The sequence below is a fragment of the Pseudomonas sp. S49 genome, assembly GCF_009866785.1.
Taxonomy (GTDB): domain Bacteria; phylum Pseudomonadota; class Gammaproteobacteria; order Pseudomonadales; family Pseudomonadaceae; genus Aquipseudomonas.
Map to the genome: position 1 here is coordinate 3226722 of NZ_CP019432.1, position 115343 is coordinate 3342064.

The 115343-nt window shown below is 59.2% G+C and carries 93 protein-coding genes, 2 tRNA genes and 2 pseudogenes (2 of these 97 cut by a window edge); 57 read left to right on the forward strand and 40 right to left on the reverse strand.

Annotated elements, in window-relative coordinates:
- Both PspS49_RS14245 and PspS49_RS14250 read left to right on the forward strand, forming a co-directional pair.
- Nucleotides 1–661: the final stretch of an MFS transporter gene (locus PspS49_RS14245; protein WP_127927349.1), read on the forward strand. 710 nt of this gene lie to the left of the window's left edge; the window shows 661 of its 1371 coding nt (coding positions 711–1371); its start codon lies beyond the left edge, outside the window; it ends in the stop codon at nucleotides 659–661.
- Complete coding sequence (locus PspS49_RS14250) at nucleotides 658–2184, forward strand: altronate dehydratase family protein (protein ID WP_160039840.1); 1527 nt, start codon at nucleotides 658–660, stop codon at nucleotides 2182–2184. The genes PspS49_RS14245 and PspS49_RS14250 overlap by 4 nt, the downstream gene beginning before the upstream one ends.
- A gap of 60 nt (nucleotides 2185–2244) precedes the next feature.
- Here the strand turns inward: PspS49_RS14250 and PspS49_RS14255 are convergent, their stop codons facing one another.
- The 4 genes from PspS49_RS14255 to PspS49_RS14270 all read right to left on the reverse strand — a co-directional run bounded on the left by PspS49_RS14255 (nucleotide 2245) and on the right by PspS49_RS14270 (nucleotide 6161).
- On the reverse strand, nucleotides 2245–2937 hold the full coding sequence (locus tag PspS49_RS14255; RefSeq protein WP_224789881.1) for a GntR family transcriptional regulator: 693 nt from the start codon (nucleotides 2935–2937) through the stop codon (nucleotides 2245–2247).
- 198 nt (nucleotides 2938–3135) lie between these two features.
- Nucleotides 3136–3924 (reverse strand): SDR family oxidoreductase, encoded by a 789-nt coding sequence (locus PspS49_RS14260; protein ID WP_160039842.1) that lies wholly within the window; start codon nucleotides 3922–3924, stop codon nucleotides 3136–3138.
- A gap of 245 nt (nucleotides 3925–4169) precedes the next feature.
- A complete protein-coding gene (locus tag PspS49_RS14265; protein WP_038364718.1) occupies nucleotides 4170–5249 on the reverse strand; it encodes an alkene reductase in 1080 nt (359 codons plus the stop codon).
- Between the two features lie 72 nt (nucleotides 5250–5321).
- Nucleotides 5322–6161, reverse strand: a complete 840-nt coding sequence (locus PspS49_RS14270; RefSeq protein ID WP_160039844.1) for a pirin family protein — start codon at nucleotides 6159–6161, stop codon at nucleotides 5322–5324.
- A 238-nt stretch (nucleotides 6162–6399) separates the two neighbouring features.
- On the opposite strand from PspS49_RS14270, the gene PspS49_RS14275 reads away from it, so the two are divergent.
- Entirely contained in the window at nucleotides 6400–7317 is a 918-nt protein-coding gene (locus PspS49_RS14275) for a LysR family transcriptional regulator (protein ID WP_160039846.1), read from the forward strand.
- Between the two features lie 31 nt (nucleotides 7318–7348).
- Here the strand turns inward: PspS49_RS14275 and PspS49_RS14280 are convergent, their stop codons facing one another.
- The 3 genes and pseudogenes from PspS49_RS14280 to PspS49_RS14290 all read right to left on the reverse strand — a co-directional run bounded on the left by PspS49_RS14280 (nucleotide 7349) and on the right by PspS49_RS14290 (nucleotide 9546).
- Nucleotides 7349–7567, reverse strand: a complete 219-nt coding sequence (locus PspS49_RS14280) for a hypothetical protein (RefSeq protein ID WP_160039848.1) — start codon at nucleotides 7565–7567, stop codon at nucleotides 7349–7351.
- Between the two features lie 166 nt (nucleotides 7568–7733).
- Nucleotides 7734–8149, reverse strand: a pseudogene (locus tag PspS49_RS14285) (transposase); the annotation flags it as partial.
- A gap of 482 nt (nucleotides 8150–8631) precedes the next feature.
- Entirely contained in the window at nucleotides 8632–9546 is a 915-nt protein-coding gene (locus PspS49_RS14290) for a LysR family transcriptional regulator (protein ID WP_016983049.1), read from the reverse strand.
- Nucleotides 9547–9815: 269 nt separating this feature from the next.
- On the opposite strand from PspS49_RS14290, the gene PspS49_RS14295 reads away from it, so the two are divergent.
- The 4 genes from PspS49_RS14295 (at nucleotide 9816) to pgm (ending at nucleotide 16057) form a co-directional block, all read left to right on the forward strand.
- Entirely contained in the window at nucleotides 9816–10838 is a 1023-nt protein-coding gene (locus tag PspS49_RS14295; protein WP_127927357.1) for a zinc-dependent alcohol dehydrogenase family protein, read from the forward strand.
- A 550-nt stretch (nucleotides 10839–11388) separates the two neighbouring features.
- Nucleotides 11389–12855, forward strand: coding sequence for a hypothetical protein (locus PspS49_RS14300; protein WP_160039850.1), 1467 nt, complete (start codon nucleotides 11389–11391; stop codon nucleotides 12853–12855).
- 49 nt (nucleotides 12856–12904) lie between these two features.
- On the forward strand, nucleotides 12905–14305 hold the full coding sequence (locus PspS49_RS14305) for a PLP-dependent aminotransferase family protein (protein WP_160039852.1): 1401 nt from the start codon (nucleotides 12905–12907) through the stop codon (nucleotides 14303–14305).
- A 105-nt stretch (nucleotides 14306–14410) separates the two neighbouring features.
- Nucleotides 14411–16057 (forward strand): phosphoglucomutase (alpha-D-glucose-1,6-bisphosphate-dependent), encoded by a 1647-nt coding sequence (gene pgm, locus PspS49_RS14310; RefSeq protein WP_127927363.1) that lies wholly within the window; start codon nucleotides 14411–14413, stop codon nucleotides 16055–16057.
- A 69-nt stretch (nucleotides 16058–16126) separates the two neighbouring features.
- Here the strand turns inward: pgm and PspS49_RS14315 are convergent, their stop codons facing one another.
- Nucleotides 16127–16822: a pirin family protein gene (locus PspS49_RS14315; protein WP_127927365.1), complete on the reverse strand. Its 696-nt coding sequence runs from the start codon at nucleotides 16820–16822 to the stop codon at nucleotides 16127–16129.
- 278 nt (nucleotides 16823–17100) lie between these two features.
- On the opposite strand from PspS49_RS14315, the gene PspS49_RS14320 reads away from it, so the two are divergent.
- On the forward strand, nucleotides 17101–19575 hold the full coding sequence (locus PspS49_RS14320; RefSeq protein ID WP_160039854.1) for a UvrD-helicase domain-containing protein: 2475 nt from the start codon (nucleotides 17101–17103) through the stop codon (nucleotides 19573–19575).
- Nucleotides 19576–19625: 50 nt separating this feature from the next.
- On the opposite strand, the gene PspS49_RS14325 is transcribed toward PspS49_RS14320, so the two are convergent.
- Nucleotides 19626–19898, reverse strand: coding sequence for a DUF1652 domain-containing protein (locus PspS49_RS14325; RefSeq protein ID WP_038367758.1), 273 nt, complete (start codon nucleotides 19896–19898; stop codon nucleotides 19626–19628).
- 263 nt (nucleotides 19899–20161) lie between these two features.
- On the opposite strand from PspS49_RS14325, the gene PspS49_RS14330 reads away from it, so the two are divergent.
- The 14 genes from PspS49_RS14330 to PspS49_RS14395 all read left to right on the forward strand — a co-directional run bounded on the left by PspS49_RS14330 (nucleotide 20162) and on the right by PspS49_RS14395 (nucleotide 42018).
- Nucleotides 20162–20977 (forward strand): nuclear transport factor 2 family protein, encoded by an 816-nt coding sequence (locus tag PspS49_RS14330; protein ID WP_127927369.1) that lies wholly within the window; start codon nucleotides 20162–20164, stop codon nucleotides 20975–20977.
- Between the two features lie 52 nt (nucleotides 20978–21029).
- On the forward strand, nucleotides 21030–22436 hold the full coding sequence (locus PspS49_RS14335; protein ID WP_160039856.1) for an FAD-dependent oxidoreductase: 1407 nt from the start codon (nucleotides 21030–21032) through the stop codon (nucleotides 22434–22436).
- Between the two features lie 42 nt (nucleotides 22437–22478).
- Nucleotides 22479–22823, forward strand: a complete 345-nt coding sequence (locus PspS49_RS14340; protein WP_093431317.1) for a cupin domain-containing protein — start codon at nucleotides 22479–22481, stop codon at nucleotides 22821–22823.
- A 58-nt stretch (nucleotides 22824–22881) separates the two neighbouring features.
- Nucleotides 22882–23967: a polyamine ABC transporter substrate-binding protein gene (locus PspS49_RS14345; protein WP_127927373.1), complete on the forward strand. Its 1086-nt coding sequence runs from the start codon at nucleotides 22882–22884 to the stop codon at nucleotides 23965–23967.
- Between the two features lie 466 nt (nucleotides 23968–24433).
- A complete protein-coding gene (locus PspS49_RS14350) occupies nucleotides 24434–25879 on the forward strand; it encodes a serralysin family metalloprotease (protein ID WP_150751493.1) in 1446 nt (481 codons plus the stop codon).
- 93 nt (nucleotides 25880–25972) lie between these two features.
- Nucleotides 25973–26401 (forward strand): AprI/Inh family metalloprotease inhibitor, encoded by a 429-nt coding sequence (locus tag PspS49_RS14355; protein WP_160039859.1) that lies wholly within the window; start codon nucleotides 25973–25975, stop codon nucleotides 26399–26401.
- A 203-nt stretch (nucleotides 26402–26604) separates the two neighbouring features.
- Nucleotides 26605–28380: a type I secretion system permease/ATPase gene (locus PspS49_RS14360; protein ID WP_160039861.1), complete on the forward strand. Its 1776-nt coding sequence runs from the start codon at nucleotides 26605–26607 to the stop codon at nucleotides 28378–28380.
- On the forward strand, nucleotides 28377–29726 hold the full coding sequence (locus PspS49_RS14365) for an HlyD family type I secretion periplasmic adaptor subunit (RefSeq protein ID WP_034154169.1): 1350 nt from the start codon (nucleotides 28377–28379) through the stop codon (nucleotides 29724–29726). The genes PspS49_RS14360 and PspS49_RS14365 overlap by 4 nt, the downstream gene beginning before the upstream one ends.
- A 2-nt stretch (nucleotides 29727–29728) precedes the next feature.
- Entirely contained in the window at nucleotides 29729–31099 is a 1371-nt protein-coding gene (locus tag PspS49_RS14370; protein ID WP_150751492.1) for a TolC family outer membrane protein, read from the forward strand.
- Between the two features lie 297 nt (nucleotides 31100–31396).
- Nucleotides 31397–34348, forward strand: coding sequence for an autotransporter serine protease (locus tag PspS49_RS14375; protein WP_160039863.1), 2952 nt, complete (start codon nucleotides 31397–31399; stop codon nucleotides 34346–34348).
- Nucleotides 34349–34525: 177 nt separating this feature from the next.
- Nucleotides 34526–37603 (forward strand): autotransporter serine protease, encoded by a 3078-nt coding sequence (locus PspS49_RS14380; RefSeq protein ID WP_160039865.1) that lies wholly within the window; start codon nucleotides 34526–34528, stop codon nucleotides 37601–37603.
- Nucleotides 37604–37661: 58 nt separating this feature from the next.
- A complete protein-coding gene (locus PspS49_RS14385; RefSeq protein ID WP_160039867.1) occupies nucleotides 37662–39350 on the forward strand; it encodes a polyurethanase in 1689 nt (562 codons plus the stop codon).
- A gap of 199 nt (nucleotides 39351–39549) precedes the next feature.
- Complete coding sequence (locus tag PspS49_RS14390; RefSeq protein WP_160039869.1) at nucleotides 39550–41403, forward strand: polyurethanase; 1854 nt, start codon at nucleotides 39550–39552, stop codon at nucleotides 41401–41403.
- A gap of 240 nt (nucleotides 41404–41643) precedes the next feature.
- On the forward strand, nucleotides 41644–42018 hold the full coding sequence (locus tag PspS49_RS14395) for a hypothetical protein (RefSeq protein ID WP_127927391.1): 375 nt from the start codon (nucleotides 41644–41646) through the stop codon (nucleotides 42016–42018).
- Nucleotides 42019–42141: 123 nt separating this feature from the next.
- Here the strand turns inward: PspS49_RS14395 and PspS49_RS14400 are convergent, their stop codons facing one another.
- Nucleotides 42142–42366, reverse strand: coding sequence for a YgdI/YgdR family lipoprotein (locus PspS49_RS14400; RefSeq protein ID WP_122600478.1), 225 nt, complete (start codon nucleotides 42364–42366; stop codon nucleotides 42142–42144).
- Between the two features lie 195 nt (nucleotides 42367–42561).
- Between PspS49_RS14400 and PspS49_RS14405 the strand changes: the two genes are divergently transcribed.
- From PspS49_RS14405 to PspS49_RS14425, 5 genes and pseudogenes are all read left to right on the forward strand, one after another.
- Complete coding sequence (locus PspS49_RS14405) at nucleotides 42562–44214, forward strand: VRR-NUC domain-containing protein (RefSeq protein ID WP_160039871.1); 1653 nt, start codon at nucleotides 42562–42564, stop codon at nucleotides 44212–44214.
- Nucleotides 44211–46529: an ATP-dependent DNA helicase gene (locus PspS49_RS14410; RefSeq protein WP_160039873.1), complete on the forward strand. Its 2319-nt coding sequence runs from the start codon at nucleotides 44211–44213 to the stop codon at nucleotides 46527–46529. Before PspS49_RS14405 ends, PspS49_RS14410 begins: the two co-directional genes overlap by 4 nt.
- Before the next feature lie 5 nt (nucleotides 46530–46534).
- Complete coding sequence (locus tag PspS49_RS14415) at nucleotides 46535–48475, forward strand: PAS domain-containing sensor histidine kinase (RefSeq protein WP_160039875.1); 1941 nt, start codon at nucleotides 46535–46537, stop codon at nucleotides 48473–48475.
- A 56-nt stretch (nucleotides 48476–48531) separates the two neighbouring features.
- Complete coding sequence (locus tag PspS49_RS14420) at nucleotides 48532–49068, forward strand: hypothetical protein (protein ID WP_160039877.1); 537 nt, start codon at nucleotides 48532–48534, stop codon at nucleotides 49066–49068.
- Between the two features lie 192 nt (nucleotides 49069–49260).
- Nucleotides 49261–50376: pseudogene (locus PspS49_RS14425) on the forward strand (IS481 family transposase); the annotation flags it as partial.
- 264 nt (nucleotides 50377–50640) lie between these two features.
- On the opposite strand, the gene PspS49_RS14430 reads toward PspS49_RS14425, so the two are convergent.
- The 4 genes from PspS49_RS14430 to PspS49_RS14445 all read right to left on the reverse strand — a co-directional run bounded on the left by PspS49_RS14430 (nucleotide 50641) and on the right by PspS49_RS14445 (nucleotide 54783).
- Nucleotides 50641–50937, reverse strand: a complete 297-nt coding sequence (locus PspS49_RS14430; protein ID WP_064389907.1) for a hypothetical protein — start codon at nucleotides 50935–50937, stop codon at nucleotides 50641–50643.
- A gap of 187 nt (nucleotides 50938–51124) precedes the next feature.
- Complete coding sequence (locus PspS49_RS14435; protein ID WP_160039880.1) at nucleotides 51125–52468, reverse strand: cation:proton antiporter; 1344 nt, start codon at nucleotides 52466–52468, stop codon at nucleotides 51125–51127.
- Between the two features lie 90 nt (nucleotides 52469–52558).
- On the reverse strand, nucleotides 52559–53416 hold the full coding sequence (locus tag PspS49_RS14440; protein ID WP_150774349.1) for a glucose 1-dehydrogenase: 858 nt from the start codon (nucleotides 53414–53416) through the stop codon (nucleotides 52559–52561).
- Nucleotides 53417–53628: 212 nt separating this feature from the next.
- Nucleotides 53629–54783 (reverse strand): PatB family C-S lyase, encoded by a 1155-nt coding sequence (locus PspS49_RS14445; RefSeq protein WP_160039881.1) that lies wholly within the window; start codon nucleotides 54781–54783, stop codon nucleotides 53629–53631.
- A 323-nt stretch (nucleotides 54784–55106) separates the two neighbouring features.
- On the opposite strand from PspS49_RS14445, the gene fdnG reads away from it, so the two are divergent.
- The 7 genes from fdnG (at nucleotide 55107) to PspS49_RS14480 (ending at nucleotide 64194) form a co-directional block, all read left to right on the forward strand.
- Nucleotides 55107–58172: a formate dehydrogenase-N subunit alpha gene (fdnG, locus tag PspS49_RS14450; RefSeq protein ID WP_160039883.1), complete on the forward strand. Its 3066-nt coding sequence runs from the start codon at nucleotides 55107–55109 to the stop codon at nucleotides 58170–58172.
- Between the two features lie 14 nt (nucleotides 58173–58186).
- Entirely contained in the window at nucleotides 58187–59122 is a 936-nt protein-coding gene (gene fdxH, locus PspS49_RS14455) for a formate dehydrogenase subunit beta (protein WP_110719271.1), read from the forward strand.
- Nucleotides 59119–59784 carry a formate dehydrogenase subunit gamma gene (locus PspS49_RS14460; protein ID WP_127927410.1) on the forward strand — a complete coding sequence of 222 codons (666 nt, stop codon included), beginning with the start codon at nucleotides 59119–59121 and terminating at the stop codon, nucleotides 59782–59784. The genes fdxH and PspS49_RS14460 overlap by 4 nt, the downstream gene beginning before the upstream one ends.
- 3 nt (nucleotides 59785–59787) lie before the next feature.
- Complete coding sequence (gene fdhE, locus PspS49_RS14465) at nucleotides 59788–60714, forward strand: formate dehydrogenase accessory protein FdhE (protein ID WP_160039885.1); 927 nt, start codon at nucleotides 59788–59790, stop codon at nucleotides 60712–60714.
- 61 nt (nucleotides 60715–60775) lie between these two features.
- The gene (gene selA / locus PspS49_RS14470) at nucleotides 60776–62179 is read left to right on the forward strand and encodes an L-seryl-tRNA(Sec) selenium transferase (RefSeq protein ID WP_174245120.1); all 1404 of its coding nucleotides are present in this window, start codon (nucleotides 60776–60778) and stop codon (nucleotides 62177–62179) included.
- A complete protein-coding gene (gene selB, locus PspS49_RS14475) occupies nucleotides 62176–64092 on the forward strand; it encodes a selenocysteine-specific translation elongation factor (protein WP_160042534.1) in 1917 nt (638 codons plus the stop codon). Before selA ends, selB begins: the two co-directional genes overlap by 4 nt.
- 6 nt (nucleotides 64093–64098) lie before the next feature.
- Nucleotides 64099–64194: transfer RNA gene (locus tag PspS49_RS14480), tRNA-Sec, on the forward strand.
- A gap of 157 nt (nucleotides 64195–64351) precedes the next feature.
- Here PspS49_RS14480 and PspS49_RS14485 read toward each other — a convergent pair.
- From PspS49_RS14485 to PspS49_RS14510, 6 genes are all read right to left on the reverse strand, one after another.
- Nucleotides 64352–64711 carry a hypothetical protein gene (locus PspS49_RS14485; protein WP_008083868.1) on the reverse strand — a complete coding sequence of 120 codons (360 nt, stop codon included), beginning with the start codon at nucleotides 64709–64711 and terminating at the stop codon, nucleotides 64352–64354.
- Between the two features lie 379 nt (nucleotides 64712–65090).
- Nucleotides 65091–68702 carry a hypothetical protein gene (locus tag PspS49_RS14490; RefSeq protein WP_160039889.1) on the reverse strand — a complete coding sequence of 1204 codons (3612 nt, stop codon included), beginning with the start codon at nucleotides 68700–68702 and terminating at the stop codon, nucleotides 65091–65093.
- 140 nt (nucleotides 68703–68842) lie between these two features.
- On the reverse strand, nucleotides 68843–69133 hold the full coding sequence (locus PspS49_RS14495; protein ID WP_160039891.1) for a type II toxin-antitoxin system RelE/ParE family toxin: 291 nt from the start codon (nucleotides 69131–69133) through the stop codon (nucleotides 68843–68845).
- Complete coding sequence (locus tag PspS49_RS14500) at nucleotides 69126–69371, reverse strand: type II toxin-antitoxin system ParD family antitoxin (protein ID WP_122844203.1); 246 nt, start codon at nucleotides 69369–69371, stop codon at nucleotides 69126–69128. Before PspS49_RS14500 ends, PspS49_RS14495 begins: the two co-directional genes overlap by 8 nt.
- A gap of 184 nt (nucleotides 69372–69555) precedes the next feature.
- Nucleotides 69556–69822, reverse strand: coding sequence for a short-chain dehydrogenase (locus PspS49_RS14505; RefSeq protein ID WP_150751474.1), 267 nt, complete (start codon nucleotides 69820–69822; stop codon nucleotides 69556–69558).
- A complete protein-coding gene (locus PspS49_RS14510; protein ID WP_160039893.1) occupies nucleotides 69819–70076 on the reverse strand; it encodes a hypothetical protein in 258 nt (85 codons plus the stop codon). Before PspS49_RS14510 ends, PspS49_RS14505 begins: the two co-directional genes overlap by 4 nt.
- A gap of 524 nt (nucleotides 70077–70600) precedes the next feature.
- On the opposite strand from PspS49_RS14510, the gene PspS49_RS14520 reads away from it, so the two are divergent.
- A tRNA-Sec gene (locus tag PspS49_RS14520) sits at nucleotides 70601–70696 on the forward strand.
- A gap of 157 nt (nucleotides 70697–70853) precedes the next feature.
- Here the strand turns inward: PspS49_RS14520 and PspS49_RS14525 are convergent.
- The 8 genes from PspS49_RS14525 to PspS49_RS14560 all read right to left on the reverse strand — a co-directional run bounded on the left by PspS49_RS14525 (nucleotide 70854) and on the right by PspS49_RS14560 (nucleotide 83412).
- On the reverse strand, nucleotides 70854–71213 hold the full coding sequence (locus tag PspS49_RS14525; RefSeq protein ID WP_008083868.1) for a hypothetical protein: 360 nt from the start codon (nucleotides 71211–71213) through the stop codon (nucleotides 70854–70856).
- A 509-nt stretch (nucleotides 71214–71722) separates the two neighbouring features.
- A complete protein-coding gene (locus tag PspS49_RS14530) occupies nucleotides 71723–76225 on the reverse strand; it encodes a YncE family protein (protein WP_160039895.1) in 4503 nt (1500 codons plus the stop codon).
- 271 nt (nucleotides 76226–76496) lie between these two features.
- On the reverse strand, nucleotides 76497–77018 hold the full coding sequence (locus tag PspS49_RS14535; protein WP_150751471.1) for a hypothetical protein: 522 nt from the start codon (nucleotides 77016–77018) through the stop codon (nucleotides 76497–76499).
- A complete protein-coding gene (locus PspS49_RS14540; protein ID WP_150774358.1) occupies nucleotides 77015–77536 on the reverse strand; it encodes a hypothetical protein in 522 nt (173 codons plus the stop codon). The genes PspS49_RS14535 and PspS49_RS14540 overlap by 4 nt, the downstream gene beginning before the upstream one ends.
- Nucleotides 77533–78186, reverse strand: a complete 654-nt coding sequence (locus PspS49_RS14545) for a hypothetical protein (RefSeq protein ID WP_127927424.1) — start codon at nucleotides 78184–78186, stop codon at nucleotides 77533–77535. The genes PspS49_RS14540 and PspS49_RS14545 overlap by 4 nt, the downstream gene beginning before the upstream one ends.
- A 238-nt stretch (nucleotides 78187–78424) precedes the next feature.
- Nucleotides 78425–79720: an OprD family porin gene (locus PspS49_RS14550; protein WP_160039897.1), complete on the reverse strand. Its 1296-nt coding sequence runs from the start codon at nucleotides 79718–79720 to the stop codon at nucleotides 78425–78427.
- A 336-nt stretch (nucleotides 79721–80056) separates the two neighbouring features.
- Nucleotides 80057–81760, reverse strand: coding sequence for an amidase (locus PspS49_RS14555; protein ID WP_160039899.1), 1704 nt, complete (start codon nucleotides 81758–81760; stop codon nucleotides 80057–80059).
- 269 nt (nucleotides 81761–82029) lie between these two features.
- Entirely contained in the window at nucleotides 82030–83412 is a 1383-nt protein-coding gene (locus PspS49_RS14560; RefSeq protein WP_160039901.1) for an aspartate aminotransferase family protein, read from the reverse strand.
- A gap of 157 nt (nucleotides 83413–83569) precedes the next feature.
- On the opposite strand from PspS49_RS14560, the gene PspS49_RS14565 reads away from it, so the two are divergent.
- The 5 genes from PspS49_RS14565 to PspS49_RS14585 all read left to right on the forward strand — a co-directional run bounded on the left by PspS49_RS14565 (nucleotide 83570) and on the right by PspS49_RS14585 (nucleotide 87571).
- A complete protein-coding gene (locus PspS49_RS14565) occupies nucleotides 83570–84178 on the forward strand; it encodes a TetR/AcrR family transcriptional regulator (protein ID WP_160042536.1) in 609 nt (202 codons plus the stop codon).
- A gap of 194 nt (nucleotides 84179–84372) precedes the next feature.
- Nucleotides 84373–84711, forward strand: coding sequence for an FKBP-type peptidyl-prolyl cis-trans isomerase (locus tag PspS49_RS14570; protein ID WP_160039903.1), 339 nt, complete (start codon nucleotides 84373–84375; stop codon nucleotides 84709–84711).
- 266 nt (nucleotides 84712–84977) lie between these two features.
- Nucleotides 84978–86093, forward strand: coding sequence for an AI-2E family transporter (locus tag PspS49_RS14575; RefSeq protein ID WP_160039905.1), 1116 nt, complete (start codon nucleotides 84978–84980; stop codon nucleotides 86091–86093).
- Nucleotides 86094–86202: 109 nt separating this feature from the next.
- Nucleotides 86203–86991, forward strand: coding sequence for a DUF2092 domain-containing protein (locus PspS49_RS14580; RefSeq protein ID WP_160039907.1), 789 nt, complete (start codon nucleotides 86203–86205; stop codon nucleotides 86989–86991).
- 1 nt (nucleotide 86992) lies between these two features.
- Nucleotides 86993–87571, forward strand: a complete 579-nt coding sequence (locus PspS49_RS14585; RefSeq protein ID WP_160039909.1) for a hypothetical protein — start codon at nucleotides 86993–86995, stop codon at nucleotides 87569–87571.
- 91 nt (nucleotides 87572–87662) lie between these two features.
- Here the strand turns inward: PspS49_RS14585 and proP are convergent, their stop codons facing one another.
- The 3 genes from proP to PspS49_RS14600 form a co-directional block, all read right to left on the reverse strand.
- On the reverse strand, nucleotides 87663–89165 hold the full coding sequence (gene proP, locus PspS49_RS14590; RefSeq protein WP_077572961.1) for a glycine betaine/L-proline transporter ProP: 1503 nt from the start codon (nucleotides 89163–89165) through the stop codon (nucleotides 87663–87665).
- 238 nt (nucleotides 89166–89403) lie between these two features.
- The gene (locus tag PspS49_RS14595; RefSeq protein WP_160039911.1) at nucleotides 89404–90063 is read right to left on the reverse strand and encodes a DUF3313 domain-containing protein; all 660 of its coding nucleotides are present in this window, start codon (nucleotides 90061–90063) and stop codon (nucleotides 89404–89406) included.
- Nucleotides 90063–90374: a hypothetical protein gene (locus PspS49_RS14600; protein ID WP_127927446.1), complete on the reverse strand. Its 312-nt coding sequence runs from the start codon at nucleotides 90372–90374 to the stop codon at nucleotides 90063–90065. The genes PspS49_RS14595 and PspS49_RS14600 overlap by 1 nt, the downstream gene beginning before the upstream one ends.
- A 147-nt stretch (nucleotides 90375–90521) precedes the next feature.
- Here PspS49_RS14600 and PspS49_RS14605 point away from each other — a divergent pair, with 147 nt between their 5' ends.
- Nucleotides 90522–91244, forward strand: a complete 723-nt coding sequence (locus PspS49_RS14605; RefSeq protein ID WP_127927448.1) for a response regulator transcription factor — start codon at nucleotides 90522–90524, stop codon at nucleotides 91242–91244.
- The gene (locus PspS49_RS14610) at nucleotides 91241–92569 is read left to right on the forward strand and encodes an ATP-binding protein (protein WP_160039913.1); all 1329 of its coding nucleotides are present in this window, start codon (nucleotides 91241–91243) and stop codon (nucleotides 92567–92569) included. The genes PspS49_RS14605 and PspS49_RS14610 overlap by 4 nt, the downstream gene beginning before the upstream one ends.
- 113 nt (nucleotides 92570–92682) lie before the next feature.
- Here the strand turns inward: PspS49_RS14610 and PspS49_RS14615 are convergent, their stop codons facing one another.
- Nucleotides 92683–93786: a helix-turn-helix domain-containing protein gene (locus PspS49_RS14615; protein ID WP_238786350.1), complete on the reverse strand. Its 1104-nt coding sequence runs from the start codon at nucleotides 93784–93786 to the stop codon at nucleotides 92683–92685.
- Between the two features lie 47 nt (nucleotides 93787–93833).
- On the opposite strand from PspS49_RS14615, the gene PspS49_RS14620 reads away from it, so the two are divergent.
- From PspS49_RS14620 to PspS49_RS14640, 5 genes are all read left to right on the forward strand, one after another.
- Nucleotides 93834–94817, forward strand: a complete 984-nt coding sequence (locus PspS49_RS14620; RefSeq protein WP_160039917.1) for an ABC transporter substrate-binding protein — start codon at nucleotides 93834–93836, stop codon at nucleotides 94815–94817.
- A gap of 60 nt (nucleotides 94818–94877) precedes the next feature.
- The gene (locus PspS49_RS14625; RefSeq protein WP_160039919.1) at nucleotides 94878–95996 is read left to right on the forward strand and encodes an aryl-sulfate sulfotransferase; all 1119 of its coding nucleotides are present in this window, start codon (nucleotides 94878–94880) and stop codon (nucleotides 95994–95996) included.
- Nucleotides 95997–96074: 78 nt separating this feature from the next.
- Nucleotides 96075–97364, forward strand: coding sequence for an FAD-binding oxidoreductase (locus PspS49_RS14630; RefSeq protein WP_160039921.1), 1290 nt, complete (start codon nucleotides 96075–96077; stop codon nucleotides 97362–97364).
- Nucleotides 97365–97377: 13 nt separating this feature from the next.
- The gene (locus PspS49_RS14635; protein WP_127927460.1) at nucleotides 97378–97935 is read left to right on the forward strand and encodes an XRE family transcriptional regulator; all 558 of its coding nucleotides are present in this window, start codon (nucleotides 97378–97380) and stop codon (nucleotides 97933–97935) included.
- Between the two features lie 20 nt (nucleotides 97936–97955).
- A complete protein-coding gene (locus PspS49_RS14640; RefSeq protein WP_160039923.1) occupies nucleotides 97956–99302 on the forward strand; it encodes a glutamine synthetase family protein in 1347 nt (448 codons plus the stop codon).
- Between the two features lie 11 nt (nucleotides 99303–99313).
- On the opposite strand, the gene PspS49_RS14645 is transcribed toward PspS49_RS14640, so the two are convergent.
- From PspS49_RS14645 to PspS49_RS14655, 3 genes are all read right to left on the reverse strand, one after another.
- Nucleotides 99314–100231 (reverse strand): AraC family transcriptional regulator, encoded by a 918-nt coding sequence (locus PspS49_RS14645; protein ID WP_127930395.1) that lies wholly within the window; start codon nucleotides 100229–100231, stop codon nucleotides 99314–99316.
- Nucleotides 100232–100312: 81 nt separating this feature from the next.
- A complete protein-coding gene (locus PspS49_RS14650) occupies nucleotides 100313–100570 on the reverse strand; it encodes an Atu4866 domain-containing protein (protein WP_160039925.1) in 258 nt (85 codons plus the stop codon).
- A gap of 175 nt (nucleotides 100571–100745) precedes the next feature.
- Nucleotides 100746–101510 carry an SDR family oxidoreductase gene (locus tag PspS49_RS14655; RefSeq protein ID WP_127927465.1) on the reverse strand — a complete coding sequence of 255 codons (765 nt, stop codon included), beginning with the start codon at nucleotides 101508–101510 and terminating at the stop codon, nucleotides 100746–100748.
- A gap of 218 nt (nucleotides 101511–101728) precedes the next feature.
- Here PspS49_RS14655 and PspS49_RS14660 point away from each other — a divergent pair, with 218 nt between their 5' ends.
- The 7 genes from PspS49_RS14660 to PspS49_RS14690 all read left to right on the forward strand — a co-directional run bounded on the left by PspS49_RS14660 (nucleotide 101729) and on the right by PspS49_RS14690 (nucleotide 110146).
- Nucleotides 101729–102667, forward strand: coding sequence for an AraC family transcriptional regulator (locus PspS49_RS14660; RefSeq protein WP_160039927.1), 939 nt, complete (start codon nucleotides 101729–101731; stop codon nucleotides 102665–102667).
- A 181-nt stretch (nucleotides 102668–102848) separates the two neighbouring features.
- Nucleotides 102849–103583, forward strand: a complete 735-nt coding sequence (locus tag PspS49_RS14665) for an SDR family oxidoreductase (RefSeq protein WP_160039929.1) — start codon at nucleotides 102849–102851, stop codon at nucleotides 103581–103583.
- Between the two features lie 356 nt (nucleotides 103584–103939).
- A complete protein-coding gene (locus PspS49_RS14670; protein WP_160039931.1) occupies nucleotides 103940–105514 on the forward strand; it encodes a phospholipase D family protein in 1575 nt (524 codons plus the stop codon).
- Between the two features lie 100 nt (nucleotides 105515–105614).
- The gene (locus tag PspS49_RS14675) at nucleotides 105615–105992 is read left to right on the forward strand and encodes a DUF5329 domain-containing protein (RefSeq protein ID WP_127927473.1); all 378 of its coding nucleotides are present in this window, start codon (nucleotides 105615–105617) and stop codon (nucleotides 105990–105992) included.
- A gap of 165 nt (nucleotides 105993–106157) precedes the next feature.
- Nucleotides 106158–108863 carry an AAA domain-containing protein gene (locus PspS49_RS14680; RefSeq protein WP_127927475.1) on the forward strand — a complete coding sequence of 902 codons (2706 nt, stop codon included), beginning with the start codon at nucleotides 106158–106160 and terminating at the stop codon, nucleotides 108861–108863.
- 103 nt (nucleotides 108864–108966) lie between these two features.
- Nucleotides 108967–109449: a DUF2867 domain-containing protein gene (locus PspS49_RS14685; RefSeq protein ID WP_127927477.1), complete on the forward strand. Its 483-nt coding sequence runs from the start codon at nucleotides 108967–108969 to the stop codon at nucleotides 109447–109449.
- A gap of 130 nt (nucleotides 109450–109579) precedes the next feature.
- On the forward strand, nucleotides 109580–110146 hold the full coding sequence (locus PspS49_RS14690; protein WP_160039933.1) for a hypothetical protein: 567 nt from the start codon (nucleotides 109580–109582) through the stop codon (nucleotides 110144–110146).
- A gap of 62 nt (nucleotides 110147–110208) precedes the next feature.
- On the opposite strand, the gene PspS49_RS14695 is transcribed toward PspS49_RS14690, so the two are convergent.
- Nucleotides 110209–110490, reverse strand: coding sequence for a hypothetical protein (locus tag PspS49_RS14695; protein WP_127927481.1), 282 nt, complete (start codon nucleotides 110488–110490; stop codon nucleotides 110209–110211).
- A gap of 81 nt (nucleotides 110491–110571) precedes the next feature.
- Between PspS49_RS14695 and PspS49_RS14700 the strand changes: the two genes are divergently transcribed.
- The gene (locus PspS49_RS14700; protein WP_127927483.1) at nucleotides 110572–110940 is read left to right on the forward strand and encodes a hypothetical protein; all 369 of its coding nucleotides are present in this window, start codon (nucleotides 110572–110574) and stop codon (nucleotides 110938–110940) included.
- Nucleotides 110941–111016: 76 nt separating this feature from the next.
- On the opposite strand, the gene alaE is transcribed toward PspS49_RS14700, so the two are convergent.
- Together alaE and PspS49_RS14710 are read right to left on the reverse strand one after the other, a co-directional pair.
- On the reverse strand, nucleotides 111017–111478 hold the full coding sequence (gene alaE / locus PspS49_RS14705; RefSeq protein ID WP_160039935.1) for an L-alanine exporter AlaE: 462 nt from the start codon (nucleotides 111476–111478) through the stop codon (nucleotides 111017–111019).
- A gap of 31 nt (nucleotides 111479–111509) precedes the next feature.
- Nucleotides 111510–112433, reverse strand: coding sequence for a LysR family transcriptional regulator (locus PspS49_RS14710; RefSeq protein WP_160039937.1), 924 nt, complete (start codon nucleotides 112431–112433; stop codon nucleotides 111510–111512).
- Between the two features lie 178 nt (nucleotides 112434–112611).
- Between PspS49_RS14710 and PspS49_RS14715 the strand changes: the two genes are divergently transcribed.
- Both PspS49_RS14715 and PspS49_RS14720 read left to right on the forward strand, forming a co-directional pair.
- Complete coding sequence (locus tag PspS49_RS14715; RefSeq protein ID WP_038361513.1) at nucleotides 112612–113259, forward strand: hydrolase; 648 nt, start codon at nucleotides 112612–112614, stop codon at nucleotides 113257–113259.
- Between the two features lie 166 nt (nucleotides 113260–113425).
- Nucleotides 113426–113689 (forward strand): hypothetical protein, encoded by a 264-nt coding sequence (locus PspS49_RS14720; protein WP_174245061.1) that lies wholly within the window; start codon nucleotides 113426–113428, stop codon nucleotides 113687–113689.
- Nucleotides 113690–113751: 62 nt separating this feature from the next.
- Here the strand turns inward: PspS49_RS14720 and PspS49_RS14725 are convergent, their stop codons facing one another.
- Together PspS49_RS14725 and PspS49_RS14730 are read right to left on the reverse strand one after the other, a co-directional pair.
- On the reverse strand, nucleotides 113752–115050 hold the full coding sequence (locus tag PspS49_RS14725) for a carbohydrate porin (protein ID WP_137217133.1): 1299 nt from the start codon (nucleotides 115048–115050) through the stop codon (nucleotides 113752–113754).
- Nucleotides 115051–115136: 86 nt separating this feature from the next.
- On the reverse strand, nucleotides 115137–115343 hold the final stretch of the coding sequence (locus PspS49_RS14730) for a glucose/quinate/shikimate family membrane-bound PQQ-dependent dehydrogenase (protein ID WP_160039941.1). The gene runs 2199 nt beyond the window's last position; only the last 207 of its 2406 coding nucleotides appear in the window; the start codon falls outside the window, past its right edge; the stop codon is at nucleotides 115137–115139.

Below are 115343 nucleotides of genomic sequence, written 5' to 3' on the forward strand. Positions count from 1 at the left end.
TGTAGGTCATTCTTTTAAGGGGGTTCTTAAAATCCCTCAGATTTGGCTTGCGATCGCGGTGTATTTCCTCCACCAAGTTAGTGTCTATTCGGTAATTTTCTTCTTGCCGGGCATCATTGGCACGTACGGAGGCTTATCATCGTTACAAATAGGATTGTTAAACTCAATCCCATGGATCGCAGCAGCACTCGGGGCAGCGTTTCTTCCAAGGTATGCAACTACTCCGAAAATTTCACGCAAAATAATGTTCGGTGGGCTGCTCCTGATGTCGGCTGGATTGACCCTTGCGGCCTTTACCACTCCACTGATAGCTCTAATAGGATTCACTCTTACGGCATCGATGTTTTTCGTTGTTCAGCCTGTGATATTCCTCTTTGCCAGTTCAAGACTGGCGGGAGCAGGTATGGCGGCGGGTCTGGCGTTAGTGAATACTTTTGGTATTACTGGTGGTTTCTTCGGCCCTTCACTTCTGGGCTTCGTTGAACAAACTACTGGGAGCACGAAGAATGGGCTAATTATTGTAGCGGCTCTTTTAACGCTCGCGGCATTCCTGAGTCTGAAGCTACGTCAGGCACAAGAAACGATTACTACAAAAACGCGGGACAACATTGTATTGCCCCAGGCTGCGCCGTGTATTACTGATAATGCGAGGACAAAATGAAGAGTACATCCCTGGCACTTAAACTACATCCCGACGATAATGTTGCAATCGCACGCGCGTCGATACCTCAAGGAACCGTGGTTACGGAGTTCGGTAATATTGTGGTGCTCGCCGATGTGCCCGCAGCGCACAAAATCGCCCTTGCACACGTAAACCCAGGTGATCCTGTTCTGCGTTATGGCCAGATCATTGGCTTTGCTACTAAACCCATTGAGCCAGGCGATTACGTGCATACGCACAATCTGGAGATGGCGACGTTCGAGCGAGACTACGCGTTCGGCGAGGATGCCAAAGTCGCGTCGCCTGCAGCCTCTCCTGTGACATTCCAAGGTTTCGTCCGCGCTGACGGGCGAGTAGCAACTCGAAACTACATTGGTGTAGTGAGCACTGTGAACTGCTCCTCCACTGTTACCAAAATGGTGGTTGAACACTTCTCGCGAAACGGTGTGCTGGATGCTTACCCAAACGTGGACGGTGTGGTGCCGATCACCCACAGCTTCGGGTGCTGCATAGAGCACAATGGCGAGGGGGTGAACCAACTGCGGCGCACGCTAGGCGGTTTCATCAAGCACGCCAACTTCGCTGGCGTGGTCGTCATCGGCCTTGGCTGTGAAGCCAATCAGATGGGCGCGCTGTTCATGGCCCAGAGCATCGAGACCGGCAAGCTTATCGCTCCCGTGGTCATCCAAGACGTTGGTGGAACCCGCAACGCAGCGGATGCCGCCATTGCCGCCGTGGAATCGATGCTGCCGGTTGCCAACGAGTGCCGGCGTGAGCCGGTCTCGGCGCGGCACCTGACCGTGGCGCTCCAGTGCGGCGGTTCAGACGGATACTCGGGCATCACGGCCAACCCCGCCCTCGGTGTGGCTGTCGATATGCTCGTAGCGCAAGGTGGAACTGCCATCCTTAGCGAAACGCCGGAGATCTACGGCGCCGAACACCTGCTGACTCGTCGCGCGGCAACCCGTGAGGTCGGCCAGGGTATCGTCGACCTTATCAAATGGTGGGAAAGCTACGCAGACCGCGAAAAAGGCAGCATCGATAACAACCCCACGCCTGGTAACAAGGCCGGCGGCCTGACGACCATTCTTGAAAAGTCTCTAGGCGCAGTTGCCAAAAGTGGCTCCTCAGCACTCATGGGCGTTTATCGTTACGCCGAGCCCATTACAGTCCGAGGCTTGGTGTTCATGGATGCGCCTGGCTATGACCCGATGGGAGCCACTGGCCAAATCGCCAGCGGCGCAAACCTCGTTGCGTTCACCACCGGACGCGGCTCGTGCTTTGGCGCCAAACCTGCTCCTTCGATCAAGCTTGCGACGAATACCAAAATGTACACTCGCATGAAGGATGATATGGACATCAACTGCGGGGATGTCATGGATGGCGATGCCACCCTTGAATCGAAGGGTAAAGAGATTTTCGACATGCTCATACGAGTGGCTTCTGGAGAAAAATCTAAAAGCGAGGCGTTGGGCGTCGGCAATGAAGAAACAGTGCCTTGGATGATCGGCGCTCAGATGTAATGAGCGAACAAAAAAGGCGTCCTGATATCAGGGCGCCTTTTTTAAACCTTGTTGATGAGGTTAATCAACTTCGACAGGCTTGTGCGCATCGGCAACGATCAGCGCCCCTGTATTGAGGATAAACTCGGCAGCACTTTTGATGTCATCTTGCAGTGATTCACAGGCGGCAACGGAGTCACCCTTCTTTAAAGCATCAACCATCGCTGCGTGATGACTGGCTTGCACTCGCTGAACCACACGCTCAGTGCCAGATCGTAGGTCATAGTTGATGATAGGCCCTATTCTCAGCCACAGGGACTCAACTATCTGGAGCAGGATGGGCATGTCCGCCTGATTATAAATTGCGAAATGCAGTTCTTTGTTCAGCGTAATCAGCCGTGACTCATCGGGAGCGCCTTTTGCAAACTCTGCGCAAAATGCCTCGTGTATCTTTTCAATCTCAGCCAGCGCCTGCGAATCAACAAGTTCCGCAGCACGAGCTGCAGCTTGCCCCTCCAGATTCAACCGGATACTGGTGATTTCCCGGAATTGGCTGACCGTCAGTACAGGAACGCGAATATATCGATTAGCCGCCATTTCAAGCGCTTGCTCAGCGACCAACCTGTGAACGGCCTCTCGCACTGGCATGACGCTAACACCAAGAGCGTCCGCTATAGATCTGAGCGAGAGCTTTTCCCCAGGCATAACGCGTCCGCTTATCAGCAGATCACGCAGCTGGGCATAAACGTCCGCACTGAGGGTCTGGCGGATCATGGGCGTTACGAGTGTGGATAGGTTCATGGCGAGAATTATAGGCAGGTTCGATCAGCCAGCATAGGAAAATGAGACAACTGTGATCACGGAAGTGCCGGTATAGAAAGTGACGGAATTCGGGAGAAACGAGCTCTCTAGCACACGCGCACTAATCGTCTCGCTACCAAGGTCGGTGGCGAGACGTGTAGGTCTGACTAATCAAAGATACTCGACATTGCCGTCGATGCTAATCGCTTGTCCTGTCACATTGTTAGCAGCAGGAGAGCATAGAAATAAGGCCATTGCTGCCACGTCTTCGGGTGGAGTCATCCGACGCAATGAGATTTTCTTCAATGTTTGTTGGCGCATCTCCGGCTCTGAAATGCCTAACTGTTTGGCGCGATCACTGATGACGCGATCCTGGCGCGGGCCCTCGACGATGCCTGGCAGCAGTGCGTTGACTCGAATGTCTTTTTCACCCAACTCGGCTGCCAATGACTTCATAAGACCAACGATGGCCCACTTGGTCGCGGCGTATGGAGTCCGCCAGGCATAGCCTAAGCGCCCCGCGACCGATGAAATATGAATGATGTGTGCGTGTTCTGACTTCGTTAGGAGGGGGACAGCATGATGAGCGAAGCGATACTGCGCATTGAGATTGATGTCTACTGTCTGTTCCCATTCGGCATCACTAATTTTGTCGATTCCGCCGGTCGGCCCTGCTATGCCTGCATTGTTGATAAGTACATCAAGCCCACCCACCCACTCCTGTTGTATCTCGAAGACTCGCTTAATTTGAGCAGAGTCGGAGACGTCGGCCAATGTGGCCAAAGCTTCAGGATAGCGCTCACGAAATTGTGCGATCGCCTGCTCACTTACATCGCATACATGGACTCTTGCCCCAATTTCGAGATATGCAGCCGCGATCGATTCTCCAATGCCTGATGCTCCACCGGAAATTAAAACTCTCAATCCGGTATAGGGTGTCAGCCGCTTCATCACGTTCATAGCTAATGCGTCCTGTCTTATTTATGTTCATGAGTTCTTTCGTGGCTACGGCGTGCGTAGACAAGAAAACCTCATTAAGTGATATGTGATCACAGTTTATTTGTCAAGACAGGCTTGCCGCAGGTTTGCAGGTGAATTACCGGGGAGGGCGCAGACTCCTACCCCGGTTCAGCATTGCAATCTACGGCCCGATTACTCTGCGAGTGGCAGCCGGCGGCGACTGCGCTTACCTCAGCACTACATCGTTATCGGATCTGGGCCATGGTCGGGTAATCCGTATAACCTCGCTCCTCACCCTGATAGAAGGTGGACGGGTCTGCGTCATTCAATGCGACACCCTGTTCGAATCGCTCTACCAGATCCGGGTTGGCCAGGAACGCAGTGCCAAAGGACACCAGATCAGCATTTCCTTCTCTGAGGGACGTTTCTGCGCGTTCCGCGTCATAGCCCCCATTGGCGATGTAGGTGCCTGCGAAACGACGCTTCAGTTCTCTGAAGTCGAATGAACCCGCACCGACTTCTACTACGTGAATGTAGGCTAGCCCGTAGCGACTGAGCATTTTCGCTGCATAGTTGAAAGTCGCTTGGGGATCGCTGTCGCTCATGGAGAAGTAATTAAAAATCGGCGACAGGCGAACGCCCACGCGGCTAGCCCCGAATACTTCGATGACCGACTCCACAACCTCCTTAAGAAACCGAGCGCGATTTTCTGCAGAGCCGCCGTATGAATCGGTTCGGGTGTTGGTGCCATCGCGCAGGAACTGATCGATCAAGTAACCGTTCGCGCCATGTATTTCCACACCGTCAAAACCTGCACGCTTCGCGTTTTCAGCACCTTGGCGAAAATCCGCGATCACGCCAGGAATTTCATGCAGACTCAGAGCCCGTGGCGACTCGTAAGGCTTCAATCCTTCAGGCGTGTAGATCTCGCCATCAGCCTTGATCGCTGAGGGGGCTACCGGCAGCTGATTATCGATCTGTACCAGGGAGTGTGACAGGCGCCCAACGTGCCAGAGCTGGAGAAATATCCGTCCGCCTTCTGCATGCACGGCGTCGGTCACGTGTTTCCAGCCGGCGATTTGCTCGTTGGTGAAAATGCCCGGTGTTCTCATGTAGCCTTTGCCTTGAGCCGAGACCTGGGAACCCTCAGTAATGATCAGGCCGGCGCTTGCACGTTGACGGTAATACTCGACTACTGTGGAAGTTGGAACATCGCCTTGGCCAGCCCGGCTTCGCGTCAGCGGCGCCATCACCATGTGATTTTTCAGGGGGAGGTTGGCGATTCGGGTGGGGGACAAAAGAAGGTTGAGATTGCTCACTGTCATGACGTGCCTCAGTATGATTTGGGGTGTTGGATAGTTATCGTCGAGATGATTTTCACGCCGGGTTGAGCGGCGCTAGTTGAGCCGTCCTTGCTGCCGCAGCCGTGTGCCAATCCGCTGTATTTCCGTTTCGCCCTGCGCCAGAGCTGCCTTGCTCGTGTGAACCGAGTAGTTACCTGTTACCAGGTCGTACGGATGCTTTACCGCCGAGCCCATCACGAAAGAGCAATCGCCTTTCGCGATGAAGTTGATGTGGTGCTCTGACTCTTCGAACACAGCTAATTCGCCGACATTGACCAACCCTCCTGCATCCAGACTTCCTGAACTAACCGCGAGCCAGGCAATGTTGTGACCGGACGGTGGGGTGTAACGCCAGTGCTCACCGTCTTTTAAGCTCACGGCGAGATAGTTCATTTCACTCGGTACTTCGATCAGGCTTTTGGCTGCCCCGTAACGTCCCAGTAGTACCCGTGCTGGGCCCACTTGTGGAACTTGCGACGGATCAAGGTAGGTACTCATCGCGGGAGCGTTTTCAAGCGGCGGCGGCAATGCCACCCAGAGCTGGAATCCCTGTATTGCGGACTCGCTTGCTAGCGTAGAGTCGTGCCACACCCCATTGCCGGCCTGCATCCATTCAACACCACCCGCGAGCAGTAGACCGGTCGCCCCAGTGGTGTCCTCATAAGAGACATCCCCTTTTGTCATGAAGGTAACCGTTGCGATTCCTGAGTGCGGATGCATGCCAAAACTCGACTTACTACCACTGGCGTTCAGACTGAAAATGTCCAGGAAAATAAACGGTTTCAACAGCTCTCCTAGATCACCTGGACTCATAAGCCTCGTTATGGGGCCATGTGTGGTTCCTTCAGTACGATGGACAATGGCGCGTGGTCGAACTACTACGGTGGCGGTCATATGTTTTCTCTTTGTTCTCCCTTGCCGACAGACGATGTCGTCGAGCGGAGTTCCGGCTGCCTGGACTGGATGTGGATGAACTCAGTGATGCCGAAAAGCCTTGACGGTCAGCCCGCAGGAGATTCCGGCAAGTGAAGGTCAGCTGCAGCAATGACTGAAGGATATGCGTCTATTGATTGCTTTATTAGATGGCATAATTGGATTGAACTGATCCATTTTTGGAGTGGGTGGCAGCAAGATGATCGATCTGAATGACGTCGCATTGTTTGTAAAAGTGGTGCGCAGCGGTAGTTTCGCTGAGGCAGCACGGCAGCTTGGAATGCCCTCAAACACCTTAAGCCGGCGGGTTCAACAGCTTGAGGCTCAACTCGGTACAAGGCTGCTGCAGCGCTCCACGCGCAAGCTCACACTCACCCAGTCTGGCGAGGCTTTTCACGAGCGATGCTGTGGAGCCGTGGATGGACTGATTGACGCTGGTGAGCAGCTGATGACAGGAAACCAAGAGCCGAGTGGCACCGTGCGCATTGCGGCAATGGCTGATTTTTTCGACTTCTTTCCTATGGAGTGGGTAGCCGATTTTCTCGAGGCGCATCCACGGGTACACGTCGACTTTGTGCTGAGTGATGCACGCGCCGATTTGATCGCTGATCGTATCGACATTGCGTTTCGAGGCGGAGCGTTACAAGACTCAGGATATGTGGGTCGCCAACTCCTTGGAGCTGGTAACGAAGGTCTGGTGGCCAGCCCGAATTACCTCAGAAAAAGAGGCGTACCTGATTCGCTTGGAGATTTGGTCAATCATGATTGTGTAACTTTTGGTCATCCTAGTGGCGTCACTACCTGGACTCTCCATGGGCCAAATGGTGCAGCGGAAGAAGTGCGGGTCACTAGCCGTTTCAATGGAAACACCGCCCAAGCTTTGCGCAAGGCGACGTTGGCCGGGCTAGGAATTGCCTTGCTGCCGCCCGCCATGACAAAGTCTGATCTTCAGACAGGGCGCCTTGTGTCTGTGCTTCCGCAGTACCATAGAACCGGATACGGCTTGCATGTGCTTTACCCAAGTCGGCAACATTTGCCGTTAGCTGTGTCTGCATTCATTGGGTTGGTGATGGAGAAACTGGAGGGACAAGAATTTCCTGCAACGGCTCTCTCCTGATCCATGCATCCGTCAAGAGTATGGGATATGCCTAAGAATGACGCAGGCGCATGATGGCATCTGTGATGCCTTGAGCATTCTTGTCCAGCGTCTCCATCGCCCCGATTGCGTTAGCGGCTACATTCTCCGTTCCGTTATCAAGCAGCCACTTTGTCACCTCTTCATTGGCTGCGCGTATTGCGTGCTGGTTGTGTAGCAGCAGCGTGAGGGCGTCTGCTGTGGCTACATTCACTTGAGAGCTATCCGGCATCGGTATCTTCCTTGATGATCTGGTGCGTAGGTAGTAGCTGATCTCTCGCCTGCCCGATCTCTTCCTGAATCTACCCGCAAGGGGATGGCCCATCGGTTCTGGCACGACCTAGGGTATCAACCGCATCTCGCGTAGTTTGTCGAACACGTCGAAAAATGCCTGATCGCTCGACCAAGCCAGCGTCTATGCAACGACGCAGCACTTCATTGAACAGCCAGCGAAAGAGATCGCTGTCCCGAAAACGGCCATGTCTATTTTTGGAGAAGGTCGAGTGGCTGGGGACTTCATCTTCAAGGCTTAACCGGCAGAACCAGCGATACGCCAGGTTCAAATGGGCCTCTGCGCACAACCGCCGCTCTGAGCGAATGCCGTAGCAATAGCCCACGATCAGCATGCGGATCATCAGTTCAGGATCAATCGACGGACGCCGATCGGGCTAAAGAAATCGGCGAGGTAATGGCGCAGGTCGCTCAGATCGAGACGCCGATCAATGCTGCGCAGAAGGTGATTGGCGGGAATGTGATCTTGGAGGTTGAACGAGTAACACAGCCGATCCTGCCCACTCGATAACTGCCCCATCATGCTGCGTGCTTCCCTGCGGGCCAATGCAGATATTTTGCCGCAGGCAAGATAGAGGAGCTACTTTTTCAACACATCGTTGCCGTTGAAGTTCGATTCCCGGTTTGCATGGGAAGTGTCAGCCCCTCCGATTTTGAGTTGTTCGGACAGAGCTAACGCGACAATGCTAATTAACTAATTGATTTTTAACGATTAATTCCTTGGGTGGAATACGGGTCTGTACGGAGGTGGTGTTGTTCGTTCATCGATTCCAGTGTTCACCGTTCCGCTGAAAGCTTCAGGCCGGTCTATCGAATCGCAGAGTGTCCGGTCGGAGCTATCCTCATCAATAGCCCACTTGGCCTTAGGCTGGGGGCATCCTTTTCAAACCATCCAAAGCATGCCCTCAGATGTGCCCCCAATGTAGCAATCCACTGGAAGTGAATGGAGCTCCATGGTTTGTGGAAAGGCAGAAATGATTAGCCGAACTGCCTGCCCGACGAAACCTAAAGACTCTCAGGGTCGCCAAAAAACATCTGAATCCGCGACCGCAACCACCGCTCACCCGGGTCATTATCCTGCGACCCCCGCCAAGCCATGTGCAGCTCAAACGTGCGCGTCGGCAACGGTGGATCTTCCGCGCGAACGCCGCCAGCCGCCGTCAACGCCTCCGCCGTGTAATCCGGCACGGTCGCCACGATGTCAGTGCCCGCGAGCAACGTACTCAAACCGTTGAACTGCGGCACGGCCAGCACCACATGACGTTTGCGCCCCAGTTTCTCCAGCTCTTCATCAATAAAGCCACTGAGGTCACCGGCAAACGACACCAGCGCATGCGGACGTGCGCAGTAATCGTCCAGGCTCAGCGGCCCCGGCACGGTATCGGCGCGCAGCAATTTTGGTGCGCTGCGACGCAGGACCTTGCGTTTGGCGTTGGCCGGCAGGTCGGTAGTGTAGCTGACGCCAATGGAGATCTCGCCGGAGGCCAGCAGGCCTGGCATCAATATGTAATTGACGCGACGAATCACCAGCACGATTCCTGGCGATTCGGCGCGCAGGCGTTTGAGCAGCATCGGCAGCAGGGCGAATTCGACGTCGTCGGACAAACCGATCCGAAATACCGAAGTGCTGGTGGCCGGGTCGAATTCGGCTGCACGGCTGACGGCGGTCGAAATCGAATCGAGGGCCGGCGAGAGCAGGGCGAAGATTTCCACCGCGCGGGCGGACGGTTCCATGCTGCGCCCGGTGCGCACGAATAGCGGGTCATCGAACAGGCTGCGCAGGCGCGAGAGCGCCGCACTGATCGCCGGCTGACCGAGGAACAGCTTTTCTGCCGCCCGGGTCACACTGCGTTCGTGCATCAATGTTTCGAATACGATCAACAGGTTCAGGTCGACACGACGCAGGTCATTACGATTCATCTGGAGTCCTGGCAGAGTCATCAAGCTTGACGAGAGCGGCCATATGAGAACAATGGCCGGCATGAATCTTACGGGGAAAGGCTGGTACTCTGCACCGGAAAATTCAGCTTTACTGAGACGGTGGCAGCAGTTTTTCATGGATTTTGCCAATGCCGCCCCTGCTGCGGAATCAATGACAGGCATGTCGACTATTAATAGCCACTGATAGTCTTGGGTCAAAAGCCCAGATAGAGTTCATGGCATTAGAGGTTACTTTGACGAGGTTTGCGATGTCCCGCACGATCCGTTTTCACAAGTTTGGTCCGGCCGAGGTGCTCAAATGCGAAGAGCATGCGGCCGCTCAGCCAGGTCCTGGCGAAGTGCAGGTGCGCGTCGAGGCGATCGGCATCAGCTGGTATGACACCCTCTGGCGTCAGAATCTGGCCTCGTCTCAGGCGCGACTGCCTGCGGGTCTTGGTCACGAGATGGCCGGTGTGATCACCGCTGTCGGCGACGGTGTCGATGATCTGGCAGTGGGTGACAAGGTCGCCAGCTTTCCGGCCGAGAGTGCGAACGACTACCCGGTCTACGGCGAGTCGATCGTACTGCCGCGTACCGCGCTGACCCGTTATCCGGATGTGCTCACCCCGATCGAAGCCAGCGTGCATTACACGCCATTGCTGATCGCCTACTTTGCCTACGCCGATCTGGCGCGGGTCAAACCGGGGCAGTTTGCTCTGGTCACGGACGCCAGCCATTGCGCCGGTCCTTCGTTTGTCCAGTTGGGCAAGGCGATGGGCGTACGCGTGATCGCTGCGACCAAAGAAGCAGAGGAACGCGAGTACCTGCTGTCCCTTGGCGCTGAAAAGGTCATCGTCACCGAAGAAGAAGATCTGTTGATGCGAATCAACAAGATCACTGACAACCGCGGTGTCGACGTGGTGTTCGACGGCCTCGGCGGTCCACAGATGTCGCTGCTTGGCGATGTACTGGCGCCGCGTGGCAGCCTGGTGCTGTACGGCTTGCAGGGGGGCAACCAGACGCCGTTCCCGGCCTGCGCAGCGTTCCAGAAGAACATCCAGTTCTTCGTGCACTGCATCGGCAACTTTACCGGCAAGCCGGAACTGGGCATCACTCAGGACCACGTCGCGTTGCAACGCGCCTTGCGTGACATCAACCAGTTGACCGCTGACCGTGTGTTGCTGCCGCTCAAGACGCGTGTATTCCCGTTCAACGAGTTCGTCGAAGCGCATCGCTACATGGACGAATGCCCGTGCCGCGAGCGGGTAGCGTTGCAAGTCGAACCGGCGTAAGCCCTGTTATCAGAGTCCGTGGCCCCACGGACTCTTCTGCGTTTAGCTTCCCTCCTGAAAAAACAGCACACTGCGATCATGCCCCCATGACCGTTCAGCAACTGAACTGGTTTTTGCTCGCGATCTGTATCTTCTAATCACAATGTAAGCCCTGATAATTGAATGATTACTTTCATCTCAAGGAATGAGCCATGTCTGTGCATTCAATTTGTCCTGTGCGATATAAGACGGCTAAATCTGTTGGTCGCGCCTATTTCTGTTTAATTGTTGTAGGCCTATTCGGAAACCGCTTCTCTTTTTCTTGTACTCACTTGTCGTGGGACCTTGTGGGAAGTTTCCTAGGACTGCGTCCAGAAAAAATTATCCCAGCAATTACAGGGGGTTGAGGCTGCCATTCAGCGGCTGAAGGGGTTTTGTCAGCTCAAGTGTTTCAAATAACTTCAAACTTGTAAGTGTTAGCATTCGAACGTCTATTACTTATTGATGAATTGTCGCCTGACTGATGTTTCAGTGCGTGCGGCAGGAAACTTTCGATACTGGGTAAATACCGATGAGCACGATCCATGATCAGGCAATGAACTATGTCTACCAGCAAGTGTTGCAACGTTTGCTGAGTTTCTTTTCCCGCGCGGAGCGCACGGCGCTGCAGTTGCTGATCCAGCGACTGGCAGTGGCGGCGGGCGGCATGGAGAACATCGGTCATTTCAAGGTGCTGGTGAACCAGTCCGGGTCGCGCGACAGTTGTTACACCCTGGCATTGCTGCGGGCCGCGCAGTTGAGCATTGCTGGCCGTTCGCCTGCGACCTTTCAGCTACGGGTGGCGACCTTGCGCTGGAACGGCAACAGTGAGACGTCCCTGCAAAACATGCACCGCAGCTACAGTGCACTGTTTCTGTATGACGACCCTCGGGTAGAGCTGGTGATGGTGGATCACCGCGAGGTTATGCCGTTTGATCATCAGGCTCCCATTGGCGAAGCAGGTCGCGAGACCAATCGTATCAACCTGCTGTTGATCGGGCATCGTCGAGCCTGGAATGAACCGCTTGAATTGTGGGATGACGCTTATCTGGCCACCGCCGAGTTCTACGGTCAGGTTGCGCGCTGGAACAATGGCGTTGACGCGATGATCGGCAGTGAGTCCGCACGTCGTCAGCGGCACTTCCTCGACGGCCTGGAGCGCGCCACGCACAAAGCCGCGATTGCCGCGCCGCAGATGAGCACCGCCGGTTTTGAAATGCTGTTCCCGCTGCTCGACGGGCTGGGCGGCGATTATTACCGCGAGTTTTACTCTGACGAGGAGCGGGTAACCTGGCGCCCGGAAGGCCATTTCGAGGCCTGTCGGCGCACCAGTTTTATCAATATCAACGACATGATTGTCGGCAAACTCGAAGAACGCTGGCCTTTGTTGAGTGATTTTCTGGGCTTTCAGGCTGACGACGTGACGCTCTATCAAGGAGATGATGAACACGTGGAGCCAGTGGTGGCCGCGCATTTGCGAGGTTTGCAGGCGCAATTCATCGAGGGGCGGACCTATGAGGCCGGCGTCAGTGATTACCTGACCAGTCTGCTGATAACAATGCGGCAAAAGCAGGTTCCTGAGCCTGTTTGCGAACAATTGCTGGCGAGCTTCGGCGATCTGCAGGCGCCTGAGCATCTGCGTTTGCAGGCGGCAAACGCTTTGCAGGCCAATTTCGAGCTGAATGAAATCCAACTGACATGCCTTTTGTTTGCGCCTTTTATCAACGCGGGTGCCGGGCTTGAGCGGTTCCTGCGTAATTGTCATCCCGGGATGCTGGTGGCGTTGCCGGATCTGCATCGGGCAATGCAAGGGCTGCATGCTCCGGAGCAGGTACTGAAGTGGTTGACGGATGTCAGCGGGCTGCCCGTCAGGATGGTTGTGCGTCTGTATGCAATGGGGCCTGTGCGCATGCCTGAATCCAGCGAAGGTGCAGCGCAGAACGAAAATGAGGACGACACGCTGGCTGAGCCTCCCGCCGATCGATCGGCGGAAGGTTGATTGTGCGCTGCCTGTCCGGAGGTGAGCCTGTGCCCATGGGCGCGGGCTCGTGAAAACATCGAGAGAAAATGACTTCGTTTACCAGGCGGTTTATCGCTATCTGAAGTTACTGATAGACGAGGCGGGGAGTAGCCCACCGGTGCGCTTGCCGTCGCTGCGACAATTGGCTGATCGGCTCAATGTGTCGATCTCGACCGTCCAGTACGCTTATTCGCTGCTGGAGAAGGAAGGACGGGTCTATTCGATTGCCAAGTCCGGTTACTACGCGCAGGCGCTGCACGTGATGGATTCGCCCGACAGCGGCAGTGATTTGCTGGAAACCGTTTACGTCAACGCGAGGCGACCCGGCATGTGCGTGTTGAGCGGTGATGAACCGGCCTCGCTGCAACCACTGGACAGTCCATTGCTGATGCTGGAGCGTGAACTGCTGCGCCAGTATCCTCGTCAACCGCAAGCGTTGGTGCAACCTTGCGGAGAGCTGGAACTGCGCACGGTGCTGGCCGCGCGCTACACCTCGTCTACCGCCAATTACTGGCGCGCGGATGACGTCTACATCGGCGCCGACCTGCGCGGTGTCCTGGAAATACTGATTTCGGTGCTTGAGTTGCGTCGGGCCACGGTGATCGTTGAATCGCCTTGTGACTGGGTGATCTTGCGCCTGCTGGAGGCCGCTGAAGTGCGGGTTATCGAGCTGCCGCTGCTCGCCGGTGGCGTGATCGATTCGCAGCGACTGGAGTCGTTGCTCCAAAGTGAGCCGGTGCGTTTGATTCTTTTGTCGGCGGCGTTGAGCATGCCTCGAGGCACTTTGCGCCCACTGAGCAACCAGCAGGCAATCGCGCATCTGCTCGGGCATCACGGCACGTGGGTGCTGGAAAACGATTGTTACAGCGAACTTCATGAGGGCAGTGTCGCCCAGCGATTGCGCGACTGCCTGGACCCTGATCGTTTGCTGGTGTTCTCCACGTTCGAGAGATTCATCGGTGCCGAAGCGCCTTTCGGCTTTTTGCTGTCGCGTCATTGGCGCAATGAATTGCAAAGGCATTTCCTGTTGCGCGCGTTTCGCTTGTCGCCCATCCGCCAGAAGGCCATCGCCAGGCTGCTTGGCGGTGGTCGGCTGGATCAACATCTGGCCATATTGCGGCGAATGCTCAAGGAGCGGCGCACGCAGTTGATCGACCTGTTGCGCGAGCGCCTCGGTGATGCGTTGCAGATTGTCGAACCGCAGGGCGGCGCAACCGTCTGGGTGCGCTCGCTGCGACCGGTGAACATGGGCTATGTGTTTCAGCGCCTGCTCAGGCAGCAGATCGTTATTGCGCCGGGCGAGCTGTTTAGCCTGCAAGGTCTGCATGCACACCATTTGCGTTTGAGCCCGCTAACTCATGCCGACCATGACCTGGCCAGTGTGGTCGGGCTGATCGGTGACGCCTTGCGGCTGGCTCCCGCTGACTAACGTTAAAAAACATCGGGAGAGTTCCGGATAGATCCCATCGCACTGCGGTCAAACTGCCAGTAAACTGCGCTCCATTCCTGAACCACTCTATTTCAGAGGTTTTGCATGACACTCAGTCCTTTTGCGGGCAAACCGGCACCGGCAGAATTGTTGGTCGATATCCCGCGACTGGTAACGGCTTATTACACCGGACAGCCCGACGCCTCGATTTCCACTCAGCGTGTGGCGTTCGGTACATCCGGACACCGGGGCAGCTCGTTCGACTTGAGTTTCAACGAGTGGCACGTTCTGGCCATCAGCCAGGCGATCTGCCTGTACCGCGAAGCCCAGGGGATTACCGGGCCGCTGTTTGTCGGCATCGACACGCACGCACTGTCTACTCCGGCCGGTGCCAGCGCCCTGGAAGTGCTGGCCGCCAACGGTGTCACCGTGATGATCGCCGAAGGTGATGAATACACGCCGACACCGGCCATTTCCCACGCCATTCTCTGCTACAACCGTGGCCGTACCTCGGGCCTGGCGGACGGCATCGTCATCACGCCGTCGCACAACCCGCCACAAAGCGGTGGTTACAAGTACAACCCAACCAACGGCGGGCCGGCCGACACCCACATCACCAAGTGGATCGAAGCCAAGGCCAATGAACTGTTGGCCAACAAACTGGCCGGTGTGAAACGCATCAGCTACGAGCAGGCACTCAAGGCCAGCACCACGCATCGTCACGACTATGTGAACACCTACGTTGCCGACCTGATCAACGTGATCGACTTCGATGCCATTCGTGACGCCAAACTGCGTCTGGGCGTTGATCCGCTGGGTGGAGCAGGGGTGCGCTACTGGTCGGCGATTGCCGAGCATTACCGCCTCGATCTGCAAGTGGTCAACAAGGAAGTCGACGCGACGTTCCGTTTCATGACTGTCGACTGGGATGGCCAGATTCGTATGGATCCGTCGTCCAGCCACGCGATGCAGGGCCTGATCGGCCTGAAAGAGCGCTTCGACGTCGCGTTTGCCTGCGACCCGGATCACGACCGCCACGGTATCGTGACGCCGTCCGGAGGTTTGCTCGCGCCGAACAACTATCTGGCGGTGTCGATCGATTACCTGTTCCAGAATCGCCCACAGTGGCGCGCGGATGCCGGCGTGGGTAAAACCGTGGTCAGCAGCGGTCTGATCGATCGCGTGGCCAAACGTCTGGGTCGTCGTCTCTACGAAGTTCCGGTCGGTTTCAAATGGTTCGCTGACGGTCTGTTCGATGGCTCGCTGGGTTTCGGTGGTGAAGAGAGCGCCGGCGCATCGTTCCTGCGCAAGGACGGTGGCGTGTGGAGCACCGACAAGGATGGTCTGATCCCGGCATTGCTCGCCGCGGAAATGACCGCTCGCACCGGTCGCGATCCGAGCCAGGCTTACAAAGCGTTGACCGATGAGCTGGGCGAGCCGTTCTCGGTGCGCGTCGATGCCAAGGCCAATCCGGAGCAGAAAGCACTGCTAAGCAAGCTGTCACCTGACCAGGTCACCTCGACCGAACTGGCCGGCGAGCAAATCCAGAGCATTCTCAGCCATGCCCCGGGTAACGATCAGGCAATTGGTGGTCTGAAAGTGATGACTGAAAACGGTTGGTTCGCCGCGCGTCCGTCGGGCACTGAGGACATCTACAAGATCTACGCCGAAAGCTTCATCAGTGACGACCACCTCAAGCAATTGGTGGTTGAAGCGCAGACCTTGGTGGATGGCGCCATCTCCAGTAAGTGATGTTCGCAAGCGCATGAAAAAAGGGGCAACCATGATGGTTGCCCCTTTTTTTGCCCGCCATTCAAGCAATCAAGCCAGATCCACCAGCACAATCTCGCTGTCCTCAATGGCCGTGACGGTCAGTACGCGTTCCTGTGCCACCGCCACACCGTCTCGAGCTTGTGCACGCAAACCATTGACTTCAATCACGCCGGTGGCCGGTACCAGATACGCGCGACGGCCTTCATCCAGACGATATTCCGCCGTTTCACCCGCCTTGAGATTGGCCGCGACCAATCGCGCATCAGCGCGAATCCGCAGGCTCTGGTCATCACCATCCTTGCCGCTGGCCAAGGTGACAAAGCCTTCGCGCTGGCCTTTCGGGAATGGTTTGGCACCCCACGATGGCGGTGCGCCGGTTTCCGTCGGCAGAATCCAGATCTGGAAGATCTTGGTGTCTTTTGCTTCCAGGTTGTATTCGCTGTGTGCGATGCCGGTGCCGGCGCTCATCACCTGGACGTCGCCAGCCTCGGTGCGGCCCTTGTTGCCCAGGTTGTCCTGGTGAGTAATCGCACCTTCACGGACATAGGTGATGATCTCCATATCGCGATGCGGGTGCTGCGGGAAGCCAGTGCCTGCTGCAATCACGTCATCGTTCCACACCCGCAGGTTGCCCCAGTTCATGCGCTGCGGATCGTAGTACTCGGCGAACGAAAAGTGGTGATGGGCATCCAGCCAGCCGTGGTGGGCGCCGCCCAGCGAGCTGAAAGGTCTGAGTTCAAGCATGATCGTCTCCTCAAAGGCTCGTCGTAGGGTGTGAATGGATGACACCCGACGCGACACCGGTGGTTTATGACGGCCATCATCTATCAGCTAACAATCGATAAAAAGCGTAAAAAGTGCGGCGTTATGATCGAAATGACCGATAAGAAAACACCTCGAAAGTGTTTCATCTCACCTTCAGTTCATCGCCTAAACCAATGACCTGTAAGCATTTCGCTAGAACTGAACGGCAAATACAGACACCATAGCCGCAACAGCCTCACACACTGGAGCCCGTCAGCGTGGCGCAACACACCCCCGATCTTCCTCCCGAACTTCGCCCCTTGGCCGAAATGCCTTGGTTCAAACGCTTGGCTGCACGCTTCTTCGGTCATGGTTTGACCCGTTTGCGGGCGCAGCACCGTGCATCGTGGCTGCACGGTCAGGCCGATGGTTTCCGCAGCGGCCACACCGCTGGCGTCGAATATGGCTTTAACGAGGGCAAACTTGAGGGGCTGGAAGAGGGCCGTCAGGTGCTGCTGATCCGTGACAGTCGCAACACCGAGCATCGCCCGCCCAGTGTCGATAACCACTTGTTCGACGATTGGCGCCTGCCGCTGACGGCCGAGCTGAAAAAGCGCATGAAGGCCGATGTCGCCCGTTTGTTGCCCGGGCACGCGCAGCCGAGTACCGCGCAATGGAAGATGATTTTCAGCGAAACACCGTCAACCTCAGTGGTCGCTGGTGCAGGCGCGGGCAAATCAACCACGCTGGTGCTGCGCATCCTGTTGCTCAACCACTATCTGGGCTTTGAGCTGGATTCGATGACCGTGGTGACCTTCACCCGCGAGTCGCGCAAGGATTTCATCAATAAACTGATCGAACTGTTCGCGCTCTGGGGTCTGGCGCTGAATCTGCGCCAGGCGCGAGAACTGGTGCGCACCTTCCACTCGCGCATCCTGCCGATGGTGCGCAGCCTGCCGGGTTTTGAACGCTTGCAGGCGTTTGAGAACCTGAGCAATCGGCCACAAGGTGCTGACGAGGAGGTCGACAGCAATCCGTTCGACTTGCGTATCAACGATGTGCAACGCCAGCAACTCAACGCCTGTTATCACCGCCTGTTCAACGAAGACGAACGTTTCCGTCAGCTGATTCAGCCATTGTCCCGCGCCGGTCTACAGCTCAAGGAGCTGGAGCGCGATCACCCGGACGTGCAAAAACGCGTAGCGGTAACGCAGTTGGCCTCCCAGCGCGACGAAGAACTGTGTGATGCCATCGAAGACTTGTGGTTCCGTGCCGGCGCCTGGCCGATCAAGGGCATCGAGCCGAACCGGCAGAGTTTCGATATCAACGGCGCAAAATTCCATTGCCATGGCTACATTCCAAGCCTGGATGCGTGGGTGGTGCTCGGTTTCGACCCGCGGGAAAACCCGCAGGTGAGCCGGCCAAACGCCAAGCTAAGTGTGCGCGCAGAGTGGGCGGTGAAGCGCACCCTGTTTCAAGCTTTCTGCCGTAAGCCGTTGATCTGGCTTGATACTTATGACGCGTCAAAACGTGTTCTCGCAACGTTGGCAGGCGACGCCAGTGCCGGTCCCGGGTTCGATTACAAGGTCAAAGGCGAGTTGGCCTCCGCGCCGTTGCTCGACTGTTTCGTCGCGGCGGCAGGCTTCATCGAGAACCTTGGCCTGGACGTGCCTGACGCGGTCGGTCGCATGAGCTTTGCCAAGGATGACCCGGACCGGTTTTTCTTTGAGGCGTTGAGCCTGTTCTGGCGCGCCTTTGAAGATCATCTGCTCGATCAGAAACCGCCGGTCATGACCTACAACCGAATGTTCGCGTTGTTCAGCGAGCACTCGCCGGAGAACCTCAAGCTGTTGAGCGATGAGCTGCTCAGGCCGTTGTCGCACCTGATGATCGATGAATTTCAGGACGTTTCGCCGCAGATCGTCTCGTGGATCCGTGCCAGCCTCACGGAAATCCGCAGTCGAGGCCCGGCGATGCATGTCGGACGGGGAGCGCAGCGCTCGTCGCTGTTGTGCGTCGGTGATGACTGGCAGTCGATTTACGGCTGGCGCGGCAGTTCGCCGAGCTACTTTATGGCGTTCGACAAAGAATTCCCGTCGCCCGCTACGACGCGGGTGATGCTCAGCGACAACTACCGCAGCCACCAGCACATTATCGATGCGGCCGAGCACATCGTTCGCGCCGCCCCGGCGATCCCCGGCAAGAAGGCCAAGGCCAGCGGCGCAGTCAAGCCACTGCAGCCGGTCAACGTGCTCGAGCGCGATGATCAGGCATTGGGGCAGCGCCTCGCCGAACATTACCGTCAGGGCCATTCAATCTTGATGCTTTATCGAAAAAGCAGCGATAAGTCATTGATTGAAGAGCATATTCAAGCCGTAGTTAATGTGGATTCGAGCTTGCCGTACGAAGCGCGACGCCTGAAGCAACTGACCTACCACAGCGCCAAAGGCCTGCAGGCCGACGCGGTATTTCTGCTCGGTGACTGTCAGCACCTGACCAGTTCGCCCTATAAGAATCAGGTCTATCGCATGGCAGGACTGGGCAAGTCCGGCGACAGCGAGCCGTATGACACGGCGCAAAAAGACGAGATCCTGCGCCTGGCGTATGTCGGCATCACCCGCGCGGTCAGCCATTGCTACTGGTATGTCGAACCGCAGGAAGCGCAAGCGGTGAACATGCCCCGGGCGTCTGACCGGGTGGCCAAAGGCAAGCCGTTCTTCGTTGATCACCGCATCGCCAAACAAACCGCATAAGCACAAAAAAGCCCACATCGCTGTGGGCTTTTTCGTTTTAAATCAAATGGCTATGCGTAACTCCTGAGAGACTCCGGAGGTACGAAAGCTTCCAGCTCGTCCTCCACAGCCTCGATAATTCGTTCGACATCCGCTGCATTCATCACCGTCGCACACGGGATACCCGCGATGGCGATCATGGTTTCGCCACTGGCGCGATCAAACAGTCGGGCGATCATGCTGCCCGGCGCGTCCATCGTTGCCTCGAAACCCATGGGATGAAAATGCCAGCGCATCAGTTGGCATGCATTGGGGAACGTGACTTTGCTTGACCCTTTATTCATGTGTTGCCCGCCTTCTTCATCGAGCGCTTCCGTTTGCTCATGTTAGGAGGGAAGAGCCTTCATTGGCTCAACCGGTGACTGACATTAAAAGTAGCATCCCGATGTGAAATTCCTGTGAGATTTTTCAGTTCTTTTTGCGATTGCTTCGCATTTTTTGATGTAAGTCACGGCCTACGCAGTCATCGCCAAAAGGCCACTACGGATTAACCATTGAAGCGCGTGCCGAACTTGGGCAAGCTCGATTCTTTTTCGCCGAGCCCTTTATGCACGCCGACGACGACGGCCCAGAACAGACCAAAGCTACGGCGGCCACGGTCATGCGCTATCACCTGAGCTGGAAGCACCGCGACCTCGACAGCGTCATGGCGCTGTATCACCCGGACATCCAGTACAACGATTTCTTTCAGAACCGCGTGCTCGGTCTCGCCGAGTTGCGCGAATACGTGCGCGTCAGCATGCCGCGTGAATCCGACGAACTGCTCGAGCATTGCGACCGCATTCGCGTCGACGGCAATACCGCGTTCATTCAATACGAAGTGACCTTGCGCGGCGGCGACGGGCTGGTGTCGTTTCGCTCAAGCGAAGCGATCACGGTGAAGGACGGGCTGATCTGGCGCGTCAACGAATACGCTTCGTTGGTGCGCACTCAAACCCATGGCCCAACCTCTTCAAGCCAGCGCCCGGCGGTCAGTCGCCTGGGTCTGTCGCCGCGTCAATTGAGTTTCATGGCTGAAGACCTGCAACAGTACTTTGAAAAGCAGCAGCCGTACCTCGATCCCGAACTCGACTTGCAGCGGGTGGCGAAGGAGTGTGGTTACAGCCGCAATCAGATTTCCTATCTGCTCAACCAGGTGCTCGGGCAAAGCTTCTATCGCTACGTCAATCAGGCGCGCCTGCAACATTTGCTGCGCTCGCTCGATAGCGCCACGCCGCCGGTGCGCATCGATGAATTGGCGTTCGCTGCCGGTTTCAATTCGTTGTCGGCGTTTTACAGCTGTTTCCGCCAGCACACTGGCCAGTCTCCGAAGGCTTACGTTAAACAAATTTCTTTGCGGACACGCGCGCAAGACTTCTCCTGAGCCCGCGCACTAGGATCGACGCCATCGAAGGTTTTCAGTGGCGGAGTCTTGCATGCCGGCGTGGCGCACTATCAGTTTGTGGATGGATCAACTCGACGAGCCGCTGACCGCGCGGCCCGAGCTTGAGCGAGATCTGGACGTCGACGTGGCGATCATCGGCGCCGGCTACACCGGGCTGTGGACCGCGTACTACCTGAAGAAACTCGCGCCGGGGCTCGACATTGCGATTGTCGAGGCGCAGACCGCCGGTTTTGGCGCCTCTGGGCGTAATGGCGGCTGGCTGATGGGCAATCTGCTTGGCGAAGATCGCTTGCTGGCTGGACTGTCGCCGGAACAGCGTCGCGCTTCCTTCGACCTGCTGCACAGCATTCCCGATGAAGTGGAAGTCGTCCTCGAACGCGAAGGTATCAACTGCGATTACCGCAAGGGCGGCGTGCTGTATTGCGCGGCGCGCTATCCGGAGCAGGAAGCCAGCCTGCGTGAATATCTGGCCAAACTGCACGCCCAGGGCCTCACCGACGACGACTACCGCTGGCTCAGCCCTGAACAACTGGCGCAGCAGATCCGCGTGGCCAAACCGTACGGCGGGATTTACGCGCCGCATGTGGCGACCATCCACCCGGCGAAACTGGTGCGCGGTCTGGCGCGCACCGTGCAGAACATGGGCGTGAAGATCTACGAAAACAGCCCGGTCACCCACTGGCAGTCGGGCAGTTTACGCACCGCCAAGGCCAGCGTGCGCAGCCGCTGGATCGTGCCGGCCGTCGAGGGTTATTCGGTGACCTTGCCGCCGCTGGGCCGCTATCAATTGCCGGTGCAAAGCTTGATTGTCGCTACCGAACCGTTGTCTGCCGCGACTTGGGATGAAATCGGCCTCAATCGCGGCCAAGCCTTCAGCGAATTCAGCCGCCAGGTCACCTACGGCCAGCGCAGCGCCGACAATCGCCTGATCTTCGGCGCCCGTGGCGGTTACCAGTTCGCCGGCAAGTTGCGCCATAACTTCGATCTGACCCGCGATGAAGTCGAGCTGCGCCGCTATCTGTTCGGCGAACTGTTCCCGCAACTGAAAAACGTGCAGATCACCCACGCCTGGGGCGGCAACCTCGGCATGTCGCGGCACTTCAAACCGCACATGCTTTGCGATCGCGCCAACGGCATCGCGCTATCCGGCGGTTACGGCGGGGAGGGCGTCGGCGCCAGCAATCTCGGCGGGCGCACGCTGGCTGATCTGATTCTTGAGCGTGACACCGAGCTGGTTCATCAGCCCTGGGTGCTGCCGGACGGCGGCATTCATGCACTGCGCGCGTGGGAGCCGGAACCGTGTCGCTGGCTCGGCTATAACGCGATCATCAAAAGCTTCGTCCACGAAGACCAGACCCTGGCCAACCCGGCGACCGCGCCATGGCGGCGCAAGCTCGCCAGTCAGGTGGCGGGTTTCATGGAAGGTTTCATGCACTAAACGTCGATTTACTTCAAGAAAGCCCAAAAAACAGGTCAGACCATGAGCATTACCCAGTTCAAAAACACCGCGACATTGCAACTCGACGAGTCCAATCCGGTGGCCGTGCCGCTCGGCGAACCGGTCGCCATTGCTTCGACCACCAGCGTCGAGCGCGATGACGGCGTTGAAACCGGCGTCTGGGAATGCACCCCGGGCCGCTGGCGTCGGCAGATTACCGCGCAAGAGTTCTGCCATTTCATTTCCGGGCGCTGCACGTTCACCCCTGACGGTGGCGGCGAGACCCTGCACATACAAGGTGGCGACGCACTGATGTTGCCGGCCAATACGCTCGGTATCTGGGATATCCAGGAAACCGTGCGCAAGAGCTACGTGCTGATTTTCTGATTGTTTGATCCTTTGATTGCCTGCCAACAAAAAAGAAAACCCACACAGGAATCGATCCATGATCCGCAAGACCCTCGCTCTGGCACCGCTGATGCTCGCCGTTTCCCTTGCTCAGGCAGCGGAAACGGTCAAGGTTTACAACTGGTCCGACTACATCGCGCCGGACACCACCAAGAACTTCGAAAAAGAGACGGGCGTGGGTGTCACCTATGACGTCTACGACAGCAACGAAACCCTCGACGGCAAGTTGATGACCGGCAAATCCGGTTACGACGTGGTGTTTCCGTCCAACCACTTCATGGCCCGGCAGATTCAGGGCGGGGCGCTGAAGAAACTCGACAAGAGCCAGTTGCCCAACTGGAAGAATCTCAATCCGGTGCTGCTCAAAGCGTTGCAGACCAATGACCCGAACAACGAACACGGCTTCCCCTATCTGTGGGGCAGCACCGGCATCGGCTACAACATCGCCAAGGTCAAAGCCGTGCTGGGTGACGATGCGCCCGTGGATTCCTGGGACCTGATCTTCAAGCCTGAATACATGGAAAAGCTGCAGAAGTGCGGCGTAGCCATCCTCGACAACGGCCCGGAATTGCTCCCGGCGGCGCTCAACTACCTGGGCCTGCCGCACCACAGCAAAAATCCCGAGGACTACAAAAAGGCTGAAGCGCTGCTGATGAAAGTGCGGCCGTACGTCAGCTACTTCCACTCCTCGAAATACACCAGCGACCTGGCCAATGGCGACATTTGTGTAGCGGTCGGTTTTTCCGGTGACATCCTGCAAGCCGAAAACCGCGCCAAGGAAGCGAAAAACGGCGTCGACATCGGCTACGCGATTCCCAAGGAAGGCGCGGCGATCTGGTTCGACATGGTTGCCATGCCGGCCGATGCGCCGGACGAGAAGGCGGGTTACGCATTCATGAACTACCTGCTGCGCCCGGACGTGATGGCTGGCATCAGCAACTACGTGCACTACGCCAATGGCAATGAGCAGGCCGACAGCCTGATCGACCCGGCGATCAAGAACGACACCAAGGTGTATCCGAGCCCGGAGATGATGGGCAAGCTGTTTGCGCTGGAAGCGATGCCGTTGAACATTGACCGGATCCGCACGCGGGTGTGGAACAAGATTCGTACCGGTAGCTAATCACTCAGGCATACACAAATCCCTGTGGGAGCGAGCCTGCTCGCGAAATCGATCTGTCATTCAGCATCAATGTTGTCTGACCTGACGCCTTCGCGAGCAGGCTCGCTCCCACAGGTTTTTTGCGTATTTATCTGGTTGATATCAATACACTGGCATCGCACTAATAAAGTGCAGCAAAGTGAGACGCGCCTAACAAAAAACAACTTACCCATATTTAATATTTAAATAGAAAATCGTCAGACAATTAGGCAAAAGCCGCGCAACTAAAACATTCTTTCATCCCCGCACGCTTTGTTTACGGCAGTTTCCCGAAACAGCCCGATTTGATCTCAAAAAAATCCTTTACGGCAGATTTCAAATTGTGTCAGGTTTCTTACGCCTTCATTGGGCGAGTGATAGGACGACCTCGCCAGAGATCGTCCTGTCGGACAAAAACTGTTCCATTGCTAAACAAGGAAGTGTGTTTATGTCGAAAGTTAAAGCGAATGCTATTGATGCCGCCGAACAGGCTTTTCAGCTGTCTGCCTTCAGCTCGGCGTACAACCAGATCAATAGCTTCAGCCATCAATACGATCGTGGCGGCAACCTCACGGTCAATGGCAAACCCTCCTTCTCCGTCGACCAGGCCGCAACCCAGTTGCTGCGCGACGGCGCTGCCTACCAGGACAAGGACGGCAGCGGCAAGATCGAACTCACCTATACGTTCCTGACTTCGGCATCGTCCAGCACGATGAACAAGCACGGGATCAGCGGGTTCAGTCAGTTCAGTGCACAACAACAATCCCAGGCCAAGCTCGCCATGCAATCCTGGGCTGACGTGGCCAACGTGACCTTCACCGAGAAAGCCTCGGGCGGTGACGGCCACATGACCTTCGGCAACTACAGCGGTGGCCAGGATGGCGCTGCAGCGTTCGCGTATCTGCCAGGCACCGGCGCCGGTTATGACGGCACCTCGTGGTACCTGATCAACAGTGGCTACACGCAGAACAAGAACCCGGATCTGAACAACTACGGCCGTCAGACCCTGACGCACGAAATCGGCCACAGCCTGGGTCTCGCTCACCCTGGTGACTACAACGCCGGCAATGGCAACCCGACCTACAACGACGCGTCCTACGGGCAAGACACCCGCGGCTACAGCATCATGAGCTACTGGAGCGAAAGCAACACCAATCAGAACTTCAGCAAGGGCGGTGTCGAAGCGTATTCGTCCGGCCCGCTGATGGACGATATCGCTGCCATCCAGAAGCTCTACGGTGCCAACACCACCACCCGTACCGGTGACACCACCTACGGCTTCAACTCCAACACCGGCCGCGATTTCCTCAGCGCTTCGTCGTCGAGTGACAAAGTGGTGTTCTCGGTGTGGGACGCGGGTGGCAAGGACACTCTGGACTTCTCGGGCTTCACCCAGAACCAGAAGATCAACCTCAAAGACGCCTCGTTCTCTGACGTTGGCGGCATGGTCGGTAACGTGTCCATCGCCAAGGGCGCGATTATCGAGAACGCCATTGGCGGTTCCGGCAACGATCTGCTGATCGGCAACAGTGTGGCCAACGAGCTCAAGGGTGGTGCTGGCAACGACATCCTCTGGGGTGGCGGTGGTGCTGACAAACTGTGGGGCGGCGCGGGTTCGGACACGTTTGTGTTCGCAGCCAGTTCCGATTCCAAGCCGGGTGCGATCGATCAGATCCTCGATTTCGTCAGCGGTCTGGACAAAATCGACCTGACCGGCATCACCAACGGTGCAGGCCTGCACTTCGTCAGCAGCTTCACCGGTGCTGCCGGTGACGCCATCCTGACGTCGTCGGGCGGCAACAGCCTGCTGTCGGTGGACTTCTCCGGGTTCGGCGTGGCTGATTTCCAGGTCAGCACCGTTGGCCAGGCAGCGACCAGCGACATCGTGGCGTGATGTAGCAGTGGAAAGCGGCGTGTGATGCGCCGCTTTCTTTGCTTGCATCGTATTGGCAGGTAAGCAAGGCTACACGCCGGAGCGAATATTCCCATGATCTATAAAGCTTTTACCTACACGGTAGCGGCGTGGCTCTCGGCGGCGCTCTTCATGATTTCAGGAGAAACCAGCATGGCAAGCAGCCTCAGACTCGAAGATCCATCGGTGTTTGCGGGGCAATGGCAAGCGACATTGTCTACCCGGGATGATGATCGAGAAGCGCAAAAGCAGCAGGACAAGCCTTCGAATACTTGTCTGATCGACCTTGAATCCAATCAGACCTTGGGCAAAGGGGCCGACTGTCTCGGTGCATGGCTTGAGCAAACCCCGATCGGCTGGTTTCCCGATCCGGACGGTCTCTCGATTACCGGCAAGGAAGGCTCAAGAATCCAGTTCTTCAGCCGACAAAGTGACGGGCTTTACTCGACCACTTTGAAGTCGGGTCTGGTGATCACGTTAACGCACACAGTGAAACAGCCTTGATTATCGAATCCGCGACAAAGTTTTAATATAAAGCGCCACAAGCTGGTTATAAGAGACGGCGAATGACAACTGCACCGCTGTTAATGACGCAAGTTGTTATGAAAGTGTAAGCGGGTACTTGCAAGTCATCTTTCGCAGGTAAGCGGAACATTAATTGAAGCCTCGCCCAAGTGTGGCGAGACCGAACATTTCAGGAAGAATCAATGAAGATGGCGAAGGCCCCAGCCACCGCTCCGTTATTCAAGGCTTTGGGTGACTATAAGAGCATTCTGATCAGCGTCGGCTGCTTTACCGCACTGATTAACGTGCTGATGCTGGTGCCCTCCATCTATATGCTCCAGGTCTATGACCGGGTGCTGTCGTCGCAGAACGAAACGACCCTGGCGATGCTGTCGCTGATGGTTGTCGGTTTCTTCGCCTTTATCGGCCTGCTCGAAGTGGTGCGCAGCTTTATCGTGATCCGCATCGGCAGCCAGTTGGAGCGCCGCTTCAACCTGCGTGTTTACCAGGCGGCGTTCGAGCGCAACCTGTTCAAAGGCGAGGGCAACGCCGGGCAGTCGCTGGGTGATTTGACGCACATTCGCCAATTTGTCACCGGGCCAGCGCTGTTCGCGTTTTTCGATGCGCCGTGGTTCCCGGTCTATCTGTTTGTGATCTACCTGTTCAACGTCTGGCTCGGCGTGCTCGCTACTGCGGGCGCACTGTTGCTGATAGGGCTGGCGTGCCTGAACGAATACATGACCAAAAAGCCGCTGGGCGAAGCCGCCGGTTATTCGCAGAAGTCCAGCCAGTTGGCCACCAGCCATTTGCACAACGCCGAAACCATTCAGGCGATGGGCATGCTCGGTTCCCTGCGTAAACGCTGGTTTCAGGTGCACTCGCGTTTCCTCGGCCTGCAGAATCAGGCCAGTGACACCGGTGCAGTGATCAGCTCACTGAGCAAAACCCTGCGCCTATGCCTGCAATCGTTGGTGCTGGGCCTGGGCGCATTGCTGGTAATCAAGGGCGACATGACCGCCGGGATGATGATCGCCGGTTCGATCCTTATGGGCCGTGTGCTCAGCCCGATCGACCAGTTGATTGCCGTATGGAAGCAGTGGAGCGGGGCGAAGCTGGCTTACCGCCGTCTCGATGCGCTGCTGCAAGCCTTCCCGCCGAGTGACGACGCCATGGCGCTGCCGGCGCCGAAAGGCCAGATCACCTTCGAACAGGTCAGCGCCGGCCCGCCAGGGCAACGCGCGGCGACCCTGCAGATGGTCAATTTCAATCTGAATGCCGGCGAAGTGCTCGGCGTACTCGGGGCTTCCGGCTCCGGCAAATCGACCCTGGCCCGCGTGCTGGTGGGTGTCTGGCCAACCCTCGGCGGCACTGTGCGCCTTGATGGCGCGGACATTCATCGCTGGAACCGCGATGACCTTGGCCCGTACATCGGCTACCTGCCGCAAGACATCGAGTTGTTCAGTGGCAGCATCGCCGAGAACATCGCGCGTTTCAGCGAGGCCGATCCGCAGAAGGTCGTTGCCGCTGCGCAACAGGCCGGCGTGCACGAAATGATCCTGCGTTTGCCGCAAGGTTACGACACGCAACTGGGCGAGGACGGCAGTGGCTTGTCCGGCGGCCAGAAGCAGCGCGTGGCCCTGGCGCGCTCCATGTATGGCACGCCGAGCCTGGTGGTGCTGGATGAGCCCAATTCCAACCTCGACACCGTCGGTGAAGCGGCATTGGCCAGCGCCATCGCTGCGCTTAAAGCCCAGGGCACCACGGTGGTATTGGTGACGCACCGTTCTTCGGTGTTGGCCCAAGCCGATAAATTGCTGGTCCTGAATGACGGGCGTCTGCAAGCCTTCGGTCCGAGTCAGGACGTGCTCAAGGCACTCTCCGGCCAGCAAGAACAGCAACGGGAAAAAGCTGCACAGGCACCGGGCGGGCTCAGCATGAGCCGACAGTATCAGCCCTCGACAAGGAATTCGGGTGTATGAGCAGCGCAAGCATGAACACTGAAAACGAAGCGAGCATGGAACACGCCTACATCACCGAACGCCCGGAGCGCGATGCGAAGTTTTTCGCGCGCATGGGCTGGATTCTGGCGATCGTCGGCGCCGGCAGTTTTTTCACTTGGGCCGCTCTGGCGCCGCTGGATCAAGGCATCCCGGTGCAAGGCACTGTCGTCGTGTCGGGCAAACGCAAAGCCGTGCAGTCGATGAGCAGCGGCGTGGTCAGCCGGATTCTGGTGCGCGAAGGCGAAATCGTGAAGCAGGGCCAACCGCTGTTCCGTCTCGATCAGACGCAAGTTGCCGCTGATGTGCAGTCGCTGCAAGCGCAATACCGTATGGCCTGGGCCAGCCTCGCGCGCTGGCAGGCCGAACGTGACAACCTCAAGCAAGTGACCTTTCCGGCCGAGCTGAGCAATGATCCGGATCCGCGTCTGGCACTGGTGCTGGAAGGCCAGCGCCAGCTGTTCAGCAGCCGCCGCGAGGCGTACTACCGCGAGCAGGCCGGGCTGCGCGCGAGCATCGAAGGCGCCACCGCGCAACTGGCCGGCATGCGCCGCGCCCGTACCGACCTCAACGCCCAGGCCGACTCGCTGCAACAACAGCTCAGCAACCTGCAACCGCTAGCGGACAACGGCTACATCCCGCGCAACCGCTTGATGGAATACCAGCGGCAACTGTCGCAAGTGCAACAGCAACTGGCGGAAAACACCGGTGAAAGCGGGCGGGTCGAGCAGGGCATTCTTGAATCGCGCCTGAAACTGCAACAGCACGCCGAGGAATACCAGAAGGAAGTCCGCACGCAACTGGCCGATGCGCAACTGAAAAGCGTGACCCTGTCGGAGCAACTGACTTCCGCCGGTTTTGATTTGCAACACAGCGAAATCATCGCCACCGCTGACGGTGTGGCAGTCAACCTCGGCGTGCACACCGAAGGCGCGGTGGTGCGCCAAGGCGAAACGTTGCTGGAGATCGTTCCGCAAGGCACCACCCTGGAAGTGGAAGGGCACTTGCCGATCAACCTGATCGACAAGGTCGGCGCGCATTTGCCGGTGGACATCCTGTTTACCGCCTTCAACCAGAGCAAAACCCCGCGCGTTCCGGGTGAAGTCAGCCTGATTTCCGCCGACCAGATGGTCGATGAGAAAACCGGCGTGCCGTACTACGTCCTGCGCAGCAGCGTCAGCGATCAGGCCATGGAAAAACTCAACGGTCTGGTGATCAAGCCCGGCATGCCGGCAGAAATGTTCGTGCGCACCGGCGAACGTTCACTCCTCAACTATCTGTTCAAACCGCTGCTCGACCGGGCCGGCTCCGCGTTGACCGAGGAATAAGGATGTTCGGCTGTATGAATAAGCGTTCCCTGCTCGGCGCGGCAATGATGCTGCTCGCGAGTCACTCAGCAGTAGCGGCCATGGGGCCGTTCGAGATCTACGAACAGGCGTTGCGCAATGACCCGGTGTTCCTCGGGGCGATCAAGGAGCGTGACGCCGGCCTGGAAAACCGTGCGATTGGCCGTGCCGGATTGCTGCCGCGCATCGGCTACACCTACAACAAGGGCCGCAACTCGTCGAAAGCCACCTCTCTGGATGAGCGCGCGCGTAACCGTACCGATGACCGCAACTACAGCAGTTATGGCTCGGCCTTGACGCTGCAACAACCGTTGCTCGACTACGAGGCCTATGCCGCGTATCGCAAAGGCGTCGCGCAGTCGTTGTTTGCCGACGAGAATTTTCGCGGCAAGAGCCAGGAATTGCTGGTTCGGGTGCTGGATAACTACACCAAGGCGTTGTTCGCGCAGGACCAGATCGACATCGCTCAGGCGAAGAAGAAGGCTTACGAGCAGCAGTTCCAGCAGAACGAGCACATGTTCAAGCAAGGCGAGGGCACCCGCACCGATATTCTTGAGGCTGAGTCGCGCTATGAACTGGCGACCGCCGAAGAGATCGAGGCGCGTAACGAACAGGATGCCGCGCTGCGGGAACTGGGCGCGCTGGTGGGTACGCCTGCGGTGGATATCGGCGATCTGGCGCCGCTGGGCCCAAACTTCCAGACCTTCGCGCTGATGCCGGCCAATTACGACACCTGGCACGAAATGGCGGTGAGCAATAATCCGAACCTGGCCTCGCAGCGTCAGGCCGTGGAAGTCGCGCGTTATGAGGTGGAGCGCAATCGCGCCGGGCATCTGCCGAAAGTCAGTGCTTACGCGTCGATGCGCCAGAACGAATCGGAAAGCGGCAACACCTACAACCAGCGCTATGAGACCAACACCATCGGTTTTGAGGTCAGCGTGCCGTTGTATGCCGGTGGCGGGGTCTCGGCGTCGACGCGTCAGGCCAGTCGCACCATGGAGCAGGCCGAGTACGAGCTTGATGGCAAGACGCGTGAGACGCTGATCGAACTGCGTCGTCAGTTCAGTGCCTGTTTGTCCGGGGTGAGCAAATTGCGCGCTTATCAGAAGGCATTGAGCTCGGCGGAAGCGCTGGTGGTGTCGACCAAGCAGAGCATTCTCGGTGGCGAACGGACCAACCTCGACGCCTTGAACGCCGAGCAGCAACTGTTTACCACCCGCCGCGATCTGGCGCAGGCGCGGTACGACTATTTGATGGCCTGGACCAAGTTGCATTACTACGCCGGGACCTTGAACGAACAGGATCTGGCGCGGGTGGATGAGGCTTTTGTGGTCGCTCAACAGCCCTCACCCTAACCCTCTCCCAGGGGGAGAGGGGACCGATTGGGGGATATTGCAGAAGTACACCGACTTGAACGAACGCTAGCGAATCCAACATTTCAGGTCGATGAATAACGCAACACACCTCGGTCAGCTCCCTCTCACTTGGCGAGGATGTGCTTCACCGAATCCATATTCGACGCGGTTTTTCAGGTCGATGTAAGACGCAAGACATCGCGGTCAGCTCCCTCTCCTTGGGGAGAGGGCTGGGGTGAGGGGAACAGGCAACACCGCAAAACAACCTGCATAAAACAATAAAAGTGAGTGGTGAACATGGACGTACGCATCAAGCCGATTTCGGTCGGCACCCTGCTGCTTGTGATTTCTGCAACCCAGGCGCAGGCCCAATACCTCGAAAGCGGCCAACCCGGCGATCCCGCCAGTTGGCGCAGCGCTGAATTCCTCCGCGACTGGGGCCTGAGCCGCATGCAGGCCGAGCAAGCCTACGCCGCCGGCATCACCGGCCAAGGCGTGAAAATCGGCGCCCTCGACTCCGGTTTCGATGCCGCCCACCCGGAATTCGCCAGCGATCGTTATCACCCGGTGCAGGCCAGCGGCAGCTACATCGACGGCTCGCTGTTCAACGTCGATGGCACCCTCAATCCCAACAACGACTCCCACGGCACCCATGTGGTCGGCACCATGGGCGCCTCGCGCGATGGCAGCGGCATGCACGGCGTGGCGTACAACGCGCAAATCTACGTCGGCAACACCAACAAGAACGACAGTTTCCTGTTCGGCCCCAACCCCGATCCGCGCTATTTCAAAGCGGTGTATGACGCCCTGGCCGATGCCGGCGTGCGCGCGATCAACAACAGTTGGGGCAGCCAGCCGCCGGATGTCAGCTACCGCACACTGGCTGATCTGCACGCCGCTTATGCACAGCACTGGAACAAAGGCACTTGGCTCGATGCCGCCGCCGATGTGTCCCGACGCGGTGTGATCAACGTGTTCAGCGCCGGCAACAGCGGCTACCCGAATGCCAGCGTGCGTTCGGCGTTGCCGTATTTTCAGCCGGATCTGGAAGGACACTGGCTGGCCGTGTCAGGCCTCGATCAGAGCAATCAGCAGAAGTACAACCAGTGCGGCCTCGCCAAATACTGGTGCATCACCACGCCGGGGGCGAAGATCGACAGCACCATTCCCGGTGGCGGTTACGCGATCAAATCCGGCACCTCGATGTCGGCGCCGCATGCGACCGGTGCGCTGGCGTTGGTGATGGAACGCTATCCGTACATGAATAATCAGCAGGCCCTCGAAGTGCTGCTGACCACCGCCACGCAACTGGATGGCTCGGTCACCGATGCGCCGACTGACCGAGTCGGCTGGGGCGTGGCCAATCTGAATCGGGCGATGCGCGGGCCGGGGCAATTGCTCGGTGCGTTTGACGCCAACCTGGGGGCAGGGCAGCGCGATGTCTGGAGCAATGACATCTCCGACAAGGCGCTGATTCAGCGTCAGGCCGAAGACCTCGCCGAGCACAATGCCTGGCAGCAAACCCTGCAAGACAAGGGCTGGCAGAATGGCGTTCCCGCAGGCGCCAGCCAACAGGATCAGACCGACTACGCGGTCGGCACTGCCCGTGATGCAGCGGCGGCGAGCCGGGTGTATCAGGGCAGCCTGATCAAATCCGGCGGCGGGCAGTTGATCCTCTCCGGTGACAACACCTATCGCGGTGCAACTACGGTCAATGGCGGTTTGCTGACGGTCAACGGTTCGCTGACTTCCGCTGTCACGGTGAACGACAGCGGCACCCTCGGCGGTTCCGGGCGGATCGGCGCGCTAACCGCCAACAGCGGCGCTCGCGTGGCGCCGGGCAACTCCATCGGTACGCTGAATGTGGCCGGTGACGTGACCTTCGCGCCCGGTTCGACTTACGCCGTTGAACTGTCACCGACCAGCAGCGACCGCATCGTCGCCGGTGGCACTGCCAACATCAGCGGCGCCACCGTCAGCCTGTCGCTGGAAAACAGCCCGACGCTGCTCAGCACCACCGAGGCGCAAAGCCTGCTCGGGCGCCAGTACGACATCCTGCAAGCGGCCGGCGGCATTCAGGGCCAGTTCGGTGCGGTGCTGCCGAATTATGTGTTTATCGGCGGCAGCCTCGACTACGCCGCCACCGGTATTCAGCTCGATATCGAACGTAACTCGACAACCTTCGCCAGCGTCGGGCAAACGCCGAATCAGCGCTCGGTCGCCGTTGCCGTTGAAGGTCTGGGCGCGGGTAACTCGGTGTTCGAAAGCCTGTTGCGTTCACCCGACGCGGCTTCGGCGCGACAAGCGTTCCAGCAGTTGAGCGGCGAGATCTACCCGGCGTTGAGTTCGATGCTGATCAATGACAGCCGCCAATTGCGCGATGCGGTGGGCGAGCGTCTGCACGACACAACGGCTGCGCAAAGCAACGGCTGGATCAAGGCTCTCGGGGCATGGGGCACGACCGATTCGAGTCACGACACGGCGGGCTACAACACTTCGATTGGCGGATTGCTGGCCGGTGTCGATGGCGCGCTGGATGAGCAGACGCGCATCGGTCTGGTCACCGGTTACAGCGACAGTTCGCTGAGCATGGGTTCGGGTACGCATTCCTCGGCCAAGGTCGACAGCTATCACCTCGGCGCATATGCCGGTCGTGAAATCGGCGCCTGGCGCTTGAGCACCGGCGCGGCGTACAGCTGGCATCGCGCCGATGTGAAACGCGATCTGCAATACGGCGACATCAGCGGCAAACAGAAAGCCAAGGTGGATGCAGCGACCACGCAAGTGTTCGGCGAAGCGGCTTATCGCTTGCACCTGCAACCATTGGCGCTGGAACCGTTCGCCAACCTAGCCTACGTGCATCTGGACACTGAAGGCTTGACCGAGAAGGGCGACGCGGCCGCGCTGAAAAGTTCGGGCGATCAACGTGACGCCGTGCTGAGCACCCTCGGCGTGCGGGCGATCAAGACCTTCAATCTTTCGCCTGCGCAATCACTCGACGTCAGCGGCCACCTCGGCTGGCAGCACAGCCTGAGCGACATCGACTCCGAACAGCATCTGCGCTTTGCCAGCGGCGGTACGCCGTACGCGGTGGAGAGTTCGGCGCTGGTACGCGATGCCGCGCTGGTCGGCGTGCAGGCGAGCCTCGCGTTGAGCAAAGACGTGCGCGTCAACCTTGATTACAACGGACAACTGGCCAGTCGCGAGAAAAGCCATGGCGTCGGCCTGAGCCTTAACTGGCAGTTCTAACCCACGCTGATCGTTCCGATCGTTCCCACGCTCTGCGTGGGAATGCCTCTAGGGACGCTCTGCGTCCAGTGACGCGGAGCGTCACGGGCTGCATTCCCACGCGGAGCGTGGGAACGATCATCGCCCTCAGTGGCAACGATCAGGATTTTTCGCAACATCACTAAGGAAGGTCGCTGGATGAATAACAACAATACCCCCGCGCAAACGGGTGGCCGCTTTGCCCTGAAAACCCTCACGCTCGCCGTGCTCTGTGCCATCGGTACAGCCCACGCCGTGCCCTACGTGGAGAGCGGTCGCACGGGCGATCCGTCGAGTTGGCGCAGTGCCGAGTTTCAGGCCGATTGGGGCCTGGGCGCGATCGGTGCCGATCACGCTTACGCCGCCGGTTATACCGGCAAAGGCGTGAAACTGGGGATCTTTGACCAGCCAGTGTATGCCGCGCACCCGGAGTTTTCCGGCAGCAATAAAGTCGTCACTCTGGTCACCAGCGGGATTCGCGAATACACCGACCCGTACATCCCGGTCAAAGCCGGCGATGCGTTCCGCTATGACGGTTCGCCCTCGGTCGGCTCCGACGGCAAACTCGGCGCCCACGGCACCCACGTCGGCGGTATCGCCGCCGGCAGTCGCGACGGCGGGCCGATGCACGGCGTGGCGTTCGGTGCGCAGATCATCAGCGCCGACAACGGCGACCCGGGCCCGGAGGACGGCATTGTTCGCGGCAACGACGGCGCGGTGTACAAGGCCGGTTGGGATGCACTGATCGCCAGCGGCGCGCGCATCATCAACAACAGTTGGGGCATCGGCATCACTGATCGTTTCGATCTCGGTGGCCGCGATCCGGCCTATCCGCATTTCACCGTCAATGACGCGCAATTGCAGTTCAACGAGATCCGCACACTGCTCGGCACCAAACCCGGTGGCGCCTACGACGGCGCTATTGCCGCCGCGCGCAGCGGCATCGTCACGATCTTCGCCGCGGGTAACGACTACAACCTCAACAACCCGGACGCCATCGCCGGCCTCGGCTATTTCGTTCCGGACATCGCGCCGAACTGGATCACCGTCGCCGCGTTGCAGCAGAACCCGGACCTGGCCAGCGCCAACCCGTACATCATGAGTACGTTCTCTTCGCGCTGCGGCTACACCGCGAGTTTCTGCGTCTCGGCACCGGGCACGAAGATCTTCAGCGCGATCATTGAAGGCACCAACGCCGACAACCTCACCACGGGCTACAAAAACTACAACGGCACCTCGATGGCCGCGCCGCACGTGGCCGGCTCCATGGCGGTGCTGATGGAGCGCTTCCCGTACATGACCGGTGATCAGGTCGCCACGGTCTTGCGCACCACGGCCACCGACCTCGGCGCGCCGGGCATCGACGCCTTGTACGGCTGGGGCATGATCAACCTGCGCAAGGGCATCGACGGCCCTTCGATGTTCGTTACCGAGCAGGACATTCCGGCGGAATTCCGCATCGACGGCGCTTACGGTTCCGGCCAGTTTGTCGCGGATCTGCCGGGCATCGGCGCGATCATCGATCAGGGCAAACCGACCGAGCGCGTGTGCACGGACATCACTTGCGGCCTCGACACCTGGCGCAACGACATTTCCGGTCACGGCGGTTTGACCAAGCAAGGTATCGGCACGCTGGTGCTGACCGGCAACAACACTTACAGCGGCCCGACCTTGGTCAATCAGGGCCGCCTGGCCATCAACGGTTCGCTGCAATCGGCGGTGACGGTGAATGACGGCGGTATCCTCGGCGGCAATGGCCACATCGGCGCGCTGTCGGTGAACAGCGGCGGTACGGTCGCACCGGGTAACTCCATCGGCACCCTGAACGTGGCCGGTGACGTGACCTTTGCACCGGGTTCGACCTACGCCGTAGAGCTGTCGCCGACCAGCAGCGATCAGATCATCGCTACCGGCAAAGCCGTGATTGAAGGCGCCACGGTGAGCATGTCGCTGGAAAACAGTCCGACCCTGTTGACCACCAACGAAGTGCAAAGCCTGCTCGGCACTCAGTACAACATCCTGCAAGCGGCGGGCGGCATCGAAGGACGCTTCGGTCAGGTGTTGCCGGATTACGCCTTCCTCGGCGGCACGCTGGCGTACTCGGCCACTGGCATTCAGTTGGCAGTCGGGCGTAACGATGCCTCGTTCGCCAGCGTCGGTTTGACACCGAACCAACGCGCCGTGGGCGCTGCGGCTGAGCGTCTGGGCGCTGGCAATGCGCTGTTCGAAACCCTGTTGCTGTCGCCGAATGCGGCGTCGGCGCAGCAAGCCTTCCAACAGTTGTCCGGCGAGATCCATCCGGCCATTGGCACCATGCTGATCAACGACAGCCGTTACCTGCGTGAAGCGGTGGGCGAGCGTCTGCGTGAGCGTGACCTGTTCAATGCCGGCGCACCGACCGATGACCGCAGCAACGCCTGGGTCAAGGTCTTGGGTTCGTGGGGCAAGAGCGATGGCGGGCATGACAATGCCGATTCCAACAGCTCCATCGGTGGCTTGCTGGCCGGTGTCGACGGCCTGATTGCTGAAGATACCCGTCTGGGTTTCGTTACCGGTTATAGCGACAGCTCGTTGAGCATGGGCAGCGGCACGCATTCGTCGGCGTCGGTCGACAGCTACCACTTGGGTGCGTACCTGGGGCATCAGATCGATGCGCTGCGTCTGACCGTCGGCGGCGCCTACAGCTGGCACCGTGTCGACGTCAAACGTGACCTGCAGTTCGGGGACGTGAGCAGTAAACAAAAGACCAAGCACGATGCCGCAACCACGCAAGTGTTCACCGAGGCCGCTTATGATCTGGGCCTGCAACCGATGAACCTGGAGCCGTTCGCCAATCTGTCTTACGTGCACCTCAATACCGAAAGCTTCACCGAGAAGGGTGATGCTGCAGCGTTGAAGGGTGGTGAGGACAACCGCGATGTGGTGCTGTCGACCCTCGGCGTGCGCGCCAAGCGTTCGTTCGCCTTGTCGGATCAGCAGCAGCTGGAGCTGGGTGCGAGCCTCGGTTGGCAGCACAACCTGAACAACGTCGATGCCGACAGCCATCTGGCCTTCGCCAATGGCAACAGCGCGTTCACCGTGCAGGGCGTGTCGATGGATCGCGATGCCGCGGTGGTCGGCGTACGCGCGGGTCTGGCGCTCAACCGCGATGTGCGGGTGAACCTGGATTACAACGGACTGATCGGTAGCAACGAGAAAGACCACGGTGTGGGTCTGACCCTCGACTGGCAGTTCTAAGGCGTGCTGGCAGCTCTGCAAAGAGCTGCCAGTCATTTGAAGGAAGAGAGAGCACAACATGGGACTGTTCGATTATAAAAATGCCGATGGCAAAGCGTTGTACAGCGATGCCATCGCACTGACGCTGTATGCCTACACGCCGACCGGCAAACCGTTGCCGGCCACCGCTTGGGCGCCGGTCACGGCGACGGCGCTGGGCTATCAGGGCAAGGTCGGGCCACAAGGCACGTTCTTTGGCGAGAAGGACGGCTTCACCAGCGCCGAAGCCGAAGTGCTCGGCAAATACGACGCTGCCGGCAAGTTGATTGGCATCGGCGTGGCCTTTCGCGGCACCGGCGGGCTGGGTTACAGCGATACTTTCGGCGACCTGAAAAACAACCTGCTGGCCGCCATCGGGCCTTCGGATTACGCGAGCAACTACGCGAAAAACGCCTTCGACAATCTGCTCAAGGCTGTCGCCGCGTTCGCCATTGCCAACGGCATCGGTGCCAAGGACGTGCTGCTCAGCGGCCACAGCCTCGGCGGGCTCGGGGTCAACAGCGTGGCCGAGCTGAGCGCGAGCAACTGGGGCGGTTTCTTCAAGGACGCCAACTACATCACCTTCGCCTCGCCAACCCAGAGCAGCACCGGCAATAACGTGCTGAACATCGGTTTCGAAAACGACCCGGTGTTCCGCGTGCTCGACGGCACCACGTTCAGCATCGCGTCGATGGGCAAGCACGACAAGCCCCACGATTCGACCACCGACAACATCGTCAACTTCAACGACAACTACGCTTCCACCGCGCAGAACCTGGTGCCGTTCAGCATCGTCAATCCGCTGAACTGGTCGGCCCACAGCTCGCTGGGCTATGCCGATGGCTTGAATCGGGTGATCGATTCCAGGTTCTACAACCTGACGCATAAAGACTCGACGATCATCGTCTCCAATCTGGAAGAAGCATCTCGCGGCAAGACCTGGGTTGAGGATCTCGGCCGTAGCGGCGAGCCGCACACCGGCAGCACCTTCATCATCGGCACGCAGAGCAACGACTGGCTCAAGGGCGGCGCGGGTAACGACTTCCTCGAAGGCCTGGGCGGCGATGACCGTTTCCGGGATGACGGCGGCTACAACATTCTGCTCGGCGGCCAAGGGCATAACACCTTCGAACTGCAGAAACCGCTGCAGAACTTCAGCTTCGCCAACGACGGTGACGGCACGCTGTACGTGCGCGACGCTTACGGCGGCATCAGCATGACCCGCGACATCGGCGCGCTGGTGAGCAAGGAGTCGGGGTCGTGGTGGGGCAGCAAGGAAATCACCTGGGGCGTCACCGCCAAGGGTTTGACCAACGGCAGCGAGCTGACCCAGTACAACCACTCGCTCAGCGGCGATGGCTACGGCAATGCGCTGCACGCCTCGGCTGACGGTGACTGGCTATTCGGCCTCGGTGGCGATGACAAGCTGATCAGCGACAAGGGCCATGTGACCTTCGTCGGCGGCGCCGGTAACGACGTGATGACGGCAGTGGGTGGCAACAACACCTTCCTGTTCAGCGGCGCGTTCGGTTTCGATGCCATCAACGGTTATCAGGGCAGCGACAAACTGGTGTTCATGGGCGTCGAAGGCGCGGGGCAGGGCTACGACTACAAGCAACACGCGTCGCAGACCGGCAGCGATACCGTGCTGAAGATTGGCGACTATGCCGTGACCCTGATCGGGGTGGGAGTGGCTAACCTGTCGGACTCCAGTTTCATGTTCGCGTAGATCCAATGTGGGAGCGAGCCTGCTCGCGAATACGTAGTGTCAGTTGAAGTCTTCGTACCTGACACCCCGCCTTCGCGAGCAGGCTCGCTCCCACAGTAAAAACAGCAGTAAGTAGTACTGAAATGCTCCGGGGCGTCCCCGTGGGGCGCCCTGGCTGTGAGCTATCTCTAACAATTCCAACAAGAGAGAGGCAATAGCAATGGGTGTGTATGACTACAAGAACTTCGGCACAGCCGATTCCAAGGCGTTGTTCAGCGATGCCATGGCGATCACGCTGTATTCCTATCACAACCTCGATAATGGCTTTGCCGCCGGTTATCAGCACAACGGATTCGGCCTTGGCCTGCCCGCTACGCTGGTCACGGCGCTGCTCGGTGGCACCGATTCCCAAGGCGTCATCCCCGGCATTCCGTGGAACCCCGACTCGGAAAAACTCGCCCTCGACGCCGTGAAAAAAGCCGGTTGGACACCGATCACCGCCTCGCAATTGGGCTACGACGGCAAGACCGATGCGCGAGGAACCTTCTTCGGCGAGAAGGCCGGTTACACCACCGCGCAAGTGGAAATCCTCGGCAAGTACGACGCCCAAGGCCATCTCACGGAACTCGGCATTGCCTTTCGCGGCACCAGCGGCCCGCGGGAAAACCTGATCCTCGACTCCATTGGCGACGTGATCAATGACCTGCTCGCGGCCTTCGGCCCCAAGGATTACGCCAAGAACTACGTCGGCGAAGCCTTCGGCAATCTGCTCAATGATGTGGTGGCGTTTGCCAAGGCCAACGGCCTCAGCGGCAAGGACGTACTGGTCAGTGGGCACAGCCTCGGCGGCCTGGCGGTCAACAGCATGGCTGACTTGAGTGGCGGCAAGTGGGGCGGTTTCTTTGCCGATTCCAATTACATTGCCTACGCCTCGCCGACCCAGAGCAGCACCGATAAAGTGCTCAACGTCGGCTATGAAAACGACCCGGTGTTCCGCGCCCTCGACGGCTCGACCTTCACTGGTGCTTCCATCGGTGTGCACGATGCGCCGAAAGAGTCGGCCACCGATAACATCGTCAGCTTCAACGATCACTACGCCTCGACCGCGTGGAATCTGCTGCCGTATTCGATCCTCAACATTCCCACCTGGATCTCGCACTTGCCGACCGCGTATGGCGACGGCATGAACCGGGTGATCGACTCAAAATTCTACGACCTGACCAGTCGCGACTCGACGATCATCGTCGCCAACCTCTCGGACCCGGCGCGGGCCAACACTTGGGTGCAGGACCTCAACCGCAACGCCGAAACCCACAAGGGCAGCACCTTCATCATCGGCAGTGACGCCAACGATCTGATCCAGGGCGGCAGCGGCAACGATTATCTGGAGGGTCGCGCCGGCAACGACACCTTCCGCGACAGCGGCGGCTACAACGTCATCCTTGGCGGGCAGGGCAGCAACACCCTCGATCTGCAAAGTGCAGTGAAGAACTTCGACTTCGCCAATGACGGCGCCGGCAACTTGTACGTGCGCGATGCCAACGGCGGGATCAGCATCACCCGCGACATCGGCAGTATCGTCACCAAGGAACCGGGGTTTCTCTGGAGCCTGTTCAAGGATGATGTGACCCACAGCGTCACGGCCAGCGGTTTGAAGGTCGGCAACAACGTCACTGCTTACGAGTCCAGCGTCAAAGGCAGCGCTGGCACCGACACGCTTAAGGCGCATTCGGGTGGCGATTGGTTGTTCGGGCTGGACGGTAACGATCACCTGATCGGTGGCGCGGGTAACGACGTGTTTGTTGGCGGTGCCGGTAATGACCTGATGGAATCGGGCGGCGGGGCGGATACGTTCCTGTTCAACGGCGCGTTCGGGCAGGACCGGGTGGTCGGTTACACGTCCAACGACAAACTGGTGTTTCTCGGTGTCCAGGGTGTGTTGCCGGCGGAGGACTTCCGTGCCCATGCCGCCACCGTTGGGCAGGACACGGTGCTGACGTTTGGCAATGATTCGGTGACGTTGGTCGGGGTGTCGCTGAATAGTCTGAGTGCTGAGGGTGTTGTGATCGCCTGAGGTTGATTGGGCGCCGGTAAGGGCCCTTTCGCGAGCAAGCTCGCTCCCACACTGGATCTGTGTCGTTTACAAATCCCCTGTGGGAGCGAGCCTGCTCGCGAATAACGATAACGCGGTTTAAAAGTGACTCGACAGCCATTCTCTGACTCAAACCCCTGCGAAAACAGGAAATGCGGCCTAAAGCCAGCACGTGCACACACGTTCTATAGCTAGCCGCCATTGAGTACAGGAGATTCAAACGTGAAAGGTTTCAAGGGGTATGTCGGGTTCGTTGCACTGGCGCTGTGTTCGGCCAATGTCTGGGCCGATCTGCCTCAAAGTTCGATTCTGAGCCGTTACGGCATCACCACCGACCAACTGCCGAGTCCGCCGAAAACCGAGGCGGTCGAGCCGGTTGAAGAGAAGAGCCGCTTTCAGATTCAGCCCGAACAACCGTTCGTGACCCTGCGCCTGGGTGACGGCAAGCAGCCGCAGACCACCGGCAATCTGAGCATCGATCGCATGGCGCAGCAGGATCTGGAACGCTGCCGGCGTTTGCAGGGAGAAGTGGTCAAGCGGGGCGGCACGTACATGCCTTGTGACGGCAGCATTCCGGGCATGCCGACCTTCGAATAACACTCAATGATCGTTCCCACGCGCAGCAAAGGAATGCCTCAACGGACGCTCCGCGTTCGGCTTTGAAGGGACGCGGAGCGTCCCGGGCTGCATTCCCACGCGGAGCGTGGGAACGAGCGAAACCTAGTCTTCCTCGCGCACCGTGGCGACTTCATCAGCACGCACCTTCACCTTGGCCCCGGAAATATCCTCGAACTCATAGAAGCCGTCCTTGGTTTTGGTTTTCGGCATGTCCTTGGTCAGATACTGGGTGCCGTTCTGCAGAGTGACCACCGTCGGCGTCGAGCAACCGGCCAGTGCCAGCGCGGCGACGATGGCGAAAGGGATGCCCAGTGACTTGATTTTCATACCCACTTCTAAATCCTCATTCGATGTGATGCCGAGCATTGTCGGCCTTCTAACGCGGTTGGTGCTATCTCCGTGAGAAAAGTTCGATAGCCCGGCGAAAAAATGCCATTGATCATTTTCCGTTTGCACCGGGCGGGGCACAGCTGTTATCTGTACGCATAACCAGTATTCGCTCGCCATGGCCCCAGAATTCCCGTGACTGCCAATCCCCTCGACGATCCGTTCTATTACCTTAACAACTTCCTGCAAGTGCTTGATTGGCTTGAACTTCGCTATGTCGATGTGATGAGCGAAACGGAACACGCGTTCATCCGCGACTTCAAGGCCTTGCCCCGTGCTTCGCAAGGTTTGCTGGTGCGGATGGTGATGCGCAAGGGTGTGCATTTTCGGGCCGGCAAACTCAATTACGTTGAAATCGGTGACATCGCCGCGGCCGCGCAGCCCTTGCTGGAGCGTGGCTGGATCGACGAACACGCGCCGCTGGCCCTCGCCGAGTTGTTCGACGTGCTGCTCAAAGCCGAGATCCTGCAAGCGTTTGCAGCCTTCATCGAGCAGCCCAAGGGCCGCAAGGACGATTGGCTTGCAGTACTCGCCGAGCAGTTTGCAGACACTCGCAGCCTGCGCGATTGGGCGCCGCAGCTCGATGATCGTTTGTTCAGCCTGACCCTCATGGACCTGTGCGACCGCTTGCGTCTGATGTTCTTTGGCAACCTGTATCAGGACTGGTCGGAATTCGTCCTCGCCGACCTGGGCATCTTCACCTATGAAAAAGTCGAATTCTGCGCCGACTCGCGAGGCCTGCGCAGCCGCGAAGACGTCGACGCCTGTCTGTTCCTGCACCACTGCCAAATGCGTTTCGAGGCCGGCGAGCCGCTGCAAACCATTGTCGAGCAGGTGAGTGCGTTGCACTTCGACAATCCGTGGCTGCAACGCCGGCGCGGCAAGGTGTTGTTCCAGATCGGCCAGTATTGCGAGCGCATCAGCGAGTTTGCCCTGGCCCTGAGCATTTACCGCGAGTGCGCCTACCCCGGCGCGCGTTTGCGCATGATTCGCGTGCTGGAACGCAGTGGCGAATACCCGTTGGCGTTGGAACTCGCCACGCTGGCAGAACAGGCGCCGGAGAGCGCTGCCGAGCAGCAAGGCCTGCAACGCATATTGCCAAGGGTGCGGCGCAAGCTCGGCGGCCCGCCGCTCAAACGCGCGACGGCCAGGCCGGTCGAGCGTCTGGACCTGCAATTGCCGCGTACCGATCCCGGGTTGTCCGTGGAGTTTTACGTGCAGGCGCATCTGCACGATGACGATGGCCCCGTGCATTACGTGGAAAACAGCCTGATCAACTCGCTGTTCGGCCTGTTGTGCTGGCCGGCGATTTTCGCGCCGTTGCCCGGGGCGTTCTTTCACCCGTTCCAGCGTGGCCCGGTGGACTTGCTCAACGAAGACTTCCAGCAGCGCCGCGCCGAGCTGTTTCAGGCGTGTCTGAGTGAACTCGACGACGATCGCTATGCGGCGACCATTCGCCAACGCTTCGTTGACAAGTGGGGTATCCAGTCGCCTTTCGTGTTCTGGGGCGCCATGAATGAACAACTGCTGGAGCAAGCGCTGGCCTGTTTGCCGGCCGAACACCTCAAGCACTGGTTCAGCCGCTTGCTGCTCGACATCAAGGCCAACCGCGCCGGCATGCCCGACCTGATCCAGTTCTGGCCGCAGCACAAAACCTACCGAATGATCGAGGTCAAAGGCCCCGGCGATCGCCTGCAGGACAACCAATTGCGCTGGCTGGAGTTCTGCCATCAACATCAGATGCCCGTGGCGGTGTGTTACGTGCAATGGGCGGAGCAGAGCGCTTGAGCTACAACATTGCCGTGCGCGCACTGTGTGAGTTCACCGCCAAGACCGGCGACCTCGACCTGCGCTTCACCCCATCACCCACGGCGCTGGAAGGCATCGCCGGCCACCGCACCGTGGCCTCGCGACGCAGCGAAAAATACCAAAGCGAAGTGGCGCTCGAAGGCGAGTTCCGGCAATTGAAGGTCAAGGGCAGGGCAGACGGTTACGACCCGGCGCAAACCTGCCTGGAAGAAGTCAAAACCTACCGTGGCGACCTGAGCAAACAACCGGCCAATCACCGCCAGTTGCACTGGGCGCAGGCGAAGATCTACGGCTGGTTGATGTGCTGCAAACTGGAACTGGAACAGATCAATCTGGCGCTGGTGTATTTCGATATCGTCAGCGAGAAAGAGACGTGTCTGGTCGAGGCCTTCAGCGCCGATAGCCTCAAGGCCTTTTTCGAACAGCAATGCACGCTCTTCCTGCAATGGGCGGAACAGGAAATGGCCCATCGCGAAGCGCGCAATCTGGCTGCGCAACAACTGGCGTTTCCCCATGCGGATTTTCGTCCCGGTCAGCGGCATCTGGCCGAGTCGGTGTTCAAGGCTGTCAGCACCGGGCGCTGCCTGATGGCACAGGCGCCGACCGGCATCGGCAAAACCCTCGGCACGCTGTTCCCGATGCTCAAGGCCCTGGCGCCGCAGCAACTGGACAAGGTGTTCTTCCTCACTGCCAAGACACCGGGGCGCAAACTGGCGCTGGATGCCAGTCAGGTGTTGTTCGATCAGTCGCCAGCCTTGCCCTTGCGGGTGCTGGAAATGATCGCCCGGGACAAGGCCTGCGAACACCCGGACAAAGCCTGCCACGGCGAATCCTGCCCGTTGGCCCAAGGCTTTTATGATCGCTTGCCCGCCGCCCGGGAAGCGGCCAGCCGAATCCGCCTGCTCGATCAAGCGGCCCTGCGCGAGGTCGCCGCGCAACACGCGGTGTGCCCGTATTACCTCAGTCAGGAAATGGCCCGTTGGGTGGACGTGGTGATTGCCGACTACAACTATTACTTCGATTTCAGCGCGATGTTGTTCGGCCTCGCGCAACTCAATCAATGGAAAGTCGCGGTGCTGGCGGACGAGGCGCATAACCTCGTCGAACGGGGTCGGCAGATGTACAGCGCCAGTCTCGATCAGTTCACGTTGGGCAGCGTGCGCAAAACCGCGCCTGTGGCGCTGAAGAACTCCCTGCAACGGATCAACCGCGAATGGAATGCCCTGCATGCGCCGCAACTGGCGGCCTATCAGGCGTACGACAAGGCTCCGGAAAAACTCCTGCAGGCGATTTCGCTGTGTTGCGCGGCCATCGGCGATTACCTCAATGATCATCCGCAGGGTCTCGACAGCGCCTTGCAGAATTTCTACTTCGACCTGCTGCAGTTCGCCCGGGTGGCGGAGCTGTATGACGAGCATTACCTGTTCGACATCAGCAAGCGTGACCTCGACCGCAAAAAGCCGCTGTCGCAGTTGTGCCTGCGCAACGTGGTGCCGGCCGCGTTCATCGGCCCGCGCCTGAAAGCGGCGCGTAGCAGCGTGCTGTTTTCCGCGACCCTCAGCCCGCGTCACTATTACGCCGATTTGCTCGGTACGCCGGCCGACACCGTGTGGATCGACGTCGAATCGCCATTTTGCGCCGAGCAGTTGCAGGTGCAGATCGTCAGCCGCATTTCGACACGCTTCAATCATCGTCAGGCTTCGCTGGAGCCGATCGTCGAATTGATCGCACGGCAGTTCAGCGAGCGTCCGGGCAACTATCTGGCGTTTTTCAGCAGCTTCGATTACCTGCAACAAGTGGCGTCGTTACTCGCCGAGCGCCATCCGCACATCACCCTCTGGCAGCAATCGCGGGGGATGCTCGAAGGCGCACGGCAGGCTTTCCTCGATCAGTTCACCGCCCACAGCCAGGGCATCGGCTTTGCCGTGTTGGGCGGTGCGTTCGGCGAAGGCATCGATTTGCCCGGTGCGCGATTGATCGGCGCGTTCATCGCGACACTGGGGCTGGCGCAGTTCAATCCGGTCAACGAACAACTCAAACACCGCATGGCCGCGATCTTCGGCGCCGGTTATGACTACACCTACCTGTACCCCGGCGTGCAGAAAGTCGTGCAGGCCGCCGGGCGAGTCATCCGGACCCGCGAGGATCACGGCGTGGTGATGCTGATTGACGACCGCTTTGCCGAGAGCCGGATCAAACAGCTGCTGCCGCGCTGGTGGGCAATCAATCATGAGACGGCCGCTTCCCAATTCGCCGGATTGACGCATACTTCCGATCATGACAATGGCTGGTGAGTGTGATGAGCGAGAAAAACAAGACCGCGGCGATCGAAGAGATGCGTTTTCGTCTGCTGATCGATGCGGTGGTCGACTATGCGATCTACATGATCGATCCCGACGGCATCATCACCAGCTGGAACTCCGGCGCCAAGCGCTTCAAGGGCTACGAAGAAGGGGAAATCCTCGGCGAGCATTTCTCACGTTTCTATACCGCCGATGATCGCGCCGCCGGTCTGCCGCAACGCGCACTCGATACAGCGATCCGTGAAGGCCGCTTCGAAGGCGAGGGCTGGCGGGTGCGCAAGGATGGCACCAATTTCTGGTCGCACGTGGTGATCGACCCGATCATTGATCCCAGCGGCAAACTGCTCGGCTTCGCCAAGATCACCCGCGACCTGACCGATCGCAAAATGGCCGAGGAAACCCTCAAGCAAAGCGAGCAGCAATTCCGCTTGCTGGTGCAGGGTGTCACCGACTATGCGATCTACATGCTCAGCCCCGAGGGCCGGGTGAGTAACTGGAACCAGGGCGCCCAGCGGATCAAAGGCTATCTGCCGGAAGAAATCATCGGTCAGCACTTTTCGATTTTCTATACCCCCGAAGACCGCGAACTCGGCGAGCCGCAACGGGCGCTGGAAATCGCCACCCGCGAGGGCCGCTTCGAGAACAAGAGCTGGCGCATGCGCAAGGACGGCACGCGGTTTCTCGCTCATGTGGTGGTCGATGCGATTCGTGGCGATACCGGCACATTGCTCGGGTTTGCCAAGATTACCCGTGACATCACCGAAGCCCATCAGGCGCAGCAAGCGCTGGAGAAAACCCGGGAAGCGTTGTTCCAGGCGCAGAAGATGCAGGCCATCGGTCAGCTCAGCGGCGGCATCGCTCATGACTTCAATAATCTGCTGACGGTGATTCTCGGCAATCTGGAAATCGTGCAAAAACGCATGGGTGACGATGCGAAAATCAGCCGGTTGCTGGAAAACGCCACTCAGGGCGCATTGCGCGGCGTGTCGCTGACCCAGCGCATGCTGGCGTTCGCCCGTCGCCAGGAACTTAAGACCGAGTCGGTCGATATCCCGCAACTGGTGCAGGGCATTACCGGTTTGTTGCGCAGTTCCCTGGGGCCGGGCATCCGCGTCGAAACACAGTTTCCCGAGGATCTGGAGCCGGTGCTGGCGGACAGCAACCAACTGGAACTGGCTTTGCTCAACCTGGCGACCAATGCCCGCGACGCCATGCCCGATGGCGGCACGGTGATCATCAGCGCTGAACCTCAAGTGGTGCTCGAACTCGGTCACGCGGATTTGCCAGCAGGACGTTATGTCTGTCTCAGCCTGATCGACAGCGGGGAGGGCATGGACGCGCAAACGCTGGCCTCGGCCAGAGACCCGTTTTTCACCACCAAAGGTTTGGGCAAAGGCACCGGGCTTGGGCTGTCGATGGTTCACGGCTACATGGAACAACTCGGTGGCCGCTTTGTCCTCAACAGCAAAAAAGCCCACGGCACTACGGCTGAACTGTGGATCCCGGTCGCTGCCGAGGGTGTGGTCAGCAAACCGCTGTATCCGCCAGCCGAACCGATTACGGTGCCGAGGCTCAGCGTACTGGTGGTGGATGACGACTCGCTGGTGCTGACCAGCACCAGTCTGTTGCTGGAAGACCTCGGCCATCGGGTGGTCAGTGCGACGTCTGGTGCGCAGGCGCTAGCGCTGTTCGATCAGGGCGAGGTGATTGACATGATGATCACGGACATGGCCATGCCGCAGATGAGCGGCGCGCAGCTGGCCCACGCAGTGCGGCTGCTTAAACCGGATCTGCCGATCATCCTGGCCACCGGTTATGCCGAACGTCTGGAAGGTTTCGCGGCACAACTGCCACGCTTGCCCAAGCCGTTCACGCAAATGAATCTGGTGGCGATCATCGCCCAGTCGATGAAGGGAGGCGGCGGTCAATCGTTCTGAACTTGCGCGCCAGTGGGGACTTCTAAATGTTTTCCCCACCCCGGAGCGTGCATCTTTTGCCTCGCATATTGACCCAGCCCACCGCTGAAGAAAGCCTGACCGAACATGACGCCAAGATGTTTGGCTCACCCAAGGAGCGGCTGGATTTCTATCGGCGGGAGATCCAGTACGAAACCAGCATCCTCGCCAACCGCACTGACGCCTATCTGGCGGCGCAATCATTTCTGGTGATCGCCTTCGCCTCGTGCATGGCCAACCTCAACCCAGAGTGGGGCAAGTTGTTCACGCTGGTGGTGCCACCGTTTCTGGCGCTGCTCGGGTTGCTCAGTTCACTGAACGCCTGGCCGGGGATTCGCGCTGCGTACGACATCATCGATCATTGGCATTTCAAGCAGAGCCACTTGCTCCACAGCGAGCCGCTGATGGGCCTGGCGTATGACGAATCGCCGTTGTTCAGTGAGATGGAGTCGAGCCACAAGGGGTATCGCAAGTCGCTGCTGTTTTCGGTGCGCACGCCGTGGATTTTTGCGACGTTTTGGGTGTTGCTGGGGATTTATGCGGTGTTTATTCAGGTGACCAATCCCGGGGGGTGATTGGTCTTCACGTAAAAGCCCGGCTTATATCGCCGGGCTTTTTCATTCGCTTGGATTTTGTGTTGCCATGCAGATCGATCCCCCTCACCCCAGCCCTCTCCCTGTATGTACCGGAGACATGGTGGACAGGTGTTCGGAGACATGGTGGACACATTTTAATAGACACATTGCTCATCGCGAAGGAGATGGCCTGTGTCCTGGGAAGAGGTGTCCACTGTGCAGCTTCGTTCAGAATTCGTGCTGTTGGCTCGGCAAGAAGGGGCCAATGTTCGGCAGCTTTGCCGTCGATTCAATATCAGCCCAAGCACTGCCTACAAATGGCTCAACAGGTTTGAAAACCTCGGTGCGCAAGGGTTGATCGATCAGTCTCGACGACCAAAGACGTCACCCAAACGCTGCGCTGAAGAGGTTGAGCAGCAGATTCTGACCGTGAGTCAGGAGTACGCCGCTTGGGGCGCTCGCAAGCTCAAGCGCGTGTTGGAAGACGACGGCAAAGTGATGCCTTCGGTCAGTACCGTGCATGCGGTTTTACAGCGTCATTCGCGCGTTGATCCAAAGACTGCTGAGATCAAACCGTTTATCCGGTTCGAGCATGAAGCGCCCAATGATCTTTGGCAGATGGACTTCAAGGGACATATCAGCCTGGCTCAGGGGCGTTGTCATCCGTTGACGATATTGGACGATCATTCACGGTTTTCGCTGTGCATCGCCGCGTGCGCCAATGAGCAGCGCCGAACCGTCCAGGAGCAACTAATGCGGGCCTTTCGGCGCTACGGTCTGCCTCTGCGCATGACGATGGACAACGGTTCGCCATGGGGTGACCAGACCGGCGTTTACACCGCGCTGGAGGTCTGGCTGATGAGCCAGGGCATCAAGGTCGGCCACTCCCGACCTTATCACCCGCAAACCCAGGGAAAGCTGGAGCGCTTCCACCGCAGCCTGAAAAGGGAAGTCCTGCAAGGCCAGCTCTTCATCGATCTGGACGATGCACAACGTGCGTTTGATATCTGGCGTGAGATTTACAACCAGAAGCGCCCGCATCAAGCATTGGAGATGCAGGTGCCTGCTACTCGCTACAGCAGTAGCCCGCGGGAATATCAGGAGCAACCGGCGGCGCCTGAGTACGACGATGGGGATGTGGTCAGGAAGGTTCAGGTGAAGGGCGAGATCTACTGGGGCAACCGTGAATACACCGTCGGAAAGGCGTTTCACGGGAGGTCAGTGGCTATCAGGGAAACGACGGAGGACGGCATCCACGATGTCTACTGGAGTAGACATCGCATCGCCCGAATCGACTTGAACTTGCAGATCGTTACGGCAGGTAAGAAGATCTAAAACCGTCCACCATGTCTCCGAACATGTGTCCACCATGTCTCCGGTACATACACTCCCCCAAGGGGGGCGAGGGGGAAGGGAGCAGATTGTTGTGCTGTTCAACATCTGCGTTCGGCTCGGTATCTCAGGTCAATGTCTGAGTTCAACCCGGTATCTCAGGTCGGCGTACCTCGACCATTCACCTCGGTCAGTTCCCTCTCCCTCTGGGAGAGGGCTAGGGTGAGGGGCTGTTCTGGCTCACTCCACGGTCTCAAGCTCTCGACGCAACGCCACCGAGTTCTGCGAAGACATCGGGATCGGCGGGAAGTCTTCGTTCAATACGCACAAGTGGTCGATGGCATCTTCAAACATCGAATCGGCTTTTTTGCGCAGTGCGCGGTAACGCTCGAACTGTTCGATGTCCAGATCCTTAACGTCAAGCAGCGCATTGGCCGCTCGATTGAGCGTGTGAGCGTTATCGAACAATTGACGATTGCGTTCCAGAGCCAGTGCTCTGCAAGCCTTGATTTGCGCCGGAGTCGAGCATTCTTTCATGACCGTGACCTTATTCTTCAAGGATTCCTTTAACAGGCTTAAACGCCGCAGTGGAACCGAACCTGCCGGGCCCCGCCGGATACATCTGGCGAGGGGTTATGCTTGTGACTGCCAGCAATTACCCCGCGATCCATTTTTTTACAGAAAGAAGTTCGATCGATTGCCTGGTAAAAACCGCTACCAATAATCAGATTTTTTGTTTCTTGTGCTGCTCATAGCGAGCGAGGATCGGTTGCGTGCTGATCCCGTGGAGCAAAATGCTCAGCGCCACCACCGACAGGGTCAGGTCGGTGCAAACGCTGGCCACGCTATCGGTCAGTCCATGATTCAAGGCATAAAACAGATAGAACAGGCTGCCGATCCCGCGAATGCCGAACCAGCCGATCAATAGCCGTTGCCGTCCCTCCATCAGTTCACCCCACGGCATCAGTGCGACGCAGATCGGGCGGATCAGGCAGAACAACACGCCGCCCACCAGCAATGCCCGCCAGTCCCAGTGCGCCACCAGCACCACCCCGAGTAGGGTCACCAGAAACACTTCCATGGCACGCTCGACCAGACTGCCGAACGACAACATATCGCCCATCATGATCCCGGCGGCGACCTGGCTGCTTTCCAGCCGTTCGGTGTCACCGTGCACCGCGTGTTGCGGTTCGACGTTCTGATGGCCGACCACCGGTTGCACCAGATGCTCGGCGGGCGTTTGGCTGGCGCCGGTGGATTTCACTTCGACCTGACGCAGGCCCAGCCCGGCCGCGAACACCGACAGGAAGCCGTAACCGCCGATGGCTTCGGCAACGACATAGGCCAGGGCAATCAGCGACAACGCCAGATAATCATTGGGGCTGAGCGTGCTGTCGTCATTGTGGATGCGCAACGAAAGGGTCACGCGACCGATACCGCGGCCCATCCAGTAACCGGTAAGCAATCCAGCAGGCACTGCCCACAATACGTTGCGCAACACCCAGCCTTGCCATTCGGCAGCACTGCCGTCGCCGTGCATCAACAACAGACCGAGAATCACAAACGGAAAGGCAATCCCATCGTTCAACCCTGCCTCACCAGAGAGCCCGAAACGCACGCTGTCGACATCCCGCGCATCGTTGACCTGCACCAGCGCCGCCAATACCGGGTCGGTCGGTGCCAGAATTGCGCCGATCAACAACGACGGTCCCCACGGCAAGCGCAAGGCAAAATGCAGCAGCAAACAAACGCCAACGATGGTCAGCACCATCACTGGACCGGCCAGACCAAAGGCGATTCGCCAACGCTTGTCGCGCAGGGGCAAACGCAATTTCAAACCGCAGACGAACAGGGAAAACAGCACCGCGACTTCCGTCAGGTGCTCCATCCACAGCGAGGCGTTTTCCAGGGACAGTTTCAGCAGATCAAGGCCGCTGGGACCGATGCCGATCCCCAGCAGCAAGCACACGGCCGACGTCGTCACCGGCATCCAGCGCAGGTACGACGAGGTCAGTGCCAGGGTCAACAGCACGGCGCCGAGCACCGCCACCCACACGATAAAACTCATGATTTGCCGCCCTCATGTGGTGGATATGACGGCCATCGCACCGCGTTCAATGGGCCTTCAGTTTTACTGTAGGCGTTGGCGAAGGGGGCATCACAGCATCGGTTTGCCGCCGGTCACGCCATAGCGCTGGCCGGTGATGTAACTGGCTTCGTCCGAAGCCAGCAGCACGTAGATCGGCGCCACTTCCACCGGTTGCCCGGGGCGGCCGAGCGGGGTGTTGCCGCCGAAATTCTGCACTTCTTCATCGGGCATGGTCGAGACGATCAGCGGCGTCCAGATCGGCCCCGGTGCGACGCAATTCACGCGGATTTCCTTCGGCCCCAGCATCTGTGCCAGACCTCCGGTGAAGTTGGCAATTGCGCCTTTGGTGGTGGCGTAGGCGAGCAGGGTGGGTTTGGGCATGTCCGAGTTGACCGAGCTGGTGTTGATGATCGATGCCCCGGCAGACATATGTTTGATCGCCGCCTGACACAGGCGGAAGATTGCGGTGATGTTGACGTCGAAGGTCATCACCCATTCCTCGTCGGGGATTTCTTCAAAGGTCTCGTGGGTCATCTGGAACGCGGCGTTGTTGACCAGCACATCGATGCGGCCAAAGCGTTCGACGGTTTTGTCGACCAAGGCCTGGCACTGGGATTTCTGCGCGATATCGCCCGGCAGCAGAATGCACTGACGCCCGGCCTGTTCGACCCAGCGTGCGGTTTCCTTGGCGTCTTCGTGTTCATTCAGATAGGCGACTGCAACGTCGGCGCCTTCACGGGCGAAAGCAATCGCCACGGCGCGGCCGATGCCGCTGTCGGCGCCGGTGATCAGGGCGATCTTGCCGGCCAGTCGCCCGGAACCGACATAGCTTTGCTCGCCGCAATCGGGATAGGGCTCCATTTTGCGTTGCGAACCGGGAACGGTCTGGGCTTGTGCGGGGAAGGGTGGTTTTGGATAGTCGGTCATCGCGGGTCTCCGAGGTTTCAGGGCAGGTATGGGCGGTTGACCCGGTGCGTTTGCCGTGAGTTCGATCGGATGTGCACTGCATTTCTGACTTGGAAATTCAAAACCCAATGTGGGAGCGAGCCTGCTCGCGAATGCGGTGTATCAGTCGCCATCATTCATTGAATGACAGACCGCTTTCGCGAGCAGGCTCGCTCCCACAGGGTTTAGGGGGCTCAGGTGTTGCGCTGAGTCAGGGCGCGCTCCATGCGGGCGATACCTTCTTCGAGCAACGAACGCGGGCAGCCGAAGTTCAGGCGTACGAACTGCTGGTGTTGATCGCCGAAGTCCAGACCGGCGCTGAGGCCCACCTTGCCCTGCTCGAGGAAGAACTGCTGCGGGTTGTCCAGATCCAGCGCCGAACAATCCAGCCAGGCCAGATACGTGCCCTGCGGCACGTTGATGGTCACGCCCGGCAAGCGGCTGCGTACTGCTTCAACCAGCCAGTCGCGGTTGGCCTGCAGATAGGTTTTCAGCTCGGCCAGCCACGGCGCGCCCTCGCTGTAGGCGACGCGGGTGGCTTCCATGCCCAGCGGGTTGACGCTGTCGACCATGCCGCAGCGGGCGTGGTTGACGCGCTCACGCAGGGCCGCATCTTGAATGATCATGAACGAGGTTTTCAGGCCGGCGATGTTGTAGGCCTTGCTCGCCGACATCAGGGTGATCGTGCGCTTGGCAATCTCCGGGCTCAGGGAGGCGGTCGGAATGTGCACGCGACCGTCGTAGCACAGCTCGGCGTGGATTTCGTCGGAGATGATCCACGCGTCCTGCGCCGCACAGATATCCGCCACCGCTTGCAGCTCTTCACGGCCAAAAACCTTGCCGATCGGGTTATGCGGGTTGCTCAACAGCAGCGCGCCGCCACCGTTCAGCGATTCACGCAGCACGTCCAACGGCGTCAGGTAAGTGCCGTCAGCCTGCGCAATGAACTCCAGCTCGACCTTGTTCAAACCCCAGTGGCCCGGCGCGTGGCGCAGTGGCGGATAGTTCGGCACTTGCACCACGACGTTCTGTTGCGGCTGCACCAGCGCTTTCAAAGCCATGTTGAAACCGGACTCGACGCCTGGCAGAAAGATCAGCTCTTGCGGTTTGACCTTCCAGGCGAACTTGTTCCACAGGTCGGCGACGATGGCTTCACGCAGGTTGTCCTGCGCCACGCTGTAGCCCACCAGTGGATGCAGCAGGCGTTGTTGCAGCGCCTCGATGATCACCGGTGGCGCGGCGAAATCCATATCAGCGACCCACATCGGCAACACATCGGCCGGGTAGCGGCTCCACTTGGTGCTGCCGGTGTTGTGGCGGTCGAATAGCTGATCAAAATCGAAAGTCATGCGCGGTCTCGTGAAGGCGGGATTGGTCCTGCGGGCATGATAAGCCCATGGCCGTGCAGGAGCACACAAAACCTGTGGGAGCGAGCCTGCTCGCGAAAGCGGTCTGTCAGTCAATAGTTGTCTCAACTGACAGGGCCTCTTCGCGAGCAGGCTCGCTCCCACAGGTTTTCCAGTGCATGACCGATTGTCGCCGACGGTCGGTTTTCACACAGATCGTGTGGTCATTGTCTACAGTGAAAAGGTCGGCATTCGTTTGCCGCAACCGTGATTGTCCAGATAAAACCCGGCTCAAGTACCGGGTTCCACCTGATCAGGAGTGCACGATGGATCTCAGCCGTCGTCAGTTCTTCAAGGTCGCCGGTATCGGCCTTGCAGGCTCGAGCCTGGGCGCGTTGGGCATGGCCCCGACGCAAGCCTTCGCCGAGCAGGTGCGCCACTTCAAGCTTGCCCACACCCATGAAACCCGCAACACCTGCCCGTATTGCTCGGTCGGCTGCGGTTTGATCATGTACAGCCAGGGCGATACCGCGAAGAACGTAGCGCAAAGCATCATTCACATCGAGGGCGACGCCGACCACCCGGTCAATCGCGGCACCCTTTGCCCGAAAGGCGCAGGCCTTCTCGACTTCATTCACAGCCCCGGCCGTTTGCTCTACCCGCAAACCCGCAAACCGGGCAGCAGTGAATGGACGCGGATCAGTTGGGACGAAGCGCTCGACCGCATCGCCGACCTGATGAAGACCGATCGCGACGCCAACTTCATTGAGAAAAATGCCAACGGGCAAACGGTGAATCGCTGGCTGACCACCGGGTTCCTCGCCGCGTCGGCAGCGTCCAACGAAGCCGGTTACATCACCCAGAAGGTGATTCGCAGTCTCGGCATGCTGGGGTTCGATAACCAGGCGCGTGTCTGACACGGCCCGACGGTGGCAAGTCTTGCCCCGACGTACGGCCGTGGTGCCATGACCAATACCTGGACCGATATCGCCAACGCGAATCTGATCCTGGTGATGGGTGGCAACGCCGCAGAAGCGCATCCGTGCGGCTTCAAATGGGTGACCGAGGCCAAGGCGCACAACGCTGCGCGGCTGATCGTGGTTGATCCGCGTTTTACCCGGACCGCGTCCGTGGCCGACTACTACGCGCCGATCCGCACCGGCACCGACATCGCCTTCATGGGCGGGCTGATCAATTACCTGCTGACCGAGGACAAGATCCAGCACGAATACGTGCGCAACTACACCGACGTGTCGTTCATCGTCAAAGCAGGCTATGGCTTCGAAGACGGCATCTTCAGCGGTTACGACGTCGCCAAACGCAGCTACACCGACAAATCCGGCTGGGGTTACGAGTTGGGCGAGGACGGCTTCGTCAGAGTCGACCCGACCCTGCAAGACCCGCGCTGCGTCTATCAATTGATGAAGCAGCATTACAGCCGCTACAACATCGACCTCGCCAGCCAGATCTGTGGCATGCCGGTCGACGCCATGCAGAAAATCTGGGAAGAAATAGCCACGTGCTCGATCCCGGGCAAGACCATGACGATTCTCTACGCCCTTGGCTGGACGCAGCACTCGATCGGCGCGCAGATCATTCGCAGCGCGGCGATGGTGCAACTGCTGCTGGGCAACGTTGGCATGCCCGGTGGCGGCGTGAATGCCTTGCGCGGTCACTCGAATATTCAGGGCCTGACCGACCTTGGCTTGCTCTCCAATGCACTGCCGGGCTATCTGACCTTGGGCCAGGACAGCGAGCAGGACTACAACGCCTTCATCCACAAACGCACGCAAGTCCCGTTGCGTCCGGGGCAACTGTCCTACTGGCAGAACTACAGCAAATTCCACGTCAGCCTGATGAAGTCGTGGTACGGCGCCAACGCTACCGTCGAGAACAATTGGTGCTACGACCATTTGCCGAAACTCGATATCCCCAACTACGACGTCCTGAAGATTTTCGACCTGATGAGCCAGGGCAAGGTCAACGGCTACTTCTGCCAAGGCTTCAACCCGATCGCTGCGCTGCCGGACAAGAACCGCGTAATGGGCGCACTGGCCAAGCTGAAATGGCTGGTGGTGATGGATCCGCTGGCCACCGAAACCTCGGAGTTCTGGCACAACGTCGGGCCGTACAACGATGTGAAAACCGACGAAATCCAGACCGAAGTCATTCGCCTGCCGACCACGTGTTTTGCCGAAGAGGACGGCTCACTGGTCAACAGCAGCCGCTGGCTGCAGTGGCACTGGAAAGGCGCCGACGGCCCGGGCGAAGCGCAAACCGACATTCGCATCATGAGCGAATTGTTCCTGCGCCTGCGCAAGCGCTATCAGGCCGAGGGCGGCAAATTCCCCGATCCGCTGTTGAAACTGACGTGGCCGTACAAAATCGCCGACGAGCCTTCGCCGGAGGAGTTGGCCAAGGAAATCAACGGCAGCGCTGTCGCTGATTTCACGGACGCCACCGGCGTTGCGGTAAAAGCCGGCTCGCAACTGGCCGGTTTTGGCTTGCTCAAGGATGACGGCAGCACTGCGTCCGGCTGCTGGATCTTCGCCGGCAGCTGGACCGAGGCCGGTAACCAGATGGCGCGGCGCGACAACAGCGACCCGTTCGGCATGCATCAGCATCTCGGCTGGGCGTGGGCCTGGCCGGCCAATCGGCGGATTCTCTATAACCGCGCTTCGGCAGATGTCTCGGGCAAACCGTGGGACCCGAAAAAACGCTTGGTGTGGTGGAACGGCAAAGCCTGGGGCGGCACCGATGTGCCGGACTACAAGGCCGATGTGCCGCCGGAAGCCGGGATGAACCCGTTCATCATGAACCCCGAAGGCGTCGCGCGGTTCTTCGCCGTCGACAAGATGAACGAAGGGCCATTCCCCGAGCACTACGAGCCGTTCGAAACGCCGATCGGCATCAACCCACTGCACCCGCAAAACAAGAAAGCCACCAGCAACCCGGCGGCGCGGATCTTCGATTCGGTCTGGGAAACCCTCGGCGAGGCCAAGGATTTCCCGTACGCCGGCACCAGTTACCGACTCACCGAGCATTTCCACTTCTGGAGCAAACACTGCAAGTTGAACGCAATTGCCCAACCCGAGCAGTTTGTGGAAATCGGTGAAGTGCTGGCAAAAGAGAAGGGCATCGCTGCCGGTGATCGCGTACGGGTCAGTTGCAAACGCGGCTTTATCGAAGCGGTGGCGGTGGTGACGAAAAGGATCCGGCCGCTGCAGGTCAACGGCCAGGTCGTGCATCAGATCGGCATCCCTCTGCATTGGGGCTTCACCGGCCTGACGCGTCACGGTTACCTGACCAACACCTTGGTGCCGTTCCTCGGCGATGGCAATACACAGACCCCGGAATCCAAGTCATTCCTGGTCAACGTGGAGAAGCTCTAATGGAGAATCTTTAAATGGCCAGCCAAGACATCATTGCCCGCTCGGCCACCACCACGGTGCCGCCATCGGTGAGGAATCAGGAGGCGGTGGCCAAACTGATCGACACCACCAAATGCATCGGCTGCAAGGCCTGCCAGGTCGCCTGCTCGGAATGGAACGAGCTGCGCGATGAGGTCGGCCACAACCACGGCACCTACGACAACCCGCAGGACCTGAGCGCCGAAACCTGGACGTTGATGCGTTTCACCGAGCACGAAACCGACGCCGGCAACCTCGAGTGGCTGATCCGCAAGGACGGCTGCATGCACTGCGCCGAGCCCGGTTGTCTGGCGGCGTGCCCAAGCCCCGGCGCGATCATCAAGCACGCCAACGGCATCGTCGATTTCGATCAGGATCACTGCATCGGTTGCGGTTACTGCATCACCGGTTGCCCGTTCAACATTCCGCGCATTTCGCAGAAGGATCACAAGGCCTACAAATGCACCTTGTGCTCGGATCGCGTAGCGGTAGGGCTGGAACCGGCCTGCGTGAAAACCTGCCCGACCGGCGCCATCGTCTTCGGCACCAAGGAAGACATGAAGGAACACGCTGCCGAACGCATCGTCGACCTGAAAAGCCGTGGCTTTGAAAACGCCGGTCTCTACGACCCGGCAGGCGTTGGCGGTACGCACGTGATGTACGTGCTGCACCACGCCGATACGCCGACGATCTACGCCAACCTGCCGCAGGATCCGGCGATCAGTCCGTTGGTGGGCTTGTGGAAAGGCATCAGCAAACCCTTGGGCCTGCTGGCCATGGGCGCGGCGGTGCTGGCCGGGTTCTTCCATTACGTGCGCATCGGCCCGAACCGGGTTGAAGAGGATGAGCATCCGGCGCCACCCGACACCTCGGTGCACGTCGTCGATCCGGCGGTGCACACCTTCGATCCACGCGGGGAGGACCGGCCATGAGCAACAAGACGATCCTGCGTTACACCGCCAACCAGCGCACCAATCACTGGCTGGTGGCGATCCTGTTTTTCATGGCCGGGCTGTCCGGGCTGGCGTTGTTTCATCCGTCGCTGTTCTGGCTGAGCAACCTGTTCGGCGGCGGGCCGTGGACGCGGATTCTGCATCCATACATGGGAATAGCGATGTTCGTGTTTTTCCTCGGTCTGGTGCTGAGTTTCTGGCGCGCCAACTTCTTCATCAGCAACGACGGCAAGTGGATGCGCCGCATTGACCGGGTGCTGGTCAATGACGAGGAAAGCGTGCCGCCAGTCGGCAAATACAACGCCGGGCAGAAGCTGCTGTTCTGGACTTTACTGCTGTGCATGCTCGGTTTGCTGTTCACCGGGCTGGTGATCTGGCGCGCCTGGTTCAGTGCGTATTTCGGCATTACGGTGATTCGCTGGGCGATGCTCCTGCATGCGCTGGCCGGGTTCATTCTGGTGCTGAGCATCATCATTCACATCTACGCTGGGCTGTGGATCAAGGGTTCGGTGGACGCGATGATGCATGGCTGGGTCAGCCGCGCCTGGGCGAAGAAACACCATGAACTCTGGTATCGCGACGTCACCCGCGATGAACGCCAACCGGACGTGCCGGAGCGACCGATCACCAAAAAGGGCTGACTTTTGCCAACCATTCTGGAACCTGGGGAAATCGAAGCGGCGGCGAGTTCGCCGCCGTTTCTGCATCTGCCGCCGCCTAACCTGTTTGCGCTGCGGGCCGCTCGACTGGAACAACTGGCCGAGGGGCATGCGCTGGCTGAGTACCTGCGGCTGATTGCCGGGTTGTGCCGGGTGCAGCAGCAGGTGTTTGATGACCCGCCGCTGACGGCACCGTTTGATCAGCAACGGATCGAGGCTTGTCAGCAGCATGGTTTGCCGCCGTTTGCGGCTGACACTTTGGTACGTGAGGAGGGCTGGCAGGCATACCTTGAGGCTTTGCTGCAGCGTTATGAACCGGGTGAGCAACCTGCCGTTATTGAGGCGGTGACGACGTTGCGGGTCGCCAGTCCCGGACAGTTACGTGCATGGGCCGTGGCGTTGGTCAGCGGTCAATATTCGATGGTGCCGGCGCAATTGGTGCCGTTTCTTGGCGCAGCGCTGCAAGTGGCGTGGAGTCACTGGTTACTCAGCGCACCGAACCTGCAACTCAAACCGGGTGACAGCCTCAGCCAATGCCCGGCCTGTGGTTCACCGGCGATGGCCGGGGTCATCCGCCATCGCGGCAAGCACAACGGCTTGCGTTATCTGGTGTGTTCGCTGTGTGCCTGTGAATGGCATGTGGTGCGGGTCAAGTGCGTGTATTGCGAGTCGAGCAAGGGTCTGGATTATCTGAGCCTTGAAGACGATCGCCATGCTGCCAATCAGGCGCCGTTAAGGGCGGAAGTCTGTCCGGGCTGTAACAGTTATCTGAAACTGGTGTATCTGGAAAACGATGCTGATGCCGAGGCGTTGTCAGCGGACCTGGGCAGTTTGTTGCTGGACATGCGTCTGGCGCAGGACGGTTATCAGCGTCTGGCGCCGAACTTGTTGCTAGCACCCGGAGACGAGTGAACGAAGGGTCTACACTCTTGTTTTTCACTGCGGGGCCGCAGTGATCTGTTTCCAGGAGTGGCTGATGTCCCTGCGGTTACCTTCTATTGATGGTGTGTTGCGTCACCCGGCGTGTGCGCCGTTACTTGAGCGTCATGGGCGTGAATCGCTGCTGGCAAGTTTGCGTCAGTTGCTCGATGAGTTGCGCCCGAGCGTGTTGAACGGGCAATTGTCAGCCGTTGAAATCAGCCCCGAAGTGCTCGCTGGCCGCGTCGGTGAACGCCTGGCCCAGCAACAACGCAGCCATGTGCGCAGGGTGTTCAACCTCACCGGCACGGTGCTGCACACCAACCTCGGTCGCGCCTTGTTGCCGGACGAAGCCATCGACGCCGTGCAAATGGCCGCGCGTTACCCGCTCAATCTGGAATTCGATCTGGCCAGTGGCAAACGCGGCGATCGCGATGACCTCATCGAAGGCCTGATCCGCGAGCTGACCGGCGCCGAAGCCGTCACCGTGGTCAACAACAATGCCGCCGCCGTTCTGCTGACGCTCAACAGCCTTGGCGCGCGCAAGGAAGGCATCATTTCCCGTGGCGAGCTGATCGAAATCGGCGGCGCCTTCCGCATTCCCGACATCATGGCCCGCGCCGGCGTGCGTCTGCACGAAGTGGGTACGACCAATCGCACCCATGCCCGCGACTATGAAGCGGCGATCAGCCCACGCAGCGGTTTGATCATGCGCGTGCATGCGAGCAACTACTGCATCGAGGGTTTTACCGCGCGGGTGCCGACTGCGGAACTGGCGGAGTTGGCCCATCGACATGGTCTGCCGTTGCTGGAAGATCTGGGCAGCGGCAGTCTTTTGGACTTGACCCGTTGGGGTTTGCCGGCAGAGCCGACGGTGCGGCAAGCGCTGCTGGATGGCGCGGACATCGTCACGTTCAGCGGCGACAAATTGCTCGGCGGCCCGCAGGCCGGGTTGATCGTCGGGCGCAAAGAGCTGATCGCGAAGATCAAGAAAAACCCGCTGAAACGCGCGCTGCGGGTGGACAAGTTGACCCTCGCCGCGCTGGAGGCGGTGCTGGGTTTATATCGCGATCCGGATCGACTGGCTGAACGTTTGCCGAGTCTGCGTCTGTTGACTCGCCCGCAAGCTGACATCTTCGCCCAGGCTATGCGCTTGCAGCCCTTGATGGTTGAACGGTTGAGCGAGATCTGGCAGGTCAGAGCAGTCGAGGCCTTGGGCATGATCGGCAGCGGCAGCCAACCGGTGGCGCGCTTGCCAAGTGCGGCGCTGTGCTGCCGCCCGCAAGTCTCCAAGCGCTTGCGCGGGCGTTGCCTGCTGAATCTGGAAGCGGCGTTGCGCGCATTGCCGATCCCGGTGCTCGGACGCATTGACGACGATGCGCTGTGGCTGGATCTGCGTCAGCTCGACGATGAACCGGCGTGGCTCGGGCAATTGCCGCACCTGCAGGTCGAGCCGTGATTGTCGGCACGGCGGGGCACATCGACCACGGCAAGACGTCGCTGCTGCAGGCCCTGACCGGGCAAACCGGCGACCGCCGCCCGCAGGAACGCGAACGCGGCATGACCATCGACCTTGGCTATCTCTATGCCGAACTGCAACCGGGCGCGGGGCTGACCGGGTTTATCGATGTGCCCGGTCACGAGAAATTCACCCACAACATGCTGGCCGGCGCCCAGGGCATTGATCTGGTGTTGCTGGTGGTCGCGGCGGACGACGGCGTGATGCCGCAGACCCGTGAACATCTGGCGATTGTCGAACTGCTCGGCATTCCCCGCGCCTTGGTGGCGATCACCAAATGCGATCGCGTCGAGGCGGGCAGGGTGGAAGAGGTTCAGCGGCAGGTGCTGGATCTGCTTGCTCCCGGACCGTTTGCCGAGGCGCCGATCCTGACCGTATCGAGCCTGAGCGGGCAGGGCATTGATGGGTTACGCGAGGTGTTGCTGCAGACGCAAAGTGAAGTGCATGAACGCAGTCGCGAAGGTGGTTTTCGCCTGGCCATCGACCGCGCGTTCAGCGTTGCCGGTGCGGGCATTGTGGTTACCGGGACGGCGTTGTCGGGCGCGGTGGCCATCGGCGACAAACTCACCCTCGGGCCCTCCGGCAAACCGGTACGAGTGCGCGGTCTGCACGCGCAAAATCAACCCGCCGAACAGGCTTTCGCCGGGCAGCGAGTGGCTTTGAATATCAGCGGCGAACGCCTCGAACTGGCGCAGATCCATCGCGGCCAGTGGCTGTTGAGCGAGTGGCTGCACGCGCCGACGCAACGGGTCGACATCGACTTTCATCTATTGCCCGGCGAACGCACTTTCGAACACTTTCACCCGGTGCACGTGCACCTCGGCACGCAGGATGTCATCGCCCGGGTGGCCTTGCTCGAAGGCTCACGGTTGAATCCCGGCGAGCGCATGTTCGCGCAACTGTTGATCAATACGCCGGTGCACGCGGTGAAGGGCGATCGACTGATTCTGCGTGACCAGAGTGCACAGCGCAGCTTGGGCGGTGGCCAGGTACTCGATCCGTTCGCCCCGGCGCGACAACGCCGCAGCCCTGAACGTCTGACACAACTGCGCACCTTGGCTTCTGGCGACGAACTTGAACACGTCTTGCCCGTGCTGCTCAACTACAGCGCCGGCGGCCTCGATCCGCAGCGGCTGGAACGCCAGTTCAATCGCCCGCGCGCGTCCTGGTCGTTAGCGGAAAACGTGCGCCTGATCGACACCCGCCAAGGCCCGGTGCTGTTCAACATGCAACGCTGGTCGCAACTGAAGTTCACCTTGCTGGAACAACTCGCGCAGTTTCATGAGCAGGAGCCCGATCAAATGGGCCCGGATCGTGATCGGCTGCGCCGCTTCAGTGGTCTGGCGCTGGAGCGTGCGACGTTTGTCAGTCTGCTGGATGAACTGCTCACCGCCGGTTCGATCCAGGCGAGCGGGCCGTGGCTGCATCGGCCCGATCATCAGGTACGCCTGAATGCCGAGGACGAAGCCCTCTGGCAGCAACTGCAACCGCTTTTCGAAAACGCCGAATTCGACCCGCCGTGGGTGCGCGACATCGCGAAAGTGCTCGGTCAGGACGACGCCGTCGTACGCCTGCTGCTACGCAAGCTGGCGCGACTCGGTCTGATGCATCAAGTGGTGCGCGACCTGTTCTTGAGTGACGTGCAACTGCGCCGAATGGCCGACGTGTTGTTAAAACTGGCCAAGGAAAATCCGCAGATCCAGGTGAAAACCTTCCGCGATGCGCTAGGCTTGGGACGCAAACGCTGTATTCAGTATCTGGAGTATTTCGACCGCGTCGGCCTGACCCGACGCATCGGCGAATCCCGCCAGATCCGCCCCGACAACGCGCTGGCCCACGCCGACGCCCAATGAGTTAAAGGAAGGCAATCGCGCCCGGTGGCGCGGCCGGGCTTCAAACCCGGTTGGGGACGGCATCCGTTCCCGGGCAGGTTCGACTCCGGCTGCCTTCCGCCAGTTTCCAAAAAGCCAAAGAACGGCTGCCGTAGATTCATCGTTCCCACGCTCCGCGTGGGAATGCAGCCCGGGACGCTCTGCGTCCCATCCAGAGCCGAACGCGGAGCGTCCGTTGAGGCATTCCTTTGCGGCGCGTGGGAACGATCATTGAGGCCCGCTACTGCGGCAACTCCAGATTATCCATCACCCGATTCACCGCCAGCTCGCCGAGCATGATCAATTGCGCGATGCCCAACAGCGTCCTGCGCTGCGACGCGGGTATGAGATGAGCGAAGTCATGGGCGATGGTTCTGGCGGAGGCGAGTGTTTCGCTGGCATCGGCCAGCAGTTCCTCGTTTTTGAAGTCCGCAGTGACCGCGTACATCCGGCGGGTTTTGCGTGGTGGCGGGGTGGAGCCGGGTGGACAGAGGTAGTGATCGAGCGCGCGTTCGGCGGCGTCGTTGAGCTTTTTTGAATCGAGAGATTCGTAGGGCGAGGCGAGATCGGTTTCGGGAGGGTTTGGCGTTGGTTTGATCATGGTAAAGCTCCTTGAGAAATGGAGCCGTCAACCTTCGCTGCTAAACGAAGAGGGTGACGGCTTGCGCGGGTTAGCAGACCAGGCTCAAGGATCCCGGCGCACCGAAGTGCCCCACGCAAAGCCGCCATAACGTAATGGCGATACCTGAAGGTGTCTTTTAAACGCCGGAGTTTAAAAGGCGATTTGCGCTGACTTCACTGGCCCTTTCGTGAGCAAGCTCACTCCCACATTTGCAATGCGTTTCCCTGTGGGAGCGAGCTTGCTCGCAAAAGGGGCATCCCGGTCAGCAGAAAAATCTCGGTCAAGCCTCGCTGTTTAAATCACTGGTTAAATAAATCTGTCCCCTTTTCTCGTCCCCTTTTCTCCTTTTCTGAAGAAATCACTTTCGTAGAGTAAAACCATCTAGGTAAATGCGGTCTGAGCCTTGAGTTACAACCTCAATTTTAGTTATCCCTTCGCCTTCAAAAACCATCTGAAATGCTTTTGGAGGGACGCTAGTCTCAAATGGTTTTTCACTCAACTTAATCTCATTTTTGTAAAAAATTGCTTTGGCCGCGTTTGATGGCGAGACATCCGCATACCAAAATTCAACTTTTGTATAGGTTGCTTTCAGATTAAGGGCAGTAGTGCTTTGTGTACCATCAATTGATAGGACTTTTCCTTCTATTTTTCCTGGATATGGCGCAGCCATCGGAATGATTGATACAGTTGCTTGACCTTGAAGATTAGTGATTATCATGCTGCCTATATCGTGTGAGTCGCCCGGTGAAAGTGCAATAGACGGTTGTGCGTCAAAGTTTTCTCCGGAGGGATCCGTTATTACAGTTAGGGTACGCACATTCGAATACAACGGATTACTCGGATAACAAGCCTCGGCGTACAACCGCCGCGCGCCGAGTGGCACGGTAATCGGACACTCCCAGAGACCTGTCGTCAGGCCGGCGGTCGCAGTTCCCCTTGTGGCTGAACCGGAACCGGTGCCGTCACGGATATTGATCTTCTGACCCAGGCTCGCTGTGCCTTTAAGTATCAAATCGGTGCTGAAGGTCGTTTCACCGTCAGGCACTTCCACCCCATTGTCATCCAGCACATTGTCCAGCGTCGGCACTACCAGCGGGACTACAACCACATCGCGGGTATTCGATAGTGTGCCGTCCTTGCGTCGGGCGCTCAGTTTGTAGGTATTCTCGGCAACCAGTCCGGTCAGTTGGAAAGTCCATTCTCCCTCTGGATCTACTTGAATTTCAGTATTCGGCATCAGCGCGCCGTTATTGGCCAGATCGATTTTTGTGTAGGGCGTCGCTGTTCCACTCAGCGTGACGGCTGTTTCTACGGTAGGGCTGCCGTGAGGAATGTCATCCCCGCTGGGTGAGCCTTTGACCGAGGTAATGGTCGGTGTTACCTCTACGATGTTTTTGACCGTATAAGTCCTCACCGGAAAACTCAGCGCCAGGTTTACATCCGTGCTGCGATCCGGCGTGGCATTGAAGGTCACCCTCAGTTCGCTGAGATGTTTGAGTGCCTGCATGTCCACCAGCGGCAACCTGGTATCTGCATAGCCTTGAGTTATCCATGTCGCGCTCACTGCATTGGCAGGGCCTGTCCATATCTCATGCGTGTATTCCGTGTCGTCTTTTTTGATGCCAGCGACGGCCTTCCAGACGCGTTGGCCTGCGGCAATGTGCGGCCAGAAACCGCCACGAAGAGTGGCCGCAGCAGTGAGCGTCGACACATCCAGTTCAGTCCCGTCACCACCGTCGGCCGCCTGAATGATTTTCGGCGAATGCGAAAGATCCACACGCAGTTGCGACACCGCCAGCGTCCGGGGCCGCGAGTCTTTCGGATCCTGGGTGCCGCGGGTTACGGTGTAATCCAGCGTAATGGACTTGTCGAGGTTGAACGCGATCACCGAAACGGCTATCGGAATGTCTTGCGGGCCGAGGGTGGTGACCGGCCATGGATCCGTGGTATCCGAGCCGGCAGGCAGCGTTCCGGGTGCGCCGATCCAGCGGACGACAATCTTGTCGCCGATCAGCATGCCGTCATAGTCGACCACCGCGGTCAGTGCGCTCTGGGCATCCAGCGGGTCGAGGCTGGTGTCGTTCGGTGCTTGCTTGATCTTCGGCTCTTTCAGATCCAGCGCCACGCCGACACTGAACTCCAACGGCTCGGCATAACTCGTCCCACCGGCCGCACGCTTGATTTCGTACCGGGCGATCACCGTCCCGCCTTCATTGCCCTTGATCATCGCGGCCGGGATGGTGAACGGTACTTCCTTGCCTGCGGTGAATTCGTTCAGCTTGATCGAATCGGGGTATTCACCGGTGATCGAGCCGATCCAGAACATGAAGACTTCATCGCCTTTGACCGTTTCGGTGTACGGCACCGTGAGGGTTGTGCCGGCGGTGTCGGCTGGCAGAACCCCGTCGACCACACCGGCCACCACCGGTTCAGGTAGTTCCAGGCGTGGTTCGCCGACTTGCAGGATGTCGGTGTGGATCGACTCGCGAATGGCGCGGGTAGCCTCGAACGGGTTCAGTGTGGCGAGCACTGCGTCGGCGATCAGTTGCTGATAATAGAACTCGGCCGTGCCACCGTTGACCGGGGCCAAGTGTTTGCCGTCGATGCTGTACGCCAGCGGTGCCTCCGCGATGATGTCGTTGCGTGTGATGAGGCGCGCCGGCAGAACAGGCAGGTACGGCTTCAGGCCGGGGGTGGTGCCCAGCATGATTGGCTGGAGAACCTGGCCTTCGGCAAAGGATTTGTCGAAGGGGATCTCGAGACGCACCTGGGCCAGCGTCGGGTCCAGCGCCCCGGAGTCCTCGTCCAGCATGATCGGCGCGGCCAGTCGCTGGACTTCGCCGATGGCGCGGATGAATTGGCTTTTCGATTTCAGATCGGCGGTGCCGTCGGCTTTTTTCAGACGGTATGACAAAGTGATCTGCGACTTGGCCAACTGTCGCAGCACGGCGTTGGGGGCCTTGATTTCAATAATGCTCGGCACGCTGGTCAACGCCGCGCCTTCTACTTCCAGATCAATCGGCGCACCTTCGACCGGCGTGCCCTTGATCTTGATGAACGGGATGTCACCGATTTTGAAGTTGGTCGTGTCTGTGGCGATAATTTGCACGGTGCCGTCGGCGTCACCCAGTTGGTCGACATCCAGCACGTTGTTCAGCGTTTCCTTGAGCAACGGCGCGATCAGCCGGGTCGCATCAACGGCCACTACCACACGCTGTTCGGGGCTCCAGTCCTCGGAACGGTTGAAGACCTTGTCGTACACCTCGAACACCACGGCTACGCCGGGAAACTCTGCATCACCGGCGTCGGTGATGAAGTCTTTTTCGATTTTCACGATGATCGGCGTCTTGCCTTCGGCCTGTTCCTGAGTCAGCGGTTCACTGAGCACGAAGATCCCGCCCCAACTCACGCGACAAATATCGCCGGCTGCGGCGTAGGGATAGGGGGGTGTGCCGTCGGCCTTGCCAATGCTGATCTTCACGCCTTTTTCCGCAATCTCCTTGTCGATGCCACCGTCAAGAATGTCTTGGGGAATGATCATGATCAGCTTGGAATGCCCGCCGTCACCGTTTTCGTCATGGCCGCCCGGGCGCGTCAGCTTGACCAGCACCTGCATGACTTCAGACGGTTGGTCCGTGCCGCCCAACGGCTTGACGACATAGGACACCGCGAACTGACCATCGACCATGTGCCGGGAAGGCACGAACATGCGCAATTGCGTGCCGACCTCATCCTTGAGGACGGTCTTGCCCCCCGCGTCCAGCCCGGTGCCCCAAAAGATCGTCAACCTGTCGCCACTCGCCATATTCCCCCACGGCCCCGCCTGGCACTGCAGGCCATGCAGGGGAAAGTTGCCCAGCGCCGCGGCGATGTTGATGCCCCAGATATCGGGATCCTTCGACACCGGGTCCTTGCTGCGACCCGGGATGCCGAGTTCCGCGAGTAGCAGGGGTTTGTTGGGGCTGGCCATGGCAACGACTCCGGGCGGGAAAGTGACGGAGTGATTGAACGGCTAAAAGCGAGATTGCGCACCTGTCAGATCTGACAGGTGCGGGCTGAAATCCGACGGGTGGTAATGTTGGGAGAGGTCGAGTCGACGCTGAAAAAGCCTTAGAGATTGCGCTGCGCTTCCATCCGATCATGCAGAACCCTGATGATCGCGATTCCGTACGTGGTTATTCGGAAGTAAATCATGTGGCGTTCCACGCCACAGCGGCGATAACCGGGGCGGATTGCGTCACAGGCCGGTGCGGTTTTTGGGCGCTCGGCTAATTGCTCGAAGGCTGCGGTAATGATGTCGATGTAGCGATTGGCCTGATCCAGGCCCCATTGTTGAGCCGTATAACTCCAGATCGCCTCAAGGTCACCCTCGGCGGCGGGGGTAAGACGATATTCAGCCATGCGCGCTCAACATTCTCTTCTTGAATGCCTCGGGATCGAAGGGGCGAGGTTTTCCACTGGACTCACCTTCCCGAAGTGCCGCGCGGATGGTTTCCAGCTCGGCGTTTCGTTCCTGCTCACGACGGATCAGATCACGGATGTATTCGCTGTCGTTGGTGTAATGACCGGCTTCGATCTGGGCTTTGATCCAGTGGTCTTGCTGGTCAGTCACGGTGATGGTTTTTCGTACGGTTGCCATGAGTGGCCTCCAGCGGATGGTCGAATGCGCGCAAATTATCACACTATTGGTGCGCTAACGAGCATTGAGCCCGTTGAACAAACGATAGTCCCCGACACGTTAAAAGCAAAAGATTGCAGACTTCGGCAGCTCTTGCAGGGATGGGTGAGCTGCCGAAAGCTGCGATCTTTTGATCTTGCGGTTATCAGACGCGCAAACGAATCTGCCGCCCCAACACATCCATCACATCACAACCATCACGCAGCAACATCGCCGCCGCGTGCGCCAGTTGCTGTACGTCGGCGCCTTTGGCCGAGGAAATATCCAGGCTGGCGAGGCTTTCCATCATTTGCGTCACCGCGAGAAAGCGGCTGGCGGCGCTGCTGTGCAATACGTCTAGCGGCGCTTCAGTGGAAACGAGGAGGACCGGAATGCTGTCCTCGTTGTGCGTCATCGAAATGTGCGAGTTCATACGTTACCTCTGGCCTGCGCGGCTTGCTGACCGGCGATGGAGGCCACGATCAGAGCGCGGGCGTTGGCGAGCATTTGTTGGCTGGCCCAGCGCAGTAAGCTGCTGTGGTCCGGGCGAGCGACGCTAGGGGCTTGGTGAGCGAGGGCTTCGGCGCAGTTGAGGTAGACGGCCGCGTGTTCGAGGGCGTCGAGATGCGAGAGGTCGGGACGGACGCGGAAGGGGTGGTGAGCAACGTTTGTGGTTGGATTGGTCATCGGTGAAACTCCTTAGTCATCAAGAGCTGCCACCAGATCGCCGTCAAACGAATAGGTGGCAACTGTGCGCAGGTTGACGGACCGGTCTAAGGTACCCGGCGCACCCGAAAGTGCCCCGCACACAGTCACCATTTAGCTTTGTTTCGAGCACGCGAGCGCGCTAGCAAAGTTGGAGAACAATGCACACCTTAAAATCGCCGAGCCGTCAAACCCGATCACGAATGAGTCGTGACAGGCGCGAGGATAGGGAGTGAGAGCAGGTCAGTCAACCGCTGCAATCTTCCGGAATTTGCCGGGCTTTCTTGTAGGAGAAAAGCTACTCGCGATGACCATTGATGAGCGCCCAATGATGCTGAATATCGCGGAGCCTACGGCGACAAAAATGGTGAGGGGTCATCAATTGATGTTCCACCAGCCTGGGACGCAAACGCTGTATTCAGTCTCTGGAATATTTTGATAGCGCCGGCGAATCCCGCCGAAGCCCCGACAACGCGCTGGCCCACGTCGACGCACAATGAGTTAAAGGAAGGCAATCGCGCCCGGTGCCGCGGCCGGGCTTCAAACCCGGTCGGGCAGGGCATCCGTTCCCGGGCAGGTTCGACTCCGGCTGTCTTCCGCCAGTTTCCAGAAAGCCAAAGAACGGCTGCCGTTGATTGATCGTTCCCACGCTCCGCGTGGGAATGCAGCCCGGGACGCTCTGCGTCCCATCCAGAGCCGAACGCGGAGCGTCCGTTGAGGCATTCCTTTGCGGCGCGTGGGAACGATCATTGAGGCCCGCTACTGCGGCAATTCCAGATTATCCATCACCCGATTCACCGCCAGCTCGCCGAGCATGATCAATTGCGCGATGCCCAACAGCGTCCTGCGCTGCGACGCGGGTATGAGATGAGCGAAGTCATGGGCGATGGTTCTGGCGGAGGCGAGTGTTTCGCTGGCATCGGCCAGCAGTTCCTCGTTTTTGAAATCTGCAGTAACGGCGTACATCCGGCGGGTTTTGCGTGGTGGCGGGGTGGAGCCGGGTGGACAGAGGTAGTGATCGAGCGCGCGTTCGGCGGCGTCGTTGAGCTTTTTTGAATCGAGAGATTCGTAGGGGGAGGCGAGGTCGGTTTCGGGCGGGTTGGGTGTTGGTTTGATCATCGGTAAAGCCTCTAGAGTAGTGAAGCTGCCACCGTTCGCTGCTAACGAAGGAGGTGGCGGCTGTACGCGGGTTAGCAGACCAGGACTCTAGAACCCGGCGCACCGAAGTGCCCCACGCAAAGCCGCCATTACGGCAACAGACTTTGTGCGTCTAGAGTTAACCCGGGCTGCTAAACCCGATCACTGAAGTAATCAGCGACCGCACCACAATAGAACCCGCCCCCAAGGCGCACAAGCCGGCGGATTCTGGCGTAGCTGTAGGCAAAGGCGCAAGAATTTGTAGCCTTGAAGGCGTGTCTTGAGGTGTCTTTTAAACACTAAAGTTTAAAAGGCAAAAATCGGACGAAGATCTGCGGGGAACCGTGGGCTGTCCCTGATAACGCTTACTGGAAAAACGTAGTCTGGCCCCGTTTAGTCTTGGAGGTGTCTTTTAGACACTCCGGTTTAAAAGGCGAAAAGTCGAGCAAGGATCTTGAGATCCCTCAGGGTCTCGCCCCGGTTACTCCTGCTCAGACCTCAATCACCGAGAGCGTATTCATTAGACCATTGATGACGTAAACGCGGGTACCGTCCGGGCTGATGGCAATGTATTGCGGCTGGAAACCGGCCGGGATACTCGTCAGTACTTGATTGGTCGCCGTATCAATCACTGATACCTCGTTTATATTGTAGTTGCAGGCATAGGCGCGTGTACCGTTCGGACTGACGGCTATCCCGCGCAAAGGTGACCCTGTCCGGATGTTGATCAGGACTTGATCAGTCGCAGTATCAATCACATCGACCGTACCGTCAGCATCGCAGCTGACATAGGCGCGGGTATTGTCCGGGTTGAAGGCGATCCAGTACGGATAGCGCCCGACCGGAATATTCGTCTGGACTCGATTCGTCGCCGTATCAATCACCGAAACCGTACTGCTTACGTAGTTGGGCACATACGCGCGTGTACCGTCCGGGCTGACAGCAATCCCCCTTGGACCGCTTCCAACCGGGATGCTCGCCAAGACTCGATCCGTCGTCGTATCAATCACCGAAACCGTATTGCTACTGTAGTTGGACACATAAACGCGGGAACCGTCCGGACTGACAGCTAACCAGTACGGATGGTGCCCGACCGGAATGCGGGCGAGGACTTGATGCGTCGCCGTATCAATTACAGAAATTATGTCTAAACGTCCGTGGCAGACATAAGCGCGGCTTCCGTCCGGGTTGAAGGCGACCCCATTCGAAGAGTCCTCGGTAGGGATGTTCAAGGCTATATTCGTAGCCGTATCAATCATCGAGACCACCGCTGGGTAAATTTGGTTACAGACATAAGCACGTGTACCGTCCGGGCTGATGGCGATCCCGTTAGGACTCCCCTCGATCCTGACAGTACCAACCGGCCCCAGCTCCGTAACGGTTACGCTTGCATTGGCGTCCTGAGTACCATGGGTGGCGCTCAAACTGTAACCGCCGGGACTGCCAGTTCCTTTAACGCCACCGACGCTGAGCCTGCCGAAACCATCGGTGATGAAATCGCGCTCACCACTGCCACCATCGGCGTACGTGAAGCCTTCCGGCAGCACCAAGCTGAGCTTGCTCCCGGGCATGGGGCTTTCATCGCTGGAGACGAGGAGCAGTTCAATGTTTTTCAGCCGGCCAGACGGGGCGATGGTGTAAGGCGCGTTGGTGAAGCTCGGCACACCATACTGCACTGCGCTAACCGTATAGGTGCGTACCGGGAAATTCACTGCCGTGGCATCACTGGCGACTTTGTCGAAGTTCACTCTAAAGGTCACCGTCAATGCGCAGCCGTCCTTGAGGGCCCTTAGCCAATCCATGGGGGCCAGATAGGTTAATCCGTCCGTGTAGTGGTGCGGACTTCCGACCCAAACAATATGTTCGGCCGGTGTGCCATTCTCATGGGTACTGTCATAGCGTAACCAAACGTTTTGCCCCGAAAGCTGAAAAGGCCACGCTGTCACCCGAAGGTTTTCGGTGCCCGTCAGACTCCTGACATCCAGCTTGTCGCCGATGGCACCGTCGATTTCAGGGCGGGGTAAGTCCTTCTGTTGCAGTGATTGCACCGTCAGTCTTAATGTCAGCGACGACATTGGCTCACTGCTACCGCGGGTCACGGTGTAGCTCACCACTACTGGCTTGCCAAGGTTGAAGGCCACCACTGATTTCAGCAATGGGATATTCTGCTGCCCCACCGTCGTCACCGGCCACGGCTCGGTGGTATGCGTGCCGTCCGCGGGCGTGTTTTCGCCGCCAGCCCAGGTCACGGTAATCTTGTCTCCAGTCAGCATTCCCACATAATCCACGATGGCCGTGAGGCTGGTCTGGGCGTCCAAGGGATTCAGGGTGTCGTTGGATGCTTCCTTGATGTGGGGCGCTGCCAGATCCAGCGCCTTGATCGTATAAACCTTCACCGGCGCATCAATTGCCTCGGCTTCCTCCCGACTCAACGTCAGCGCGGCTTTGAAATGCAACTCCAGCCGACTGCCATCCGCCAGGTCCTTGATGGCGTTGTACGCCAGCGTATGTGTGTATTGACCGCTGTTGAACCAGTTTTGATTAACGTAGGAAGACGGCCACGGCCATACCACGTGATGGAAGGCATCGCCGTTATTCTTCGTACCTTTGAGGTTCAGTCCTACCCGATGATTGGCGGCTATAAATGCCCAGACGCCAGCGAGAATCGTTGCGCCCAACGTCACCTTCGATAGATCCAGCACCGTGCCCTCGGCTTGTTCAATGCTGATTTTGTCCAGCTCTGTCGCAGGCAGCGGCGTGACGCTGACGGTCAAAGGCAAAGATGGAGTTGTCTGGCCTGCGGTGACTTCGTAGCTGAGTGTGAAGGTTTTGGTTTCGTTGCCGATGTTGGCTGCGATGGCTGTGGCGGGAATCAGGAACTCGACGCTGCCGCTGGCAACGCCTTGTTTGGCGGGGATGTCCGGTGAGCCGGCGCCGGGCGTGCCCGCCATGGTCAGTTTGATGTTTTGTGTATCGTTCATCCCCGTGTAGGCCACGATGACCTTGGCTCCGGTCTGAGCGTCCAGAGGTGCCAGCGTCACACTCGCGCCCGAACCGTTGGCGATTGGCATCTGCGGCAAAGGCAATGGATTTTCCAGCGCCACCCCGACACTGAACTCCAGCGTATCCGAATAACTCGTCCCACCCGCTGCGCGTTTGAGTTCGTACGAGGCCTTTACTGTTCCGCCCTCATTACCCTTGATCAACTCGGCCTTGATGGTGAACGGCACAGGCTGGCCGGCGGTGATGGCACTCAGTTTGACCCAGTCGTTGCTTACACCAGTGATCGAGCCTTCCCAGAAACGGGTGACGATGTCGTCCTTGAACGTCTTGAGGTAGTTGACGGTCAGCGTGGTGCTGCTGGTATCGGCTGGCAGGGCGCCGTTGACCACGCCGTCAACTGTCGGCTCAGGCAATTCCTTGCGTGGTTCGCCGATCTGCAGGATGTCGGCGTGGATCGATTCGCGGATGGCGTGGGTCTGGTTGAGTTTGCTCATGGTGGCGAGCACCGAGTCATCGATCAGCAACTGGTAATACAGCTCCAGTTTGCCGCCAATGATCGGTGTCAGGTGCTGCTTGTCGACGATGATTTGCAGCGGCAGTTGGGCGTCCATATCGCCTTGGGTAATCGGCCGCAGGTTCAGGTTCGGCAGGTAGGTGCTCAGGTCGGGGCGAGTGCCGAGCCAGAACAGCTTGATCGCTTGGCCGACGTCGAAGGCGGGGTCGAAGGCGATTTCGATGGTGACCTGTTTCAGGTCCGGATCCAGCGGATCGATGGCGCCTTGTTTGGCCTCCAGTGCCACGGGAGCGGCGAGTCGATGAATCTCGCCAATGGCGCTGATGAACTGGGTTTTGGCATTCCGTTGTGCGCTGCCGTCGGCCTTTTCCAGGCGATAAGAGAGGGCGATCTGAGCCTGAGCCAGTTGGCGCAGCACGGCGTTGGACACAGTGATCTCGGGAACGCTGGGCACGCCGATCAAGACCTTTCCCGGTAATTCAATGTCGATCGGCGGACCTTCTTTCGGCGTGCCTTTGATTCGGACAAAAATGGTGTCACCGACCTCGAAGTCAATCGGTCGAGGGGGGATTGGAGGGGGGGAAGGGTTTACGGCCACAACTTGCACCGTACCGTCGGCGTCGCCCAGTTTGTCGACGTCCAGCACGTTGTTCAGTGCCTCCTTGAGCAACGGCGCGCCCAGCCGGGTTTCGTCAAGCGTCACGACGACCCGTTGCTCGACACTCCAGCCGTCGGAGCGATTGTGGACCAGGTCGTACACTTCGAAGGCGACGGCCAGCCCGGCCTCGCCAGAGTCGCCGGCGTCCACAATGGTTTCCTTTGGAATGGTCACGATAACCGGCGTCTTGCCTTCAGCCTGTTCCTGGGTCAGCGCAGGGCCAGAAACGAACACCCCGCCCCAGCTGAATTGAGGCGTATCGCCAGCGGCGGCGAACGGATAAGGCGGCGAACCGTCCGCTTTTCCGAGGGTGATCGATATGCCAGTGCCAATGTTGTCCTGGTGGACACCGTCCTTGAGAATCTCCTCGGGAATGCGCATCACCAGTTCCGGATGCCCCGGCCCTTCGCTGTGATCAGGGCCGCCGGGGAGGGTGAGTTTGACCAGCACCTGCATCACTTCCGAGTGTTCGGGCGTACCGCCGAGGCGGGTGACGGCGTAGGAGATTGCGTGCATACCTTCGGGAAGGTGTTTGGCCTCCACGAACATTTGCAGCTCGGTGTCGACCTCATCCTTGTCAACGATTTCCAACCCTATCTGCACATCGGCATCCCGCAAGATCCGCAGCGAGTCGCGGAGACCCATCGTCCCCCAAGGCCCGGCCCGGCACAGCAGACCCTGACGCGGGAAGTTGTCCAGCAACGCGCCACGGTTGATGCCCCATATCAGAGGCGTCGGTGACACCGGACCGGTACGGCCGGGGATGTCGAGTTCCTTGAGCAGTCGCGGGGCGTTGTTGGATGGGTCGTTGTCGGACATGGCGTGGCACTCCGTGAGTTTCAGCGATGGAGTGATTGAACGGCTAAAGGGCGGATTGCGCACCTGTCAGATCTGACAGGTGGCGACGAGTGGTCATTGGCGCGAGACTGAAAAGCAAAAGATCGCAGCTTTCGGCAGCACCTACAGGGATCTGTGCAGGGCATGGCGAAGGCTGCGATCTTTTGATCTTGCCGCTATCAGGCGCGCAAACGAATCTGCCGGCGCAACACATTCATCACATCTACTAACAGCCGTCGCACACCATCACACGTCACGGCTGATACGGAATTACCTTGTCCTTGTCCATTTCCACCAGCAACTGATCAAGCATCTGCCGCTTGTTTTCAAACGCTGGAATCGGCACGTACCAGGTCATGACGCTCCAGCCTTCGCGCGAGTAGTTGTAGGTCTTGAGCAGTTCGCCGTCCTTGAAGACCGAGCCGCGCAGGTTGTCCTGGTAGTGGTAAGGCATGGGAAAGGTGAACAAGGTGAAGACGTTCACCAGCGCCAGCCAGTTGACCTTGCCGTCGTGCGGTTCGGTGATCAACAGGCTGTAGCCGTTGCGGCTGTAGCCACCATCGAGCATGGAAAAGGCGCCGGTGTTTTTCAGGGCACTGATGGTTTCGCGCTGATGCTGTTCATCAATTCGGCTGTAGGCCGGTCCGAGCCCGAGTGTGACCGGTACGTAGGCGGTGCTGGCCTTATAGTCGAGCGGTTGCAGGGTATTGGCGCAACCACCCAGCGTCAGCAGGGCGAAGAGCAGGGCGGCAAGCTTGATGACGTTGAGGTTCATTGCGCAGCCCCGTCGGCAGGGATCAGACGATCATGCTGGACGTCCTGGGCAAACGCGCGGGCGATGCGGCTCAGATTCTGGCCTTCCAGTTCACCGCCCTGATCCAGCAGCCAGGTGTATTTCTGCGTGGTGTTGCGATAGCTGTATTGCTTCAGGCGCTTGTCACCTTGATAGACCGAGAATTGCGCCTCGGTGTTGTACTCCTTGGATAACGGCAGCGTGAACAACGTGGCGCAACTGAGCAACACCAGCGGAAACGGCGGAAACTCACGCTGCATGTTCAGTTTGACCTGGACGCTGTACTCGTCACCTTTGGCGGTACCGGTCTGGACGTCACGGAACACCCCGGTCTGGCGCAGATGATTGCGCAGGGTCGATGAATTCATCGGGTCATCGACCATGACGTGGATCGGCATCAGATAATCCTGACCGTCGGCGAGGGTGCGCTCCGGCAAGGTGTTGGTGGCTGTGCAGCCGGTCAACAGCGCGGCGGTGGTGAGGGCGATGATTTTTTTCATGGTTTGACGTCCACGGCCACCGGTGCAGTGGGGCCGGCAAAGATGTAGGGTTCGGCGCGTTTCAGATCGAGTTTCAGCGGTTGCAGCGTTGGCAGCCCCGGGGTCATGCGCTGAGCGACCACTGCGTCACGGGCGTTCTGGTCGCTCCAGCGGAACGCGCAGAAACCGGCAGTCAGGCAGAACGAGCGAAATTCGCCAATGTAGTAGGCCTTGCCGGGCTCAAGTCGCATCGGCAGGTTGAATTTCTCTCGCGCTTCGGCCGAGGTGAAAACCGTGCCGAGCCCAGGCTGGTAGCGGGCGGAAAAGAACTGGAAGTCATAGAACTCGTAATCGCCCGGCTTCAGGGGCAGCACGAACACGCTCGCCGCGCCGACGCCGTCCTGAATGTCCTGAGGCGTCGAGTAGGCACCGGCCAGTTTCCAGATACCGGCGGCACCGTATTCGGAACCGCGCTTGCGGAAGAAAATGCGCTGGTTGTCAGCGGCAGGGAATTTGACGGACTGCGGCCCGATCGAGCCGACGAGGTAGCTGACCGGCTCGTTGGCTTTCGGTTGCAGAGGTTCGCTGACCCATGAAGCGCTTTCGGTAATGCAGCCGCTGAGTGTCGCGGCGAGCACAGCTGCGGCGCCGAGTTTGAATAACTGGAACATGTACATCCCTGAATCTGCGTGTGTTGATTGACGGCAAACAGGAAGGTCAATCAATGCCTTCCTGGCTTGGCGTTTTTGGCGGGTGCGCAGGATAAGGGAGGTGATGGCATTTGGCTGGCGGCTGTAGGCGCCGCGGTACGCTGTAATCTTTTGATTTTGATTTCAAAGATCAAAAACAGGGTTTGTGGCCGACGCAGGAACCTGTGGGAGCGATTGCGGGCGGGTTGATCGTGTTGCTTCAGAAACCCAGCGGGTACTGGATCACCACGTAGATCCGGTCGATGTCATCGCCGGCCTGTGCTTCATTGGCTCGATGTGAAACATGCGAGAGCTGCACCGACAGATCCTTCGCCGCGCCCGACTGCACGACGTATTTCAAATCGATATCCCGTTCCCAGTGCTTGCCGCCGTCGCCTTGCTGCGGCTGGTAACTGCCGCTGTCAGGATCGAACGGGTTGTAGGCGCCGCCTCGGGGTGCGAGGGTGCCGTCGATGTGGCTGCCGGAGACGTAGCGGGTCATGAAGGTCAGGCCGGGAATGCCCAAGGCGCCGAGGTCGAGGTCGTAGCGCGCTTGCCAGGAGCGTTCGTTGGCACCGTTGAAGTCGGCGTATTTGATCGAGTTGGCGAGGTAGATCGAGTCGCCGCCGACGAAATCGAACGGCGTGTCGCCATTGATTTTTTGCCAACCGAGCATCACCGCGTGGGGGCCGAAGGCGTATTTGCCGGACAGGCTGAACGCGGTGTTGTCGATGGCGCCGGCCAGCGCGCGGCCGGTGTCGCGGGTGTGGTAGAGATTGGCGTCGAGCAGTACGCCGGATTGCTTGAAGTGCAGATTGCCGTAGTACTGATGCCAGGTGTCTGTGAGTTCCGAGGCGTACAACGCGCCGCCGACGGGGCTGTCGGTGAACAGGTCGGCGCCGAGAAAACTGATGCCGCCGGCCTCGGTATTGGCGCCGTAACCGTAGAAGTCGCCTTTGCCGGATGAGCGGTCCTGATTCTTGAACGCGGTGAAATGCCCGGCGACCAGATTGAGGTGATCGAACTCGGCGCTGTTGAGCAGAAAACCGCTGGCGTACTCCGGTTGCAGGCGTTTGTCGGAGGTGTCGAACACCGGGGTTTCCACGGTCATTTCGCCGAAGGCGAGGGTGGTGCGCGACGCTTTCAATTTGAGCGCGCCACCTGCGCTGGAGTAATCGTTTTCGCTGCGACCGTTGCTGTCGACCGGCAGCAGACCGGTGCCGGAATGGCCCCGGCCACCGTCGAGTTTCAGCCCGGCGAAGGCGTGGGCATCGATGCCGAAGCCGACCGTGCCGGGTGTGAAACCGGATGAGAAGGTGCCGATAAAGCCTTGAGCCCATTCCTGTTTGTAGTTTTTGCCGGACGGTGAGGGCGAGCGGTAGTCGTTGCTTAGGTAAAAGTTGCGGCTGAGGATTTCGCTTTTGGCGTCGTCGAAAAAACCGCTGGCGTGGGCGGTGGTGGTCAGACCGCAGAGCAGCGCGAGCAGGGTGAGGCGCGAAGGGGCGCGGTCGATCATGATCAGTGGCCAGCGGCAATTAAGGTGGCCTGGATGATCGCGGGAATGCAGTGCAGGGGATTGAGCGGATGTGCTGAATTTACGGGGTTACACAAAACCTGTGGGAGTGAGCCTGCTCGCGAAGGCGGTGCATCAGGCGATATTTCTGTCGACTGGCACTGCGCTTTCGCGAGCAGGCTCGCTCCCACAGGGATTCAGGGGGACTCAAGAGATTAATGGCTACACACAATCCCTTGTAGGAGTGAGCCTGCTCGCGAAGGCGGTACATCAGGCGATATTTCTGTCGGCAGACACATCGCCATCGCGAGCAGGCTCGCTCCTACAGTTTTAAGCGCGTTACGCCAGCGGCGGCGTGCGTGGCGGGATCTGCCGTTTGCTGCCGGTCGATTCAAACGCTGCCGCCAGGCGCAGCAGGTTCGAGTCGTCGTAGGCGCGGCCGGCGAAGGTCAGGCCGACCGGCATGCCGATGTCGGCCATCACGCCCATTGGCACGGTGACGGTCGGTACGCCGAGGTGGCGGATCGCGAGGTTGCCGTTAGCCACCCAGATGCCGTTGCTCCAGGCGATGTCGGCCGACTCCGGGTTGACGTCCGCATCCGCCGGGCCGACGTCGGCGACAGTCGGGAACAGCACGGCGTCGAGGCCCAGTTTGTCCATCCAGTCCTCAAGATCGATACGTCGAGTCTGCTCGAGACCGCGCAGGCCGTCGGGCACTGTGGAAATTTCATTCCACGGCGTGATGCCGCGCTCGGCCATGCGCACGTATTCGTCCATGCCCGCCACCAGATCGCCCTCACGGTTGGGCAGGGTGCCCGGTTCGTGCGGGAAGATCTTCGCCCCGTCGACGTCGACCAGACGATTCAGCTTCGGGTCGCCGTTGGCTTGCAGGAAATCGTCGAACGCCCAAGCGGTCAGATCCCATAACTCATGGTGAAGGAACTCTTTCGAGACCAGACCACGGCTGAATACAGTCGGCGCGCCGGGGCGATCGCCTTCGCAGTTGGAGACCAGCGGGAAATCGGTTTCGACGACTTCGGCGCCGGCGTCTTCGAGCGCCTGACGCGCCTGCTTCCACAGATCGATCACCGACTCACGGGTGTTGATGCGCTGGCCGGTCGGGCCACCGATGCCCGGTGCTTCGCTGGTGCCGGCTTCAGGGTCGGCATTGATGAACATGCGCGGCACGGCGAAACGCTTGCCGGCGAGCGCTTTGGCGTCGGCCGCCAGATCGGCGTAAGCGGCGGGGCGCACCTCGTTGACGCTCGGGATCGGCACCCACGGTTGCAGACGCCAGAGATCGCCACGGGTGTCCGGGTCTTCGGCGACGACGATGTCGAGGACTTCGAGCAAGTCAGCCATGGTCCGCGCGTAAGGCACGACCACGTCCATGGTCGGGGTCAACGGCCAGTTGCCGCGCACCGAGATCACCCCGCGTGACGGTGTGTAGGCGCACAAACCATTGTTGGACGCCGGGCCACGCCCACTCGACCAGGTTTCTTCAGCCAGACCGAACGCGGCGAAACTAGCGGCGGTGGCGGTGCCGGCACCGTTCGACGAACCGGAGGCAAACGGCGCAGTCAGGTAATCGGCGTTGTAAGGGCTTTCAGCGCGACCGTAGACGCCGCGCTGCATGCCGCCATTGGCCATCGGCGGCATGTTGGTCTTGCCCAGGCAAATCGCCCCGGCGGCGCGCAGGCGTTCGATGGTGAAGGCATCGCGATAGGCAACCAGATCAGCGAAGGCCGGGCTGCCGGACGCAGCGGTCAGGCCTTTGACCAGATAGCTGTCCTTGGCGGTGTAAGGAATGCCGTCGAGCGGGCCGAGGGTTTCGCCTTTGGCACGACGGGCATCGGACGCCTGTGCTTCGTTCAACGCTTCAGGGTTGCGCACGACTACGGCATTCAGCGCCGTCGGTGTGTTGGCACCGTCGTAGGCATCGATACGGGCGAGATAGGCTTGCACCAGTTCGACTGCGGTAGTCTGGCCGGACTCGAGTGCGGCGCGCAGTTGGGCAATGGAAACTTCGGTGACTTCGATCATGCGGCCACCGCTGTTTGAATTTGGGTGTTTTTCCTGGAATGGGTGTTCATATCGGTTCTCGTTGCACAGCTATAAGCGACAAGGTTAAGACTGGCGCCTATTTAACACCAAGCGGCGTGCGGAGTAATCGGCGGGATTGAATCTTGCCTGTTTTCAACCCGACTGACGCCATCGCGAGCAGGCTCACTCCTACAGGGGAACGCATTCCAAATGTAGGAGTGAGCCTGCTCGCGATAGCGGTATTGCGGCCGCCATATTCCTTCAGCCGATCACAGCACCCCGTACTCCCGCGCCGTCCGATCCACCGCAGTCCGCGTCTTGTCGATCAACTCATCCAGCTCCGTGCGCGTGGCCACCAGCGCCGGCGCCATGATCATCCGCCCCAATGTCGAACGAATGATCAATCCTTCCTCAAAGCCGATCGTGCGGCAACGCCAGGCAATGTCGTTTTCATTGGCAAAGCGCTTGCGCGTTGCTTTGTCCTCAGCAAACTGCAACGCCGCCACCAGCCCAACGCCCTGAATCTCACCGACCAACGGGTGATTGCCGAACACCTCGCGCAGGCAATTCTGCAGATACGGTCCGGTATCGGATTTCACCTGCGCGACCACACCTTCATCGCGCAAGGCCTTGAGGTTGGCAATCGCCACCGCCGCCGCAACCGGGTGCCCGGAATAGGTCAGGCCGTGGGCAAACACGCCACCTTTCTCGACCAATGCTTCAGCCATTCGCCGTGACAGAATCAAGCCACCCATAGGGATATAACCCGAGGTCAGGCCCTTGGCGATCGACAGCGTGTCCGGCTCAAAACCGAACGTCTGATGCGCGAACCATTCACCGGTGCGACCAAACCCGCCAATCACTTCGTCAGCACACAGCAACACATCGTATTGACGGCAGATTCGCTGAATTTCCGGCCAGTACGTCGCCGGCGGAATGATCATGCCGCCCGCACCCTGAAACGGTTCGGCGACAAATGCGGCAACCTTGTCGGCGCCCAGTTCGAGAATCTTGTCTTCCAGTTGTCGCGCCGCTTGCAGGCCGAATTCTTCCGGGCTGAGATTACCTTCGTGGGCGAACCAGTACGGTTCATCGATATGCGCCACATCAGGAATGGTGCCGCCCATCTCATGCATGAACTTCATCCCGCCCAGCGCCGTCGCGGCCAGGGTCGAGCCGTGGTAGCCGTTCCAGCGGCCAATCATGATTTTCTTCTCGGGTTTGCCCATCACTTGCCAGAACTTGCGCACGGTGCGGATCAGCACTTCGTTGGCTTCGGAACCGGAGTTGGTGTAGATCGCGTGGCTGTAGTGCTTGGGCAGCAAGCTGAACAGCAGCTCGGAAAGCTCGATTACCGCCGGGTGAGTGGTGTGGAAGAACATGTTGTAGTAGGGCAGTTGCTCCAACTGCGCGGTCGCGGCAGCGGCGAGATCCTTGCGCCCGTAACCGAGGTTGGTGCACCACAGGCCGGACATGCCGTCCAGATATCGATTGCCGTCGTTGTCCCACAACGCCAGCCGATCGCCGCTGACCATCACCCGCGGGCCTTCCTCGTTGAGGGCCTTCTGATCAACGAACGCGTGGATGTGGTGAGCGGCGTCAGAGGCTTGGTAATCGCGGGTACTGCGGGTCGAATCGAATTCGGCGGACATGGCGGATCTCCAGAGCAAAGGGCAAGTGAGTGAGTTCGTTGCAGCGCTGCAGGGAGAAAGTTTTGTCATCTAAAAATATTTTTGTAAAGAAAATATTTGTCGGTGAAAAAAGATCTCCGTAGGCTGAGGGCCATTGGCAAGGATCATCAGAGGCAACATGAGCGGACTCAGAGAACGGCAGAAGGAACAGCGCCGGCAGGTGATTGCCGAAGCGGCGCTCGAGTTGTTCAAGCGCAACGGCTTTGCGGCCACCACGCTGGACCAGATCGCCGTGCAGGCGGGGGTTTCCGCACCGACCGTGGTGAACTATTTCGGCGGCAAGCAGGAGATTCTGCTGGCCCTGCTCAAGCAACCCGACGAGCAAGCCATGCGCGAGGCGCGGGCCAATCTGGACGAGGACAGCGACCCGCTGGAGGCGCTGTGCGAGTTCGAAGGGCTGATGACCGATTACCAGCTGCAGGCGATGCCGGCTTCGCTGTGGCGGGAGTTGGCGCCGTTTCTGCTGACGGGTGAGTTGGCAGAGGCGATGAGTCCGTGGAATGCCGCAGTCATTGAAGAAACCAAGGCTTTGCTGGAGCATTTTCAGCGGTTGGGCAAGGTGCGCGAGTCAGTTGATATCGATGTGGCTGCCACGCTCTTCAATCAGTACGCGAACATCGCGTTTATACGTCTTGCGACTGAGGCAAAGCCCGACAGGGACGCTCATGCCCGGCATATGCGAAGTGTGTTGAATCTTATCTGCGGGGGGATTTGCGTTGAGGGTTAACACGTATATCTGCTTTTTGGAGCGCGCTCCTCGGGCAGAGAGAAGCCAACGGGACTAAATCACAGCTTGGCTATCGCCAAATAAGCTAAAAACCTGTCATTTATGACAGTTCAAAATCATCGTCCAGTCCTTGAACATGCAGGTCTGTAGCAGTGCTGCTGCAATGCACTTACCCTCATTCAAGGAGATTCACAATGGAAATTACTCAAACTACGATTGAAGTGATTAAACCCGGTGACGGCGTTAACTTTCCGAGTGCAGGAGACATAGTCACACTCCACTACATTGGCACCTTGACTGATGGGAAGGTTTTCGATTCAACCCGTGACAGAAACTCACCGCTTACCATGAGAATTGGTGTGGGACAGGTCATTATTGGCTTGGACAACGCTATTCTTCTAATGAGTCTAGGTGCACGCTGCCGTCTGGAAATTCCTGCCCATGACGCCTATGGATCACGAGGGGCCGGCACCGCAATCCCGCCTAATGCGGCACTTATCTACGACGTTGAACTTCTTGGTATCAAGCAATAGCAACCTCATATCCAAGTATGAAACCATTGCTTGAACCGTTCAGATAAGCCAGGCATTGCCAAATCTTTCCTGACAAGCGGCTATGCCTGGCTCTTGCCAGCGCAAGAAATGATCAGTGAATGCGTGGACTTCATCGCGAATTCCCTATGGATGCAGATCAGCCTTCAGGTTTAGCCGCGACTCGTGTCTGGTCCCCGTCGAGACGATGCGCCGGTTGTGAACTAGGCTCAGAGCGGTTCATCGATGGCCCACTCAGGAGCGCCGACATGGAAGACCAACCGCAGATCACCTTTCACAGTTCCAGAGCCTTGCTGGACGTTCTTATACGCGCGGGCCTGATCACCATTCTGGTGTTGTTCTGCTACGACATTTTCCATCCGTTTCTCAATGTCATGCTCTGGGCGCTGATCCTGGCGGTCACGCTGTATCCGCTGAATCAGCTGCTGGGCGCGAAACTCGGCAATCGCTACGGCTGGGCGGCAATCATTCTCGTGCTTTTAGGCCTGCTGATTCTGATGTTGCCGTTAAGCCTGTTGGGCGCGTCGATCGCCGATTCGATCAAGGGCAGCATGCACACATTTGAAGCGGGGCAGTTCGAGATTCCGTCGCCCCCGGCCAGTGTCGAAGGCTGGCCGCTGATTGGCGCGCCGCTGTACGGCATCTGGATGCATGCGTCACAGGATCTGAGCTGGGTGTTTCAGGAACTGGCGCCACACCTCAAGGACTGGAGCAAAGTGGTGTTGCATCAAGCCGCCGGTGTCGGAGCGGGCATTGTGGTGTTCGTGGTTGCCTTGATCGTCGCCGGGCTGATCATGCACCACGGCGAGCGCGGCCACCGCACAGCGGTAGCCATCACCACACGTATTTCCGGGCCGGTGCGCGGCCCGCAGATCGCCGAACTGTGCACGGCAACCATCCGCGCCGTGGCGCAGGGCGTGGTTGGTATCGCCTTTATTCAGATGCTGCTGGTGGGCGTCGCGTTGGTGATCATGGGCGTACCGGCGGCCGGCATTCTCGCCTTGATGGTGTTGCTGCTGGGCATCACCCAATTGCCGGTGCTGCTGATCACGCTGCCCATCGTGATTTATGTCTTCGCAGTGGACGGGGTCAGCGCTGGCACGATTATCTTTGCGGTGTGGATGGCGATTGCCGGGCTTGCCGACAACGTGCTCAAACCGATGTTGCTGGGTCGCGGAGTGGCGGTGCCGATGCCGGTGGTACTGATCGGAGCGCTCGGTGGCATGGTCACCAGCGGCATTATTGGTTTGTTCACCGGGCCGGTGATTCTCGCCGTCGGTTATGAGTTGTTTATCGGCTGGGTGTACCAACCGGCCGATGTCACCGAGCTTCTGGAGAGCCAGCGCAAAGAACATCTGCCGTGACATTCACCCCCTCTCGCTGACGCATTGGCGTACCCGCGGACTGAGGTCTAGGCTGGTCAATCAGTCACCCTTCGGGCGCAATGCCCACGCAGGGACAGGAGCGGAACCGATGAAAGCCCCAGCCAGTATTGTCTGCCTGATGTTCACGTTGGTTCTCGCGCCGGGAGCCCGCGCCGAAGACCCGCCCGCCGCGCCCCCTACCGAGGCCACGGACGATGCGCCGTTGATCAACCCGCAAGTGGTCGACAAGCTCATCGACATGGGCAACTACCTGCGCAGCCTGCCGAAATTCCAGGTCGATGCTCAAGTCTCGCGCGACACCGTTCTGGAGTCCGGGCAGAAGATCAAGACCGAGTCCGCCAATACCCTGAAAGTGATCGGCCAGGATCGTTTGTATGCGAAAAGCGAAGGCGATGTGCGCACCCGCGAGTTTTTCTATAACGGCAAACAACTCACCCAATACTCGCCGTACCTGAAGTACTACACCACCGTCGATGCGCCGGCCACCGTCGCGGAAACCTTACACAAGGTCGAGAACTTCTACGGTGTGCAGGTACCGATGGAGGACCTGTTTCTGTTCGGCAGTGACCAAGCGCAGATCGATGCCTTGAAAGCCGCGCTGTACGTGGGCCCGTCGGTCATCAAGGGCCAGCTCTGCGACCATTTGGCGTTTCGCCAGGAAGGCATCGACTGGCAATTGTGGCTGACCCGTTCCGACAAACCTTTGCCGTGCAAACTGGTGATCACCACCACCGACGATAAGAGCTTCCCCGAATACAGCGCGGTGTATCAGTGGAACCTCAAGCCAACTATCCCGGACACGCAGTTCACCTTCAAACCGGGCAAAGGCGATGTGGCGATTGCGTTTAAAAAAGCCAGCGATCAGGGAGGGCAATGACATGAACAAGTCGATGACGTGGAGTCTGTTGTTGTCGCTGACCGCCGCCACGCTGCTGACCGCCGGTTATGTGGCCGAAGCCGACGCCCGGGGGCAACGCGCTCAGGGCCATGCCCGCGCCAACGTCAACCGCGCGCCGGCGCCGAATGCGCAACGGGCGCAGCGGATCAATGCGCCGCAGCGCACCAACAATGTCAGTGCCGGCAATCGGGTCAATTCGGGCAATCGGGTCAATGCCGGCAACAACGTCGGCAACCGCACGAACGTCAATAACAGCAATCGCAACGGCAACCGAAACGTCAACATCGACAACAGTCGCGATGTCGATATTGATGTCGACGGTCATGGCCGTTATGGCTACGACGATCACTACCATCCGCTGGCGGCCGCAGCGGCGGTAACGGCAACCGTCGCAGTCACGGCGGCGGTGGTGGGCTCGATCTTTACCCCGGCGCAAATGCCCAGCAATTGTGTGCAGGTGATTCAGTACAACGTCGCCTACATGCAGTGCGGCTCGACCTGGTACCAGCCGCAGTATCAGGGCAGTGATGTGACGTATGTGGTGGTCAACGCGCCTTGATCAGGCTTTCGGCACCCACGGTTGCATCTGCGCGAGCCTGCCTCGGCCGCCAAGGCGCAAACCCGGCCAGTGCCGGGTTTGCGCTCATTGCTCAGTTGATTCGCGGGTGCTGCTGCACCAGCTCCTTGCGCTTGGCCTCCAGCGCGGCGATTTCAGCGTCGATGTCCTCGATTTTCTGCTCGATATTGTCGTGGTGTTCTTGCAGCAGTTCCTTGGCTTCCTCAAGGTCAGAGGCCGCCGGCGCAGCGCCACGCAACGGCTTGTTGGCGGTTTCTTTCATGGTCACGCCGGTGGCCAGACCGATCACGGCGATGACCATCAGGTAATACGCCGGCATGTACAGATTATTGGTGCTCTCGACCAGCCAGGCGACCACGGTCGGGGTCAGGCCGGCGATCAGCACCGAAACGTTGAAAGCCGCCGCCAGTGCGCTGTAGCGAATGTGCGTGGGGAACATCGCGGGCAGGGTGGAGGCCATGACGCCGATAAAGAAGTTCAGCAACACGGCCAGCATCAGCAGGCCGGCGAAGATCAAACCGATCTTGCCGCTGTTGATCAGCATGAACGCCGGGATCGCCAGAATGAACAAACCGATGCTGCCGACGACGATAAAAGGTTTGCGGCCAATCTTGTCGCTGATGAAACCGATTGCCGGCTGCACGAAGAGCATGCCAACCATGATCGCGATGATGATCAGCACACCACGGTTTTCGCTGTAGTGCAGGTTGTGCGACAGGTAACTCGGCATATAGGTGAGCAGCATGTAGTAGGTGACGTTGGTCACCGCCACCACACCGATGCAGGTCATCAGGCTGCGCCAGTGTTTGGTCGCGACTTCCTTGAACGAGACTTTCGGGCCACCGGCGAGGCCTTCGCGATCGCCTTGCTCAAGCTTTTCGACGTGCTGCTGGAACGCTGGGGTTTCTTCCAGGGCGTGACGCAAGTAGAGGCCGATCATGCCCAGCGGCAAGGCGAGGAAGAACGGCAGACGCCAACCCCATTCCTCGAACTTCGCTTCGCCCAGCGTCGTCGAGATCAACACCACCACACCGGCACCGAGGACGAAACCGGCAATCGAGCCGAAGTCCAGCCAGCTGCCGAGGAAGCCGCGTTTGCGATCCGGTGCATATTCAGCGACGAAGATCGACGCGCCGGTGTATTCGCCACCGACCGAGAAACCCTGGGCCATTTTTGCCAGCAGCAACAGGATCGGCGCCCAGATGCCGATCGAGGCATAGGACGGAATCAGGCCGATGGCGAAGGTGCTCAGCGACATGATCACGATGGTCGCGGCGAGGACTTTCTGTCGTCCGTACTTGTCACCCAATGCGCCGAAGAACAAGCCGCCCAGCGGCCGGATCAGGAAGGGCACCGAGAATGTCGCCAGCGCGGCGATCATCTGTGTGCCGGGGTCGGCGCCAGGGAAGAACACTTTGCCGAGCACATAGGCGACGAAGCCGTAGACACCAAAGTCGAACCATTCCATGGCATTGCCCAGTGCGGCGGCGGTGATCGCCTTGCGCATTTTGGCGTCGTCGACAATGGTGATGTCTTTCAGGCCAATCGGCTTGACGGTTTTCTTGCGTGATTTCATCCGGGTCTTCTCTTTGCTGATCCATCGTGCCGCGTAGATGCCATCTATTTGATGGCGCGTACTCTTTGGCTCAGATACATGAGGACACGAAATAATTCACTGCTCGGCGCTTTTTTTCCTGACGCACCCTGATTTTCCCTGTAGGAGCTGCCGAAGGCTGCGATCTTGTTGGGACGCGGAGCGTCCCCGGCTGCATTCCCACGCAGAGCGTGGGAACGATCAAGAAGGGGATGTGTGTTTACCGGCGGATGGCCGTATACGATTGCCGCAGGTCGCTGGCCCAGCCATCCAGCACCACCTTGACGTCATCGGCAGTCAGTACCTGCTTGTCGTTCTCCAGTGGCACCCCGGTGCCTTTGCGCACCACTTCGGCAATCACTTCGCCGGTCGAACCGTCCTCGAACGACACCTCGGTGGCGACTTCGCTGTCCTGGTCACGGATGCCGGTCGCCGTGCTAACGCCCGCAGCGACAAGGGTGACCGGCAGCCACTCATAAAAGCGCAACCCCTGAGTGCTGGTCGCCACTTGGGTGATGGCGGGGCGCACCACCAGGGTGTTCGGCCCGGGTTGATTGACCAGATGCATCACCTTGCCCAGTTCCAGCCGTAACGCGGCGTCGTAGTAGTCGGTGACCCCGGACAAGGTGCTCAGCGGAATGCGCGGCGTCGGTTCGGCACTCGGGTAGAACTGACTCGGCGCCAGATAAACCTGCGTGTATCGACCCCGGGCGAGGGCCGGGCTGACCCACGCCAACACAGGCTGCCCGGACGGCGACCGGCGCTCGGCCAACACGCTGTAGTCACGCAGAAACCCAGCGTGTTCCGGCGTTTTGCTGCTGCACGCCGCCAGGCTCAGCGTGGCGACAACAGACAGCGACATTGAACGAATGCGCGACATCAAACGGCTTCCTTGTTTTGCGTCATGTTGTCCGAGCATTCGATGTGCAATCGACCGTGGGCCATGATCCAGTTCATGAGATCAGCGGTGTTGACGCTGTGCACGTATTCCACCCAGTGCGCATTGGTCGGGCTGAAATGCTCGAAGTACCGGCGCAGCACTACCGTGCTCTGATCAGTGGAAACGCCCAGGCACGATTCCTGAAACACCACCGGTGTATCCGGGCCGAGCGCGGCGGTGCGCTGGCTGAGAATCAACGGCCGATTGCCGTTGTGCGGCGTGATGCCTGGTTTGCTGTTCAATACCTTCATGCCAATCCCCCTGCTTGAAATAGCTGCAGAATGCCCGCGAGGTTTTGCCGGAGAATGTCCGCTTGATGTCTGGCGCGTAGAAATGTTGCTCGATTGAAATAAATGACCCGGGCGGCGAAATGGCTTTAGATTGGCTTTTTTTGGTGCATGGATCCTGTGACTGTGAGCAGACTGCTGTTCGTCGACGACGACGTGGAAATCCTCGCGCTGCTGAAGAAGTTCTTCGTGCAGCACGCCTATGAAGTCGACGTGGCGTCCCACGGCGAAGCCATGTGGGCGGCAATCGCGCTGAACCGTCCGGACACGATCATTCTTGATCTGATGATGCCCGGCGAAAGTGGCCTGAGCCTGTGTCAGAAGGTGCGCGCGCAGCTGGGCATTCCGATCATCATGCTCACGGCCATGGCCGAGTTGAGTGATCGCATTGTCGGCCTGGAACTGGGCGCGGACGATTACCTGACCAAACCTTTTGCCCCGCAGGAACTGCTCGCGCGGGTGCGTGCCTTGCAGCGTCGCGCCGGCGAACAGCGCCAAACAGTTGAGCCTTCACGCCCGGTGATCGGCTTCGCCGGTTGGCATCTGGACATCACCTGTCGCGAACTGCGCTCCCCGGAAAACGTGATGATTCCGCTGTCCGGCGGCGAGTTCGATTTGCTGGTGGTGTTCCTCGATCATCCGCAGCGCATCCTCACCCGCGAGCAGTTGATCGACCTGACCCACGGCCATGGTCATGACGCCTTCGACCGCAGCATCGATGTGCAAGTCAGCCGCTTGCGCCGCAAGATCGAACCGGACAGCAAGCGCCCGGACTTGATCCGTACCGTGCGCAACGGCGGTTATCTGTTCACCGCCAAGGTCAGCCGCTCGTGATCCGCCAACTGTGGCGTGGCGATACCCTGAGCCGGCGCATTGCCCTGACCATCATTGCCGCGATGGTTGCTTCGCTGGCGTTGAATGCGCTGTTCGTGCAAGTCGCCGGGATCTGGGCGCGGCCACCGATTGAACGCACCGGCCTGCTGGAACAGATTGCCGCGACCTCGCGGGTGATCGAAGCGGCCCCGGCCAGCCTGCGCCCGCAACTGGCCGCGGCGGCGAGCAGCGCCATGCTGCACGTGTCGTGGCAAGCGCAACGCGCGGACTTCGACCTGCCCAATGACGGGCTTCGCCTGCCAGCGAGCAGGGTGCCGGTGCTCCAGCAACTGCTGGGCATTGATCGAAAAATCGAGGTGTTCAGCCCAGGCGACTGGCCGAACGGCAGTCCCCAGGCGCATTACGCCGCCGTCGTGCAATTGGTCGATGGCAGCTGGTTGTCATTTATCCCGCCGGAGCGCAGTTGGGGCCTGGAATTTGGCGTGCGTATCGCGATCGTCATCGCCTTGGGACTGATTGCCACGCTGCTGGTTGCCTGGGTCGCCACCCGCCAACTGGCCAACCCCTTGCAGCGGTTCGCCCGCGCCGCGAGACGATTCGGCACCGATCTACGGGCACCGCCGATCAAGCTCGAAGGCCCTGACGAAATCCGCCAGGCGATCATCGCCTTCAACACCATGCAGGCGCAGATCCAGCACTTCATCGCCGAGCGCACGCACATGCTCGCATCGATCTCCCACGATTTACGTGCGCCGCTGACACGCATGCGCTTGCGCAGTGAGTTCATGGAAGACCTCGATCATCAGGGCAAACTGATTCGCGACGTTGAAGAGATGCAGTCGATGATCAACGCCGCGTTGGCGTTCTTCCGCGAAGACACCCACCGCGAGCAGACCACCGCGTTCGATCTGTCGGAGCTGCTGCAAACCATCGTCGACGATTACCGCGATCAACACCTGCACGTCGACTTCGAAGGCCCGGCGCATCTGGTGTACGAAGGTCGACCACTGGGGATCAAGCGGGTGATCGTCAATCTGCTGGAGAATGCGCTTAAGTACGCGCAGCATCCGGGCATTGCGTTGAAATATGACGAGTATTCGATCTGCATTGAGGTCAGCGATGACGGCCCCGGTATTCCCGAGGCGGCGTTGGAGCAGGTCTTCGATCCGTTCTTTCGCCTGGAGGCTTCGCGCAATCGTGATACCGGCGGTGTGGGCCTCGGGCTGTCGGCAGCGCGGGCGATTGCGCGCGAGCAGGGCGGCGAGTTGACGCTGAACAACCGCCACGCTGGAGGGTTGTTGGCGCGCGTCGAACTGCCACTCTAGGGCGGACAGCTTGTGCGCATTTCTCTGGAACACTTTGAAGCATTCGAGCGGCGTGGGCGGCTATCTGGAACATTGCCGGCGCTATGCGCTACAGCATTGATCCGCGGAGCGAGTTATTGGGCCAGCCCCGCCAGCGCAATGCCCAACGGCGGCGCCGCTCCCGTCGCAGCGGCTTTCATTTCACTGCGGTAGCCGTGGGGGCTGATGCCCAAATGCTTCTTGAAGGCCCGGCGCATGCGCTCCTCGCGGCCAAAACCGGCTGTTTCGGCGATGCGTTTGATCGGCTCGCGGGTGGTCTTGAGTAATCGAGTCGCCGTCTCCAGACGCAGGTTCTCCACCGCTTGCGCCGGGGTTTCTCCGGTGGCAGCGACATAGGCGCGGGCAAAATGGCGCGGGCTCATGCCGAACTGTTCGGCCAGACGCTCGACGCGCAAGTCTCCGTTCAGGTTCGCCGCAATCCAGGCGTGCAGCCGCGCCAGACGCGCATCCGGGTCGGTGCGTAAAGCTTTGGATTGAGCATTGAGCGAGGCACTGAGCTGTGGCTGTTCGGCATCACGCCACATAAACACCGTGAAGTACCGCGCCAGTGCCAGCGCGGCGTGGGCGCCGAGGTCTTGTTCAACCAGACCAAGGGCCAGATCGATACCGGCAGTGGCGCCGCCGCAGGTCCAGAGGTTGCCATCGTGCAGATACAGCGCATCGGTCTGGCAGCGTACTGCCGGGTAGCGCGCCTGCAGTTCGGCAGCGAATTTCCAGTGCGTCACCACTTCGCGGCCATCGAGCAGGCCTGCTGCGGCCAAGGCAAACGAACCCGTACCGATCGAGCACAGCCGACGGATGTCAACCGAGCGGCGGCGTAGCCAAGCGCACGCTGCTTCGTCAGCTTCAAGCGCGGCCATGCCCGGTCCTCCGGCGACGATCAGCGTGTCGATCACCGGGGCCATGGCATCGATCTGTTCCAGCGAACAGGTGGTAACGCTGATGCCGGAAATGGACATCACCTGACCGCCGCGCGGCGATGCCACCAGCAAGCGGTACGGCGGACTTGCGCTGTAGGGCGTAGCCAACACGCGCGGTATGGCTGCAAAGACCTCAAGCGGGCCGGCCGCATTGAGCAACAGCAAGTCATCGAACGCCAACACCACGACGGTGCGCACAGGCAGCGGCGCGGCGTCCGTCATGGCAGCAAAGGAGGGGTGTTTGGCATGGAGCGACACGGCGGGCCTCGACATACTGAAATCAATGCACAAATGAGCGCACGACAATGCCGGTAAAACTTCCTGCTGCCAAGCGTCTGCTGGCACACCCTGTAAAAGCGCTGCTGTGCGGCGTTGCGTTGCTGCTCAGCCAGCCGCTGTCGGCCACTGCCGAGCCGTTGAAACTGGGCGATCAAAGCGGTTTGACCCAGGCATTGCTCCACGCCGCCGGTGAAGATCAACACCTTGCCTATGCGCTGTCCTGGCATCCGTTTCTGGCCGGCACCACGATGCTCGAAGCCTTGAGCGCCGGGGCGATCGATGCCGGTGTCGTAGGCAACGCACCGCCGGTGTTCGCTCAGGCAGGTGGCTTCGACATCCGCATCATCGGCGTCGCGAGCGGTGCACAAAACAACAATGCGCTGCTGGTTCCCGCAGGCTCCAGCGTTCAGCAGGTCGCCGATCTGAAGGGGCAACGCATCGCTGTGGCCAAGGGCAGCAGCGGGCATTATTTGTTGTTGGCCGCGCTACATAAAGCAGGCCTCACGCCTCGGGATGTGAACATCGCCTACGTCAGTCCGGTGGACGCACAGAATGCGTTTGCCAGCGGCAAGCTCGATGCCTGGGCGGTGTGGTATCCCTTCGTCGGCCAGGCGACATCGCGCGGTGCACGGGTTCTGGTGGATGGCAGCGCCTGGCCGGAAACCGGGCTGAATTTCACCGTCGCCAGCCTGCAGGCATTGAGTGATCCGCAGCGGGCAGGGCAACTGGGCGATCTGCTCGCCAGGCTGGCCCGCGCCCAAGCCTGGGCCACTGAGCACCCTCAGGAATGGGCTGAAGTATTCGCACAAACCACCCGGCTTCCCGTTGCGCTGGTGCAGGAAATGCTCGCGCATCAGGATCTTCACTACGTGCCGATCGAGTCGTCAGTCATCACTTCGCAGCAGCGTCTGGCCGATCTGTTTGCCGCTGAGCGTCTGATTCCGCGACCGCTGCAGGTCGGGCAGATCTTCGACGATCGCTTCAACCCTTTACTGCCAAGCCACCCATAACCCTTGAGCTCACCTTGCCGCGTTGCTGGCGGCAGGTTTTCACACGCCCGGAGAAAAGCCATGCCTCACCTCGAAACCACCACGCTCAAACGCCGAAAAACCGGCCTGATCGCTGTCTATCATGCCCGCAGTGCTGGCGGCTACACGCTGTTCGCGCCACAAACGGCGGATGGCAATGTGTTCCTCATCGACCTTGATGGCGAGGTCGTTCATCGCTGGAAACTGCCTCAGCGCCCCGGCCGTGACGCGGTGATCCTGCGCAACGGCAACCTCGGCTACAACGGCAACCATCCTGATTCACCGGATCTTTTTCCGGGCTGGTCGGTGTGGCATGGCGGCGCGTTCAGCGAAGTGACGCCGGAAGGCGAAGTGGTCTGGGAACACACCGATCTGCTTCACCACCATGACGCGCAATGGCTGGACAACGGCCATCTGCTTTACACCACGGCCGAGCCATTGAGCGCCGATTTGGCCCGGCGCGTGGTGGGCGGCATTCCCGGCAGCGAGGCGCCGGGCGGGGTGATTTATGCCGACGTGGTCAAGGAAGTTGATCGTCAGGGCAATGTGGTCTGGGAATGGCGCAGTTGGGAGCACTTGCGCCCTGAGGATTACCCGCTGCACTCAGCGTTCGAACGTCACCATTGGCCGATGACCAACGCGGTCACCCCCGGCCGTGACGGCAAGGTGATCCTCAGCCTGCGCAGTGTTTCGTCAGTGATCGCCGTGCAGCGCGGCAGTGGTGAAGTGCTGTGGCGACTGGGCCACGATCTGGTCGCGCAGCAGCATTGCCCGAGTGAACTGGAAAACGGCAACGTGCTGGTGTTCGACAACGGCATCTTCCGCCCGCACGTGAGCATGCCGCACTCGCGCATTCTCGAAATCAACCCGTCGACGCAACGCATCGAATGGCAATACGCCGATACCCCGGGGTATGCCTTTTTCACCCCGTTCATGGGCGGCGCGCAGCGTTTGCACAACGGCAATACGCTGATCACCGAGGCCAACTTCGGCCGTTTGTTCGAAGTCACTCCGACTGGTGAAGTGGTCTGGGAGTACGTCAATCCGCACTTCGCCACGTATCCCGATGCGGCCTCGCGACGCTATTTGCCGGGCGAAAACAACGCGATATTCCGTGCCCACCGTTATCAGCACGCAGACCTGCCGTGGCTGCGTGACTGAGCACCTTGGCTTGCCGGCGTGAAATATATTCTGTAGATTTTCATGAAATTATAAAAAGATAATTTCATGAGGTCGCGAATGTTCCTGCAATCCAGCCAGCACGTCGACAGCTATTACGCCCACAGTTGCGCCGATATTCTGCGTGATCGGCCGGCGCTGGAAGGTGAACATGACACCGACGTGGTGATCATCGGCGCCGGTTTCAGTGGTCTGCACACGGCGCTGCGTCTGGCCTTGGCGGGCAAACGCGTGGTGGTGCTGGAAGCCAGTCGGGTGGCGTGGGCCGCGTCGGGGCGTAATGGCGGGCAGGCGATTCTCGGCTGGTCTTGCGATATGCCGCCGCTGGAAGCTGCGCTGGGCCATGAACGGGCCAAACGGCTTTGGAATGGCATGCGCTGGGCTGCCGACGAATTGCGCGAATTGCCCGGGCGGCATGGCTTCGATTGCGACTATCGGCCCGGGCATTTGTGGACCTCGGTGATGCCGCGCCGGGTCAGCCTGCTAAGCGAATGGCAACACGAGGCCAGCCTCAAATGGGGCCACGATTCCTTGCAGTTCATCCCTCGTGAACAACTGCCGGAATGGGTGGCCACCGACCGCTATCAGGCCGGGTTGTACGACCCTGAGGGCGCGCACCTCAATCCTCTGAAACTGGCCTTGGGCCTGGCGACCGCCATCGAGCGCGCCGGCGGGCGTATCCACGAGCAAAGCAAAGCGTTGAGTTATCAGGAGCAGGGCGGTGGCTTCCGGGTCAACACCGAGCGCGGTTCAGTGCGCGCCGATGTGCTGGTGCTGGCGTGCAACGCTTATCTCGATGAACTCGACCCGCTACTGTCCAGCTGCATTCTGCCGGTGGGCACTTACCAGGTCGCCACTGCACCGCTGACGCCTGAGCAGGCCACGGCGCTGTTGCCGCGCAATGTCTGCGTGACCGACAACCAGTTCGTCCTCGACTACTTTCGGCGCACACCGGATAACCGTTTGTTGTTCGGCGGCGGCTGCACGTATCTCGGCGGCATGCCCAAGGACATTGCGGCGGCGACGCGGCCGTTTCTTGAGCGGGTATTCCCGCAGATGAAGGGCGTCGGTATCGAGTTTGCCTGGGGCGGACACATCGATTTGACGATCAAGCGCACGCCGGACGTTGGCGGCGCGGGCAATCGTTATTGGCTACAAGGCTATTCGGGCCACGGCGTCCTGCCGACATTGGCCGCCGCGCGCGCGGTGTCCGACGCGATTCTCGGCGAGGCGGATGAATTGGCGTTGTATCAGGGTTTGAGCAATGGCCGATTCCCCGGTGGCAAGCACTTCGCGGCACCGCTGGAGGCCATCGGCAAGGCCTGGTATCGACTGCGCGACAGTATTTGATGAGATTTTGACGATGAACAAGCAAGAAGAAATCGCCGCGCTGGCGATCCTTATCCACGACCTGCGCAAGCACAAGAAATGGACCCTGAAAGAACTGGCCGACAAGATCGGCCGTTCGGTGGGTTTTCTCTCGCAGGTCGAGCGCGGCTTGTCACGGCCGACCGTGGCGGACCTGACCGCGATCAGTGAAACCTTCGGCGTGCCGACCACCTATTTCTACAGCCTGCCCAAGCCTAAAGAGCTGCCGTGGGTGACGCGCCCGGACGAGCGCCGCACGCTGTATTACGCCAACGGCATCACCGACATTCTGGTGTCGCCGCAAATGCGCGCCTCGTTCTCGATGCTCGAAAGTCATCTCGAAGCCGGCGCCAGCAGCGGCGACCGTCATCTGACCGACAGCTCGGAGCAGGGCGGTTACGTCCTCGAAGGCGAACTGACGTTGTGGCTGGGCGACGATGAAGAACCCGTCACGCTGAAGGCCGGCGACAGCTTCCAGTTCGACAGCCATACCCGCTGCCGCTACGGCAACCTCACCGAGCAGCTGACCCGCGTGCTCTGGGTCTACACCTGATCACAACAAGGATAAATACGATGGACGCTGTCTGCGCTGACCTGCTCGCCGAAGTGCGTGCCTTTCGCCAACGCTACCCTGAGGTGCGTTATGTCGACCTGATTTGCCTGGACATTCCGGGGCACTTTTATGGCAAACGCTATCCGGTCGACATGCTCGAAAAAGTCGCGGCGGGCAGTGTGCTGAAACTGCCGCAGAACTGCGTATTGCTGGGCGTGCAGGGTGGCTTGTTCCCGATCGGCGATTACTGCTTCAACGACGGCGACCCGGATGCCGTGCGCCGACTCGTGCCGGGCACACTGAAGCCGGTGACCTGGGAAGCGCAGCCGCTGGGGCAGATGCTGATCACCTCGGACGGCACCGAAAAACCGATCGAATTCGAACCCCGTGAAGTCCTCGCGCAGGTGCTCAAGCGTCTCGCGCGCAAAGGCATTCACCCGGTGGTGGCGTTCGAGCTGGAGTTCTACCTGTTCGACAAAAAGCTGCGCGATGGCTTGCCGCAATTCCCCCGCGACGACCTGACTGACGACGCCGATGATCAACCGAACCTGCACATCGAACGCCTCTCACGCTTCGCGCCGGTGCTGGATGACATGGTCGAAGTGACGCGGGCACAGGGCATCGACGCCACGGTGATCACCGCAGAACTCGGCCCCGGTCAGTTTGAAATCAACTTCGGCCATCTCGACGACGGTTTGCGTGCGGCGGACTGGGCGGCGTTGTTCTGCCGCAGCACGCGCGGTGTCGCGCTTAAACACGGCTACCGCGCCAGCTTCATGGCCAAGCCGTACTTGCAGCATCCAGGCAGCGGCATGCATGTGCATGTCAGCCTCTACGATTCGGCGGGCAATAATCTGCTGGCCGCGAATGAGCAGCAGCCGTTACGCCATGCGGTCGCCGGGTGCCTGGAACTGCTGCCGCACAGCATGCCGATCTTCGCGCCGAACCAGAACTCGATGCGCCGTTTGGGCGGCACGGTGAATACGGCGACCAAGGCCAGTTGGGGTTTTGAAGACCGCGATGCGTGCTTGCGCATTCCCGAGTCGGACGTGAAGAACCTGCGGGTTGAATATCGCTTGGCGGGGGCGGATGCCAATCCGTATCTGGTACTGGCGGCGATTTTGGTGGGGTTGGAGCATGGGTTGGAGTTGGGCAAAGAACCGATCGCACCGCTGAATGAAGACCGCAGCAGCGGGATCGATTTTCCCAAGGATATGTTCGAGGCAGTGCGCGCGATGCAGCACCAGCCGCAATTGCGTGAGGGGCTGGGCGCGGAGTTTGTCGATGTGTATTGCGACAATAAACGCCAGGATCATTTGGCGTTTATGCAGGAGATCAGTGCGCGGGAGTATCGCTGGTATTTGTGAAGGGCGCCGGCTCACGCAGGGCGCCGAATCCGGCTGGCGTCTCTGGAGGGCGGACACCCGAACTGGCGACTGTACTCGCGGCTGAATTGAGATGGGCTTTCGTAGCCCACTCGATAACAGGCACTCGCCACATCCAGGCCTTCACCCAGCATCAGGCGGCGGGCTTCCTGCAGGCGAAGTTGCTTTTGATATTGCAGCGGACTCATCGCGGTGACGGCCTTGAAGCGATGATGCAATGTCGAGCTGCCCAGATTGGCGACCCTGGCAAGTTCTTCGATGCGTAAGGGTTGGTTGTAGTGTTTGTTCAGCCAATCAATGGCCCGCGTCACCCGTCGAGTCTGCGAATCACCGAGGGCAAGTTCGTACAGCCGACGTCCGTGCACGCCTCGCAGGAGGCGGTAGTACAACTCTCGTAGCGCGAGCGGCGCCAGCATGCCGATGTCTTTCGGTGTTTCCAGCAGCCGTACCAGCCGCAGCATTGTTTCGAGCAGGGGCACATCGACTTTCTCGAGAAAAAGACCCAGTTCAGGTTCGTCGGGGACGCCCGTTGCCGGCGCATCGGCGATGACCTGGGCAATATCCGTGGCCTCGAAATCAAAACGGATGCACAGGTAGGGCGCCTCCGGGCTAGCCAGCAGCACGCGCCCGGCAACCGGGAGCGTCACCGAGACCACCAGGTAACTCAGCGGGTCGTACAGGTATTGGTCGTCGCCCAGGCCGATTTCCTTTTGTCCTTGCACAATCAGGCAAAGTGCCGGTTTGTGCACGGTATGGATAAGCTCCGAAGGCGTGTCAAAACGGATGACATGCAGGGGCGCAATGGCGGTCTCATAGATCCCGGGCGTGGTAAAGCGTTGCGTCAGCAGGCGAACCAGTTCGTCGCGGTAGATGGCCGTGTTTTGCAGGATGAAAGCATCGCTCTGTTCCATTTCAAGGCTCTCACAAGTGTTCATGAGCGTCTGCGCGCAATTGTCCAGGCAGACGATATTCATCCGACATAATCAAAGTGCTCATTGCCGATAGAGGATCATGCCGGCGTGATACAGCACGTCGTCATGAAAATGCCCGTCGGCGGTGAAGCCGGTGTCGTCCCAGTACTGGATGTAGTCACCGACCATTTCGTAGCGGCCTTGATAAGCGCTCTTATTTTTACCACGGGCCTCGTCGTAACGCCCAGAGGCCAGAAGTTCGTGACGGATGAATCCATCCGCGGTGACCCACATGCCTGCGTAACGATGCTCAGGCGCGGCTTGTTTGGCGTTTTTCATTGTTCAGTCCTCATTGACGTTGTTCACCTGAGCGGCCTGCCGTGGCCTGTGTCTGCATCCGTTGCGTGCTTTCATATTACGTAGCCAAGCGCAGAGGTATTACGACGAAACTGCCGCAGATTTGCCTGATCCTCTCGGGCTTGCCGAGCATGCAGCGGCTTTTTCCTGCAGTGGCTCACCCGGCTGTGACAGTCATGCCGCCGTCGGCCATGACCACCGAACCGACCATGAAGCTGGCACGATCCGAGGCGATGAACGCGACCACTTCGGCGATTTCTTCCGGTTGTGCGGCGCGGCCGATCGGTGCGGCTTCGCCATGCTGGGCAAGAAAAGCAGGGCCATCGTCGACCACATGGTTGAGGATGTTGGTCACCACATCCCCGACGCCAACCGCGTTAACGCGGATGCCGTGGCCAATGACCTCAAGCGCCAGGGTGCGCGTCAGTTGCGCCAGTGCGCCTTTGGAGGCGGTGTAGGCGGCAATGGTGGGAAAGGCGAAGTAGGAGGCGTAGGACGCGATGTTGACGATCGAGCCGGATTTATTGGGCATCATCGCTTTGACCGCTTCACGGCTATGCAGGAAGGCCGCCGTGGCATTGACCGCCTGAATGCGTTCCCAGTCCTCGCGAGTCATGTCGATGACCAGCTTGTTGATGATGATGCCGGCGTTATTGACCAGGATGTCCAGCCGGCCAAATTGCTCGACGGCCAACGCGACCGCACGCTCGGCGGCACCGTCCTTAGCGATGTCGGCCACCAGTGGTACCAGACCAGGGCGGGCCAGCGCTTCCACGTCGGGGTTTATATCTTCAGCAATGACCTTGGCGCCGCGGGCATGCAGCAGCAGTGCGATGGCCTTGCCGATGCCACTGGCCGCGCCAGTCACCAGGGCGACTTTACCTGCCACTTCGTTCGGGGTGCTGTGCTTGATGTCGGTCATGATGTTCTCCAGCATTGTGATCAAGTAGGGGATAAGCCGTGTCTTTCAACGGCGACGGGCCTACTGTCTCGCAGCGCGGCGAAGCCGGCTTTCGTGAGATTGCCTACGCTGTCGGGGTTTTGCGCCGAATATCAGTGAGGACGGTTCGCCGCTCGGTTCAGCCAGCGAAAAAAGCCCGATATCATCGATCCGGCCTCCCTTATTAAAAGGACCTGTTCATGGCAACTACCGTGCGAACGTCCCAGGCACCGACATCCAGCCAGGACTTGCGCATCACTGGGGAATCGATGCGTGAGTATCTGCCAGGCGATGCGCAGACGTTTACACCGCGTCTGGAAATCAAGGACGTTGTGATTCAGTTGTTCACCCATCGCAGCGTCATTGAGCCCATTCTCGTGCCGGCAGTGGTAGAACCGCTGCTCGTTTTGGTTCTGGCGGGGGCGGCGAGGGTGGAGGAGCGCCTGCCGGGTGGGGCATGGGAGGCGGCAGAAGTCAGTGCCGGCGATTTTTTTCTCACCAGTTCTGATGAGCCTTATGAAATGCGCTGGCAGACGTACGGAGGCGATACCTTCGAAGTCATGCATCTTTATTTGGGGTTGCCGCTGATTGAGCAAGCGTCACGGGAGTTGTTGGGGGAGCATGCCGGGGCTGTTCGATTTCGCGATGTTTCCGGCGCACGGGATGGGCGCGTCGCGTATGTCATGGAGCAGCTGCGCACCGAACTGGTCGGGGAGCGCTTGCCCAGTGCTCTGTTCGTCCGGTCTCTGGCTCAGGCGCTGGCCGTACATCTTGTGCGCAGCTATCGCGCCGAGACCCGACCCGGACGTCGAGTCAACGCCTTGCAAGCCTACAAGCTGCGCAAAGTCACTGATGCCATGAGTGCGGATCTGGCCGCTGAGTTCAGCCTGGCAAAGTTGGCCAGACTGGCCGAACTGAGCGAGTACCACTTCAGCCGCCTGTTCAAGCGTGCGACAGGGCTTTCGCCGTCGCAGTACTTCATTCGCTTGCGCATGGTGCGTGCGCGGCACTTGTTGCTGGAGACCCGGCTTAATGTCATCGACATCGGGCTGGAGGTCGGCTACTCCAGCCCCAGTCACTTCTCCCAGGTATTTCGTCGCGAGGTGGGCGTAACGCCCAGCGAGTTCCGTGGCTCTTGAGTGCCGGTCCGCCACAGGGTTTGCGGGCGATGCATACAGACACGAATAGGCAAAGGTTGCGCAGCTTTTGGCACGCGCCGAGCAGGCCAGTGCCTTTAATCTTTTCGACGTACCCCGCAGCAACGCCCGCGATGTCAACGGTCGGTGCTGAACCTCAATGCACAAAGCAGGAGCTACGGATATGTCGAACATTCAAAACAAAGTCGTCCTGATCACCGGTGCAAGCAGTGGCATTGGCGAAGCAGCGGCCAGATTGATCGCCGCCAAAGGTGCCCATGTGGTACTCGGCGCCCGTCGTACCGAACGTCTGGACAAACTGGTCAGCGAGATCCACGCCGAAGGTGGCTCGGTAAGTGCCTGCGCACTGGACGTGACGGATCTGCAATCCATGCACGCCTTCGTGACATTCGCCAAGGCGCAACATGGCAAGGTCGATGTGATCATCAACAATGCAGGCGTGATGCCCCTGTCGCCTTTGACTTCGTTGAAGGTCGATGAGTGGAACCAGATGCTCGATGTCAACGTTCGCGGCGTGCTGCACGGTATCGCCGCCGTTTTGCCGGACATGGAGGCACAAGGTTTCGGCCAGGTCATCAATATCTCGTCGATTGGCGGTCTCGCGGTTTCTCCGACCGCCGCGGTGTACTGCGCGACCAAATTTGCGGTCAGGGCGATCTCGGATGGCTTGCGCCAGGAAACGGACAAGATCCGCGTCACGGTGGTGTGCCCGGGGGTCGTCGAGTCCGAACTGGCCGATACCATCTCTGATGAGGTGGCACGCGAGGAAATGAAAGCCTTTCGGCGTGTCGCGCTCAACGCCGACGCCATCGCGCGAGCGCTCGCCTATGCCATCGACCAGCCCGACGATGTCGATGTGAGTGAAATTGTGGTTCGTCCGACCGCCAGCCCTCACTGATAAATCCTGACAGCAATGTGTGCTGCGGTTCGGCCGCGGTCGTTGATCAGCGGCCGCTTCCGGACCCGTTGCGGTTGGCGTGATGGGTCGCCAAATCGTAGCGGATACGAAAATGAGTTGCGGTGTCATTTTCATCAGCTTTGCCAGTTGTGTTTTTTCTGGCCGCTGGCTATTGATACGCGCTTTTCCACCTTGGGCAATTCCCGCAATTGACAGCGGATGAACTACGCTCCTGAAACAACCCCGCAGATCGAAGAAACAGTGCGCAAGGTCGAGTCGACCAGAGTGATGGAGGGAACCAACAGGCCGTTCTTCGGGATCCGGCATCCCTGATCGTCACCGTCGGAGTACGCTCCGTGAAAACCCGACAGCCACTGTTTATCTTTCTGTTGCTTGTCTTGCTCTTTGCCGGTTGTGCGACCGTCAATGTTTCTCATGAACCCAGTCAGGCCCTGCCAGCGCGCGATTCGGCATTCGGTCGTTCTATCCTGGCTCAGGCCGCTCCCCATCAGGGTAAATCGGGCTTTCGCTTGTTGTCCGAGAGTGCCGAGGCGTTCTCGGCCCGCGCCGAGTTGATTCGCAATGCGCAAAGCAGCCTCGACTTGCAGTACTACATCGTCCACGACGGCATCAGCACGCGAATACTGGTGAGCGAACTGCTGGCCGCTGCCGACCGCGGCGTGCGCGTGAGGATTTTGCTGGATGACACCACCAGTGATGACCTTGACCGGATTATCGCCACACTGGCTGCGCATCCGCAGATTCAAGTCCGCGTCTTCAACCCGTTGCACCTGGGCCGCAGTACCGTCGTAACGCGGACGATGGGCCGGCTGTTCAATCTGTCGCAGCAGCACCGGCGCATGCACAACAAACTGTGGGTGGTGGACAACTGCGTCGCCATCGTCGGTGGACGCAATCTGGGCGATGAGTATTTTGACGCGCAGCCCGACAAGAATTTCAGAGACATCGACATGCTCAGTGTCGGTCCGGTTGCGGAGCAGTTGGGGCATAGTTTTGATGAGTACTGGAACAGTGCGCTGAGCAAGCCGATCGAGCAGTTTCTCTCGATCCACCCGACGACCCGCGACCTGAAAAACAGCCGCACCCGGCTGGAGGAGTCCCTGGAGGAAACGCGCAAGCAGAATCATGCGCTGTACCAGCAATTGATGACCTACACCACGCATCCACGCCTGCAGGTCTGGCGGCAGGAGCTGATCTGGGCTTGGAACAAAGCGCTGTGGGACGCGCCGAGCAAGGTCTTGTCGAAGGGCGAGCCCGCCCCGTATTTGCTGTTGGCCACCCAGTTGGCACCCGAGCTGAACGGGGTCACCCAAGAACTGATCATGGTCTCGGCCTACATGGTGCCGGGCGAACCGGGGGTGGTGTACTTGACCGGCCGTGCCGACGCCGGCGTGTCGATCAGCTTGCTGACCAACTCCCTGGAGGCCACCGATGTGCCCGCCGCGCACGGTGCGTACGCCCCGTATCGGCAAACCTTGCTGGAGCATGGTGTGCACTTGTTCGAGTTGCGGCGTCAGGCCGGTGACAATGGTGGCAGCGGCAGCGGAACGCGTCTTTTTCATAGCGGATCCTCCAACAGTTCAGACTCCAGCCTGCACAGCAAGGCGATGATTTTCGACCAGCAGAAAGCGTTTATCGGCTCGTTCAATTTCGACTCGCGCTCACTCTTGTGGAACACCGAAGTCGGGGTGCTGGTCGATAATCCGCAACTCGCCGGACGGGTGCGTGAACTGGCACTGGAAGGTATGGCGCCGGCGCTCAGTTACCACACTGTGCTGGAAAGGAATCAGATGGTCTGGGTCACCGAGGATGAGGGCAAACAGCATACGTTGACCAAGGAGCCGGGGAGTTGGTGGCGGCACTTCAATGCGTGGCTCAGCAGCGCCATCGGGCTGGAAAGGATGTTATAGCGCGTGGGTCATCGACGAACGATGGTGCGGGGCGCCGTGGTCTCTGTTGGTGCTCACTTCGATACTTTCATTGTCGCGCAGAGGATAGGGGGTGAGGGATATGGTGCGGCTTTTCAGCCTGTTGCTAGTGGTTGCGGGCAGCGGCCTTACCGCCATCGTTCCGGATGCGCAGGGCCAAACCGACCCGCAAGCCACCCAAGAGATAAAGGCCTTGCTGGACTTTGTCGAACACAGCCCGTGTCAGTTCGTGCGTAACGGAATCGAATACCCGGGACCCCGCGCGCGGGTGCATCTACAGCAGAAGCTGGATTATCTGGAAGGCAAAAACAGGGTGCACAGCGCGGAAGACTTCATCGATCTTGCTGCCACTGAAAGCAGCCTGAGTGGCCGAGCGTATGCGGTGCGATGTAAAGAAAAAGTAGAGCCAGCAAGCGCCTGGTTAAAGAGGGAACTGCAGAGGCAGCGGCAACTGCATTGATCTTGTCTGCCGTCCAATAACAGCCAGAGTGAAGGATTGCGGCATGACTTAACGCATGAACCGGCTATCGACCCTGCACACAATGATGGCAATATGGCCACTTCAGGAGAAATAGCCATCCGGCGCGACGTGAAGCCGGATGTCATGCGTTCAGGGATGAGGAATATGGCTTCAATTCAGGTAGATGGTGAGGACAAGACCGCACAGATCAGCGACTGGGCGATTCGCTGGAGCGACAGGGACGCATTTCTGCAACTGACCTGTCACTATCCCTCCAGGAAAAAATACACCCGCCCGCTCAGTAATTGTCTGGTTTCGCCCACCCGCGAGTTGAGCAATGTCTTGCTGCACAAGCGCGGCGGCACCAAGCCCATCGTCAGCGCTACGATTTACGGCGAGCGCTATGCCGTCGTGCACTACCCGGGCGGCAAAAAACCTTATGTTCACAAAATGGACGGCATCGGCTTTACCGCTCCGACAGCGATGCGGGACACGCCGGTCTTCCGCTATCTCACTGCCGTGGCGCAAGCCCGACAGAGTCACGGTAAGTCGCAGGATGATCGTGAAATTGCCGACAATGTGGTGCGTCAGCTCGAAAAACTGCCCGCCATCGCTGGCACTGCCTTGCAAGCCTACTGTACGGGACGCAACGGCACGCTGGCGCCGGGGCAGGGGCTGATCTATCCGTTCGGGCTGAACGAGAGTCAGCTTAAGGCCGTCGAGCGGGCATTCAGCGCGCAAGTCAGCGTGATCGAAGGGCCGCCAGGAACCGGCAAGACCCAGACGATCCTCAACATCCTCGCCAACATTCTGTTACGCGGACAGACAGTCGCAGTGTTGTCCAACAACAATGCTGCCGTGGAGAACGTCTACGAAAAGCTGGAGAAATACGGCCTGGGCCACCTGGTCGCCAAGCTTGGCAACCAGAGCAAACGCCAGGCCTTCTTCGACGACCTGCCTGCGTGGACGCCAAGTGCGCCCGAGGCGGCACCATCCCTCGATGAGGTCCAGAACCTGCTGGCACGCTTGAAGCAGCACCTGCAAGACCACAACAGGGCGGCGCAACTGCAAATCGAGCTGGACGAGCTGGTCATCGAGCGGCGCTACCTGCAGCAGTGGCAGGCAGAAAGCGCTGTACAGGCCACCGGTACGCTCGACAAGTACGGCCTGACACCGCGCAAGACTGCGGACCTCATGGCCTACCTGGCTTACCTCGGCGAACAGCGCATCCATCTCAAAGACCGTATCGAGCTACTGTTCAAATTCAGGATCTTTCGCACCAGGCCATTCGCCGACGCCGAGGCGCGCATGGCCGTTTTCCATGCCCTGCAAATGCATTACTACGACAAGTCGCTCCGGGACAAGGAAGCGCAGCTGCAGGCGTGCCGTGATTCGTTGGCGCGCGCGAATTTCACGGCGCTGCTCAAAGAACTGACAACCGCATCGATGCAGCATCTCAAGCACCACCTGCAACTTCAGGTCCCGCCGTCGGACAGTTTTGATGTCAAAACCTACTGCGAGCGTTTCGATACCTTTATGCAGCGCTTCCCTATCCTGGGCAGCGGCACGCACTCCATCGTCAATTCGATCGCGCCGGGAGCGGTCCTCGATTACGTGATCATCGATGAAGCCTCTTTGCAGGACATCGTACCGGGCATCCTGCCGCTGGGCTGCGCAAAGAACCTGATCGTCGTGGGCGACAACCGCCAGTTGCCGCATATCCCCGTGACGCTGGGGCTGCAAGCGCCCGCCGAGGCCTACGATTGCGAGCGCTACAGCTTGCTCGATTCGTGCATTGCGGTGTTCCAGGACGCGCTGCCCAGAACCCTGCTGAAAGAGCATTACCGCTGCCACCCCAGGATCATCCAGTTCTGCAACCAGCAGTTTTACGACAACGCACTGGTGCCGATGACCGAGGACAACGGCGAAGCGCCCCTGCGTCTGGTGGTGACGGCCAAGGGCAACCACGCCCGGAAGAACACCAACCTTCGGGAACTGGACTCCCTGCTGAAGGTGCTAGAAGAGGAGGGGCAACCCGTCGGAATGGACGGTGAAGGCCGCGGTTACATTGCCCCGTACAGGGCACAAGTTAATCTGTCCGGCACGCACTTGCCGGCGGATTTCGTCAAGGACACCGTGCACAAGTTTCAGGGGCGCGAGTGCGACGAGATCGTGTTTTCCACCGTGCTCGACAAGAAGCGCTACAACCAGGGGCGAACACGCCTGGATTTCGTCGACGACCCCCGCATGATCAACGTGGCCGTTTCGCGGGCCAAACATCGCTTCACCCTGGTAACCGGCGATGAGGTGTTCACGGGCAACAATGGCCACATTGCTGCGCTGATCCGCTACATCAGCTATTACGCGCAAGACGAGCAGATCGTGCGGGCGCCGGTGGTCTCGGCATTCGACTTGCTGTACCGCGAGTACGACCAGTCTCTGGCACGCCTGGACGCTCGCTTGCGGCCTGAGGATTCACGCTACAAGTCCGAGCAGATCGTGGCCCGGTTGCTGCGCGAGGCACTGTCGGCCCCGGCGTGCCAGGCATTGAAATACCACACACAGATTCAGCTGGATCAGCTTGCATCACCGGCTGGCCTCGACTGGACGCAGCCCCAACAGGCGTTCATGCGGCGCGCCAGTTGCGATTTCGTGATCTATTTCAAAGTGGGCAAGCAACCGATAGGAGTGATCGAAGTCGATGGCGGGTACCACGACCACCCCGTACAGGCCGCTCGGGACGCCATGAAAAATGAGATTCTGGCTAAGAGCGGCATTCCCATTCTGCGGCTGCGGACCGTTGAGAGTGGCATTGAGCGCAGAATTGGCGACTTTATCGGGCAGTGGGCCCGTCCCGCGAATGGCGCATAAACACTTGGGTCAGCTCGTCAGACACTGATGGCCTGGCCCGATGTTTTCGCCCCTGAAATCTTCATTGTCGAGTGACGAGTCGGACCACCGACAGGAAACATGCATGGCCAACACATCACCCGCTCACACCCTGAGTGCATTGCCCGATCTTGATTACTATCACAGCAGTTCGATGCCTCTACCTGTTGAGATAACCACTCTTGATGCCTGGAACTTCATGAGGGCCAAGCCGGGGCTGTTCATGCGACTGGCTTTTCGGACGAGGGACGTGATTTCCTCACTGTTCGGGGTGAAGCGCATCGGCGGGTTCTCCGGCGCCAGGCGAGAAACCGTACAGACTGGAGAAAAGCTGGATTTTTTTCTGGTGGAGCATACTGCCCCCGACCTGCTCGTTCTGAGCGTGCGCGACCGACATCTGGATGTCATGATTTGCCTTTCGATAACAGATTGTGTGTTTACGATCACATCCTCTGTCGTAACGCATAACGTCTTTGGGCGCATCTACATGTTGCCGGTGGGTTTGGTCCATAAGTTGCTGGTCAATAGGGACCTTGGGCGTCTGAAACGAAATCTTGAAAGAGAATAAGGGACAAAACATGGTTCCTGATGCAACGTGATACTGATGCTTATCGGAACAAGGGATACTGAGACCAGGAAACCACAGATAACTTCAGAGACGCGCTTAATAAACTACCCAAGCATTACCTGGAAATAGCATGCAAGAAACAAGGCCTGGCCCACCAAAGAAAATAATGAAGAAACGAGTTATTACAGCTGTTGTGGTTTTACTTGCGGGGGCGTGGATTAATTATTTTTTTTGGGCCGCCAACATTTCATCACGAACAATTTTAATGCCGGAAATTCCGGAGTTGACGACATACCTGCTGACTGGCGCTATTTTTGGGGTTGTGTTTGCAGTTCCAACAATTCGCGCCGGCACAACGGCAAGAAGCACGATAAAGTCTTTTTTGGGTGGTTTCTGCCTGAGTTTGATGTTTTCTCTAAATTGTTATTCTGTCGCCGCCTACCTGTTGCCTGGTGAAACTGTCAGTTATGAGTCTGCGTATGAAGTTACTTATCCAGGGCCGCCCATCGGGAAATACAGTCGTTGCGAGGCTGGTCTGTGGATCAGTGTTCCAGACACGGATCGCAGGATTGAACTCTGCACAAACAAATCAGATTTGAACGAGCAAATTGGTCGCGGTATATATGCCGTGTGGGTGACTGCTCGCACTAATAAACTAGGCACTTACATTGTTGGCTATACATTTTTTCGCAAATAAATCTGTCAACACGAAATGTTTTATAAATGTGGTCTTTACCTGAAATCCCGAAAATGGATACCTCAGAACTGCAGCTCATCACACATTCTTTGCAAAAAATCGTCGCCGGCGGCGCACTCAGACAGCAAGTGATACCCTAACCAGATGTCCCAACCTGCAGCGAGCGTCAGGTCCTGGCGCTCGAAGTCGGGGCAGATTGTTCCGTCCAGGCCGACAACGACTTCGCCCACGCGTCGAAAGCCCCAGGCATCAACCAGTTTGCTTTCCAGCGACTTCCAGTCGGCATCCGACAACTCACCGAATTCGATAAGTAAATGGCCATTTGCAGCGTGGAAGAGATTCATAGGTTCGCACCGGGGGAGGGGGTATAAGATCGACTGGGAACTGTCATTCAAGTAACCGCACGACGTTGGCAAGGAGCATTCATGTGTGTCATCAGCATTGATCGGGATAGCGTGCATGCCGGGGATGATCTGGAAAGTCATGGAACATCAATCAAGCTTGATCCAACGCTAACACTGCGCACATTGTGCGAAGCGATCCAAGGTATGGGGTACTTGCCTGCCATCAGTGGAGGCAAGGCGACGTGGATTATTTGTTTATCGGGCAAAGACGTAGGTGTTTTAGCTCAGCAATGGCCTGAACCCAAATTGACGATCCCCGCCGAGAGCATTCTGAGTCAGTATTTTGCAGATTCCGAACCAAGCCTACTGTTCAAATATTGGTGCCAGGCAGATCCAGACCATGTCTTTTCACAGATCAATGCAGGACGTGAACCACCGTCCCGATTGTAGGAGTGGGAGGAAGCTTTCTACTCATCAAGAAGCTGCGTCGGCGGTATTTCTCGAGCGACTGCTTCCGGCTGTTGATTCAACCCTTCAACGACATCGGTCTGTCCCCACCCGGAGGCAAGCCAAACAGCCTCCGCACCCCGTTAAGAAACGCCCCATAAGGCCGCCCCAGAACCAGCATCATCACCGCCGCACCCAGCGTGCCGCGCATCAATCCTTCGCCCGATGCACCACTGAAGGCAATGATCGCCGCATAGATCGGCACTTGAAAGCTGACCAGGGCGATGCTGTCCCAGAGCAACCTCGACACTCGACCCTGACCGGCGCGCGTCATCATCCAATCCCGCCATAGGCCGTAAGGTCGCGCGACTGGAATCATCAGCGCCGCGCCCAGCAGGCGCGCGTGCAGAACCTGATCCCAGGTCATGCCGGCAATGAAACGTTCATTGATGATGCCGGTGGTGGTGAAAAACAGGATCAGCGCCGTCGTATCTGCCAAGAAGGCAGTCCGACGCGTTGGGCTTTGCAGTAGTTGCGGCACCTCAATTCTCCTTTCATGGCTTCAGCTTTCCTCAGCCAGACGCCGGCGCTTCATCGTGCTGTGACAGCGGCTGCACCGCGAGGTGCGGCGATTCGCCGAAGTACTCGATCAGCAGATCAGTGAGCACGCGTATCTTGCGCGCGGGATGCGGGCCTGGCGCGCGGAGGAGGTACGCACCGGCCGGGGGCGGTGGATGGTTGGTCATGATCGGCACGAGTGCACCCGAGGCGATGTGTTCGTGGGTGAGGCAATCGGGCAAGTAGGCGACGCCGAGGCCGGCAGCTGCGGCCGCAGCGAGGGCAGTGCCGTTGTCAGCCTTGAAGCGTCCTTGCGGGCGAACCGTGATGATCTTGTCATCCGCCATGAATTGCCAGGCTTCGGTGCCTTGCATGAGCGCTTGATGGGCGTGCAGTTCGTCCGGGGTTTCTGGGGCGCCGTGCGCTTTGATGTAGTCCGGGCTGGCGACGAGCTTGGTGTAGACCGGGCCGATACGTCTTGCGATCAAATTGGAGTCCTGCAGATAACCCACGCGAATGGCGCAATCGTAGCCCTCGGTAATCAGGTCAACGAAGCGATCGCTGTAGCAGGTCTGCATGTGCAATTGAGGGTGACGGCGCGCCATTTCCGCCAGCACCGGGGCGAAATGTGTCGGCCCGAACGACAACGGCACTGCTACGCGCAAGCGACCGCGCAGGGCGCCGGCGGGCAGGATGGTTTCCTTGGCGATGTCGATTTCGCTACAGACTCGGGCGGCGTAATCGCGGAACGTCGCGCCGGCCTCGGTGAGCGATGCCCCGCGCGTCGAGCGTGCCAGCAGTTGCACGCCCAGTTCTGCTTCAAGCCGGGCCAGCCGGCGGCTGACGATTGATTTCGAGACCCCGAGCCGCAGCGCAGCCTGGGAAATGCCCCCGGCATCGGCCACTTCGACGAAGGTTTGCAGTTCTTCGATATCCATTTTCGCGTTCCCCTTGGCGCGACACAGTTCGCCTCGGGATGCTACTACTGCGACGGATATGGGAACAGCACAATGGGTTTTCCAGGCACGGCGCCACTCGCGTGCATTCTGGAACCCTTAGCCGCACGGGCTCCGGCCGTTTCACCCGCGTGCGTTACCCATACAAAAGGACCTGCAAATGGCAAGCGAAGCAATCCGCAACCCCCACACCGATCAACTGCTGACGCCCGAGAATTCAGCATTGATCGTCATCGACTATCAACCGGTTCAGGTGTCCTCGATCCGCTCGATGCCACGCGATGAACTGGTCTTCAACATCACCAGCGTTGCGAAAGCGGCGGTCAACTACAACCTGCCGATCATCCACTCGACCGTCAATGTCGCGACGGGCCGCAACAAACCACCGATTCAAGAGTTGCAAGCGGTGCTCGGCCATCTGCCAACCTATGACCGCACGTCGATCAACAGTTGGGAGGACACCGAGTTCAAGCAGGCAGTCAAAGCGCTCGGGCGCAAGAAACTGATCATGACCGCGCTGTGGACCGAAGCCTGCCTGACCTTCCCGGTGCTCGACGCGATCCAGGAAGGCTATGAGGTTTATGTGCCGATCGATGCGGTGGGCGGCACGTCGCTGGCCGCGCACGAGGCGGCGTTGCGCCGAATGGAACAGGCGGGGGCGAAGCTCATCAGCCGCGTGCAAATGTACTGCGAACTGCAACGCGACTGGGCGCGAGAGGTGACCGTGCCTGGCTTCATGGGTGTGTTCGAAAACTTCGACGGCTTCAACGCTGAAAAGGCGCTCCAGGAGGCTGGCAACAAGGCCTGATTAACCGGCAGTCGCTGAAGGTGGCGCTGGCGGCATTCGGCGCTGCCTTCTTTTGGTCTGTTTCGTCACCTGAAAATAATCTGAACGGCCTCGGAACCTGCTCGCCTAATGATTAGCTTGTGGTCAATCGCACAGGCGCTGTGTCAATAACGGCACACTCCGAGAGGTGGTCAACGTGGCGAAAGACGAAAAGAAAAGCAAAGACAAAAAAGGTGACGCTTCGAAAGCCAGCAAGGACTTGAAAGACAAAAAGTCATCACCCGAGAAGAAATCAGCGGCAGCCTCGGCGCTTTCAAAGTCTTCCGACAAGGACAAGAAAGACAAGAAAAAAGATGCCGCGCCCAAGAAGTCTGCCAAGAAAGCCGATAGCAAGCCTGAGAAGGCCAAGGATTCGAAGAAGGCTGACAAGCCGGCTAAAAAGAAAAAGTGATCTTGAAGACAATAAAAAACCCGGCATTCAAACCGGGTTTTTTATTGCCTGCTATTTGGAGATCAGAGCGCCGCTTTCACCTGCAAACCAAACACCAGTGCATTATCGATGTCCTGCCCGGAAAACGCGCCCGGCTCGATGATGTACTGCATATTCGGGCGCAGGGTCAGCCAAGGCGTGGCTTGATAACCGTAGCCGAGTTCGATCAATTGCTCGGCGCTGTCCAGGTTCGGGAACGCTGTGCCGTTGTTCAATGCTGCGTCCTGCAGCACGTCACGGCTGCGCGGGTTCGGCACGGCGCGGCCGTAACCCAGGGCGACGGTGTCTCGCGGACGACCTTCAAACGGTTTGTACAGAACCACGCCGGTGCCGTACCACTTGCTGAACGGCGAAGCCGCTTCGCTGGCCGCCGAGTATTGGCCGAAGGCGTGCAGGCTGCGGCCTTCGGACGTCGGCGAGTTCCAGACGGCCTGATCGATCAGCAGGTAATGACCGCCGCGACCGGACACTTCTTTGTCGCTGCCAATGCGTTTTACGTCGGAGCTGTCGTAGTAGTAACCGAGCTTGTATTCGCCGGGCAGGGCGCCCGCATGCTTGTACACCAGCTCGATCGGCACCACGGTGCCGGTGGTGTGTTTCGGGCCAAGATGCCAGGCGCGGCTGGAGTTGCCGTTGCTTTGCGGGTCGACGTTGAACGCGGCCACGCGCAGTTGCCACGAGGACGACAGGTCGTATTTCACCCGCACGCCCAAATGGGCATTGGGGTAGTTGGTCCAGCCGCTACCGCCAGACATGTTCAGCGGATGACCGCAGAAACCGGCGTTCATGAAGTTGCACAGAATGCCGCTGTCGAGGCCGCCGAGGTCATTACCCATGGCCATGTAACCGAGTTTCACATTGAGCGCCGGGGTAAACAGGCTGCGCTCGTAACTCAGTTCGGTCAGGCGCGTGTACAGGCCACCGTAGTTTTCCTGGATCGGCAGACGGTTGCCGACCAGATCTTCCGAGGCGCTGTTGCCGCGACGGTCGTTGATGGTCAACTGGACCTTGCCGGCATTGTCGACGCCGTACAACTTGCTCAGATCGAACTGCACGCCGAGTTTGATGTTCTGCGAGTAGCGCGCCGAGCGATGCAAACCGCCGTCGGCGTTGTATGCCATTTCACCGCTGTAGTCGCCGGTGAACTTGATGCCTTGTTCATCCATCTGGTGACGCAAGCCACCCCAGTCACCGGTAAGGGTGCTGCGGGTCAACAGATCGGAATCGTTATCGGCCAGCGCGGGGAGGGTGGTGGTGCACGCGACGCCCAGCAACAGGCCTTTGAACAGGTCGGAACGGGAAAAACCAACAGCCGATAGCATGTAAATCTTCCTGCAGAAAACTTGAGCAATAGGGGGGAAAGCAGCGCGGCACCCGAAGGTGCCGCGCTTTACGTGGACACCGTGATTTATGGCAGGGCGTAAGCCATCACGTAGTCGCCGCGATCGGTCGACTGACGCGCGCCACCCGCGGTGATGACGATGTACTGCTTGCCGGTTTTCGGCGAAACATAGGTCATCGGGCCGCCTTGGCTGCCGACTGGCAGACGTGCTTTCCAGACTTCTTCACCGTTGCCGCTGTTGAAGGCGCGCAGGTAGAAGTCCTGGGTGCCGGC

Coding starts and splice junctions, on each gene's coding strand:
- PspS49_RS14250 (WP_160039840.1), top strand. CDS start 658: ATGAAGAGTACATCCCTGGCACTTAAACTACATCCCGACGATAATGTT.
- PspS49_RS14255 (WP_224789881.1), bottom strand. CDS start 2,937: ATGATCCGCCAGACCCTCAGTGCGGACGTTTATGCCCAGCTGCGTGAT.
- PspS49_RS14260 (WP_160039842.1), bottom strand. CDS start 3,924: ATGAACGTGATGAAGCGGCTGACACCCTATACCGGATTGAGAGTTTTA.
- PspS49_RS14265 (WP_038364718.1), bottom strand. CDS start 5,249: ATGACAGTGAGCAATCTCAACCTTCTTTTGTCCCCCACCCGAATCGCC.
- PspS49_RS14270 (WP_160039844.1), bottom strand. CDS start 6,161: ATGACCGCCACCGTAGTAGTTCGACCACGCGCCATTGTCCATCGTACT.
- PspS49_RS14275 (WP_160039846.1), top strand. CDS start 6,400: ATGATCGATCTGAATGACGTCGCATTGTTTGTAAAAGTGGTGCGCAGC.
- PspS49_RS14280 (WP_160039848.1), bottom strand. CDS start 7,567: ATGCCGGATAGCTCTCAAGTGAATGTAGCCACAGCAGACGCCCTCACG.
- PspS49_RS14290 (WP_016983049.1), bottom strand. CDS start 9,546: ATGAATCGTAATGACCTGCGTCGTGTCGACCTGAACCTGTTGATCGTA.
- PspS49_RS14295 (WP_127927357.1), top strand. CDS start 9,816: ATGTCCCGCACGATCCGTTTTCACAAGTTTGGTCCGGCCGAGGTGCTC.
- PspS49_RS14300 (WP_160039850.1), top strand. CDS start 11,389: ATGAGCACGATCCATGATCAGGCAATGAACTATGTCTACCAGCAAGTG.
- pgm (WP_127927363.1), top strand. CDS start 14,411: ATGACACTCAGTCCTTTTGCGGGCAAACCGGCACCGGCAGAATTGTTG.
- PspS49_RS14315 (WP_127927365.1), bottom strand. CDS start 16,822: ATGCTTGAACTCAGACCTTTCAGCTCGCTGGGCGGCGCCCACCACGGC.
- PspS49_RS14325 (WP_038367758.1), bottom strand. CDS start 19,898: ATGAATAAAGGGTCAAGCAAAGTCACGTTCCCCAATGCATGCCAACTG.
- PspS49_RS14330 (WP_127927369.1), top strand. CDS start 20,162: ATGCACGCCGACGACGACGGCCCAGAACAGACCAAAGCTACGGCGGCC.
- PspS49_RS14335 (WP_160039856.1), top strand. CDS start 21,030: ATGCCGGCGTGGCGCACTATCAGTTTGTGGATGGATCAACTCGACGAG.
- PspS49_RS14340 (WP_093431317.1), top strand. CDS start 22,479: ATGAGCATTACCCAGTTCAAAAACACCGCGACATTGCAACTCGACGAG.
- PspS49_RS14345 (WP_127927373.1), top strand. CDS start 22,882: ATGATCCGCAAGACCCTCGCTCTGGCACCGCTGATGCTCGCCGTTTCC.
- PspS49_RS14350 (WP_150751493.1), top strand. CDS start 24,434: ATGTCGAAAGTTAAAGCGAATGCTATTGATGCCGCCGAACAGGCTTTT.
- PspS49_RS14355 (WP_160039859.1), top strand. CDS start 25,973: ATGATCTATAAAGCTTTTACCTACACGGTAGCGGCGTGGCTCTCGGCG.
- PspS49_RS14360 (WP_160039861.1), top strand. CDS start 26,605: ATGAAGATGGCGAAGGCCCCAGCCACCGCTCCGTTATTCAAGGCTTTG.
- PspS49_RS14365 (WP_034154169.1), top strand. CDS start 28,377: ATGAGCAGCGCAAGCATGAACACTGAAAACGAAGCGAGCATGGAACAC.
- PspS49_RS14370 (WP_150751492.1), top strand. CDS start 29,729: ATGTTCGGCTGTATGAATAAGCGTTCCCTGCTCGGCGCGGCAATGATG.
- PspS49_RS14375 (WP_160039863.1), top strand. CDS start 31,397: ATGGACGTACGCATCAAGCCGATTTCGGTCGGCACCCTGCTGCTTGTG.
- PspS49_RS14380 (WP_160039865.1), top strand. CDS start 34,526: ATGAATAACAACAATACCCCCGCGCAAACGGGTGGCCGCTTTGCCCTG.
- PspS49_RS14385 (WP_160039867.1), top strand. CDS start 37,662: ATGGGACTGTTCGATTATAAAAATGCCGATGGCAAAGCGTTGTACAGC.
- PspS49_RS14390 (WP_160039869.1), top strand. CDS start 39,550: ATGGGTGTGTATGACTACAAGAACTTCGGCACAGCCGATTCCAAGGCG.
- PspS49_RS14400 (WP_122600478.1), bottom strand. CDS start 42,366: ATGAAAATCAAGTCACTGGGCATCCCTTTCGCCATCGTCGCCGCGCTG.
- PspS49_RS14415 (WP_160039875.1), top strand. CDS start 46,535: ATGAGCGAGAAAAACAAGACCGCGGCGATCGAAGAGATGCGTTTTCGT.
- PspS49_RS14430 (WP_064389907.1), bottom strand. CDS start 50,937: ATGAAAGAATGCTCGACTCCGGCGCAAATCAAGGCTTGCAGAGCACTG.
- PspS49_RS14435 (WP_160039880.1), bottom strand. CDS start 52,468: ATGAGTTTTATCGTGTGGGTGGCGGTGCTCGGCGCCGTGCTGTTGACC.
- PspS49_RS14440 (WP_150774349.1), bottom strand. CDS start 53,416: ATGACCGACTATCCAAAACCACCCTTCCCCGCACAAGCCCAGACCGTT.
- PspS49_RS14445 (WP_160039881.1), bottom strand. CDS start 54,783: ATGACTTTCGATTTTGATCAGCTATTCGACCGCCACAACACCGGCAGC.
- fdxH (WP_110719271.1), top strand. CDS start 58,187: ATGGCCAGCCAAGACATCATTGCCCGCTCGGCCACCACCACGGTGCCG.
- PspS49_RS14460 (WP_127927410.1), top strand. CDS start 59,119: ATGAGCAACAAGACGATCCTGCGTTACACCGCCAACCAGCGCACCAAT.
- PspS49_RS14485 (WP_008083868.1), bottom strand. CDS start 64,711: ATGATCAAACCAACGCCAAACCCTCCCGAAACCGATCTCGCCTCGCCC.
- PspS49_RS14490 (WP_160039889.1), bottom strand. CDS start 68,702: ATGGCCAGCCCCAACAAACCCCTGCTACTCGCGGAACTCGGCATCCCG.
- PspS49_RS14495 (WP_160039891.1), bottom strand. CDS start 69,133: ATGGCTGAATATCGTCTTACCCCCGCCGCCGAGGGTGACCTTGAGGCG.
- PspS49_RS14500 (WP_122844203.1), bottom strand. CDS start 69,371: ATGGCAACCGTACGAAAAACCATCACCGTGACTGACCAGCAAGACCAC.
- PspS49_RS14505 (WP_150751474.1), bottom strand. CDS start 69,822: ATGAACTCGCACATTTCGATGACGCACAACGAGGACAGCATTCCGGTC.
- PspS49_RS14510 (WP_160039893.1), bottom strand. CDS start 70,076: ATGACCAATCCAACCACAAACGTTGCTCACCACCCCTTCCGCGTCCGT.
- PspS49_RS14525 (WP_008083868.1), bottom strand. CDS start 71,213: ATGATCAAACCAACACCCAACCCGCCCGAAACCGACCTCGCCTCCCCC.
- PspS49_RS14530 (WP_160039895.1), bottom strand. CDS start 76,225: ATGTCCGACAACGACCCATCCAACAACGCCCCGCGACTGCTCAAGGAA.
- PspS49_RS14535 (WP_150751471.1), bottom strand. CDS start 77,018: ATGAACCTCAACGTCATCAAGCTTGCCGCCCTGCTCTTCGCCCTGCTG.
- PspS49_RS14540 (WP_150774358.1), bottom strand. CDS start 77,536: ATGAAAAAAATCATCGCCCTCACCACCGCCGCGCTGTTGACCGGCTGC.
- PspS49_RS14545 (WP_127927424.1), bottom strand. CDS start 78,186: ATGTTCCAGTTATTCAAACTCGGCGCCGCAGCTGTGCTCGCCGCGACA.
- PspS49_RS14550 (WP_160039897.1), bottom strand. CDS start 79,720: ATGATCGACCGCGCCCCTTCGCGCCTCACCCTGCTCGCGCTGCTCTGC.
- PspS49_RS14555 (WP_160039899.1), bottom strand. CDS start 81,760: ATGATCGAAGTCACCGAAGTTTCCATTGCCCAACTGCGCGCCGCACTC.
- PspS49_RS14560 (WP_160039901.1), bottom strand. CDS start 83,412: ATGTCCGCCGAATTCGATTCGACCCGCAGTACCCGCGATTACCAAGCC.
- PspS49_RS14565 (WP_160042536.1), top strand. CDS start 83,570: ATGAGCGGACTCAGAGAACGGCAGAAGGAACAGCGCCGGCAGGTGATT.
- PspS49_RS14570 (WP_160039903.1), top strand. CDS start 84,373: ATGGAAATTACTCAAACTACGATTGAAGTGATTAAACCCGGTGACGGC.
- PspS49_RS14575 (WP_160039905.1), top strand. CDS start 84,978: ATGGAAGACCAACCGCAGATCACCTTTCACAGTTCCAGAGCCTTGCTG.
- PspS49_RS14580 (WP_160039907.1), top strand. CDS start 86,203: ATGAAAGCCCCAGCCAGTATTGTCTGCCTGATGTTCACGTTGGTTCTC.
- PspS49_RS14585 (WP_160039909.1), top strand. CDS start 86,993: ATGAACAAGTCGATGACGTGGAGTCTGTTGTTGTCGCTGACCGCCGCC.
- proP (WP_077572961.1), bottom strand. CDS start 89,165: ATGAAATCACGCAAGAAAACCGTCAAGCCGATTGGCCTGAAAGACATC.
- PspS49_RS14595 (WP_160039911.1), bottom strand. CDS start 90,063: ATGTCGCGCATTCGTTCAATGTCGCTGTCTGTTGTCGCCACGCTGAGC.
- PspS49_RS14600 (WP_127927446.1), bottom strand. CDS start 90,374: ATGAAGGTATTGAACAGCAAACCAGGCATCACGCCGCACAACGGCAAT.
- PspS49_RS14605 (WP_127927448.1), top strand. CDS start 90,522: ATGGATCCTGTGACTGTGAGCAGACTGCTGTTCGTCGACGACGACGTG.
- PspS49_RS14620 (WP_160039917.1), top strand. CDS start 93,834: ATGCCGGTAAAACTTCCTGCTGCCAAGCGTCTGCTGGCACACCCTGTA.
- PspS49_RS14625 (WP_160039919.1), top strand. CDS start 94,878: ATGCCTCACCTCGAAACCACCACGCTCAAACGCCGAAAAACCGGCCTG.
- PspS49_RS14630 (WP_160039921.1), top strand. CDS start 96,075: ATGTTCCTGCAATCCAGCCAGCACGTCGACAGCTATTACGCCCACAGT.
- PspS49_RS14635 (WP_127927460.1), top strand. CDS start 97,378: ATGAACAAGCAAGAAGAAATCGCCGCGCTGGCGATCCTTATCCACGAC.
- PspS49_RS14640 (WP_160039923.1), top strand. CDS start 97,956: ATGGACGCTGTCTGCGCTGACCTGCTCGCCGAAGTGCGTGCCTTTCGC.
- PspS49_RS14645 (WP_127930395.1), bottom strand. CDS start 100,231: ATGGAACAGAGCGATGCTTTCATCCTGCAAAACACGGCCATCTACCGC.
- PspS49_RS14650 (WP_160039925.1), bottom strand. CDS start 100,570: ATGAAAAACGCCAAACAAGCCGCGCCTGAGCATCGTTACGCAGGCATG.
- PspS49_RS14655 (WP_127927465.1), bottom strand. CDS start 101,510: ATGACCGACATCAAGCACAGCACCCCGAACGAAGTGGCAGGTAAAGTC.
- PspS49_RS14660 (WP_160039927.1), top strand. CDS start 101,729: ATGGCAACTACCGTGCGAACGTCCCAGGCACCGACATCCAGCCAGGAC.
- PspS49_RS14665 (WP_160039929.1), top strand. CDS start 102,849: ATGTCGAACATTCAAAACAAAGTCGTCCTGATCACCGGTGCAAGCAGT.
- PspS49_RS14675 (WP_127927473.1), top strand. CDS start 105,615: ATGGTGCGGCTTTTCAGCCTGTTGCTAGTGGTTGCGGGCAGCGGCCTT.
- PspS49_RS14680 (WP_127927475.1), top strand. CDS start 106,158: ATGGCTTCAATTCAGGTAGATGGTGAGGACAAGACCGCACAGATCAGC.
- PspS49_RS14685 (WP_127927477.1), top strand. CDS start 108,967: ATGGCCAACACATCACCCGCTCACACCCTGAGTGCATTGCCCGATCTT.
- PspS49_RS14690 (WP_160039933.1), top strand. CDS start 109,580: ATGCAAGAAACAAGGCCTGGCCCACCAAAGAAAATAATGAAGAAACGA.
- PspS49_RS14695 (WP_127927481.1), bottom strand. CDS start 110,490: ATGAATCTCTTCCACGCTGCAAATGGCCATTTACTTATCGAATTCGGT.
- PspS49_RS14700 (WP_127927483.1), top strand. CDS start 110,572: ATGTGTGTCATCAGCATTGATCGGGATAGCGTGCATGCCGGGGATGAT.
- PspS49_RS14710 (WP_160039937.1), bottom strand. CDS start 112,433: ATGGATATCGAAGAACTGCAAACCTTCGTCGAAGTGGCCGATGCCGGG.
- PspS49_RS14715 (WP_038361513.1), top strand. CDS start 112,612: ATGGCAAGCGAAGCAATCCGCAACCCCCACACCGATCAACTGCTGACG.
- PspS49_RS14725 (WP_137217133.1), bottom strand. CDS start 115,050: ATGCTATCGGCTGTTGGTTTTTCCCGTTCCGACCTGTTCAAAGGCCTG.